Source organism: Salipiger sp. IMCC34102 (assembly GCF_004145405.1).
Lineage (GTDB): Bacteria > Pseudomonadota > Alphaproteobacteria > Rhodobacterales > Rhodobacteraceae > Loktanella.
Genome location: NZ_SELQ01000006.1, coordinates 112,802 through 224,790, shown reverse-complemented (window position 1 = coordinate 224,790; position 111,989 = coordinate 112,802). Strand labels below are relative to the sequence as shown.

General features: G+C 67.2%; 111 protein-coding genes, 1 tRNA gene and 1 riboswitch (2 of these 113 running past the window's edge). Of the genes, 52 read left to right on the top strand and 60 right to left on the bottom strand.

Annotation, left to right across the window (positions count from 1 at the left end):
• Positions 1 to 94 carry the 3' end of a LacI family DNA-binding transcriptional regulator gene (locus EU805_RS13765; protein WP_165351953.1) on the top strand. Its footprint begins 929 nt before the window's first position, so the window shows 94 of its 1,023 coding nt (coding positions 930–1,023); its start codon lies off the left edge, out of view; it ends in the stop codon at positions 92 to 94.
• Here the strand turns inward: EU805_RS13765 and EU805_RS13760 are convergent.
• Complete coding sequence (locus tag EU805_RS13760) at positions 89 to 2,197, bottom strand: bifunctional diguanylate cyclase/phosphodiesterase (protein ID WP_129764557.1); 2,109 nt, start codon at positions 2,195 to 2,197, stop codon at positions 89 to 91. The genes EU805_RS13765 and EU805_RS13760 overlap by 6 nt on opposite strands.
• Positions 2,198 to 2,411: 214 nt before the next feature.
• Between EU805_RS13760 and mgrA the strand changes: the two genes are divergently transcribed.
• The 3 genes from mgrA (at position 2,412) to EU805_RS13745 (ending at position 5,739) form a co-directional block, all read left to right on the top strand.
• A complete protein-coding gene (gene mgrA, locus EU805_RS13755; RefSeq protein ID WP_129764556.1) occupies positions 2,412 to 3,458 on the top strand; it encodes an L-glyceraldehyde 3-phosphate reductase in 1,047 nt (348 codons plus the stop codon).
• Between the two features lie 43 nt (positions 3,459 to 3,501).
• On the top strand, positions 3,502 to 4,557 hold the full coding sequence (locus EU805_RS13750; RefSeq protein WP_129764555.1) for a sugar phosphate isomerase/epimerase: 1,056 nt from the start codon (positions 3,502 to 3,504) through the stop codon (positions 4,555 to 4,557).
• A gap of 69 nt (positions 4,558 to 4,626) precedes the next feature.
• Positions 4,627 to 5,739 (top strand): Gfo/Idh/MocA family protein, encoded by a 1,113-nt coding sequence (locus tag EU805_RS13745; RefSeq protein ID WP_129764554.1) that lies wholly within the window; start codon positions 4,627 to 4,629, stop codon positions 5,737 to 5,739.
• A gap of 52 nt (positions 5,740 to 5,791) precedes the next feature.
• On the opposite strand, the gene EU805_RS13740 is transcribed toward EU805_RS13745, so the two are convergent.
• From EU805_RS13740 to EU805_RS13690, 11 genes are all read right to left on the bottom strand, one after another.
• Positions 5,792 to 6,106, bottom strand: a complete 315-nt coding sequence (locus EU805_RS13740; protein ID WP_165351952.1) for a hypothetical protein — start codon at positions 6,104 to 6,106, stop codon at positions 5,792 to 5,794.
• Between the two features lie 28 nt (positions 6,107 to 6,134).
• Positions 6,135 to 9,629 (bottom strand): chemotaxis protein CheB, encoded by a 3,495-nt coding sequence (locus EU805_RS13735; RefSeq protein WP_165351951.1) that lies wholly within the window; start codon positions 9,627 to 9,629, stop codon positions 6,135 to 6,137.
• 315 nt (positions 9,630 to 9,944) lie between these two features.
• On the bottom strand, positions 9,945 to 10,667 hold the full coding sequence (locus tag EU805_RS13730) for a peptidase (RefSeq protein ID WP_129764551.1): 723 nt from the start codon (positions 10,665 to 10,667) through the stop codon (positions 9,945 to 9,947).
• Between the two features lie 39 nt (positions 10,668 to 10,706).
• Positions 10,707 to 11,501, bottom strand: a complete 795-nt coding sequence (locus EU805_RS13725; RefSeq protein WP_129764550.1) for a transglutaminase family protein — start codon at positions 11,499 to 11,501, stop codon at positions 10,707 to 10,709.
• A 9-nt stretch (positions 11,502 to 11,510) separates the two neighbouring features.
• The gene (locus EU805_RS13720; RefSeq protein WP_129764549.1) at positions 11,511 to 12,452 is read right to left on the bottom strand and encodes an alpha-E domain-containing protein; all 942 of its coding nucleotides are present in this window, start codon (positions 12,450 to 12,452) and stop codon (positions 11,511 to 11,513) included.
• Between the two features lies 1 nt (position 12,453).
• Positions 12,454 to 13,881, bottom strand: coding sequence for a circularly permuted type 2 ATP-grasp protein (locus tag EU805_RS13715; RefSeq protein WP_129764548.1), 1,428 nt, complete (start codon positions 13,879 to 13,881; stop codon positions 12,454 to 12,456).
• A gap of 31 nt (positions 13,882 to 13,912) precedes the next feature.
• On the bottom strand, positions 13,913 to 14,698 hold the full coding sequence (locus EU805_RS13710; protein ID WP_207208110.1) for a transglutaminase family protein: 786 nt from the start codon (positions 14,696 to 14,698) through the stop codon (positions 13,913 to 13,915).
• Positions 14,699 to 14,764: 66 nt separating this feature from the next.
• The gene (locus tag EU805_RS17735) at positions 14,765 to 14,992 is read right to left on the bottom strand and encodes a hypothetical protein (RefSeq protein ID WP_242494166.1); all 228 of its coding nucleotides are present in this window, start codon (positions 14,990 to 14,992) and stop codon (positions 14,765 to 14,767) included.
• Positions 14,993 to 15,113: 121 nt separating this feature from the next.
• Positions 15,114 to 15,428 carry an antifreeze protein gene (locus tag EU805_RS13700; protein WP_129764547.1) on the bottom strand — a complete coding sequence of 105 codons (315 nt, stop codon included), beginning with the start codon at positions 15,426 to 15,428 and terminating at the stop codon, positions 15,114 to 15,116.
• A 65-nt stretch (positions 15,429 to 15,493) separates the two neighbouring features.
• The gene (locus EU805_RS13695) at positions 15,494 to 17,581 is read right to left on the bottom strand and encodes a TRAP transporter fused permease subunit (RefSeq protein ID WP_129764546.1); all 2,088 of its coding nucleotides are present in this window, start codon (positions 17,579 to 17,581) and stop codon (positions 15,494 to 15,496) included.
• Between the two features lie 61 nt (positions 17,582 to 17,642).
• Positions 17,643 to 18,653 (bottom strand): TAXI family TRAP transporter solute-binding subunit, encoded by a 1,011-nt coding sequence (locus EU805_RS13690; protein WP_129764545.1) that lies wholly within the window; start codon positions 18,651 to 18,653, stop codon positions 17,643 to 17,645.
• A gap of 175 nt (positions 18,654 to 18,828) precedes the next feature.
• Between EU805_RS13690 and EU805_RS13685 the strand changes: the two genes are divergently transcribed.
• The 6 genes from EU805_RS13685 to EU805_RS13660 all read left to right on the top strand — a co-directional run bounded on the left by EU805_RS13685 (position 18,829) and on the right by EU805_RS13660 (position 23,583).
• Entirely contained in the window at positions 18,829 to 19,425 is a 597-nt protein-coding gene (locus tag EU805_RS13685; protein WP_129764544.1) for a copper chaperone PCu(A)C, read from the top strand.
• 112 nt (positions 19,426 to 19,537) lie between these two features.
• Entirely contained in the window at positions 19,538 to 19,990 is a 453-nt protein-coding gene (locus EU805_RS13680; RefSeq protein ID WP_129764543.1) for a c-type cytochrome, read from the top strand.
• A 165-nt stretch (positions 19,991 to 20,155) separates the two neighbouring features.
• A complete protein-coding gene (locus EU805_RS13675) occupies positions 20,156 to 20,635 on the top strand; it encodes a TspO/MBR family protein (RefSeq protein ID WP_129764542.1) in 480 nt (159 codons plus the stop codon).
• A gap of 37 nt (positions 20,636 to 20,672) precedes the next feature.
• Positions 20,673 to 22,148, top strand: a complete 1,476-nt coding sequence (locus tag EU805_RS13670; RefSeq protein ID WP_129764541.1) for an AMP nucleosidase — start codon at positions 20,673 to 20,675, stop codon at positions 22,146 to 22,148.
• Between the two features lie 137 nt (positions 22,149 to 22,285).
• The gene (locus tag EU805_RS13665; RefSeq protein ID WP_129764540.1) at positions 22,286 to 22,576 is read left to right on the top strand and encodes an HU family DNA-binding protein; all 291 of its coding nucleotides are present in this window, start codon (positions 22,286 to 22,288) and stop codon (positions 22,574 to 22,576) included.
• Positions 22,577 to 22,686: 110 nt separating this feature from the next.
• The gene (locus EU805_RS13660) at positions 22,687 to 23,583 is read left to right on the top strand and encodes a DMT family transporter (protein ID WP_129764539.1); all 897 of its coding nucleotides are present in this window, start codon (positions 22,687 to 22,689) and stop codon (positions 23,581 to 23,583) included.
• A 9-nt stretch (positions 23,584 to 23,592) separates the two neighbouring features.
• Here EU805_RS13660 and aroC read toward each other — a convergent pair whose 3' ends face one another.
• Complete coding sequence (gene aroC, locus EU805_RS13655) at positions 23,593 to 24,696, bottom strand: chorismate synthase (protein ID WP_129764538.1); 1,104 nt, start codon at positions 24,694 to 24,696, stop codon at positions 23,593 to 23,595.
• A gap of 141 nt (positions 24,697 to 24,837) precedes the next feature.
• On the opposite strand from aroC, the gene EU805_RS13650 reads away from it, so the two are divergent.
• The 4 genes from EU805_RS13650 (at position 24,838) to EU805_RS13635 (ending at position 29,525) form a co-directional block, all read left to right on the top strand.
• Positions 24,838 to 26,169, top strand: coding sequence for a dicarboxylate/amino acid:cation symporter (locus tag EU805_RS13650; RefSeq protein ID WP_207208109.1), 1,332 nt, complete (start codon positions 24,838 to 24,840; stop codon positions 26,167 to 26,169).
• Between the two features lie 82 nt (positions 26,170 to 26,251).
• Positions 26,252 to 26,350: riboswitch (TPP riboswitch) on the top strand.
• Positions 26,351 to 26,384: 34 nt separating this feature from the next.
• Entirely contained in the window at positions 26,385 to 27,359 is a 975-nt protein-coding gene (gene thiB, locus EU805_RS13645) for a thiamine ABC transporter substrate binding subunit (RefSeq protein WP_129764537.1), read from the top strand.
• Positions 27,335 to 28,849, top strand: coding sequence for a thiamine/thiamine pyrophosphate ABC transporter permease ThiP (locus EU805_RS13640; protein ID WP_129764536.1), 1,515 nt, complete (start codon positions 27,335 to 27,337; stop codon positions 28,847 to 28,849). Before thiB ends, EU805_RS13640 begins: the two co-directional genes overlap by 25 nt.
• Positions 28,836 to 29,525 carry an ATP-binding cassette domain-containing protein gene (locus EU805_RS13635; protein WP_129764535.1) on the top strand — a complete coding sequence of 230 codons (690 nt, stop codon included), beginning with the start codon at positions 28,836 to 28,838 and terminating at the stop codon, positions 29,523 to 29,525. Before EU805_RS13640 ends, EU805_RS13635 begins: the two co-directional genes overlap by 14 nt.
• Before the next feature lie 108 nt (positions 29,526 to 29,633).
• On the opposite strand, the gene EU805_RS13630 is transcribed toward EU805_RS13635, so the two are convergent.
• From EU805_RS13630 to dapF, 7 genes are all read right to left on the bottom strand, one after another.
• Positions 29,634 to 30,500, bottom strand: coding sequence for a cytochrome c1 (locus EU805_RS13630; RefSeq protein ID WP_129764534.1), 867 nt, complete (start codon positions 30,498 to 30,500; stop codon positions 29,634 to 29,636).
• A gap of 20 nt (positions 30,501 to 30,520) precedes the next feature.
• Positions 30,521 to 31,864, bottom strand: a complete 1,344-nt coding sequence (locus EU805_RS13625; RefSeq protein WP_129764533.1) for a cytochrome b N-terminal domain-containing protein — start codon at positions 31,862 to 31,864, stop codon at positions 30,521 to 30,523.
• Positions 31,865 to 31,875: 11 nt separating this feature from the next.
• Positions 31,876 to 32,457 carry a ubiquinol-cytochrome c reductase iron-sulfur subunit gene (gene petA, locus EU805_RS13620; protein ID WP_129764532.1) on the bottom strand — a complete coding sequence of 194 codons (582 nt, stop codon included), beginning with the start codon at positions 32,455 to 32,457 and terminating at the stop codon, positions 31,876 to 31,878.
• Between the two features lie 160 nt (positions 32,458 to 32,617).
• Positions 32,618 to 33,226: a glutathione S-transferase family protein gene (locus EU805_RS13615; protein WP_129764531.1), complete on the bottom strand. Its 609-nt coding sequence runs from the start codon at positions 33,224 to 33,226 to the stop codon at positions 32,618 to 32,620.
• Between the two features lie 118 nt (positions 33,227 to 33,344).
• Entirely contained in the window at positions 33,345 to 33,956 is a 612-nt protein-coding gene (locus EU805_RS13610) for an FMN-binding negative transcriptional regulator (protein WP_129764530.1), read from the bottom strand.
• On the bottom strand, positions 33,956 to 35,212 hold the full coding sequence (gene mtaB, locus EU805_RS13605; protein ID WP_129764529.1) for a tRNA (N(6)-L-threonylcarbamoyladenosine(37)-C(2))-methylthiotransferase MtaB: 1,257 nt from the start codon (positions 35,210 to 35,212) through the stop codon (positions 33,956 to 33,958). The genes EU805_RS13610 and mtaB overlap by 1 nt, the downstream gene beginning before the upstream one ends.
• On the bottom strand, positions 35,205 to 36,002 hold the full coding sequence (gene dapF / locus EU805_RS13600; RefSeq protein WP_242494165.1) for a diaminopimelate epimerase: 798 nt from the start codon (positions 36,000 to 36,002) through the stop codon (positions 35,205 to 35,207). Before dapF ends, mtaB begins: the two co-directional genes overlap by 8 nt.
• Before the next feature lie 99 nt (positions 36,003 to 36,101).
• Between dapF and EU805_RS13595 the strand changes: the two genes are divergently transcribed.
• Positions 36,102 to 36,177, top strand: a tRNA-Lys gene (locus tag EU805_RS13595).
• A 303-nt stretch (positions 36,178 to 36,480) separates the two neighbouring features.
• On the opposite strand, the gene EU805_RS13590 is transcribed toward EU805_RS13595, so the two are convergent.
• Genes EU805_RS13590 through EU805_RS13565 form a run of 6 tightly spaced genes read right to left on the bottom strand, consistent with a single transcriptional unit; the run spans position 36,481 to position 42,357 of the window.
• Entirely contained in the window at positions 36,481 to 37,452 is a 972-nt protein-coding gene (locus EU805_RS13590; protein ID WP_129764528.1) for an ABC transporter substrate-binding protein, read from the bottom strand.
• Between the two features lie 58 nt (positions 37,453 to 37,510).
• Positions 37,511 to 38,473 carry an ABC transporter substrate-binding protein gene (locus tag EU805_RS13585; RefSeq protein ID WP_129764527.1) on the bottom strand — a complete coding sequence of 321 codons (963 nt, stop codon included), beginning with the start codon at positions 38,471 to 38,473 and terminating at the stop codon, positions 37,511 to 37,513.
• Positions 38,470 to 39,465, bottom strand: a complete 996-nt coding sequence (locus EU805_RS13580) for a sucrase ferredoxin (protein WP_165351950.1) — start codon at positions 39,463 to 39,465, stop codon at positions 38,470 to 38,472. The genes EU805_RS13585 and EU805_RS13580 overlap by 4 nt, the downstream gene beginning before the upstream one ends.
• On the bottom strand, positions 39,462 to 40,511 hold the full coding sequence (locus EU805_RS13575) for an iron ABC transporter permease (protein ID WP_129764525.1): 1,050 nt from the start codon (positions 40,509 to 40,511) through the stop codon (positions 39,462 to 39,464). Before EU805_RS13575 ends, EU805_RS13580 begins: the two co-directional genes overlap by 4 nt.
• Positions 40,508 to 41,518 carry an iron ABC transporter permease gene (locus EU805_RS13570; RefSeq protein WP_129764524.1) on the bottom strand — a complete coding sequence of 337 codons (1,011 nt, stop codon included), beginning with the start codon at positions 41,516 to 41,518 and terminating at the stop codon, positions 40,508 to 40,510. Before EU805_RS13570 ends, EU805_RS13575 begins: the two co-directional genes overlap by 4 nt.
• Positions 41,515 to 42,357 (bottom strand): ABC transporter ATP-binding protein, encoded by an 843-nt coding sequence (locus tag EU805_RS13565; protein ID WP_129764523.1) that lies wholly within the window; start codon positions 42,355 to 42,357, stop codon positions 41,515 to 41,517. The genes EU805_RS13570 and EU805_RS13565 overlap by 4 nt, the downstream gene beginning before the upstream one ends.
• A gap of 266 nt (positions 42,358 to 42,623) precedes the next feature.
• Between EU805_RS13565 and EU805_RS13560 the strand changes: the two genes are divergently transcribed.
• The 8 genes from EU805_RS13560 (at position 42,624) to EU805_RS13525 (ending at position 49,415) form a co-directional block, all read left to right on the top strand.
• Positions 42,624 to 43,100 (top strand): hypothetical protein, encoded by a 477-nt coding sequence (locus EU805_RS13560; RefSeq protein ID WP_129764522.1) that lies wholly within the window; start codon positions 42,624 to 42,626, stop codon positions 43,098 to 43,100.
• Positions 43,101 to 43,203: 103 nt separating this feature from the next.
• Positions 43,204 to 43,539 carry a hypothetical protein gene (locus EU805_RS13555; RefSeq protein WP_129764521.1) on the top strand — a complete coding sequence of 112 codons (336 nt, stop codon included), beginning with the start codon at positions 43,204 to 43,206 and terminating at the stop codon, positions 43,537 to 43,539.
• Positions 43,536 to 43,964, top strand: a complete 429-nt coding sequence (locus EU805_RS13550) for a hypothetical protein (protein ID WP_129764520.1) — start codon at positions 43,536 to 43,538, stop codon at positions 43,962 to 43,964. Before EU805_RS13555 ends, EU805_RS13550 begins: the two co-directional genes overlap by 4 nt.
• A 177-nt stretch (positions 43,965 to 44,141) precedes the next feature.
• Positions 44,142 to 45,086, top strand: a complete 945-nt coding sequence (ytfQ, locus tag EU805_RS13545; protein ID WP_129764519.1) for a galactofuranose ABC transporter, galactofuranose-binding protein YtfQ — start codon at positions 44,142 to 44,144, stop codon at positions 45,084 to 45,086.
• A gap of 70 nt (positions 45,087 to 45,156) precedes the next feature.
• Positions 45,157 to 46,662 carry a sugar ABC transporter ATP-binding protein gene (locus EU805_RS13540; RefSeq protein WP_129764518.1) on the top strand — a complete coding sequence of 502 codons (1,506 nt, stop codon included), beginning with the start codon at positions 45,157 to 45,159 and terminating at the stop codon, positions 46,660 to 46,662.
• Positions 46,659 to 47,681, top strand: a complete 1,023-nt coding sequence (locus EU805_RS13535) for an ABC transporter permease (protein ID WP_129764517.1) — start codon at positions 46,659 to 46,661, stop codon at positions 47,679 to 47,681. The genes EU805_RS13540 and EU805_RS13535 overlap by 4 nt, the downstream gene beginning before the upstream one ends.
• Positions 47,678 to 48,652: a galactofuranose ABC transporter, permease protein YjfF gene (gene yjfF / locus EU805_RS13530; RefSeq protein WP_129764516.1), complete on the top strand. Its 975-nt coding sequence runs from the start codon at positions 47,678 to 47,680 to the stop codon at positions 48,650 to 48,652. The genes EU805_RS13535 and yjfF overlap by 4 nt, the downstream gene beginning before the upstream one ends.
• Position 48,653: 1 nt before the next feature.
• A complete protein-coding gene (locus EU805_RS13525; RefSeq protein ID WP_242494164.1) occupies positions 48,654 to 49,415 on the top strand; it encodes a FadR/GntR family transcriptional regulator in 762 nt (253 codons plus the stop codon).
• Here EU805_RS13525 and urtE read toward each other — a convergent pair.
• From urtE to EU805_RS13475, 10 genes are all read right to left on the bottom strand, one after another.
• Positions 49,412 to 50,107, bottom strand: coding sequence for an urea ABC transporter ATP-binding subunit UrtE (urtE, locus tag EU805_RS13520; RefSeq protein ID WP_129764515.1), 696 nt, complete (start codon positions 50,105 to 50,107; stop codon positions 49,412 to 49,414). The genes EU805_RS13525 and urtE overlap by 4 nt on opposite strands.
• A 1-nt stretch (position 50,108) precedes the next feature.
• Entirely contained in the window at positions 50,109 to 50,840 is a 732-nt protein-coding gene (gene urtD / locus EU805_RS13515) for an urea ABC transporter ATP-binding protein UrtD (protein ID WP_129764514.1), read from the bottom strand.
• Positions 50,837 to 52,081: an urea ABC transporter permease subunit UrtC gene (gene urtC, locus EU805_RS13510; RefSeq protein WP_129764513.1), complete on the bottom strand. Its 1,245-nt coding sequence runs from the start codon at positions 52,079 to 52,081 to the stop codon at positions 50,837 to 50,839. The genes urtD and urtC overlap by 4 nt, the downstream gene beginning before the upstream one ends.
• A gap of 4 nt (positions 52,082 to 52,085) precedes the next feature.
• On the bottom strand, positions 52,086 to 54,014 hold the full coding sequence (gene urtB / locus EU805_RS13505) for an urea ABC transporter permease subunit UrtB (protein WP_129764512.1): 1,929 nt from the start codon (positions 54,012 to 54,014) through the stop codon (positions 52,086 to 52,088).
• A 58-nt stretch (positions 54,015 to 54,072) separates the two neighbouring features.
• Positions 54,073 to 55,353 carry an urea ABC transporter substrate-binding protein gene (urtA, locus tag EU805_RS13500; RefSeq protein ID WP_129764511.1) on the bottom strand — a complete coding sequence of 427 codons (1,281 nt, stop codon included), beginning with the start codon at positions 55,351 to 55,353 and terminating at the stop codon, positions 54,073 to 54,075.
• Between the two features lie 340 nt (positions 55,354 to 55,693).
• Positions 55,694 to 56,725 carry an AbrB family transcriptional regulator gene (locus tag EU805_RS13495; RefSeq protein WP_129764510.1) on the bottom strand — a complete coding sequence of 344 codons (1,032 nt, stop codon included), beginning with the start codon at positions 56,723 to 56,725 and terminating at the stop codon, positions 55,694 to 55,696.
• Between the two features lie 138 nt (positions 56,726 to 56,863).
• On the bottom strand, positions 56,864 to 58,069 hold the full coding sequence (locus EU805_RS13490) for a CaiB/BaiF CoA-transferase family protein (protein WP_129764509.1): 1,206 nt from the start codon (positions 58,067 to 58,069) through the stop codon (positions 56,864 to 56,866).
• Positions 58,059 to 59,576: a tripartite tricarboxylate transporter permease gene (locus tag EU805_RS13485; protein ID WP_129764508.1), complete on the bottom strand. Its 1,518-nt coding sequence runs from the start codon at positions 59,574 to 59,576 to the stop codon at positions 58,059 to 58,061. The genes EU805_RS13490 and EU805_RS13485 overlap by 11 nt, the downstream gene beginning before the upstream one ends.
• A gap of 11 nt (positions 59,577 to 59,587) precedes the next feature.
• Positions 59,588 to 60,073 (bottom strand): tripartite tricarboxylate transporter TctB family protein, encoded by a 486-nt coding sequence (locus EU805_RS13480; RefSeq protein ID WP_129764507.1) that lies wholly within the window; start codon positions 60,071 to 60,073, stop codon positions 59,588 to 59,590.
• Positions 60,074 to 60,160: 87 nt separating this feature from the next.
• Complete coding sequence (locus tag EU805_RS13475) at positions 60,161 to 61,153, bottom strand: tripartite tricarboxylate transporter substrate binding protein (protein ID WP_129764506.1); 993 nt, start codon at positions 61,151 to 61,153, stop codon at positions 60,161 to 60,163.
• A 105-nt stretch (positions 61,154 to 61,258) separates the two neighbouring features.
• Here EU805_RS13475 and EU805_RS13470 point away from each other — a divergent pair, with 105 nt between their 5' ends.
• The 3 genes from EU805_RS13470 to EU805_RS13460 are packed head-to-tail and all read left to right on the top strand — an operon-like array spanning position 61,259 to position 64,316.
• Complete coding sequence (locus EU805_RS13470; protein WP_129764505.1) at positions 61,259 to 61,924, top strand: response regulator transcription factor; 666 nt, start codon at positions 61,259 to 61,261, stop codon at positions 61,922 to 61,924.
• Positions 61,921 to 63,300: a sensor histidine kinase gene (locus EU805_RS13465; RefSeq protein ID WP_129764504.1), complete on the top strand. Its 1,380-nt coding sequence runs from the start codon at positions 61,921 to 61,923 to the stop codon at positions 63,298 to 63,300. The genes EU805_RS13470 and EU805_RS13465 overlap by 4 nt, the downstream gene beginning before the upstream one ends.
• Positions 63,270 to 64,316 carry an ABC transporter substrate-binding protein gene (locus EU805_RS13460; protein ID WP_129764503.1) on the top strand — a complete coding sequence of 349 codons (1,047 nt, stop codon included), beginning with the start codon at positions 63,270 to 63,272 and terminating at the stop codon, positions 64,314 to 64,316. The genes EU805_RS13465 and EU805_RS13460 overlap by 31 nt, the downstream gene beginning before the upstream one ends.
• Before the next feature lie 108 nt (positions 64,317 to 64,424).
• Here EU805_RS13460 and EU805_RS13455 read toward each other — a convergent pair whose 3' ends face one another.
• Genes EU805_RS13455 through EU805_RS13445 form a run of 4 tightly spaced genes read right to left on the bottom strand, consistent with a single transcriptional unit; the run spans position 64,425 to position 67,895 of the window.
• Positions 64,425 to 65,585, bottom strand: coding sequence for a lytic murein transglycosylase (locus EU805_RS13455; protein WP_129764502.1), 1,161 nt, complete (start codon positions 65,583 to 65,585; stop codon positions 64,425 to 64,427).
• Positions 65,586 to 65,635: 50 nt separating this feature from the next.
• Complete coding sequence (gene cbiB / locus EU805_RS13450) at positions 65,636 to 66,538, bottom strand: adenosylcobinamide-phosphate synthase CbiB (RefSeq protein ID WP_242494169.1); 903 nt, start codon at positions 66,536 to 66,538, stop codon at positions 65,636 to 65,638.
• Positions 66,535 to 67,470, bottom strand: a complete 936-nt coding sequence (locus EU805_RS17730) for a threonine-phosphate decarboxylase (RefSeq protein WP_242494163.1) — start codon at positions 67,468 to 67,470, stop codon at positions 66,535 to 66,537. Before EU805_RS17730 ends, cbiB begins: the two co-directional genes overlap by 4 nt.
• Positions 67,467 to 67,895, bottom strand: a complete 429-nt coding sequence (locus EU805_RS13445) for a DUF1636 domain-containing protein (RefSeq protein WP_129764500.1) — start codon at positions 67,893 to 67,895, stop codon at positions 67,467 to 67,469. The genes EU805_RS17730 and EU805_RS13445 overlap by 4 nt, the downstream gene beginning before the upstream one ends.
• A gap of 150 nt (positions 67,896 to 68,045) precedes the next feature.
• Here EU805_RS13445 and EU805_RS13440 point away from each other — a divergent pair, with 150 nt between their 5' ends.
• A complete protein-coding gene (locus tag EU805_RS13440) occupies positions 68,046 to 68,459 on the top strand; it encodes a response regulator (protein ID WP_129764499.1) in 414 nt (137 codons plus the stop codon).
• Here the strand turns inward: EU805_RS13440 and EU805_RS13435 are convergent.
• The gene (locus EU805_RS13435; RefSeq protein ID WP_129764498.1) at positions 68,434 to 69,420 is read right to left on the bottom strand and encodes a glutathione S-transferase family protein; all 987 of its coding nucleotides are present in this window, start codon (positions 69,418 to 69,420) and stop codon (positions 68,434 to 68,436) included. The genes EU805_RS13440 and EU805_RS13435 overlap by 26 nt on opposite strands.
• Positions 69,421 to 69,675: 255 nt before the next feature.
• On the opposite strand from EU805_RS13435, the gene EU805_RS13430 reads away from it, so the two are divergent.
• The 8 genes from EU805_RS13430 (at position 69,676) to EU805_RS13395 (ending at position 76,967) form a co-directional block, all read left to right on the top strand.
• On the top strand, positions 69,676 to 69,879 hold the full coding sequence (locus tag EU805_RS13430) for a DUF6732 family protein (RefSeq protein ID WP_129764497.1): 204 nt from the start codon (positions 69,676 to 69,678) through the stop codon (positions 69,877 to 69,879).
• Positions 69,876 to 71,096, top strand: coding sequence for a sirohydrochlorin chelatase (locus EU805_RS13425; RefSeq protein WP_129764496.1), 1,221 nt, complete (start codon positions 69,876 to 69,878; stop codon positions 71,094 to 71,096). Before EU805_RS13430 ends, EU805_RS13425 begins: the two co-directional genes overlap by 4 nt.
• A 69-nt stretch (positions 71,097 to 71,165) precedes the next feature.
• Positions 71,166 to 71,804 (top strand): precorrin-8X methylmutase, encoded by a 639-nt coding sequence (locus tag EU805_RS13420; RefSeq protein WP_129764495.1) that lies wholly within the window; start codon positions 71,166 to 71,168, stop codon positions 71,802 to 71,804.
• Between the two features lie 69 nt (positions 71,805 to 71,873).
• On the top strand, positions 71,874 to 73,079 hold the full coding sequence (gene cbiE, locus EU805_RS13415) for a precorrin-6y C5,15-methyltransferase (decarboxylating) subunit CbiE (protein WP_129764494.1): 1,206 nt from the start codon (positions 71,874 to 71,876) through the stop codon (positions 73,077 to 73,079).
• A gap of 94 nt (positions 73,080 to 73,173) precedes the next feature.
• Entirely contained in the window at positions 73,174 to 73,875 is a 702-nt protein-coding gene (gene cobI / locus EU805_RS13410) for a precorrin-2 C(20)-methyltransferase (RefSeq protein ID WP_129764575.1), read from the top strand.
• Complete coding sequence (gene cobJ / locus EU805_RS13405) at positions 73,866 to 75,683, top strand: precorrin-3B C(17)-methyltransferase (RefSeq protein WP_129764493.1); 1,818 nt, start codon at positions 73,866 to 73,868, stop codon at positions 75,681 to 75,683. The genes cobI and cobJ overlap by 10 nt, the downstream gene beginning before the upstream one ends.
• Before the next feature lie 64 nt (positions 75,684 to 75,747).
• Positions 75,748 to 76,512, top strand: coding sequence for a precorrin-4 C(11)-methyltransferase (gene cobM, locus EU805_RS13400; RefSeq protein WP_129764492.1), 765 nt, complete (start codon positions 75,748 to 75,750; stop codon positions 76,510 to 76,512).
• 104 nt (positions 76,513 to 76,616) lie between these two features.
• Positions 76,617 to 76,967: a hypothetical protein gene (locus EU805_RS13395; protein ID WP_129764491.1), complete on the top strand. Its 351-nt coding sequence runs from the start codon at positions 76,617 to 76,619 to the stop codon at positions 76,965 to 76,967.
• A 111-nt stretch (positions 76,968 to 77,078) separates the two neighbouring features.
• On the opposite strand, the gene EU805_RS13390 is transcribed toward EU805_RS13395, so the two are convergent.
• A complete protein-coding gene (locus EU805_RS13390; protein ID WP_129764490.1) occupies positions 77,079 to 78,248 on the bottom strand; it encodes a MalY/PatB family protein in 1,170 nt (389 codons plus the stop codon).
• Between the two features lie 112 nt (positions 78,249 to 78,360).
• On the opposite strand from EU805_RS13390, the gene def (EU805_RS13385) reads away from it, so the two are divergent.
• From def (EU805_RS13385) to def (EU805_RS13375), 3 genes are read left to right on the top strand one after another with little or no spacing between them, the layout of a single operon-like run.
• The gene (def, locus tag EU805_RS13385; protein ID WP_129764489.1) at positions 78,361 to 78,882 is read left to right on the top strand and encodes a peptide deformylase; all 522 of its coding nucleotides are present in this window, start codon (positions 78,361 to 78,363) and stop codon (positions 78,880 to 78,882) included.
• Entirely contained in the window at positions 78,879 to 79,334 is a 456-nt protein-coding gene (def, locus tag EU805_RS13380) for a peptide deformylase (protein WP_129764488.1), read from the top strand. Before def (EU805_RS13385) ends, def (EU805_RS13380) begins: the two co-directional genes overlap by 4 nt.
• Positions 79,331 to 79,825: a peptide deformylase gene (gene def, locus EU805_RS13375; protein ID WP_129764487.1), complete on the top strand. Its 495-nt coding sequence runs from the start codon at positions 79,331 to 79,333 to the stop codon at positions 79,823 to 79,825. The genes def (EU805_RS13380) and def (EU805_RS13375) overlap by 4 nt, the downstream gene beginning before the upstream one ends.
• Here the strand turns inward: def (EU805_RS13375) and EU805_RS13370 are convergent.
• From EU805_RS13370 to EU805_RS13350, 5 genes are all read right to left on the bottom strand, one after another.
• Positions 79,797 to 80,396: an N-acetyltransferase gene (locus EU805_RS13370; RefSeq protein WP_129764486.1), complete on the bottom strand. Its 600-nt coding sequence runs from the start codon at positions 80,394 to 80,396 to the stop codon at positions 79,797 to 79,799. The genes def (EU805_RS13375) and EU805_RS13370 overlap by 29 nt on opposite strands.
• On the bottom strand, positions 80,393 to 82,486 hold the full coding sequence (gene glp / locus EU805_RS13365; protein ID WP_129764485.1) for a gephyrin-like molybdotransferase Glp: 2,094 nt from the start codon (positions 82,484 to 82,486) through the stop codon (positions 80,393 to 80,395). Before glp ends, EU805_RS13370 begins: the two co-directional genes overlap by 4 nt.
• Positions 82,483 to 82,974, bottom strand: a complete 492-nt coding sequence (mobB, locus tag EU805_RS13360) for a molybdopterin-guanine dinucleotide biosynthesis protein B (RefSeq protein ID WP_129764484.1) — start codon at positions 82,972 to 82,974, stop codon at positions 82,483 to 82,485. The genes glp and mobB overlap by 4 nt, the downstream gene beginning before the upstream one ends.
• The gene (gene mobA / locus EU805_RS13355; RefSeq protein WP_129764483.1) at positions 82,971 to 83,552 is read right to left on the bottom strand and encodes a molybdenum cofactor guanylyltransferase MobA; all 582 of its coding nucleotides are present in this window, start codon (positions 83,550 to 83,552) and stop codon (positions 82,971 to 82,973) included. Before mobA ends, mobB begins: the two co-directional genes overlap by 4 nt.
• 61 nt (positions 83,553 to 83,613) lie before the next feature.
• Positions 83,614 to 84,495: a formate dehydrogenase accessory sulfurtransferase FdhD gene (locus tag EU805_RS13350; RefSeq protein ID WP_129764482.1), complete on the bottom strand. Its 882-nt coding sequence runs from the start codon at positions 84,493 to 84,495 to the stop codon at positions 83,614 to 83,616.
• Positions 84,496 to 84,542: 47 nt separating this feature from the next.
• Here EU805_RS13350 and EU805_RS13345 point away from each other — a divergent pair, with 47 nt between their 5' ends.
• Both EU805_RS13345 and EU805_RS13340 read left to right on the top strand, forming a co-directional pair.
• The gene (locus EU805_RS13345) at positions 84,543 to 85,241 is read left to right on the top strand and encodes an AzlC family ABC transporter permease (RefSeq protein ID WP_129764481.1); all 699 of its coding nucleotides are present in this window, start codon (positions 84,543 to 84,545) and stop codon (positions 85,239 to 85,241) included.
• On the top strand, positions 85,238 to 85,567 hold the full coding sequence (locus EU805_RS13340) for an AzlD domain-containing protein (RefSeq protein WP_129764480.1): 330 nt from the start codon (positions 85,238 to 85,240) through the stop codon (positions 85,565 to 85,567). Before EU805_RS13345 ends, EU805_RS13340 begins: the two co-directional genes overlap by 4 nt.
• A 76-nt stretch (positions 85,568 to 85,643) precedes the next feature.
• Here the strand turns inward: EU805_RS13340 and EU805_RS13335 are convergent, their stop codons facing one another.
• The 5 genes from EU805_RS13335 to EU805_RS13315 form a co-directional block, all read right to left on the bottom strand.
• Entirely contained in the window at positions 85,644 to 86,258 is a 615-nt protein-coding gene (locus EU805_RS13335; RefSeq protein WP_129764479.1) for a hypothetical protein, read from the bottom strand.
• Positions 86,258 to 86,392, bottom strand: coding sequence for an aa3-type cytochrome c oxidase subunit IV (locus EU805_RS13330; RefSeq protein WP_129764478.1), 135 nt, complete (start codon positions 86,390 to 86,392; stop codon positions 86,258 to 86,260). Before EU805_RS13330 ends, EU805_RS13335 begins: the two co-directional genes overlap by 1 nt.
• 55 nt (positions 86,393 to 86,447) lie before the next feature.
• Positions 86,448 to 87,830: an HD-GYP domain-containing protein gene (locus EU805_RS13325; RefSeq protein WP_129764477.1), complete on the bottom strand. Its 1,383-nt coding sequence runs from the start codon at positions 87,828 to 87,830 to the stop codon at positions 86,448 to 86,450.
• Positions 87,831 to 87,865: 35 nt separating this feature from the next.
• Complete coding sequence (locus EU805_RS13320) at positions 87,866 to 88,888, bottom strand: MBL fold metallo-hydrolase (protein ID WP_242494162.1); 1,023 nt, start codon at positions 88,886 to 88,888, stop codon at positions 87,866 to 87,868.
• A gap of 73 nt (positions 88,889 to 88,961) precedes the next feature.
• Positions 88,962 to 90,665 carry an acyl-CoA dehydrogenase gene (locus EU805_RS13315; protein ID WP_129764476.1) on the bottom strand — a complete coding sequence of 568 codons (1,704 nt, stop codon included), beginning with the start codon at positions 90,663 to 90,665 and terminating at the stop codon, positions 88,962 to 88,964.
• An 87-nt stretch (positions 90,666 to 90,752) separates the two neighbouring features.
• Between EU805_RS13315 and EU805_RS13310 the strand changes: the two genes are divergently transcribed.
• A complete protein-coding gene (locus tag EU805_RS13310; RefSeq protein ID WP_129764475.1) occupies positions 90,753 to 91,721 on the top strand; it encodes an L-threonylcarbamoyladenylate synthase in 969 nt (322 codons plus the stop codon).
• A gap of 94 nt (positions 91,722 to 91,815) precedes the next feature.
• Here EU805_RS13310 and EU805_RS13305 read toward each other — a convergent pair whose 3' ends face one another.
• The 3 genes from EU805_RS13305 to ubiA form a co-directional block, all read right to left on the bottom strand.
• Positions 91,816 to 92,127 carry a hypothetical protein gene (locus EU805_RS13305; protein WP_129764474.1) on the bottom strand — a complete coding sequence of 104 codons (312 nt, stop codon included), beginning with the start codon at positions 92,125 to 92,127 and terminating at the stop codon, positions 91,816 to 91,818.
• A gap of 14 nt (positions 92,128 to 92,141) precedes the next feature.
• Entirely contained in the window at positions 92,142 to 94,082 is a 1,941-nt protein-coding gene (locus tag EU805_RS13300) for an OmpA family protein (RefSeq protein WP_129764473.1), read from the bottom strand.
• Between the two features lie 77 nt (positions 94,083 to 94,159).
• Entirely contained in the window at positions 94,160 to 95,116 is a 957-nt protein-coding gene (gene ubiA / locus EU805_RS13295) for a 4-hydroxybenzoate octaprenyltransferase (protein ID WP_129764472.1), read from the bottom strand.
• A gap of 11 nt (positions 95,117 to 95,127) precedes the next feature.
• Between ubiA and EU805_RS13290 the strand changes: the two genes are divergently transcribed.
• The 4 genes from EU805_RS13290 (at position 95,128) to EU805_RS13275 (ending at position 98,242) form a co-directional block, all read left to right on the top strand.
• The gene (locus tag EU805_RS13290) at positions 95,128 to 95,829 is read left to right on the top strand and encodes a 16S rRNA (uracil(1498)-N(3))-methyltransferase (RefSeq protein WP_129764471.1); all 702 of its coding nucleotides are present in this window, start codon (positions 95,128 to 95,130) and stop codon (positions 95,827 to 95,829) included.
• 99 nt (positions 95,830 to 95,928) lie between these two features.
• On the top strand, positions 95,929 to 96,444 hold the full coding sequence (locus EU805_RS13285) for a hypothetical protein (protein WP_129764470.1): 516 nt from the start codon (positions 95,929 to 95,931) through the stop codon (positions 96,442 to 96,444).
• A gap of 57 nt (positions 96,445 to 96,501) precedes the next feature.
• Positions 96,502 to 97,872 carry a glutamate--cysteine ligase gene (locus EU805_RS13280; RefSeq protein WP_129764469.1) on the top strand — a complete coding sequence of 457 codons (1,371 nt, stop codon included), beginning with the start codon at positions 96,502 to 96,504 and terminating at the stop codon, positions 97,870 to 97,872.
• 7 nt (positions 97,873 to 97,879) lie between these two features.
• Entirely contained in the window at positions 97,880 to 98,242 is a 363-nt protein-coding gene (locus EU805_RS13275; protein WP_242494161.1) for a VOC family protein, read from the top strand.
• Between the two features lie 69 nt (positions 98,243 to 98,311).
• Here EU805_RS13275 and EU805_RS13270 read toward each other — a convergent pair whose 3' ends face one another.
• On the bottom strand, positions 98,312 to 98,653 hold the full coding sequence (locus EU805_RS13270) for a helix-turn-helix transcriptional regulator (protein WP_129764468.1): 342 nt from the start codon (positions 98,651 to 98,653) through the stop codon (positions 98,312 to 98,314).
• A gap of 83 nt (positions 98,654 to 98,736) precedes the next feature.
• Between EU805_RS13270 and dnaE the strand changes: the two genes are divergently transcribed.
• Entirely contained in the window at positions 98,737 to 102,267 is a 3,531-nt protein-coding gene (gene dnaE / locus EU805_RS13265) for a DNA polymerase III subunit alpha (protein WP_129764467.1), read from the top strand.
• 83 nt (positions 102,268 to 102,350) lie between these two features.
• On the top strand, positions 102,351 to 102,929 hold the full coding sequence (locus EU805_RS13260) for a hypothetical protein (RefSeq protein ID WP_129764466.1): 579 nt from the start codon (positions 102,351 to 102,353) through the stop codon (positions 102,927 to 102,929).
• 4 nt (positions 102,930 to 102,933) lie between these two features.
• On the opposite strand, the gene EU805_RS13255 is transcribed toward EU805_RS13260, so the two are convergent.
• On the bottom strand, positions 102,934 to 103,134 hold the full coding sequence (locus EU805_RS13255) for a SlyX family protein (RefSeq protein WP_129764465.1): 201 nt from the start codon (positions 103,132 to 103,134) through the stop codon (positions 102,934 to 102,936).
• A 97-nt stretch (positions 103,135 to 103,231) separates the two neighbouring features.
• Here EU805_RS13255 and EU805_RS13250 point away from each other — a divergent pair, with 97 nt between their 5' ends.
• From EU805_RS13250 to hisG, 3 genes are read left to right on the top strand one after another with little or no spacing between them, the layout of a single operon-like run.
• Entirely contained in the window at positions 103,232 to 104,815 is a 1,584-nt protein-coding gene (locus EU805_RS13250) for a HisS family protein (protein ID WP_129764464.1), read from the top strand.
• Positions 104,808 to 105,893, top strand: coding sequence for an ATP phosphoribosyltransferase regulatory subunit (locus tag EU805_RS13245; protein ID WP_129764463.1), 1,086 nt, complete (start codon positions 104,808 to 104,810; stop codon positions 105,891 to 105,893). The genes EU805_RS13250 and EU805_RS13245 overlap by 8 nt, the downstream gene beginning before the upstream one ends.
• A complete protein-coding gene (gene hisG / locus EU805_RS13240) occupies positions 105,887 to 106,576 on the top strand; it encodes an ATP phosphoribosyltransferase (protein ID WP_129764462.1) in 690 nt (229 codons plus the stop codon). The genes EU805_RS13245 and hisG overlap by 7 nt, the downstream gene beginning before the upstream one ends.
• Positions 106,577 to 106,722: 146 nt before the next feature.
• Here the strand turns inward: hisG and EU805_RS13235 are convergent, their stop codons facing one another.
• A complete protein-coding gene (locus EU805_RS13235) occupies positions 106,723 to 108,132 on the bottom strand; it encodes an MFS transporter (protein ID WP_207208108.1) in 1,410 nt (469 codons plus the stop codon).
• Positions 108,133 to 108,196: 64 nt separating this feature from the next.
• Between EU805_RS13235 and EU805_RS13230 the strand changes: the two genes are divergently transcribed.
• On the top strand, positions 108,197 to 108,775 hold the full coding sequence (locus EU805_RS13230; RefSeq protein ID WP_129764461.1) for a TetR/AcrR family transcriptional regulator: 579 nt from the start codon (positions 108,197 to 108,199) through the stop codon (positions 108,773 to 108,775).
• Between the two features lie 78 nt (positions 108,776 to 108,853).
• Here the strand turns inward: EU805_RS13230 and EU805_RS13225 are convergent, their stop codons facing one another.
• Entirely contained in the window at positions 108,854 to 110,407 is a 1,554-nt protein-coding gene (locus EU805_RS13225) for an AMP-binding protein (RefSeq protein WP_129764460.1), read from the bottom strand.
• A 60-nt stretch (positions 110,408 to 110,467) separates the two neighbouring features.
• Positions 110,468 to 110,899, bottom strand: a complete 432-nt coding sequence (locus EU805_RS13220; protein ID WP_129764459.1) for a DUF1489 family protein — start codon at positions 110,897 to 110,899, stop codon at positions 110,468 to 110,470.
• A 90-nt stretch (positions 110,900 to 110,989) separates the two neighbouring features.
• Here EU805_RS13220 and EU805_RS13215 point away from each other — a divergent pair, with 90 nt between their 5' ends.
• Positions 110,990 to 111,989 carry the beginning of an adenosylcobalamin-dependent ribonucleoside-diphosphate reductase gene (locus tag EU805_RS13215; RefSeq protein ID WP_129764458.1) on the top strand. Its footprint extends 1,262 nt past the window's final position, so the window shows 1,000 of its 2,262 coding nt (coding positions 1–1,000); it begins with the start codon at positions 110,990 to 110,992; its stop codon lies off the right edge, out of view.

Below are 111,989 nucleotides of genomic sequence, written 5' to 3'. Positions count from 1 at the left end.
CATCAAGGCGCGCGTAGACGGCAACGCCGGCACGCCAGAGCTGATCCAGATGACCCCGCGGCTTGAATTCGGGCAGACGCTGATCCGGTCATGACGCCGCGGCCCGTTCGGGGCCGGCCTTGGACAGGTAGCTTGCAAGTTCGCTGGCCGGGATCGCCTTGCTGTAAAGCCAGCCTTGGGCGTGGTTGCAGCCAAGGCTCAACAGGAACGATTGCTCCTTCTGCGTTTCGACCCCTTCCGCCAGCGTTTCGATCCCAAGCTTGTCGGCGAGCCCCACGATGGCGCCGGTCAGATCCTGCAACTCCTTGTCGCCGTCGATATGGCGCACGAAACTCCGGTCGATCTTGATGCGCGACACCTTGAATTGCCGCAGCGACGCGATGGCGGCGTGCCCCGTGCCGAAATCGTCGAGCTCCACCTCGAAGCCGGCGTCCACGAGGTCATTGATGTTCCGGATATACCGCTTGGTCCGGTCATCCAACAAGATTGATTCGAGAAGCTCCATCCGCAACCGGTCCGCCGGAGTGCCGTGGCGCGCGCGCGCGGCGTTCAACCGATCGAGCAGTCGAGGATCGCCCAACTGATCGACTGACAGGTTGATGCTGATCGGCAGGTCACCGTGTCCGAGGTCGGCAAGGCGGCGCCAGGCGGCACAGGCTTGGTCCATCGCAATGTCATCCAGTTCCGTCGTCAGCCCCGACCTCTGTGCGACGGACAGGAATGCGCCTGCGGCCAGGCAGCCACGGCTGGGATGGTTCCAACGCATCAGGGTCTCGAACCCGATGACGCGCTCCTCGCGGGCGTCGAACTGTGGCTGGAAGTGCGCTTCCAGCGCGCCGGTCTCGATCGCGGTCTTCAATTCCCGGGTCAGGTCGTTCGCGGTTTCGACTTCCTGGCGAAGTCGGGGGTGGAAATGGCAGACCGCCTCGCGGGTTTCCTTGGCGTCGTTCAGCGCGATCTCGGCATCCTGAAGGATCGTCCGGTGCGGCGCCCCTGACCGGTCGAGCACGGCGATCCCGCAGGAGATGACGCAGGATACATGCTGACCGTCCACGTCGAAATTGGTGCCGAAAGCGGCGCTGAGCTTCGTCATGATCGACTGCGGACCCTCGTCCTCGCAGATCTGGACGGCAAGCAGGAATTCGTTGCCACCTATCCTTGCGGCAAGCCCGCCCGCGGCTTCTTCGGCGCGCAGGATGTCGGCGCAGTGGCGCAGCAGCCTGTCGCCCGCCTCGTAGCCGTAGGCGCTGTTGATCATCTTGAAGCGATGCAGATCGATATGGAACACCGCCAGCGTCTGTCCCTGCGGCAGCGCCGCGGCGCGGTCGAGCAGTTCTTCGCGCAGACCGCGACGATTGCGCAGGCCGGTCAGCTCGTCCGTCAGTGCCATGCGGTGCAGGCGCTCCTGCTGCTGCTTGAGCTCACTCACGTCGATGCGCAGACCGACGCGTCCCCCGTCCGAGGTGATCCGCTCCACGATGCGCAGCCAGCGGCCGTCGCTCAGGGGTTGTTCGATGGAATTGCTGCTGCGGGTATGGGCCTCGAGCCGGTCGCGCAGCCATGCCTCCTCCCGACCGATCCCCTCGCGGTATTCGCCGGCCTCCAGACCTGCCCGCAGGATGTCGGAGAAGGTGACCCCGGGCCGCATCGCATGCGCGGAGAGGGGATAGAACTCGCGGTAGGTCTGGTTGCAGATCACGAGGCGGTCGTCCTTGTCGTACAGCACGAAGCCGTCCGAGAGCGCCTCGATCGCGGTGTTGAGCTGCTTTTGCGCCTCGTCCGCACGGATGCGGGCGGTGTGCTGCAGGGTCTCGTCGGAGAACTGCGCCAGGATCGTCGGGTATTCGCCGGGAACGATCTGAAGCGTCAGGAAGATGATGCGTTCGTCGCCGAGGTTCAGCTGCATCCGGACGACGTTGCGATGCACCTTGCGTTGCATCAACCGGTCGAAAAGCCGGATGACCCGGCATTGCGGAACCTGCGGCAGCAGATCTTCCAGCCGCTCCTGTTGCAACTCACGCATGTTGCGGCCCAGCATGTCCTGCGCACTGGGGTTCGCCGCAAGGATCCGTCGGGTGATCGCATCCGCCGCGATGATCCCAGAGGAATCCCGCTCGAACAAGGCGACCAGCGCGTTTCGATCGAGCAGATTGCGCACTGCGGTCATGTCCGCAGTCTGGTTCGGGTTCTCTTGCATCTACCCTCCGGCCCTCGTGACGGCGGGGTGGTAGCAAGCGGGCGTGAAGTAAGGTTTAAGCCAAGCGCGCCGCGACAGCGCGAAAGGCGTTCCGCCTTGCCCTTTCCAGTTCGATCCGGGTGTGAAAGGCTCTGGCTGACCCCGCGGAAACCACCGATGCCGGGATGTCGAGATCTGCGCGTCAAGGACGTGCCCCGAAGAGAGAGCCAAGACCATGACCTATCGCCCTGCCGATGATCGCTACGACCGGATGCCCTATCGCCGCTGCGGCCGCTCGGGCCTTATGTTGCCGGCGGTCAGCCTTGGCCTGTGGCACAATTTCGGCGGCGATACCCCGCACGAGACCAAGCGCGCCATGTGCCGCACGGCCTTCGATCACGGGATCACCCACTTCGATCTGGCCAACAATTACGGACCTCCCTACGGCAGCGCCGAAGAGGCGTTCGGCGAGATCCTGCGCACCGATTTTGCGGGCTTCCGCGACGAGCTTATCATCAGCTCCAAGGCAGGCTACGACATGTGGCCCGGGCCCTACGGCAACTGGGGCAGCCGCAAGTACCTGATGGCCTCCTGCGACCAGTCGCTGGACCGGATGGGCCTCGATTACGTCGATATCTTCTATTCGCATCGCTTCGATCCCGACACGCCGCTGGAGGAAACCATGGGCGCGCTGGCGGATATCGTGAAATCCGGCCGGGCGCTCTACGCGGGTATCAGCAGCTACAACACTGAAAAGACCCGCGAGGCGGCGGCGATCCTGAAGGATCTCGGCGTGCCGCTGCTGATCCACCAGCCCAGCTACAACATCTTCAATCGCTGGGTGGAAACCGACGGGCTGAAGGACACGCTGGCCGAACTGGGCGTGGGGTCCATCGCCTTCACGCCCTTGGCCCAGGGCATGCTGACCAAGAAGTACCTCGGCGGCATCCCCGAGGACAGCCGCGCGGCACAGGACAAGTCGCTCGACCGCGGGCTTCTGACCGAGGATGCCCTGAATTCGGTGCGCGCGCTCAACGAATTGGCCGAGGCCCGGGGGCAGACGCTGGCGCAGATGGCCATCGCCTGGGTCCTGCGGGGGCAGGGGATCACCACGGCGTTGATCGGCGCCAGCAAACCCTCCCAGATCGAGGATTGCGTGAAGGCCGTGGAAAACCTCGACTTCACCCAAACCGAACTGGCAGAGATCGACGCGCGGGCGGACGACAAGGCGATCAACCTGTGGGCGGGCTCGTCGCAGTCCGACAATGCACCCGAAGGTTGAGAGGGGAGGACGAACGGCCTAGGCTGATGCGAGGGAGGATATCATGAAGACCATCAAGGGACCGGCGCTGTTTCTGGCGCAATTCGCGGGCGACAAGGCGCCCTTCGACAGCTGGGACGGCATCACGCGCTGGGCCGCCGACTGCGGCTACAAGGGCGTTCAGGTGCCAAGCTGGGACGCGCGGCTGATCGACCTGCAACAGGCGGCTACATCCAAGGATTACTGCGACGACTGGGCTGGCCGCGCCCGAGAGAACGGGGTCGAGGTGACGGAACTGTCGACGCACCTGCAGGGCCAGCTCGTCGCCGTGCATCCTGCCTATGACCTGGCCTTCGACGGCTTCGCGGATCCAAGCGTGCACAATGATCCCAAGGCCCGGCAGGAATGGGCGGTGGACCAGGTGCGGCTGGCGCTCGATGCGTCGGCCAACCTGGGCCTGACGGCGCAAGCGACGTTTTCCGGCGCCTTGGCCTGGCCGTATGTCTACCCCTGGCCCCAACGCCCCGCGGGGCTTGTCGAACAGGCCTTCGACGAGCTTGCCCGCCGCTGGCGCCCGCTTCTTGACCACGCCGAGGAGCGGGGCATCGACCTGTGCTACGAGATCCACCCCGGCGAGGATCTGCACGACGGCGTCACCTTCGAGATGTTCCTCGACCGGGTGGGCCAGCACGCCCGGGCCAAGATGCTCTACGATCCGTCGCACTACGTGCTGCAATGCCTGGATTACCTCGACAACATCGACATCTACCGCGAACGGATCGGCATGTTCCACGTCAAGGATGCGGAGTTCAATCCGACGGGCCGGCAGGGCGTCTACGGCGGCTACCAGTCGTGGGTCGACCGGGCCGGGCGCTTCCGGTCGCTGGGTGACGGACAGGTCGATTTCGGGGCGGTCTTTTCCAAGATGGCGGCCAACGATTTCGACGGCTGGGCCGTGGTGGAATGGGAATGCGCGCTCAAGCATCCCGAGGACGGCGCGCGCGAAGGCGCGGCCTTCGTCAAGGACCACATCATCCGAGTCACGCCGCATGCCTTCGACGACTTCGCAGGCAGCGGGGCGGACGAGGCGATGAACGCGAAGATGCTGGGGCTCGGCTAAGGGGGTGCGTTCTCTGGGGCTCTGCCCCAGACCCCGGGATATTTGAAGCCAGAAGAAGATGGAGTTGCGATGAGACGTATCAGACTGGGCATGGTGGGGGGCGGCCAGGACGCGTTCATCGGGGGCGTGCACCGGATCGCGGCGCGGATCGACAACAGGTTCGAGCTGGTCGCGGGGGCGCTGTCCTCCAGCCCCGAACGGGCGCAGGCGTCGGGGCGTGCGCTGGGGCTGGATCCTGCACGGACCTATGACGACTTCAAGGCAATGGCCAAGCGCGAGGCGCGGCTGAAGGACGGGATCGAGGCGGTCTCCATCGTGACGCCCAATCACATGCACGCGCCGGTGGCGAAGGAGTTTCTCAAGCGCGGGATCCACGTGATCTGCGACAAGCCCCTGACCGCCACGCTGGCCGAGGCGAAATCGCTGGTGAAGGCGGCCGAGAAATCCGACGCCCTCTTCGTGCTGACGCACAACTACACGGGCTATCCGCTCATGCGGCACGCGCGGCAGATGATCGCGAATGGCGATCTGGGCACGATCCGCGTCGTGCAGGTCGAATACGCACAGGACTGGCTGGCAGAGACCCCCGACCCGGACAACAAGCAGGCGGCCTGGCGCACCGATCCCGCGCAGTCGGGGGCGGGAGGCTCGACCGGTGACATCGGCACCCATGCCTACAACCTCGCGCGCTTCGTGACGGGGTTGCCGTTGGAAGCGCTTGCCGCCGATCTTCACAGTTTCGTGCCGGGGCGCGAGCTCGACGACAACGCTCACGTCATGCTCCGCTTCGAGGGGGGCGCGCGGGGCATGCTCTGGTGCAGCCAGGTTGCGACAGGATCGGAAAACCGGCTGACCCTACGGGTCTACGGCGACAAGGGCGGAATCGAGTGGGGGCAGGAGAATCCCAACGAGATGCGGTTCACGCCCTACGGCGAACCTGCGCGGATCCTGACGCGGGCGGGGGCCTCCGGCGCGGACCAAGGCACGCGTATTCCCGGGGGGCACCCCGAAGGTTACCTGGAAGCCTTTGCCACGATCTATTCCGACGCCGCCGATGCGATCGAGGGTAAGGGCAAGTCACCCGCCCTCTATCCGACGGTGCAGGATGGGCTGGAAGGCGTGGCCTTCGTCGACGCCTGCGTGCGGTCATCGAAACGAAACGCGGCCTGGGTGACCCTCTAGAGCTTGGTCGAAAACGACGACCGGTGGCCCGGCGGGCCGCCGTGTCGAGACGTCAGTTGCGTGTCACCGGCAGGTCGAAAGCCTGCGCGACGTCGCTGATCCGGAACGGCTTCTCGATCAATAGGAAATCGTCGATCTCGCGGATCTCGTTGCGGTTGTAGCCGGATGCGAAGACCACGTGGACGCCGCGATCCGCCAGCGCCAGGCCTAGGTCGGTGCTCCGCTCTCCGTTGCCCAGGTTGAGGTCCAGCAAGGCATAGTCGAACTCGTGACGCTGGGCGGCTGCCGTCGCAGCCGAAAGGTTGTGCACCGTGTGCACCTGCAATCCCAGTTCCGACGTCAAACCGTCCTCGACATCGAGGGCCACGATTATTTCGTCTTCGACATACAGGACCCTAGGACGCGACGGTGTCGAAGATTGATTCATTTGGTATCTCTATCAGTGCCCCTGCCGGAACAGTGAAAACGCACGACAGCCCGATCTGTTCCCAGGAAAATTCCACCTGACCGCCAAGGCTGCCCTCGATGGTCGACTTGATCAGTTGGCTGCCAAAACCCGATTGTTCGCCGCGCGTGGCCGGAGGACCGCCTTCCTCGCGCCAGGTGAAGATGAAGTTGTCCGAATCGCCGTCGTCCTGGCGCACCCAGGACAAGGACACGGTGCCCTCGTCGATGGAGAACGCGCCGTACTTCGCGGCATTCGTGGCCAACTCGTGGATTGCCATGCTGAGCGAAAGGGCGGCACGGGCATTCACGACGATGTTCGGACCTTTCAGTTTCACCCGCTCATCGCCGTAGACATGCGTCAGTTCGGGCTTGAGCACCTCGTGAAGTTTGGCCGAGGCCCAGTTCGACTGGGTGAGCAACTTGTGCGTCTGCGCGAGCGCCTGGATCCGCTGGCCAAGCACGTCGAAGATCGGCCGGTCCACGGTCACGTCGCGTCCGGCGCGCGAGACAAGGGCCAGCACGTTGGCCAGCATGTTCTTCACGCGGTGCTGCAATTCCTGCATGACGCGCCGCAGCTCGAACTGAAGGATCACCTGTTCGGTGATGTCGCGCACGTTCAGGCCGACACCGATGAACTTTCCGTCGTGACGAATGGCGAACCAGTCGGTCTCCCAGACTCGTTCGGGATTGCCTTCCGCGGTGTTGCGCCCGCGCAATTGCTGGCCTTCGATGCGGTCTCCGGTCGCGATGACGCTTTGCGCAAGCTCGCGCATCTGGGCCGTGATCCCGCTGGACAGATCGCCGAGCTTGCGCCCGATTACCTGATCGACCGTCGTCCCCGCGAGGTCCGCAAGTTTCTTGTTCGCCCGCACGTACCTGAGGTCTTCGTCCAGCACCGCCATGGCCTGCGGGCTTGAATCGTAGAGTTCCTCGACTTCCTGCTGGTGGCGGGCCGCGATCGTGCGCGCCGATTCCGCGTCCCGGGCGAGGTTCCGCAATTCGGTCACGTCGAAGAAGGAGACCACCACGCCGCCGCTGGTATCGTCGTCCCGCCCATAGGGCACCAGGCGTGCGCTGAAGTAGCTGTCATCGGGCGTGTCGTAGTCGGTCTCCATCAATTCGTCTTGGTCGATGGTGGCGCGGCAGTCTTCGACCAGCTTGCGCATGTCGAGATCGGACCCGATGTCGTCGATCGGCCGCCCGAGGTCCGACACCTGGAACCGGAAGAGCTTCTGCGCCTCGGGCGTGAAGCTGCGCAACTTGAGGTTCGCATCCAGGAAGATCGTGCTGACCTTCGTGGCGCGGATGAAATTGGCCAGATCGCTGTTGGCCTCGCGGACTTCGGTGATCTTGAGGTTCAGCTCGTCGTTGGTGGTCGTCAGCTCCTCGTTCGCGGATTGGAGTTCCTCGTTCATCGACATCATCTCTTCGTTGGAGCTCTTGAGCTCCTCGTTCGATGTCTCGAGTTCCTCGACTGCTGCGCGGACCTTCTCGCGGGCGTCGTCCAGATCGGCTTCCAACTCCTGGATGTAGGCGGCCGTGTTGGCGTCGATACGACCTTCCGCGCCTGCGTTCGGCACCGCCTCGGAGAGGGGCGCCTCGTCGATCAGCACGATGTTCTGCCCATCGTAGAGCCGCCGCCGCGTCAGCTTGACGTGGCTGGTCTCTCCCCACAGCTTGGCGTCGAATTCCAGCGTGGTGTTTTCCGAGCCTTCGGTCTCGCGGTTCAGGATGCGCCGCAGGGGCTTCTCCAGTTCCTTGCGGATCAGCTTGTCCACGTCGAGCTGCGGACGCCCCGCCGCCACCACCAGGTACTTCGTGGCCGCGTCGGATGCGTAGACCAGTTCGCCGGTCTCGCTGACCACGAGGTAGGCGGGCGAGATCACGTCGAGCAACTCGTCGGTGAACGGGTGAGAGGCCATGTGGCGCGCGTCCGGCACGGAGGCCTGTACTACGACGGGGTCGCTGTCGGCGGCGGTGGCCGCGGCTGTCGGAAGTTCCAACCGGCGCGCCTCGCCCGGGCAGCGGCGGTAGATGCGGTTCTGCCGCGAGACGTCGTCGAACAGGCCGTCCGCGTTGACCGTCATCTCGGAGGTGCCCAGCACCAGGATCCCGCTTTCGCGCAGCGCGTAGTGGAACACCTTCATGGCGCGTTCCTGGAAGGCCTTGTCGAAGTAGATCATTACGTTGCGGCAGGAGATCATGTCCAGCTGACTGAACGGCGGATCCCGGGTCAGGCTCTGGACCGAGAACTGGACCATGGACCGCAGACGCTCGTTCACCGCGTAGCTGTCGCTTTGCCAGTCGAAGTACTTGTGCAGGAACTCCGCCGGCACGTCCTCGACGATGGTGTTGAGGTAGCGCCCGCGCCGCGCCACGCCCAGCGCCGCTTCCGAGATGTCCGTGGCGAAGATCATCACGTTGGGCTTGGCGTTGCTGCGCTCCATCGCTTCGCTGACGAGCATGGCGATGCTGTAGGCTTCCTGACCCGACGAACATCCGGGTACCCAGATCCGCAGTTCGTCGTTGCCGGTCTTGCCGTCCAGCAGTTCCGGCAGGATCCTGTCGCGCAACTCGTCGAAGACGGCCCGGTCACGAAAGAAGCGGGTGACGCTGATCAACATGTCGCGGAACAGGCGATCCGCCTCGTCGTGATCGCTGATGAGCACCTTGAGATACTCGGCAGGTTTCGTGACGCCCAAGACTGCCATGCGCACCGCGATGCGACGCAGCAGGGTGCCGGGCTTGTAGCCGCTGAAGTCGTGGCCGGTGCGATACTGCACGTGCCGCATCGCCCGGTCGATGAAGGTCCGGTCCGACAGTTCCTCGGAGGGAATGCCGCCCATGCAGTCGAAGTAATCGTTCAGCACGGAGAACATGTCGCCGGTCGGAAGGACGAAGTCGGCGCACCCGGATTCCACGACGCTGCGCGGCATTCCGTCGTATTTCGCTTCCGACAGGGCCTGGGCGAAGACCAGCCCGCCGTGTTCCTTGATCACTTGCGTGCCGTGGGTGCCGTCGCTGCCGGTGCCCGACAGGACGATGCCGACGGCGCGTTCGCGCGAATTGCGTGCGAGCGAGACGAAGAATTCGTCGATCGGGCGCCGGCGTCCGCGCGGAACCTCGAAGTCGCGGGACCGCAGCTGGTCGTTGGCCACCGTCAGCGACTGGCCGGGTGCGATCAGGTAGATCTGACCGGCTTCGATCGATAGCCCGTCTTCGGCCATGCGAATGGGAATGCGGGTGCGCTTTTCCAGCAGTTCCTTCAGCAGGCTGTCATGATCGGGATCGAGGTGCTGGACGATCACGATGGCAAGGTTCTGATCGTCGGGCAGCGCATCGAGGAACCCGCGAAGGGCCTCCAGCCCACCGGCGGACGCGCCGATGCCGACGATGACGGGGGCGCTGTCTTCCCGGCTGGCGAGAGGGAATGATTCGGTCATGCAGGCTCCGCCAGCGGTTGTCGTTCGAGTGCGTGAAATCATGCGACTTGGTTAGATGGATAGGACAGCTGATACGCTTGCTCAATATCCCACAGGTTGCCGTGCTTTTAGACCATGCCCGTTATTCGGTGACAATCGCCGTCGTAAGGGAGGGCCCGGCGGCGGCTTCCTCGTGCCATTGGCGAAACCGCCGGGATTGGCCTGTATGGCGGCGACTCCAGACAGGGGAACGTCCCGACGTCCGACTTGGCGCCGTGTCGCACCACCCTTCGCCGCCCGCTTATCCACTATGGCGGCCAAGCTCCCGGACCTGCCCTAGAGATCGTAGTCGGGCAGGGACAGGAAGGACTCGCGCAGCGCCTTCGACCAGCCTTCGGCGATCTTGCGATAGACCGGATCGTTGAGTTCGACCCGCTTGCGGACCTCGATGTCGAAGCTGTCCTTGCGGTAGCAGAGGATATCGAAAGGCAATCCCACCGAGAGGTTCGATTTCACCGTGGAATCGAAGCTGACGAGCAGCAGCTTGACGGTATCGGTGAAGGTCATTTCGGGGTCGTAACCGCGCACGAGGATCGGCTTGCCGTATTTCGTCTCGCCGATCTGGAAGAAGGGCGTCTCGTCGGTCACCTCGATGAAGTTGCCTTCGGGGTAGACCATGAAGATCGTGGGTTCGCCGCCGCGGATCTGGCCGCCGACGATGACGCTGGCGCGGAAGCGATCGACGCCGGTATCGTTGGAATAGGCGATCACCTCGCGCAGGGTCGCGCCCACCAGCCGCGCGACCTGGAACATCGTGGGCTCCGACAGGATCGAGGGGTTGCGGTCCACCGCGTGCTTGGAGCGTTCCTCCAGCAGCGAGATCAGCGACTGCGTGGTGGCAAGGTTGCCCGCGGTCATGATCGTGATGACCCGCTCGCCTTCGACTTCCCAGCTGAACTGCTTTCGGGTGGTCGAGAAATTGTCCACGCCCGCGTTGGTGCGGGTGTCGGACATGAACACGAGGCCTTGGTTCAGGCGCAGGCCGACGCAATAGGTCATGGGAATTGGGTTCCGTAAGGTAGCTCTTGGGTGTCAGGCTTACTGCTGGACCTGTACCGATACAACGAGCGATTCGACACCGGCACCGCGCCTGATCCCCCGCACCGGCGCACAGTCGCGTGCGTCCAGACCCACGGCCAGCCGGACGTAGCGGTCGTCGGGGCTGATCCGGTTGCTGACATCGAAGCCCACCCAGCCGAGGTCCGGCAGATGTACTTCCGCCCAGGCGTGGCTGGCGGTCTGGTCCTCGCTTTCGTTGAGCTTGAGATAGCCCGACACGTAGCGCGCCGGCAGGCCGTTCAGCCGGGCGGCCGACAGCATGATATGCGCATGGTCCTGGCAGACCCCGGCCGCACCTTCGAGCGCCTGGGCCGCGGTGGTGTCGGAATAGGTGATGCCGGCCTTGTAGGGGACCGCACTCAGGATCTCGGCGCTGAGTGCATGCAGGGCGGCGACGGAATGGTCGCCCTCGATGTCGCGGGCCAGCATCCTGATCCGCTCGTCCGGTTCGGTCATCGGCGTCTGGTGGCGAAAATGCCAGAGCGGGGCCACCCCGTAGACCGGGCCCAGGACGCCGGCGGTGTCGGCCGTCTCGACCTCTCCGCGCGCGGTCACCGACAGCACCGTCGTGCCGCGATCCACCAGCACGAGGTCCGTCCGGTTGCCGTGATGATCGTCGTAGGTCAGTTCCACCGTGCCGCCTTCGACGCTGACCTCCCAGGTCTTGACCCGCTGCATCCGGTTGTCGATCGGACGCAGGTGCAGCCGTTGCAGCGCGTAGGAGACAGGCTGGTCGTAGGTGTATTCGGTCGTGTGCTTGATCGTCAGATCCATGGCGCGGTCCTATCCGGTGAACTGGTAGTCCTGTTCGATCAGGCGACCCAGCGCGTTGTTGTCCCGGATGAACCCGGTAATGAACTGGTGCAGGCCCTCCTCGAAGATCGAGGAGATCTCGCGCCCGCGCAGGTTTTGGAGCATCTGGTCGGCGTGGTCATGGCTCTTGTGCCGCACGCCGTATTCGCGTTCCAGGTAGCCCAGGTTCTCGCAGGTCTGCTGGAGCGAGAACAGCAGGCTGCGCGGCAGGCGGGAATCGAGGATCAGGAACTTCGCGACCGAGCTTGCGGTCATGTCGTCCTCGTCCAGCCAGCGGAAGGCGCGGTGCGCGCTGACCGAGCGCAGGATCGTCTCCCACTGCACGTTGTCGAGGGACGAGCCCACGAAACTGGAGGACGGCAGCAGCGTGTAGTATTTCACGTCGATGATCCGCGCGGTGTTGTCGGCGCGTTCGATGAAGGTGCCGAGCCGGGCGAAGTCGTAGATGTCGTTGCGCAGCATCGTGCCGTGCAGCGCACCGCGCACCAGCGCCGACTGCTGACGGATCGTGTCGATCATCGCGGGCAGTTCGGTGTCGACGATCGGTTCCGCCAGAAGGTCCTTGAGGGACATCCAGTTGTCGTTGACGGCTGTCCAGACTTCGGTGGTCAACGCCGTGCGCACGGTGCGGGCGTTGTCGCGCGCCGATTTCACGACCGAGAGCACCGAGGAGGGGTTGTCGCTGTCGCGCAGCAGGAAGTCGATCACGTCGGCGGCTTCGAAACCGTCGTACTTGCGGCTGAAGTTCTGCGCGGCCCCCGCGGTGGTCGCGACGGATTTCCATTCGTTCGACTTGCCCTGGCTGCGGGTCAGCGCGATCCGGAACCCGGCCTCGATCAGGCGGGCGGTGTTTTCGGCGCGTTCGAGATTGCGGAACATCCAGTAGAGTCCGCCAGCGGTCTTTCCAAGCATATCAGTCCTCCAGCACCCAGGTGTCCTTGGTGCCGCCGCCCTGGCTGGAATTCACCACGAGGCTGCCTTCCTTCAGCGCGACCCGCGTCAGCCCCCCCGGCGTGATGTCCACGCCGCGCGGGCTGACCAGCGCGAAGGGGCGCAGATCGACGTGCCGCGGGGCCAGCCCCTGATCCACGAAGATCGGCACGGTGGACAGCGACAGGGTGGGCTGCGCGATGTAGTTGTTGGGGCGCGCGCGCAGCTTGTCGGCGAAATCCGCCAGTTCCTGCTTGCTGGCAGCTGGGCCCACGAGCATGCCGTAGCCGCCCGATCCGTGGACCTCCTTCACGACCAGTTCGGAAAGGTTGTCGAGCACGTAGGACAGGCTCTCGGGCTCGGAGCAGCGCCAGGTCTCGACGTTCTTGAGGATCGCGGCTTCGCCAGTGTAAAATTCCACGATGTCGGGCATGTAGCTGTAGATCGCCTTGTCGTCGGCCACCCCGGTGCCCGGCGCGTTGGCGATGGTGATGTTGCCCGCGCGGTAGACGTCCATGATCCCCGGCACGCCCAGCATGGAGGACGGGTTGAACGTCAGGGGGTCGAGGTACTCGTCGTCGACCCGGCGATAGAGCACGTCGATCCGACGGTAGCCTTCGGTCGTGCGCATGGCGATATGCCCGTCCATGACCTTCAGGTCATGACCCTCGACCAGTTCCGCACCCATCTGGTCGGCGAGGAAGCTGTGCTCGAAATAGGCCGAGTTGTAGATCCCCGGTGTCAGCACGGCCACGGTGGGCTTGCCCCGGCATCCCGAAGGTGCGCAGGCCGCAAGGCTGCGGCGCAGGGACTTGGGGTAGTCGCTGACCGGCTGCACCTTGATGCGGCTGAAGATCTCGGGGAACATCTGCAGCATCGTCTCGCGGTTCTCGAGCATGTAGCTGACGCCCGAGGGCGTGCGGGCATTGTCCTCGAGCACGAAGAAGTCATCCTCTCCGGTGCGGACGATATCGGTGCCGACGATATGGGTGTAGACGTCACCCGGGGGCGAGAAGCCCATCATCTGCGGCAGAAAGGCGTCGTTGTTGGCGATCAGCCCCTGCGGAATGCGGCCTGCGCGCAGGATTTCCTGCCGGTGATAGATGTCGTGCAGGAAGGCGTTGATCGCCCGCACCCGCTGGTCGATTCCCTTGGACAGCTTTTGCCACTGGCGTGCGGAGAGCACGCGCGGAACGAGGTCGAAGGGAATGAGCCGCTCCTGCGCGGCGCTTTCACCGTAGACGTTGAAGGTGATGCCGGTGCGGCGAAAGAACGCCTCGGCTTCCGCCGATTTCGATTCCAGCCGCGCGGGATCCTGACGGTCGAACCATTCGCGGTAGGCGGCATAAGGCGGGCGCACGCCGGAGGCCGGGTCGACCATCTCGTCGTAGAACTTTGAAGAATTATTCATTTCAGTGACCTTAGCGCGTCTTTTGAGGCACTCAATCCTTTTTAGCCGCCGGCGTGACCGAGACCGATTGTGCGACAAATTTGAGCGCGCCGAACCCGGTCAGGAACGAAACGTCAGCCGCATCGCGCCCGACGCCGCAGACGACCATCCGGTCGGGGGTGGACATGCCCGACGGATCGACGAGGTGCCAGCCGCCATCGAGGTAGACCTCGGCCACGGCGTGAAAGTCGGGTGGCGTCACCTCGGGCGAATAGACCGAGACGATCCGCGCGGGAATGGCGCTGCAGCGGCACAGGGCGATCAGCAGATGGGCGTAGTCGCGGCAGACCCCGCGACGGCTGTCGAACGTGTCCTGCGCCGTCGTCTCCGAATTGCTGGCGCCGTTGTCGTAGGTCAGGTTCGCGGTGATCCAGTCGGACATCGCCTTGACCTTGGCGCCCCCGTCGAGATGCGCGAAGTCGTCGAGGAAGTCCTCGAAGCCCGAGGCGCGGCAATAGCGCGAGGCCATCAGGTACTTGACGTCCTCGGCGTTGAGCTGAAAGTTCGGGGTGCGCGGCAGGGAGGCGATGTCGGCGCCGGTCCGTTCGACCGCGACACGCGCCTCGTAGGTCAGGTCCAGCCGATCCTCGACGTCCATCCAGATGCGGCTGCCGATGCCTTCTTCGCCCGCGATGTCACGCCAGGTGACGTGATCGGGCACATCGAAAAGCTCTTCGGTGACGACCTGGTGGGGGTCGGTCATGGCGCGGATCTGCAAGAGCACGGTCGTGCGCTGCGGGACATCGTAAGTCAGCTGAACGCGAATGTGGCAATCCACGGCGGGTCCTGTCCTGGGTCGGGGAAGTCGTTCAGGACTTACCTCGATCCCGGCAGGCGGCAAGCGTCAGATGTAAAGAATGTCGCGGAACACGTGGTGCACGATCCGGTCGCGGGACAGGCCCATGCGGGCAAGCTCGGCGTCCGACTTATCCTGCAACGCCTCGATCTGGGCGCTGCGGTCGTGGCTGTCCGCGTAGGTTTCCATCGCGGCGGCAAGTCCATGCAGCGCACGCATCAGCGCGTCGGTCGTGCGGGTCTTCAACGTCGGTGTCATGAAGGTCGTGGCGGTCATGAGAGTCCTTTCCCGGTGCATCGCACCGTAATCTGTCATCCTCCCTGACCTATCTATGACGCCCGCCGCGGTGCAGCACCACCGACGATGCCGCAACCCCGCGTCCCGCCATGCGAAGGGCTCAGCGCAGTTTGAAGCCGCGTCGCCCCAGGCGATGCGCGTTGGCGCGGGTCTTGGCCCGAAGCGGCTTCACGGCGGCCTGCATGATCTGATCGGGACGTTGACCGCTCATCGCGGCCAAGCCAGCGGCCTGCGCGGAGCGGGTCAGTGCCTCGGCCTTTTCGGAGACCATGCGCGCATTTTCGGACTTGGTGACGGACCACAGGCCGCCCATGCCCATCATGCGCATGGCGATGACCATCTGCGCCTCGGTCAGCATCAAGCCGACCTCCATATTCAGCTCGATCAGATCGAAGGGGGTGACGGCGCGCGGCATGAGGCAGGACCTTGGCGGGGGATCCGCCACTGGAAGGTATGCTGCACCGCAGAAAAGGGAAGGGGTCAGGCGCGGACCGGCGCTGCGCTTCGGCGGCTAACCGCCAGCAGCGCAAGGGTAGCGACGACGCCCACGACATTGATCACCAGGTGGCCGGGCCAGAGGCACGCCAGTCCCGCGGCCAGAGCGACGGCCCGCAAGGGCAGCCTCAGCCGCGCTTCCATGCAGCCCTGCAGGCCCGCCGCCAGCGCGTAGACACCAACGGTCGCAAAGCCGAAGACCGTCAGCACTTCCCCCCAGTCCCCGCTCAGCAAGGGCGTATAGGCAAAGAGCACCGGCACGATGTAAAGGCCCTTGGCCAGTTTCCAGCTCGCGACACCCGTCGCCATGGCAGGGGCCCGCGCGATGGCGGCGGCGGTGAAGGCCGCGAGGGCCACGGGGGGTGTCACGTTGCTGTCCTGGCTCAGCCAGAAGACGATCATGTGCGCCGAGAGCAGCGCCGCCGTCGCCGCCGCCGGGCTGACGACCAGATCGCGCAGGGGGGAGGCGACCTCCAGAGGCAACCCGTTGATCAGGGCCGTGGCCTCTCCACGGGCCATGGGGGCCATGATTGCTTCCATCGCCTGGGGCGCCCCCAGCATGAGGACGGCGCGGGCGGTCTCCGGCAGGTTGCCCGCCACCAGCGCGTCGATCACGAAGCGGTCCGCGATCATCCCCGCCAGCGCCGGGGCGGAGAGCGTGGCCAGAACGATGTAGGCGGCCGTGACCGGCAGGCCCATGCCCAGGATCAGGCTCGCCAGGCCGATCAGCACGATGGCGACCAGGATATTGCCGCCCGCCCAATCGGCGATCATCAGGCTGAAGGTGTTGCCGATCCCGGCCGTGGCGATCACGTTCACGATCAGCCCCACGGCGCAAAGCAGGACCGCCGTCAGGATCATGTTGCGCGTGCCCATTGCGAGCGCTTCGAAGACCGCCCGTGGCCCCATCGGATTGGCCGTGAGCCAGCTCGACGCGATCACGGCGAGAATGCCGAAGACGGCGGCGTAGGTTGGTGTGTATCCCGCCACCAGCATCCCGATCAGAAGCGCTATGGGGATCACGAAGCTCGCTCCGCCGCGACGGAAGGCGCTGCCGAGAGTCTGGCCGGTGTTCTCCATCGGGGGCAGGTCCGCGCGTTTGGCCTCGATCCGGACGAAGAAGGCGACGGAGAGGAAGTACAGCAGCGCGGGCAGGGCGGCGGCGGCGATGATCCGCTCGTAGGGGATCTGCGTGAAGGCGGCCATGACGAAGGCGCCCGCCCCCATGATGGGCGGCATCAACTGCCCTCCGGTGGAGGAGGCGGCTTCGACCCCGCCCGCGAACTTGGGACTGAAGCCGGCCTTCTTCATCAAGGGGATCGTGATGACGCCGGTGGAAGCCGTATTGGCTACCGCGGAGCCCGAGATCGTGCCCGTCAGCCCGCTGGCGATGACGGCCACGATGCCCGGGCCGCCGACCATCTTGCCCGCCACCGCGCGCGCGAGGTCGATGACGAAATCCCCGGCACCCGAGCGCAGCAGGAAGGCCCCGAAGATGATGAACAAGAAGACATAGGTCGAAGAGATCCGCGCAATCGACCCGAACATCGCGTCGTCGCCATAGATCGAGCGGAAGGCCACCGTCTCCACGCTCAGCCCCGGAAAGCGGAACACGCCGCCGACGAACTGGCCCCACCAGGCGACGTAGCTCAGCGCCAGCACGATCAGCGCCGGAATGATCCAGCCGGTCAGGCGACGCGTAAGCTCGATGGCGCCCGCCACGGCCACGGCGATCGCGGCCCAGTCCAGCGCACTCAGCTTCACGCCGCGGGCGTAGATCGCGGTTTCGGCCGAGGCGAGCCAGATCGCCGAGACGAGGATTGCCGTGCCGAGTACGGCGTCGGCGATCAGGCCTGCCCGGGAGTCCCTGGTGGCCGGACGCAGGGGGTAATAGAGGCACGCCAGGAGTCCGAAGAGGCCGAAATGCCAGGCGTTGCGCGTCAGCTCCGACACCACGGGGTCGAGGGCGACGTAGAGGTGCCCCAGGGCCACCATGGCGCAGATCACGCCGAGGATCGTCCCGCGCATGCCGGTAAACCGGCGCAGCGCGCCGTCGTCGCCTTCATCGGCCATCGCGATGTCCCCGCTCACTGGATGCATCGGGCGAGGCGGCCCGGCCCCGCCCGGAACCGGATCACTGACCGGGCATCAGCCGGCCGGGGATCTCGACACCCGCTTCCTGATAGTAGCGCACGGCACCGGGATGCAGCGGCAGCGGCAGGCCCGCGATGGCGGCGTCGAGGTTCATGGCGTTCGTCGCGGGGTGGATCGCCTGCAGGAAGGGCAGGTTTTCATAGATGGTCTTGGTGATCTGGTAGACGTCTTCCTCGGACACGTCGGCGCTGACGGCCAGGAAGTTCGGCTGGGCCACGGTCGTCACGTCCTCGGTCTGACCGCTGTAGGTGTTGGCGGGGATCGTGAACTCCGTCCAGAGCTCGCGCCCGCCGTCGGCCGCGGTCTGCTGTTCCGGCGTGAAGTCGAGCAGCGTGACGTCGTCGCCCGCCGAGGCGAAGAGCTGGCTGATCGCACCCACGGGCACGCCCGCCGGGATGCCGACGCCGCTGACCTGGCCGTTCTGCAAGGCCTCCGCACTCGGCCCGTAGCCGCCGTAGACCAGCTCGTAGTCGTCGACGCTGACACCCAGACCCTCCAGCAGCGCGGTGTTCGACCCCAATGTGCCGGAGTTCTGCGAGCCCAGCGCAACGGCGGAGCCCGCGAGGTTCACGAAATCCTCCATCGTGCCGGTTGCGGCCGCGTCGGAGGAGACGACAAAGTGCTCCACGTTCTGCCACAGCATAGACACCGAACGCATGTTCTCCTGCGGGCCGACCTCTTCCAGCGGACCGGTGCCCGAGGCCGCGTAATAGCCGTAAAGACCCTGCATGATTGCGAACTGCGCTTCGTCCTCGCGCAGCAGGCGGACGTTCTCACCCGATCCGGCGGAACTGATGGCCGACATGCCGATGCCCATGTCGGGCTGCAGCTTGACCTTGACCAGCGTGGAAAGCGCCACGCCGACGGGGTAGTAGGTGCCGCCCGTGGAGGCGGTCGCGAGGATGTAATCGGCGTTGTCCTGTGCGGCAAGCGGTGCGGCCCCAGCGATGGACAAGGCCACGGCGGTGGCGAACGTCGTCAGCGTCTTCATCGATCTCTCCCTGTTTCGCGTGACCCTTTTGCGGGCCATCGAAGGAAACTATGCGACAGGGGGGTGCATCGCACAAGCGTCGCGGCGCCGGGCCGCCGCCGCGTCGACATGTCCCTTGTGGTCCGCAATCGGCAGGCATACCTCCGGGCCGAACTTCTCAAGGGGACCTTGATCCATGACCTTCCTGATCCGCCTTCACGCCGGACTCGCCGCCACCCTGCTGCCGCTCGCGGCCATCGCGCATGACTACAGCGCAGGCGATCTCTCCATCGCACATCCCTTCGCCCGCAGCGTGCCGGCCACGGCGCAGACCAGCGCGGGCTACCTGACGATCGAGAACACCGGTGACACGCCCGATCGCCTGATCGCCGTTGAAGCCGACTTCCCGCGGGTCGAGATCCACAACGTCACGACCGGCGACGACGGCATGACGATGATGGAAAAGCAGGAGAACGGGATCGAGATCGCGCCCGGCCAGACGCTGGCCCTGTCCCCCGGCGGATATCACGTGATGTTCATGGGTCTGGACGACACCCCGCTCGAGGTCGGCGACGAGGTGCCAGCCACGCTGATCTTCGAGCGCGCCGGATCGGTCGAGGTGGTCTTCAACGTCGAGGACGTCGCGGCCAACGGGACTGCGGACCACGACAACATGGACCACGGCGAGATGGACCACGGGGACATGGATCACGACGATATGCACCGCGACAACATGGATCACGACGGCATGGGCTCCGACACGATGGAGCCCGACGCCGCGGCCTCGGAGTAATTCCGCGTCACGGCACATCGCGGCGCGGCGACAGGTCGTCGCAGCACTGGACCCCGAGCGGGAAACGGCTACTTCATCGTCACACGCATATTCGTCCACCCAGGAGGACATCATGAAGATCACCACGCTTGCCGTCGCCATGACGGCCCTTGCCGCTCCGGCCTTCGCGCAAAGCGCCGTCGAAGCCTCTGGCGACGCGGCGGAAGGGGAGCAGCGGTTCCAGCGCCAATGCATCGCCTGCCACGTCATCCAGGACCCCGAAACCGGCGAGGTTCTGGCCGGTCGCAGCTCTCGCGTCGGGCCAAATCTTTACGGGGTCGCGGGCCGCCAGTTGGGCACCGTCGAGGGGTTCAACTACAGCGATGCCCTCGTGGAACTGGGTGAAACCGGTCAGGTCTGGACCGAAGAGGCCTTCGTCGGCTACGTGCAGGATCCCACGGGCTGGCTGCGCGAGGAACTCGATGACCGCCGCGCGCGCGGCAAGATGGCCTATCAGGTGCGCGACGAGCAGGACGCCTACGATCTTTATGCCTATTTCGCGACCTTCGGGGCGGAGGCGCAGTAAGCATCACCGGGGTCGGCCCGGTTCGCTTGCATCGAACAGCAAGGGCCGTGTCCGAAAGGGCGCGGCCCTCTGTCTTGATAGCCCCTGCATATCTGCCCGGCAGTCAGGCTGGACGGTCGGTCGGACGCGCCTAGGTAGCGATGCGCACCAGCAAGGATATCCGTCGTGAGCCTGACCCTGTTCTTCATCTTCCTCGCAGCCAGTGCCGCGGCGGCGTCGACAGGTGTGCTTTTTCCCACCGGGGAATGGTACAAATCCTTGCGCAAGCCCGCCTGGACGCCACCGAACTGGGCTTTCCCGGTGGTCTGGATCACGATTTATCTGCTGATCGCCTTCGCCGGCGCGCGGGTGGCGATGGTCCCTGGGGCCGGGCTCGCCATGGCGTTCTGGGCGGCGCAGATCGCGCTCAATGCGGTCTGGACGCCGGTGTTCTTCGGTCTGCGGCATTGGCGTGCGAGCCAGGTCGTCGTGGTGTGCCTTTGGGTGGCGGTACTGGGCGCGTTGGTCACGCATATCATGATCGACCTCTGGGCCGGGCTGGCCTTCGTGCCTTACCTTCTGTGGGTGACCGTCGCGGTGGCACTCAACCGCAAGGTCGTCACGCTCAATCCCGGTCAAAAACCGCTGGAGATTCACAAGCTCTAGGGTTGCAAGCGGCGCGCGGTGCGTGTCCTGTCGCGGCATGACCGACACAGCCGCCATCCGCACGCCCGACGTGCCCGCACCCGAAGCCTTCACCGATGCGAAGGCAGCCGTCGCGCGATTGATCTCACTTTACGACACGGCCGCCGGGTTCCTGACCGAACACTTCCAGCACGCGCTGGAAACGGGCCGTACGGAGGGTCGCGTGCGGGCTTTCTATCCGCAGGTGCGCCTGACGACGACGAGTCACGCGCGGCTGGACAGCCGCCTGTCCTTCGGCCACGTGGCGGAGCCCGGGACCTATGCCACCACGATCACGCGGCCCGATCTCTTCGCGAACTACCTCGAACAGCAGTTGGGGCTGTTGATGGCCTGTCACGAGGTGCCGGTGACGGTCGGCGTGTCCGACACGCCGATGCCCGTGCATTTCGCCGTCGCGCGCGACGAGCGGATCGTCGTCCCACAGGACGGTGCCGCCGATTTCACGCTGCGCGATGCCTTCGATGTCCCGGACCTGTCGACGACCCACGACGCGATCGTCAACGGCGCGGGGTTCCACTTTCCCGACGGCGCGCGCCCCCTGGCCCCCTTCACCGCGCAGAGGATCGACTACTCCCTGGCCCGCCTGTCGCATTATACCGCGACCGACGCGGCGCATTTCCAGAACCACGTCCTGTTCACCAACTACCAGTTCTACGTCGAGGAATTCGAGGCCTACGCCCGCGCGGCCCTGGCCGATCCCGACAGCGGCTACACCTCCTTCGTCGCCCCCGGCAACGTCGAGATCACGCAGGCCGACACGCCGCTGCCTACGACCGTGAAGACGCCGCAGATGCCGACCTATCACCTCAAGCGCGCGGGCGGGGCGGGGGTCACGCTGGTCAATATCGGGGTCGGCCCCTCGAACGCCAAGACGGCCACGGACCATATCGCCGTGCTGCGTCCGCACGCCTGGCTGATGGTCGGGCACTGCGCAGGCCTGCGCAACAGCCAGCGGCTGGGCGATTTCGTGCTGGCCCACGCCTACCTGCGCGAGGATCATGTGCTCGACGACGACCTGCCGGTCTGGGTCCCGATTCCCGCGCTGGCCGAAATCCAGATCGCGCTCGAGGACGCGGTCGAGGAGGTCACGGCGCTCGAAGGGTTCGAGCTCAAGCGGATCATGCGCACGGGCACCGTCGCCACCATCGACAACCGCAACTGGGAGCTGCGCGACCAGTCCGGCCCCGTGCAACGGCTGAGCCAGTCCCGGGCCGTGGCGCTCGACATGGAAAGCGCCACCATCGCGGCCAACGGGTTCCGCTTCCGCGTTCCCTACGGCACGCTGCTTTGCGTCAGTGACAAGCCCCTGCACGGAGAGCTGAAGTTGCCGGGCATGGCGACGGATTTCTATCGCGGTCAGGTGGCGAACCACCTCAAGATCGGGATTCGCGCGATGGAGAAATTGCGCGAAATGCCGCTCGAACGCATCCACAGCCGCAAATTGCGCAGCTTCGAAGAGACCGCCTTCCTGTGAAATTGGACAAAACCCTTAAAAACAGGGGATCCGACGGGATTTGGGCTTGTCAGGCGCGACTATTCTTGGTGGTCTGCCACCACATGACGTAACACCCATGGCACCGGCCGTTCGCGGCGCAAACAAAAGGAAACAACATGGCAGTCAAACCGATGACCAAGGCTCAGCTTGTCACCAAGCTGTCCGAAAAGACCGACATGGACAAGAAGTCCGCGACCGCAGCTCTCGAAGCCGTGACCGACATCATCACCGAGGAAGTCTCCTCTGGCGGTGCCGTGACCCTTCCCGGCGTCGGCAAGATCTACTGCCGCGAGCGCCCCGAGCGCATGGTGCGCAACCCCGCCACCGGCGAGCAGATGAAGAAGGACGCCGACAAGGTGGTCAAGATGACCATCGCCAAGGCGCTCAAGGACAGCGTGAACGAGTAAGCACGCGTTCCATCGCATCGAAGGGGTCGCACCGCAGGGTGCGGCCCTTTTTCGTTTCCGGACAGCCGCGACATCTTGTGATTCCGGATCCGTCTGCGCAGGGTCCGGCCATGGACATCAAAGCGATCTTTCTGGGCGTGGCCTTTGCCGCGATGTGGTCATCGGCCTTCACCTCGGCGCGGGTCATCGTCGAATACGCGCCGCCGCTCACGGCGCTGACCGCCCGCTTCGCGTTGTCGGGCATCGTCGCCTGCGCAATCGCCTTCGCCATGGGCCAGCACGCGCGGCTGACCCGCCAGCAGTGGCGGGCGGTTCTGATCTTCGGGGTCTGCCAGAACGCGCTCTATCTGGGCATGAACTTCATGGCGATGCGCACGGTGGAGGCCTCGCTGGCCTCGATCATCGCCTCGACGATGCCGCTGATGGTCGGGCTCGCGGGCTGGCTGGTCTTCGGCCGTCGCCTGCCGAAGCTCGGTACGTTGGGATTGATCGTGGGTTTCGTGGGGGTCGCCATCATCATGTCGGCGCGACTTGGTGCCGGCAGCGATCCAGTGGGCATGTTGCTGTGCATCGCCGCCGCCGTGTCGATCACCGTTGCCACGCTGGCGATGGCCGGGGCCAGCTCCGGCGGCAATCTGATGATGATCGTGGGCCTTCAGATGTGGGTGGGGGCCCTGTGCTGCGTGGTCCCGGCGGTTCTGTTCGAGACCCACAGCTTCGATCTGTCCGCCCCCCGCCTCTGGGTCGCCTTTGGCTATACGGTCCTGGTTCCGGGCGTGCTGGCGACATTGGTCTGGTTCTGGCTGGTGGATCGGATCGGCGCGGTGAAGGCCGCGACGTTCCATTTCCTCAACCCGTTTCTCGGGGTGCTGATCGCGGCCCTGCTGCTGGGGGAGGGTATCCGCGGGACCGACATGCTGGGCGTCGCGATCATCGCGGCGGGCATCCTCGCGGTGCAGCTGAGCAAACAGACCGCGAGTCCCACACCCAAGCCGCCCGCCGCCTGAAGCGGGTCGTCAGCCGATCCGGCCGCGCGCGCCGCCGGTCTGGCCGCGATCCAGCAGGATATGATCCAGAAGCACGCAGGCCATCATCGCCTCGCTCACGGGGACGGCGCGGATGCCGACGCAGGGGTCGTGGCGGCCTTTCGTCACGACCTCGGTCGGGGTGCCGTCGATCCGGATCGAGGCACGCGGCGACAGGATCGAGGACGTCGGCTTGACCGCGAAGCGCACCACCACGTCCTGGCCCGTGCTGATTCCGCCGAGGATCCCGCCCGCGTGATTGCTGGAATAGGTCAGCCCGTCTTCGCCCATGAAGATCTCGTCGGCGTTGTCGCGCCCCGTGAGGGCCGCGGCGGCCATGCCTTCGCCGATCTCCACACCCTTCACGGCATTGATGCTCATCATCGCGGCGGCAAGATCGGTGTCGAGCTTGGCGTAGATCGGCGCCCCGATGCCGGCGGGGACGCCGCGGGCCACGACCTCGATGACGGCACCGACAGAGTTATGGTCGTCCTTGCGCAGCCAGGTCAGGTAGTCCTCCCACTCTGCCGCGGCGACCGGGTCGGGGCACCAGAAGTCGTTCCGCCCGATCTGATCCCAGTCGAAGCGGGCGCGGTCGATCGTCTTCTCGCCCATCTGCACCATGTAGCCGGTCACCTGCACCCCGTGCGCGACCGTGCCGAGGGCCTGCCGCGCCACGCCGCCCGCGGCCACCCGCGCCGCCGTCTCGCGGGCGGAGGACCGGCCCCCGCCGCGCGGATCGCGCAGACCGTATTTCTGGTGGTAGGTGATGTCGGCATGGCCGGGGCGAAAGGTGTTCAGGATGTCGCCGTAGTCCTTCGACCGCTGGTCGGTGTTGCGGATCATCAACTGGATCGGCGTGCCGGTCGTCCGCCCTTCGTAGACGCCCGAAAGGATCTCCACCGCGTCGGGTTCGTTGCGCTGCGTCGTGTTGCGGTTCTGACCGGGGCGGCGCTTGTCGAGCCATTGCTGGATGTCGGCTGGCTCCAGCGGCACACCGGGCGGGCAGCCGTCCACGGTGGCCCCGAGGGCGGGGCCGTGGCTTTCACCCCAGGTGGTGAAACGGAAGAGATGACCGAAGGTGTTGAACGACATGGGCGCGCTTTCTTGTTCCGTGCCCGAGGTATCGCAACGCTGCCCCGCTGTCCAACGCGACCCGTGGCACGCAAAGATCACTTGGTGAAACGGCCGAATCCATGCAACGATTTTGTAATGGTTTCGTAAAGGAGCTTTGGCATGGCCGATTCGACCGCAGAGACGACGGGAGGGGGCGGAATGTCCCTGACGTCGAAGATCATGATCGCGATGGGCCTTGGCATCGTGGTCGGCGTGATCCTCAACACGATCGACAACGATTTCCTGAACACTCAGATTGTCGCGGGTTTCTTCGGGATGATCGGGACGATGTTCGTCAACGCCCTGAAGATGCTGGTCGTCCCGCTGGTGTTCTTCTCGCTGCTGGGCGGCGTGACCGGGATCGGCGACATCCGCGTGCTGGGCCGGGTCGGTTCGAAGAGCTTCGGGCTGTACCTGTTCACCACGGCGCTCGCGATCACCGTGGCGCTGGTGCTCGCGACGCTGATCGGGCCCGGTCGGGGTTTCGACATGACGGGGATCGACGTCAGCGGGATCAACGCGGCAGAGGCGCCGACGGTCTGGGCCGTCTTCGCCGCCATCGTTCCGACCAACCCGATCCAGGCCTTCGCCAGTGGCGAGATGCTGCAGGTGATCTTCTACACGGTGGTCCTGGGCATCGCGGTGCTGATGCTGGGCGGCCGGTCGAAACCCTTCATCGAGGCCTGCGACTACATGAACGAGGTGATGATGAAGATCGTCGACCTCGTGATGCGCGCAGCACCCTACGGTGTCTTCGCGCTGATCGCCAAGACCTTCGCCGAACAGGGCATCGGCCTTTTCTTACCGGTCCTGGCCTATGTGGTGACGTTGGTGGCGGCGCTGATGATCCACCTCTTCATCACCTTGCCGACGCTGCTCAAGACGCTGTCGGGACTGAACCCGATCACCTTCATGAGGAAGATGCGCCCGGCGCAGATCTTCGCCTTTTCGACCGCGTCGTCGAATGCCACCATTCCCATCACCTACCAATGCGCGACCGAGCGGGTGGGCTGTGACAAGAGCGTCGCCTCGTTCTGCATTCCTTTCGGGGCGACGATCAACATGGACGGCACGGCGATCATGCAGGGCGTGGCAACCGTGTTCCTGGCCAATGTCTACGCCATCGACCTTGGCCTTGCGGGCTATGTCACGGTGATCGGCATGGCGGTCCTGGCCTCGATCGGGACGGCGGGCGTGCCTGGCGTGGGCCTTGTGATGCTCACGATGGTCCTGGGCCAGGTCGGCCTGCCGATCGAGGGGATCGCGATCATTCTGGGCGTCGACCGGCTGATGGACATGATCCGAACGGCGGTGAACATCACCGGCGATGCGATCGTGACCTCGATCGTGGCCAAGGGCGAAGGCAAGATCGACCTCGCAGTCTTCGAGAACCCCGATGCCGGGATCGAGACGTCGGCGGACGCCCAGTTGCCGCACGAGGCCATCGCCTGAGCGCGATCGATCCGACGCCGGACCGGAAAGGGGCCGCCCGTCGCTGCGGCCCCTTTTCATTCCGAAGGTCCCGTCCTAGGTGTGGGGCACCTCGGGGGGCCCAATCGGGCTGAGATGCGCAAGCGGACCCGTTGAACCTGAACCGGTTAAGACCGGCGGAGGGAAGGTCCGGCATGATGTCGTCCCCAAATCCGCCCGTCGCATTGGAGGATGACATGAAAACCACTCTCGCAAGCGTCGCGGCCCTGTTGATCGCCAGCCCCGCTCTGGCACAGACACCCACGCTCAACGTCTATACCTATGACAGCTTCACCTCCGAATGGGGGCCCGGTCCCGCGATCGAGGAGGCCTTCGAGGCCGAATGCGGCTGCGATCTCGTCTTCACCGGCGCAGGCGACGGAGCCGCGCTGCTGGCGCGCCTGCAACTCGAAGGGGCAAGCACCGACGCAGACGTGGTGCTGGGGCTCGATACGAACCTGACCGCCGCCGCGCGCGACACCGGCCTTTTCGCGCCCCACGGCGTCACGGCGGACCTGTCGCTGCCGGTCGACTACGAGGACGACACCTTCCTGCCGTTCGACTGGGGCTATCTCGCCTTCGTCGCGGACAAGGATACGCCGCCCGCGCTGTCGTTCATCGAGTTGGCCAACAGCGACCTGTCCATCGTGATCCAGGATCCGCGGTCATCCACCCCCGGTCTTGGCCTTCTGATGTGGGTCGAGGCGGTCTTCGGTGACGAGGCCGGTGACGTCTGGGCGGATCTGGCCGACAATATCGTGACCGTGACCCCGGGCTGGACCGAGGCCTACAACCTCTTCCTGGAAGGCGAGGCGGACGCGGTTCTGTCCTACACCACCTCGCCCGCCTACCACCTGATCGGCGAGGACGACGACACCAAGACCGCATGGGCCTTCGAGGAGGGCAACTACCTGCAGGTCGAGGTCGCGGCAAAGCTCGCCCAGACCGATGTGCCAGAGCTTGCGGACCAGTTCATGGCCTTCATCACGACGGACGCGTTCCAGTCGGTGATTCCCACGACCAACTGGATGTATCCCGCGACCGACATCGACCTGCCCGATGGCTTCGAAACGCTGACGGTGCCTGGGAGCGGTATCCTTCTGAGCGCGCAGGACGCCGCGGATCGGCGTGACGCGGCGCTGGACACGTGGCGCAGCGCGCTGTCGCGTTGATCCCGGCGGGGCTGGCGGCGGCGCTGATCCTGGCGCTGACGCTGGCCCCGCTGGCCGCCGTCGGGTCGCGGGCCGAAGCGGGCGCGGGTCTTGGCGCGGGCGATTGGGCCGCGATCCGCTTCACGGTCTGGCAGGCGGTGGTCTCCGCCGTGGTCTCGGTCGGGCTGGCGGTCCCCGTGGCCCGGGCGCTGGCGCGTCGTCGCTTTCGCGGGCGCGGCGCACTTGTGATGCTGCTGGGTGCACCCTTCCTGCTGCCGGTCATCGTTGCGGTCTTGGGGCTGCTCGCCGTCTTCGGGAGGGGCGGGCTTCTGAACGCGGGGATCGTCGCATTAGGCGGCGCCCCCGTAAGCATCTACGGTGCGGGAGGCGTCATTCTTGCGCATGTCTTCTTTAACCTGCCGCTGGCGGTGCGCATCCTGCTGCAAGGCTGGCTCGACATCCCAGCGGAACGGTTCCGGCTGGCCGCACAACTCGACGCCCCCATCTGGTCGCTTCTGGAACGCCCGATGCTGGCGCGCGTGGTGCCTGGGGCGGCCCTGGTGATCTTCCTCATCTGCCTGACCAGCTTTGCGGTGGCGCTCACGCTGGGCGGCGGCCCGCGTGCCACCACGGTCGAGCTTGCGATCTACCAGGCAATCCGTTTCGATTTCGACCTTGGCCGCGCGGCGCTTCTGGCGCTGGTGCAGGTGGCGCTTTGCGTGGTGGCGGCGGTCCTGGCGTTCCGCCTGACGGTGATCGAGCCGGTGGGCAGCGGGCTCGATCGCACGGTCGCCCGCTGGGACAAGAGCCCGTGGGACTGGCTCTGGCTGGCGGCGGTCAGCCTGTTCCTGATCGCGCCGCTTGCGATGGTGGTGTGGCGCGGGATCCCGGGTCTTGCGGATCTGCCGTCGAGCGTCTGGGCCGCGTCCGGTCGCTCGATCGCGGTGGCCCTGGGGGCGACGGTGCTGTCGCTGGCTCTTTCGTTCGCGCTGGCCTTGCGTGGCGGGATCTGGATGCAGGGGATCGGCGTGCTGCCGCTGGCCTCCAGCGCGCTCGTGATGGGGACGGGATTGTTCGTGATGGTCTATCCCTTCGTGAACCCCACGCGGCTGGCGCTGGCGGTCACCTTGGCGGTGAACGCGGTTCTGGCGCTGCCGTTCGGTCTGCGGGTACTTGCGCCTGCCGTGCGGGACGTGCGCGAAGGCTACGGGCGGCTTGCCGCCAGCCTGGGGCTGACCGGCTGGGCAGGCGTGCGGATCGTGATGTTGCCACGCCTGCGACGCCCGCTGGGCTTCGCCGCCGGGCTCACGTTCGCGCTGTCGATGGGGGATCTGGGCGTCATCGCGCTTTTCGCCACCGATGCGCAGGAAACCCTGCCGCTGGCGATGTACCGCCTGATGGGCGCCTACCGGATGGAGGCCGCCGCCGGGGCGGCGCTCCTCTTGCTGGCGCTATCACTCGGCGGCTTCTGGATCTGCGATCGGGGAGGGCGCATCGATGCTGACCTTTGACGATGTCACGCTGTCGCAAGGCGCCTTCACCCTGAGGGCCGACTGGCAGGTCGCGCCGGGTCTTACGGCGGTGATCGGTCCGTCCGGGGGCGGAAAATCGACGCTTCTTTCGGCGGTGGCGGGTTTCCTGACGCCCACGCGGGGCCGGATCCTCTGGAAGGGACAGGACCTCGCGGGCCAGGCGCCGGGTGGGCGGCCCGTTTCGATGCTGTTCCAGGACAACAACCTCTTCCCGCATCTGACCACCTCCCAGAATGCGGGCCTTGCGCTTGGCCCCCGCCTGAAGCTGAACGACGACGAGGCCGCCCGCGTCGAAGAGGCGCTTTCGCGGGTCGGATTGACGGGGCTCGGCGGGCGCAAGCCCGGCGCGCTTTCCGGTGGGCAACAGGGACGCGCGGCCCTTGCGCGGGTCCTGCTGTCGGACCGGCCCGTCGTGCTGCTGGACGAGGCTTTCGCCGCCCTCGGTCCCGCCTTGCGGGTCGAGATGCTGGCGCTCGTGCAAACGACGCTGGTGGCCGCCGGGCGCACCGTCTTGATGGTCACCCACGATCCGCGCGACGCCAAGGAGCATGCGCAGACCGTGGTTCTGGTCGCCGACGGCGTGGCCCACCCGCCCCGAGATACGGCGGAAATCTTTGCTGATCCCCCCGAGGCCTTGCGCGCCTATCTGGGCTGACATCCAGACCATCCGCCCCCAGGCACCGGCTGCACGCGCACCCGTCTGCCGGAATGCAAAAGGCCCGCCGGTGAGGGCGGGCCTTCGCGGGTCATTTGTTCAGGCAGCTCAGTCTTCGAGCTTCTTCTTGTGCGGCGCCCAGATCTTCTTGTTGGTCAGATAAAGCAGGCCCGAAAGCACCAGCAGGAAGATGACGCCGGTGAAGCCGGCTTCCTTGCGAGCGGTCATCTTGGGCTCTGCCGCCCACATCAGGAAGGCCGCGACGTCCATCGCCTCGTCTTCGAGCGAATTGGAATGCCCGTCGTCGTAATCGATGTCCTCGCCCAGCAGCGGCGGCGGCATGCTGATCCAGCTGCCGGGCACCGTGTGGTGACCATGATCGTCCTTGCAGGCGTCGGGGAAGCCGCCGTTGGCGAAGCTGACGTTGTAGTAGCCGTCCATCGGGGTTTCCATCTCGAGCGCGCATTCGGGCTCTTCGTGGTAGCCGGTCATCAGCGAGGCGATGTATTCCGCCCCACCCATGCCCTTGAATAGCTGTGCGAGCCCGGTTCCGTGCGGCCCGTGGAAGCCCGCGCGGGATTTCGCCATCAAGGACAGGTCCGGGGCGTTGGCAACGTTGCTGCCCGGGAAGTAATCCGCGGGGGCGGCCGGACGGTAGTCGCCCTGCCCGTCGGCGAGCGCTTCGTCGAAGACCTCGAAGTTCTGGGCATAGGCGCGCATCTGATCTTCGGGAAGGGCAGGGCCGTTCTCGTCGTGCAGCGTGCGGAACGAGACACGTTCCAGCCCGTGACAGGCGGCGCAGACTTCGGTGTAGACCTTCAGGCCGCGCTGCAGCTGGTTTGTGTCGTAGGCACCGAAGATGCCCTCGAAGGGGAAGTCGTAATCGACGATCTCGACCTCTTCCGAGGCGGCATGCGCCGCCCCGATGCCGAGGCTGAGGGCCGTGACGGCGGTCAGTGAAAGTGTGCGAAACATAAATCTAGTCCTATCGTCTTTCACTCGGCCGGGTTCACGAGGGTCTTCGTGCCGCCGGTCTTGGAGTCGTAGTGGGCTGCGAAGTCGTCCTCGATCGTGGCGGGGATCGGCAGCGGCTTCTCGAGCACGCCGAGCAGCGGCAGGATCACCAGGAAGTAGGCGAACCAGTAGGTCGCCGCGATCAGCGAGATCCAGTCGTAGGGGAAGTCCGTCGGCTGCGCACCGACCCACATCAGCACGATGAAGTCGACCACCAGCAGCGAGAACCACCACTTGAACGTCGGGCGGTAACGGCCCGACCGGATCGACGAGGTGTCGAGCCAGGGCGCCAGCGCCATGACCGCGATCGCGCCGAACATCGCCAGCACGCCGAAGAACTTGGCGTCCACGATGCCGAAGGTGACGAAGTTCACGATCTGCACGACCCAGACGTCCGCGGTGAAGGCCCGCAGGATCGCGTAGAACGGCAGGAAGTACCATTCCGGCACGATGTGGCTCGGCGTCGCCAGCGGGTTTGCCGGGATGTAGTTGTCCGGGTGGCCCAGGTAGTTCGGCATGAAGCCCACGATGGCCATGAACACGGCAAGGATGATCGCCAGTGCGAAGAGGTCCTTGATCACGAAGTAGGGCCAGAAGGGCAGGGTGTCCTTGGCGGCCTCTTCCTTCGAGGTGCGGCGCACCTCGACCCCGGTGGGGTTGTTGTTGCCGGTCGTGTGGAAGGCCCAGATGTGCACGATCGTCAGGCCCAGCAGGATGAAGGGCATCAGGTAGTGCAGCGAGAAGAAGCGGTTCAGCGCGGGCTGGCCGACGGCGGAGGCACCCAAAAGCCAGGTCTGCAGCGATTCGCCCACGAAGGGGATCGCGCCGAAGAGGCCGGTGATCACGGCCGTGCCGTGGAACGACATCTGACCCCAGGGCAGCACGTAGCCCATGAAGGCGGTGCCCATCATCAGCAGGTACATCAGCATGCCGATGATCCAGGTGACCTCGCGCGGGGCCTTGTAGTTGCCGTAATAGAGGCTGCGGAAGATATGCAGGTAGACGGCCACGAAGAACAGCGACGCTCCGTTGGCGTGGAAGTAGCGGATCATGTGCCCGCCGTTCACGTCACGCATGATGTGCTCGACGCTTGCGAAGGCCATGTCGACATGCGGGACGTAATGCATGACCAGCACGATGCCCGTGATGATCTGCAGGACCAGCGTGAAAGTCAGGACGATGCCCCAGATCCACATCCAGTTCAGGTTCTTGGGCGTGGGGATCATCAGCGTGTCGTAGGCGATGCCGAGGATCGGCAGACGCTTGTGCAGCCACTTCTCTCCGCCGGAGGAGGGTTCGTAATGGTCGTGCGGGATGCCAGCCATGTGGGGTCTCCTTAGCCGAGTTCGATGGTGGTGGGGTCGACGAAGGCGGCGACCGGCACGGGAAGGTTGCGCGGGGCGGGCCCACGGCGGATACGGCCCGCGGTATCGTAGTGGCTGCCGTGGCAGGGGCAGTACCAGCCGCCGAAGTCACCTTGTTCGCCCAGCGGGACGCAGCCGAGGTGCGTGCACACACCCATCTGCACCAGCCACGCGCCCTCGGGTGCGTCGGAGCCTTCGGGCGTCGGCAGGGCGCGGTTCTCGTCCAGGGCGGGCTCCGCCCCGGCGAGGTTGGCGTTCTCGGCGTTCTGGTCGGGCAGCGAGGAGACGTCGACGGCGCGTGCCTGCTCGATCTCGGCCGCGGTGCGATACCGGATGAAGACGGGCTTGCCTTGCCACAGCACCGTGAGCTGACTGCCTTCGGCGACGCCGGAGACATCGACCCGGATCGACGCCAAAGCCTGCACGTCTGCCGAAGGGTTCATCTGGTTCACCAGCGGCCAGACGGCTGCGCCGACGGCGACGGCGCCCGCCCCAGCGGTGGCGTAATACAGAAAGTCGCGGCGTGTGCCCTGGTGGTCTTCTGCGTGTGACAAGGGTGTTCTCCGTTCTGGGGTGGGTGCAGCGCACCCGCGGTCCTATCGTCGGCGGGAACCCGCCATCCGGTTGGGCGTTGTTTAGCCCGCACGGCCCCGCCCGTCCAGCGGACAATCCGGCGCAGGTCCGCCTTGTGTTGCAGGCCCGCAGGGGGCGTTCTCAGGCCTCGGGCGGCGCCGTCTGCTGCATGGCGGGGCGCATGGCGAAACTCTCGTGCCAGCGGGCGAGGGCCGTATGTCCGGCGCGCCAGCCCCGCCCGTCGTGGCGCAGGTCCAGGTAGGACAACGCGCAGGCGGCGGCGATCTGGCCCATGTCGAGCGGACCGGAGAGGTGGCTGATCCAGCGATCCTCCAGCGCCGCGACCGCCCGGTCGATCCTGGCCCATTGCCCTTCGATCCAGTCGGTCGACCGGTGCTCCGCCGGGCGGAATTTCGTCTCGTAGAACATCGAGACCGCCGATTCCATGATCGCGTCGGCGGTGGCCTCCAGCGTGAGCACCTCCCACAGGCGGGTCGCGGGGTAGAGGTCGGTCCCCGCGTGCTCGTCGAGGAACCGGCAGATCACCCGGCTGTCGTAGATCGCGGGGCCATGGGTGCGCAGCAGCACGGGGATCTTGGCCGCCGGGTTGGCGGCGGCCACGCCGGCATCGGTCCGTGCGGGGGTGGTGGCGACCGTGATCTCCTCCACGGCGTCAAGCAGGTTCGCCTCGCGCAGAAGGACGCGGCACTTGCGCACGAAGGGCGAGGTGGGGGACATCATCAGTTGCATGGGCAGAGCTCCTTCAAGTCGAGTTTGCGCGGGCTTTGCCTGCGTGAAAAGAGGTTTCGTGCCGAAACCACTTCGCCTCCGGCGGGAGTTTATCCTGCCAGATGAAGTGGACGGCCCTTCAGGGCTCCGGCGGGGTGCGCATAAGGCGCGCGAGGTCGTCAAGCGCCTGGCCGTGGCCGTCCGCGATACGATCGGCAGCAGCGCGGCGGGCGGCTTCGGGCTTGTTTTGTCCCAGTTTCCAGGTGCTGTCGACATCGGTGATCGCCAGGCGGACCGGGACGATCTGGCGCATCATGCGCTCCAGCACCAGGGGCGTCATCTTGGTGGTGGTCCAGGGGCGTTTGGGAAGACGCGCTTCGAAATGTTCCGTCTCGCGGTCGAGCAAGTCGCGCAAGGCGTCGGGGGACAGCGGGTGCAGCGTGCCGGTCAGGTGCACCGCGACATAGTTCCAGGTCGGCACCTGGTCGGGCAATCCATACCAGTCCGGCGAGACATAGGCGTCCGGTCCGGCGACCGCGAGCCGCGCCGGAACCATGCCCAGCCGCGCGATCGGGTTCGATCGCACGAGGTGCAGATCGGCGCTCTTTCCATTTTCGGCGAGCAGGAAGGGCACGTGTGCGAGATGCGGCACCGGATCGCCGTTCACGCAGAGCGTGCCGAAGGCCCGGTCGCGGGCAAACGCGAGGCTCCGTTGGGCATCGGTGCCACGGAAGGCGGGGTTGGGGTGCATCAGGCGACCAGTTGGCCGTCCTGCACGGCGCGGATCGTGGCCGGAACGATCTGCCCCACCGGCCGATCGGTGTCGAATCGGACTTCGGCGAACTGCGCGGTGCGGCCCATGCGGGGGTTTTCCATCAGAACGTCATGCGCGCGGCCCACCTGCGCGGCCAGATGGCGCGCGACGGCCTGGTCTCCGGCGGCGCGCAGGCGGGCGGCGCGCGCCTTGATCGCGGGGCCGGGGACGGCGGGCATTCGGGCGGCGGGCGTGCCGGGACGCGGAGAATAGGGGAAGACGTGCAGCCAGGTCAGGTCCGCCTCCTCGACCAGGGCGAGGGAGTTGTCGAAGGCCGCCTCGGTCTCCGTCGGGAAGCCCGCGATGATATCGGCGCCGAAGGTCATGTCGGGACGCAGTCGCCGCGCCTCCTCGACGAAACGCAGGGCATCGTCGCGCAGGTGGCGGCGCTTCATGCGCTTGAGGATCAGATCGTCGCCGTGTTGCAGCGACAGGTGCAGGTGCGGCATCAGGCGCGGCTCGGTCGCGATGGCCTGCATGAGCGCCGCGTCCACTTCGATGCTGTCGATCGAGGAAATTCGCAGCCGCGGCAGGTCCGGCACCAGCTTGAGGATGCGCAGCACGAGATCCCCCAGTCGCGGGGCGGCGGGCAGGTCGGCTCCCCAGGACGTCAGGTCGACACCGGTCAGCACGACCTCCTGGAAGCCGCGGTCGACGAGGCGCTTGATCTGGTCGACGACCACGCCGGCGGGGACCGACCGCGAGTTTCCGCGCCCGAAGGGGATGATGCAGAACGTGCACCGGTGATCGCAGCCGTTCTGAACCTGTACATAGGCCCGGCTGCGCGTGCCGAAGCCGTCGATCAGGTGGCCCGCGGTTTCGCGCACCGACATGATGTCGTCGACCTGCACGGCCTCGGTCTGGCCGATGAGGTCGGGGGCGAGGTCGGCCCAGGTCTCGGGCGCCATCTTCTCGGTATTGCCGATGACGCGGTCGACCTCCGGCATCGCGGAAAAGCTGCCGGGATCGGTCTGGGCCGCGCAGCCGGTGACGATCAGCGTGGCGTCCGGGTGCGCCCGGCGCAGCTTGCGGATGTCCTGCCGGGCCTTGGCGACGGCCTGGGAGGTCACGGCGCAGGTGTTGACCACGACGGCGTTCGTCACCCCGGCGGCTTCGGCCAGTTCGGTCATCGCCGCGGTTTCGTAGGCGTTCAGGCGGCAGCCGTGGTTGGAGAAGATCGGTGCGTCAGCCATGCCAGACTCCGTCGAAGACGTGGGCCACGGGGCCGGTCATCCAGACCCCGTCCGCGCGCCAGTCGATCTGCAGCGTGCCTCCGTCGAGGTCGACCCGTACGGATCGTCCCGTCAAGCCCCGCCGCGCGGCCGCCACCGCCACCGCGCAGGAGGACGAGCCGGAGGCCAGCGTGACGCCAGCGCCGCGCTCCCACACCCGCATGCGGATCCGGTCGGGGCCCACGATTTGCGCGAACTGCACGTTGGTGCGCTCGGGGAAGAGGGGGTGATGTTCGATCTCGGCGCCACGCACGGCGAGATCCACGGTGTCCGCGTCAACCACGAAGAAGGTGCAATGCGGATTGCCCATGCCGGTCGCAACGGGATCGCCGTCGATCGGCAGGTGAAGCGTGTCCATCGCCCGGGCCAGCGGCACCTCCTGCCAGTCCAGCAGGGGCTGGCCCATGTTCACCGTCGGTCCGCCCGGCGTCAGGGCCGCCTGCAGGCTACCCCGGTCGGTCGTGATCGTGAGCGTCTCGCGGCCCAGTCGCGACATTTCCCACGCGGCGATGCAGCGGGTGGCATTGCCGCAGGCGCCCGAGGTGCTGCCGTCGCTGTTCCAGAAGGTCAGGTGCAGATCGCCGGAGGCGCTATCGGTGATCTCGGCCAGCTGGTCGAACCCGACGCCCCGGCGCCGGTCCGCCATGGCCGCGGCGAGCGCCGCATCGACACGGGGCGCAGACCTGGCGTCGATCACGACGAAATCGTTGCCGAGGCCGTGCATCTTCATGAAGGGAACCGTGGGTGACATGAGCGCGCCTATACGCCCGTGGGCCGACTTTATCCATCCCCTGCGCAAATTCCGGGTTGACCCCGGCAGGCGCTCAATTTAGGTCGCGTTTCGTGGTGTGAGCCTGTAGCTCAGTTGGTAGAGCAACTGACTTTTAATCAGTAGGTCCAGGGTTCGAACCCCTGCGGGCTCACCAAAGAATTCAGTAGTTTGGCTGTAGATCCCCGGATCTTGGATGGGTCTGCAGCCAGCCTGCACAAAGCAAGATCCCCAAATTACCTGCCTTGTCCTGGATGAAATCCCGGTCTGCCATGTCGTGTTGCCTGCCCGGGCGCGTGGAGGATCGGGTATCGCAGCGCCGGTACCGCGCCGTCACGACGCAGCGCGTCAAGGACCGGGCCAGGCGGAAAGGGCGCTGTTTCGATCGGACGGGTGACCGCGCCGGCGCGGCGGGACGGCCCCGCCGCGCGCGGCGGCGGGCGGCGCGGGACGTGGTGCGTCAGTCCGGAACCTCGGTCGCCGGATCGCCGTCGATGGCGGCGGCAATCCGGGGTTCGAGCTCACCCAAGGCATAGGGGATGCTCAGCAGGGAGCCGTGACTGAAGGCCCCGGTCAGCAGCGCGTCCGTGAAGATCTCCCGACCCTCTCGATGCGCTGTGAGCGCGGGGCGCAGGGCAAGCTCCTCGATCCGGCTGCGTTGCCCGTCGGAGCCGTCGGTCACCCAGACCAGGACGTCGGCATCGATGATGTCGAGCTCCTCTTCCGAGAAGGTGACGGCGAACTGGTTGTCGCCCACGAGCGCGTCCACCGCGTCCGGCGTCGACAGGCCGAGGTTCGACAAGAGCAAGGGGCGGATGTCGGCGCCGGTATAGACGCCAGGGTTGTCGTTCCAGTAATAGGCGACCGAGGCGGTCTTGCCCTCCCAACCGGGGTTGCGGTCAGAGATGGCCGCCATCTCGGCCTCGATCTCGGCGACCTGCGCCTCGGCTTCGTCGAGACGGCCGACGGCCTCCCCGGCGATCAACGCAAGCTCGTCCCAGGGCAGGGAGTAGTCGCCGACACCCTCCGGAACGGCCACGACCGGGGCGATGAGTGACAGCCTTTCGTATTCCTGCTCGGTGATGCCGGACCACAGGGCGATGATGACATCGGGCTCCGCGGCGGCGATCTGCTCGAAGTTCAGGTCGCCCCGCAGGATCGCGGGCGTGGTCTTGAGCCGGTCGTCGGCCCAGGGCCAGACGGCATTTTCGTAATCGCCGTACCAGTAGCGGATGGCGACCGGCTGCACGCCCAGCGCCAGAAGGTTGTCGGCACCGTTGAAGTCAAGGCTGGCCACCCGCTCGGGCGCCTCTTCGATCACGGTGGTGCCGAACTTGTTTTCCAGGGTCAGCGGAAAGTCCTGTGCCGCGGCGGGCAGGGCTGCGAGAAGCCCGCCCAGGGCCGTTGCAAGGGTTCGGGTGGTCGGTTTCATAACGTATGTCTCATGGTGTGGGTGAAGGGGGCGGTCGGACGGGTGGACAGGTTCCTGATCAGCGCGCTATCGGGGTGAAATCCTGGCCGCCGATCACCGACAGCAGCATGTAGCTGACCGCGCCCAGCGCGTAGTAGGACCGGGTCGCCCCAAGCGAGCGGCTGACGAAGTACATTTGGTCCTCGCGGCAGGCGTGTAGCTGCTCGCACCAGCCGGGCAGGATGCTGTCGAAATGGGCGCGCACCTCGTCAGGGCCGTCCCCGGCCGTGGAGCGATAGGTCGTGAAGATGAAATCGCCGTCGAACTCGGGCAGGACCTCGGCGGTGAAGCTCTCGCGGCCGCCCTCGGGAATGGCCTCGATGAGCGCGGGACGCTGGAAGCCCGCGTCGATCAGCACCTTGCCGATATTGCCGTAAGGATTGAGCGCGAAGAGCTCACCGGGCATGGCATGGATGGTGGAGACGGTGATGCTCTCGGTGTCGATGACCTCGCGGATCAGGGCGATCTGTTCTTCGTAACGGCGTTTCATCAGGTCCAGCCGGTCGGTCGTGCCGGTCAGTTCGGCAAGCCAGTCGTAGATCTCCCAGGAATCGCGTTGCGTGTAGTCCAGCACCACGGTGGGCGCGATGGCGCGAAGCTGGTCCACGTCCGTCGGCTGCCACTGGGTCGTGAGGATCAGGTCGGGCGCCACCGCCGCGATGCGTTCGATGTCGGCGGGGTTGTTGCCGACCCAGGTGATGTCGGTGGTGTCGAAGTCCATCCCGGTGATCGACAGGCTGGAGCGGATGAAGGCCTCGTCCTCGGTCTCGCCCCGACCGTGGCTGCCCGCGACCTTCGCCCCCAGTTCCAGCAGCGGAACCGTCAGGACACTGTCGTGCAAGGCCACGATGCGCTGCGGTTCGGTGGGGATGTCCACCTGAGTTCCCGTATCGTCGGTGACGGTGCGGGTGTCCTGTGCCGCGGCGGGCACGGGCAAGGCCAGGACGGCGACGAGACTCAGGTGTTTCAGGAGGCGTTTCATGGTCGTTCCTCGTTCGGGTTCGGGTTCGGGGGGCAGGATGGCGCGGGGCCGTCGTCTGCGAGGGCGGCATCGACCTGCGCGCGCCAGACGGTCTTGGGCGCGATCGGCCTGGCCGCGTCGAGATCGGCGCAGGTGCCGGGGGTGGTCACCTCGTCCGGCTGCAACAGGACGCGGGCGATAGCCGTGCCGACCGTGACGGCATAGGTGCGCTCTTGGGTCTTGCGCACCCGTGCGGGCCCTCGGATGCCGGCCTTGGCGAAATGTTGCAGGGCCGCGACCTCCGCCACCTGTTCGGCTTGGTCGAGATGGCTGGCTCCGCGGTAGCAGGGCAGGTACGGGGTGTCGCGTGCCTCGGCGTCCAGCAGGTCCGGCGCGTCCGCGGGGCGCAATCGGCCGTACTTGCGCAAGGCGGGCAGGACGAGGACGCCGGCCGACAGGCGGCAGCCGCCCAGATGCGTGACTTCCCAGACATCGAAATCGCCGCGCGCCTCGGCCTCTGCCGCAAGCGCCTTGTAGACCGCGAAGCCCCACTTGGCGCAGCAGCGATCGTGCTTGCCGTGGGTGCAGCACAAGACGACCGGAGTGTCGGCGGGAGTGGGGCCGAAGTCATCGAGCGCGGCGGCACCTTCCGGCAGGCTGACGAGGAAATTCGCAAGCGCGCGAGGAGCCAGGTCGAAGGCCAACGCCTCGGGGTAGATGAAGACGCGAATCGTGTCGCGATACTCTCCCTTGCGGTCGATCAGGTTCACCCGCCATCCCGCGGCGGACAGCGCCTCGATGGCCGCGGTGATGTCCGGGTCCATGTCTTCCGCGATCTTGAGCGAATGCCGCCATCTCGCCTTGGGCCACTGGATGAGGATGGTCTTCTCGGGATGCACTCCCGTACCGGCGAGCGGCTCACCCGCGGCAAGGCTTTGCGCGGTGCAGAAGCGCAGATCCTTCGGATGGCCGGTCGCAGGATTGGGCGCGGTGATTCTTTCGGGCCTTGTCACATCTGACTCCTTCCGGGGGTGCGCAGGATGAGCCAGACGAAGATGGGCACCCCGATGATCGCCGTGACCAGTCCGGCGGGGATCTGGACCGGGGCAAACAGCGCGCGTCCCGCAAGGTCCGCGGCACCGACCAGTCCCGCGCCGACCACGGCGGACAGGGCCAGGTGCAGGCCGACGCCGGACCGGGCCAGCCGGTGCGCCATGTGGGGCGCCACGAGGCCTACGAAACCCAGCGGCCCGACCATCGCCACCGCCGCTGCGGCGAGCGCCACCGAAAGCGTGATGAGCGTCGCGCGCGTGCGCCCGACCCGAACGCCCAGCCCCGCCGCTATCTCGGGTCCCAGCCGCATCGCCGCCATCGGCCGGGCGGCGGCGAAAAGAGCGGGCGCAAGCGCCATAAGGGCGAGGACCAGGACGGCGACGTCACCCCATCCCGCCGCATGGACCGATCCTGCAAGCCAGCCCAGCGCGGACATCGCCCGGTCGAGCTGGCCGTAGGTCAGAAGAGCCGCCGTCGCGGCAGAGATGAAGGCCGCGATGCCGATCCCGGTCAGGATGAAGCGCATCGTCGCCCCGCCCGCGCGCCGCATCGCGATCCACTGGATCAGGACGGCGACGGCGAGCGCACCGCCGAAGGCCAACAACGGACGAACCCCCTGCGGCAGATCCGGCCAGGCCACGATCGCCGCGACCACGGCGAGCCCCGCGCCTTGGCTCACCCCGACGAGCGACGGATCGGCCAGCGGGTTGCGCGTGACGTTCTGTAACACGGCCCCCGACAGGGCGAGCAACGCGCCCGCGCAGAAAGCCGCCAGCGTGCGTGGAAAGCGGAACTGCCAGACGACCGTCTCGGCGATCTCCGACGGGGGCGCCCCCGCAAGCGTCGAAAGCACACCCGCCACGCCGAGGGGATAGCTGCCGGTCATCAGGCTCAGGACCAGCAACGCTGCAAGAAATGCGACCAGCGCGCCAAGGACGCCGAGGGCCTTGCCCGGCAGGACGACGGAAACGGCGCCGTCCAGCCGCAGGGTCGCGCTCGCGCTCATAGCCGCGCCCTGACCAGCCAGACGAAGATCGGCGCGCCGATCAGCGCGGTCACGAGGCCCGTGGAAATCTCGATCGGGGCCAGTGCGATCCGGGCGGCGATATCGACCACCAGCAGATAGGCCGCCCCGGCGATCGCAGACCAGGGCACGATCAGCCGGTAGTCCTGCCCGGCGAACAGCCGCACCGCATGCGGCACGACGAGCCCGACGAACCCCATCGGGCCCGCGATGGCCACCGCGGAGGCGGTGAGCGCGATGACCGCGAAGAGGACCAGCGCCTTCAACCGGCCCACGTTCATGCCGAGCCCGATCGCCGTCTCTTCGCCCATGGCGAGGGCCGTGACCTGTCTTGCCACGCCGAAAGCCACGACGAGCCCCGCGAAGAGCCAGGGCAGCGTCCAGCGCAGGATCTCGATCCGGCGCCCCGCGAGCGAGCCGGTCAGCCAGACGCGAAGTTCCTCGAAGGTCTGCTCGTCGAGCAGGTTGGCCACGGTCACGAGCGCGCCCAGGAACGCCGTGATCGCGGCCCCCGAAAGCACCAGCGTCAGCGGCGTGGCACCGCCGGGCGCGGCCGTTGCGATCCCCCAGACCGCGACGGCCGCGGCCAGCGCGCCCAGCGCCGCCACCAACGGAATGAGCGCGGGCGCGGCAAGATCGAAGACGCCCACGAAGATCACCACCGCGAAGGACGCGCCGATCAGCAGGCCGAGGATGCCCGGCTCGGCCAGGGGATTGCGTGTCACGCCCTGCATCAGCGCCCCCGCGACCGAAAGCGCCGCCCCGACGAGAAGCGCGTAGACCGCGCGCGGCAGGCGCAGATCCACGATCACCACGTGATCGAAGATCGCTGGATCGTAGGCGAGAAGGGCTTCCGCGACCGTGCCGAGCGGGATCGTCTTTGCCCCGACCGAGATGTGCCAGGCAAACGCCAGCCCCAGCAGCACGATCCCCGCCACCGGGGCGAACCACGCGGCCCGTGGGGGGCGCGGCAGGGCGGCAGTGGTCATTGTGCGGCGAGCGCTAGGCTTGGCGAGACCACCGGCACGCAGACCGGACGGCCGCTGACCGGGTCCGGCACGACGTTCGCCTCCAGGCCGAAGACCTGTTGCAGGGCCGTGCAGGTGAAGGCCGTCTCGACCGGTCCCTCGGCCACCAGGCGTCCGCCCTTCATCATCACCAGCAGATCGGCGAAGGCCGCGGCGACGTTGAGTTCATGCAGGACGATCACCAGCGTCCGGCCGCGCTCGTGGGCGATCCGGCGCAGAAGCTGCATCAGCTCCACCTGCACCTTGAGGTCGAGGAAGGTCGTGGGCTCGTCGAGCAGCACGATATCGGTTTCCTGTGCGAGCACCATGGCGATCCAGCAGCGCTGCCGCTGACCGCCCGACAGGTCCGAGACGGGCCGGTCGGCGAACTGCGTGACGTCCGCGTCCTCCATCGCCGCGTCGACGGCCCGGGCATCCGCGCGCGACCATTGCTTCAGGAGGGACTGATGCGGGTAACGCCCCTGCGCCACCAGCTCGCGCACGCGCAGCCCTTCTGGCGCCACGGGGCCCTGCGGCAGAAGCGCAAGCCGGCGGGCGACATCGCGGGTCGGCGCGCCATGCACGGGCCGTCCGTCCAGCAGGACCCGGCCTGCGGAGGCTGGCAACACGCGCGCCATGGTCTTCAGGAGTGTCGATTTCCCGCAGCCGTTCGGTCCGACGAGGATGGTCAGCGCCCCGTCGGGCACGCGAAGCGACACGTCGTGAACGATGGTCGCGTCGCCATAGCCCGAGGATAGACCCTCCACGACGAGACGCGGGGTCCGGATGGCATCGTGACGGGCGATGTTCGACTGCGGCATGGAGCTCTCGAAACTGGAGTTCCTTTTTCCTAGCAATTTAGTCAGGATACGCAAGGACAACCGTGGGTTTGTCGAAATTCGGCTTCGTCCGTCAGAGACGCCCGCATTCCTGGGCGCCGGCAGCGAACGCTCGATATCCCGTGGCCTGTCTTCCCGCAGCCGATCCCCCTGCGCAGTCCCAAGGCGCGCAATGATAACGGCTTCGGTTTGCCCGAGCATGCAGGCCGCATGTTCACTCTGGAACGCGCAGCCCATAGACTTGCGTCATGCCGGAACCCGATCCCGAGACCCAAGTCCGTCCGTCCGGGAAAACCGTCCTGGGCAAGGCGTTCCTGACGGCGCTGATCGCGCCCGTGCTGGGGCCGGCGATCCTGGCCTTTCTCGCGCTGGGGCGCCTCGTGATCACGGGCGAGCTGCTGCAGCTCTCCACCATCGACCCGCTGGCCGTCTTCATGTGGCTCGTCGCCCTGCCGGGTGGGGCCTACCTCATCGGGTTCCTGCCGGCGCTTGCGACGGGCGCTATCCTGGCGTGGTGGCTTCCGCGGATCCAAGGGATGATCTGGCGGGTGGCCCTGGCCCTGGTCGTCGGTGCCGTGACGCCGATCCCGATCGGCCTGATGTGGAACAAACCGCCGCCACTGCCGTCGCCGGTTCCCGCCTTCATGATGTTCGGTGCCTTCGCGGCGGTCGCGACCTTGCCGATCCTGCATCGCAAGGGCGATCCCAGCGCGGCCCGGCGCTGATGCGCCCAAGACGGCAGGCAACGACCCGCAGCTCGTCCAGGGGATCACTTCCATTTGAAACCCGGGCTCGCAAGACAGGCGGCGCGGGCGTAGGTTTCGGTCAATGCTCTATCTAATTGTCCAAATCGCAATCGTGAGCCTGCCCTTTGCCGCGCTGATTCTGCCGCTCCGAGGTTTGCCTGCTCGACGCTTCTGGACGGCTATCGCGGCACAGTTCGTCCTGATGGTCGGTTGGGCCGTCCTCGGCGGTGCGGTCATCGGCAAGATCTGGTGGGAACTGAGCGGCGGCTGCGCCGGTAACGGTGGTGGGTTCGAAGGGACCTGCGGCTACGCGGGCATTGCGCAGACGGCGACGGTCGGGTTCGTGACGGCCGTGGTGATGACCACGATCTGCGGGATCGCCCTGCGTCGCCTGATCGACCGAAGGGGGGTGTCGTGACGGCGCGCGACCTTCAGACGAAGAGCCAGGTGAAGACGATCCTGATCTTCGCCCTTCTGGGACCGCCGATCGCGGCGGTGCTGCTGGTGCTCACCGTGATCCCCTTGCCCCATGGGGGAGGCAAGATCGCCCTGACGTTCGCGCTCGCCATCGCACTCGGGTACCGCATCGCGTTCATACCGCTGCTGGTCAGCGGCATCGTCGCCGTGGTGCTGGCCAAAGAGATGGAGGGCGTCTGGCGGCGCTCGGCGGCGACGGTCGCCACGGCCATGATCCTGACCTGCCTTTTCACGCTTCAGCTTGGCCGACCGGAAGAGGATGCAAGCCTGCTCATGCTGCTTTGCTATTCGGGGTTCGCGGCGTTGGCCGGACTTGTCTGTCTTGCGATTTCCCGCCCCGGCAGACCGCGAGAAGACCTGCGCTGAGGCAGTCCTCAACGGGGCGCGCAAAGCCCGTGCAATCACCGTGCTCATGGGACCGGGGAAACGCCCGTCGCGTGTGTTCTGCCCAAGAAACGGGCAAGGTAACAACTTGTCGTTGCGTAAAATAATATAGTATGATTTTTTTACTCCCGACGTAATGTCATCCTAGGGAGGAAAATCATGAAAATACATATGCTGGGTGCGGCCCTCGTGGTCGCGGCAACGGGCGCGCAGGCGCAGACCGTCGGTTTCTCGCAGATCGGGTCCGAATCGGGCTGGAGGGCTGCCGAGACCACGGTGACGCAGCAACAGGCCGAAGAGCGGGGCATCGACCTGCGCTTCTCGGACGCGCAGCAGCGTCAGGAAAACCAGATCGCGGCGATCCGGTCGTTCGTGGCGCAGGGCGTCGACGCGATCCTTCTGGCCCCCGTGGTCGCGACAGGCTGGGATTCGGTGCTGGAGGAAGCCGCGGAGGCCGAGATACCCGTCGTCCTGCTGGACCGCATGGTCGACAGCGACGAGTCGCTCTACCTTACGGCCGTCGGCTCCGACCTCGTGCACGAGGGCGAAGTGGCGGGCCAATGGCTGGTCGACAACAAGCCCGAGGGCGAATGCCGCGTGGTCGAGCTTCAGGGCACGACCGGCTCCTCGCCCGCCATCGACCGCGCCAATGGTTTCCGGAACGCGATCGAAGGCAGCGACGACATCGAGATCGTGCGCAGCCAGACCGGCGACTTCACCCGCTCAGGCGGCAAGGAAGTGATGGAAAGCTTCCTTCAGGCCGAAGGCGGTGGCGACAACATCTGCGCGCTTTATGCCCACAACGACGACATGGCGATCGGCGCGATCCAGGCCATCAAGGAAGCAGGCATCGCCCCCGGCGAGGACATCCTGATCGTGTCCATCGACGCGGTGCCGGACATCTTCCAGGCAATGGCTGCGGGCGAGGCGAACGCCACGGTGGAGTTGACGCCGAACATGGCCGGACCGGCCTTCGACGCGCTGGAAGCCTACATGGCGGACGGAACCGAGCCCGAGAAGTTCATCCAGACCGAGTCCGCGCTCTACACGCAGGACGACGACCCGATGGCCGAGTACGAGGCCCGCAAGGACCTGGGCTACTGATCCCCGACAACCCGGAATGGCGCGGGGCATCCCTGGTGGTGCCCCGCCCCCGCGCAGACGAGGGTGACCCATGCTTCTGAAGATCTCGGAGCTGACCAAGACCTTTCCCGGCACGCTGGCCCTTGACGGGGTTCGTTTCGATTTGAAGGCCGGCGAAGTCCACGCGCTCCTGGGCGAAAACGGGGCCGGCAAATCGACGCTGATCAAGTGCCTGACGGGCGTGCACCAGCGCGATCACGGCCGGATCGAACTCGACGGGCAGGACATCTCTCCGGCCTCGACGCACGAGGCGCAGGACCTCGGAATCGGCACGGTCTACCAGGAGGTCAACCTGCTGCCGAACCTGACCGTCGCCGAGAACCTGACCTTCGGGCGGCAGGAAACCCGCTTCGGCATGATCCGCACCGGCCGGATGCGCGCCGACGCCGAGGAGATGCTGCGCGGCTACGGACTGGACCACGTCAACGTGGGCCGCGAGCTGGCCACCTATTCGGTTGCGATTCAGCAGATCATCGCCATCGCGCGGGCCGTGGCGCTGTCGGGCAAGATCCTGATCCTGGACGAGCCGACGGCGAGCCTTGACGCGCGCGAGACCGAGACCCTGTTCGACGTGATCCGCAACCTGCGCGACCAGGGGTTGGGGATCATCTTCGTGTCGCACTTCCTCGACCAGGTGTTCGAGCTGAGCGACCGGCTGACCGTGTTGCGCAACGGCCGCCACATCGTGACCGCCGACACCGCCGAGACGAGCCGGCTCGATCTTGTTCATCACATGCTGGGCCACGAGCTTCAGGAGGCCGAGGCGCGCGGCACGCGGCGCGCGGTGGGAGAGGAAGTGATCCGGGTGCGTGGCCTGGGGCGGCGCGGCAAGATAGACCCGTTCGATCTGACCGTGCACGCCGGCGAGGTGATCGGTCTGGCCGGTCTGCTCGGCTCGGGCCGGACGGAGACCGCTGACGTCCTGTTCGGGCGCACGCCCCCCGATCGGGGCACCGCCACCGACGCGGACGGCGAGATCGACCTTGGCAGCCCGCGCGCGGCCATCGCGGCGGGCTTCGGTTACGCACCGGAAGATCGCAAGACCGACGGCATCATCGCGGATTTGTCGATCCGCGAGAATATCGCGCTGGCGCTCCAAGCGCGGCGCGGCTGGGCCTCTCCCATTTCGCGAAGCGAGCAGCGGGCCTTGGCCGACGGGTACATCCGAACACTCGACATCCGTACGACGGACGCCGAGAAGGCGGTCGGCGATCTCTCGGGTGGCAACCAGCAGAAGGTGGTGCTGGCCCGCTGGCTGGCGATGAACCCGCGGTTCCTGATTCTCGACGAACCCACGCGCGGCATCGACGTGGGCGCCCACGCCGAAATCCTCAAGCTGATCGGCGAGCTGACCGAGAAGGGCATGTCGATCCTGCTGATCTCTTCCGAGTTCGACGAGCTTATCGCCGCCTCCGACCGCGTCATCGTGGTGCGCGACCGCGCCCATATCTCCGAGCTTACGGGCGAGCAGATCGAAACAGACCGCATCATCGCCGCGATCGCCACCGACGACGCGGCGCAGGGAGCAGCACCATGAGCCAGGGCCTGCGGCGTCTCGCCCCCCAATTGTTGACGCTCGCGGCCCTGGTGGCGCTGGTGTCGGTGTTCTTTCCGGGTTTCCTGTCGGTCGAGATGGCCGATGGCCGCCTTTACGGCAGCGCCATCGACGTGCTCAAGCGCGGCGCGCCCGTGGCCTTGCTGGCCGTGGGTATGACGCTGGTGATCGCCACCAAGGGGATCGACCTGAGCGTCGGCGCCGTGATGGCGATCTGCGGCGCGGCCTCGGCCTGGGCGATCTCCAGTGACTACGGCCTTGCGGGCGCCCTGGCGATCGGCCTGGGGGCGGGGCTGGCGTGCGGGTTGTGGAACGGGGTGCTGGTGGCGGTGCTGGGTATCCAGCCGATCGTCGCCACGCTGATCCTCATGGTGGCCGGGCGCGGGATCGCGCAGATGATCACGGAAGGCCGCATCCTGACGTTCAGCGACGAAGGTCTGGCCTTCTTCGGGGCGGGCGACGTGCTGGGGGTGCCGACCCCCATCGTCATCTGGATCGTCGTGGGCATCGCCTTCGGCCTGCTGGTGCGCCGCACCGCCCTCGGCCTGCTGATCGAGGCGATCGGGATCAACCGTCCTGCCAGTGCGCTGGCGGGGATCAACGCGACGGTCCTGCTGATCGCGGTCTATATCGCCTCGGGGCTTTGCGCGGCCATCGCGGGGATCATCGTGGCGGCCGACATCCGGGGCGCGGATGCCAACAACGCGGGCCTCTGGCTTGAACTCGATGCGATCCTCGCCGTGGTCATCGGGGGGACGTCGCTGCTGGGCGGGCGCTTTTCCATCGCGGCCTCGCTCGTCGGGGCGCTCATCATCCAGACCATCGACACTGGCATCCTGCTTGCGGGCTTCCCGTCCGAGTTCAATCTGGTCATCAAGGCGGGGTTGATCGTCGTCATCCTCGTCCTGCAATCGCCGCGCATCGCGCCGCAGCGCGTCCTGCTTGGCCGCAGGCCGAAGCAGGCCCCGCCGCTTGCAACCGGATCGGAGGGCGCGAAATGAACGCCCGCGTGCTTCCGCTTTGCGCCACGATCGCAATCTTCCTGCTGGCCTATCTCTTTTGCTACATCCAGTTCCCGGCGATGCTGTCGACCCGCGTGATCGGGAACCTTCTGACCGACAACGCCTACCTCGGCATCGTGGCCGTCGGCATGACGGTCGTGATCCTGTCCGGCGGGATCGATTTGTCGGTGGGGTCCGTCATCGCCTTCTCCGGCGTCTTCGTCGCGGTCCTCTTGCGAGAGACGGACCTGCACCCACTGGTCGTCTTCGTGCTGCTGCTGGCCATCACCAGCGCCTTCGGGGCGGCGATGGGCGGGCTGATCCACGCGCTCGCGATGCCGTCCTTCATCGTCACGCTGGCGGGAATGTTCCTGGCCCGCGGGGCGGCCTACATGCTGACGATCGACAGCGTGCCCATCGACCACGTCTTCTACGACGAGGTGCTGCAGGACGCCTATTGGCGGATGCCCGGTGGCGGACGGCTGACCCTCATCGGCATCGTGATGCTGCTGTCGGTTCTGGCCGGCATGGTCCTGGCGCACCGCACCCGCTTCGGCACGGCCGTCTTCGCGCTGGGCGGAGGAGAGCACACGGCCCGACTGATGGGCGTCTCGGTGGGACGGACGACGGTTCAGATCTATGCCTTCTCGGGGTTCATGGCCGGGCTCGCCGGCATCGTCTTCTCGATCTACACCGGCTCGGGCTACCCGCTGGCGACCGTCGGAACAGAGCTCACCGCGATCGCCACGGTCGTCATCGGAGGCACCTTGCTGACCGGCGGGGCGGGGTTCGTCTTCGGCACGTTGATCGGCGTGCTGACGATGGGGTTGATCCAGACCTACATCGTGTTCGACGGCACCTTGTCGAGCTGGTGGACCAAGATCGCCATCGGTCTGCTTTTGCTCTTGTTCATAATGTTGCAGAAGGGGATCCTGCTTCTGGGACGCAGACGCCGCACCGCATTGGGATGACATGGATTCGTATCTGGACATGATCGCGCCGGGGCCTCGCAGGGGCGGGGGGAACCACGGGCGCGTCGTGGAGGATATCGGCCATTCCATCGTCGCGGGCGACCCCGGACCGGGCAGCCTGCTGCCGCGCGACGAAGAGCTGATTGAGCACTACAACGTGTCCCGCACCGTGCTGCGCGAAGCGATGAAGACGCTCGCCGCCAAGGGCATGGTGGTGGCGAAGGCCCGGGTCGGCACCAGCGTGCGCCCGCGGCGGGAGTGGAACATGTTCGACGCCCAGGTGCTGCGCTGGCACATGGACGGACAGCCCAGCGACGGCTTCTACCGGCAGCTCTACGAGATGCGCCTTGCGTTCGAGCCCTTCGCCGCCCGACTGGCCGCCCAGAAGGCGGATGCCGAGGACATCGCGCGTCTTGAAGCCCGCGTCGCCGCGATGCGTGCGGCCACGGATCAGACGGCATTCTCGCTGGCGGACATGGAGTTTCACAAGGCCGTCTTCGACACCGCCGGGAACGCCTTTTTCCATTCGGTCGTCTCATTGGTGGGGGCGGCCTTGCAGTCGCTTCTGCGCCGGTCCTCGCCCGACCCCCGACCGCAGGATCTCAAGTTGATCTGCGACAGCCATCAGTTGATCGTGGATGCGATCGTCGCGGGCGATGCCCAGGCCGCGCAGGAGGCCATGACCCGCGTGATCGACGTGGGCTACAACCGTGTCTTCGGGCCGGGCGGAGAATCTTCGGACACGCGCGAAGGTTCGAGCTAGAGCGAGATCTCGGCCAGCAGCCGGTCCCGGTCCAGCCCCGCGGCGTCGTCCCGGAACGTCACCTGTCCGCCCCGCAACGCGCAGATCCGGTCGGCGGCCTCGACGGCGAAATCGAAGAACTGCTCGACCAGGATCACCGCCATCTCTCCTTCGTCGCGCAAGGTCGCGATCACCCGACCGATGTCCTTGATGATCGACGGCTGGATGCCCTCGGTCGGCTCGTCCAGAAGCAGCACGCGCGGCTTGGTGACCAGCGCCCGGGCGATGGCCAGTTGCTGCTGCTGACCGCCGGAGAGGTCTCCGCCGCGCCGATCGCGCATCTGGGCCAGCACGGGGAAGAGGTCGTAGATCCGATCCGGCACGCGCCGCGCGCCACGGGGCAGGCAGGCAAAACCGCTCTCGATGTTCTCGGTCACGCTGAGGCGGGGAAAGATCTCGCGCCCCTGCGGCACGTAGGCGATGCCCGCGCGTGCGGCCCGGGCCGCCGTGGGGTGCCCAAGGTCCTGCCCGTCGAGCCGGATCGTCCCGCCCGTGAACGGATGCCGCCCGGCGATGGCCTTCATCAGGGAGGTCTTGCCGACGCCGTTCATGCCCATGACCACCGTCACCTCACCGACACGGGCATCGAGGTCGATGCCGTGCAGCACCTGTGACTGGCCATAGCGCAGGGTGAGATCCTTGATTTCCAGCATGTCAGCGCCCCAGGTAGACGTCGATGACGTCCTGATTCTTCGTCACGTGATCGAGGCTGCCCTCGGCCAGGACCCGGCCTTCGTGCAGCACCGTCACCCGGCAGTCGAGGCGGCGGACGAACTCCATGTCGTGCTCGACGACGACCACCGCGTGTTTCAAGGCCAGCCGCTTGAGCAGGTCGGTGGTGTGCTCGCGCTCTTCGGGGGTCATGCCGGCTGCGGGCTCGTCGACGAGAAGAAGGCGCGGCTCCTGTGCCAGCAGCATTCCGATCTCAAGCCATTGCTTCTGGCCGTGGCTCAACTCCCCGGCAGAGCGGGCGACATGGGCGGCGAGGCCGACTTCCTCGGCGATCTCCATCAGCCGGGCCTGGTTGCCGCCGTCGCCGAACAGGACGGCGAAAGGCCCGCGCCGGTCCTTCAGTGCCATCGAGAGGTTTTCGCGCACGGTCTGGTCCTCGAAGACGGTGGGCTTCTGGAACTTCCGGCCGATGCCCGCCCGCGCGATGGTGGATTCAGACTGGCCGATCAGGTTCGTGTTGTCCTCTCCCCACAGGACCTTGCCGCTGTCGGGTTTGGTCTTGCCGGTGACGATGTCCATGAAGGTGGTCTTGCCCGCACCGTTGGGACCGATCACGGCGCGCAGCTCGGGCTCCGCGATCACGAAGGACAATCCGTTGATCGCCCGGAACCCGTCGAAGGTGACGGAAATCCCGTCGACTTCCAGCAAGCTCATTCCGCGCCCTCCGATGTGCGTTTGGCACCGGTGTCGGGGCCGTAGGCGCCTTGCCGGTCGGGATCGGTCCGCCGGGCGATCAGGTCCACGAGCCCGCCCAGCCCCTTCGGCGCGAAGAGCGTCACGCAGACGAAACCCGCGCCCAGCAACACCAGCCACCATTCGGTCCAGCGGATCTCGTAGAAGCCCAGGTCTATGTCGGGCACCCCGCCGGAGGTGAACCAGTTCGACAGGAGCGAGACGGCGATGGCCCCGATGGCAGCCCCGTAGAGCCTGCCGCGCCCGCCGATCGCGACCCAGACGGCAAGGTAGATCGAGGCGATGGGCGCGACCTCTCCGGGGTTGATGATGCCGGCCTGCGGATAATAGAGCGCGCCCGCGATGCCGGTGACGATGGCCGTCAGGGTGAAGGCGAAAAGCTTGAAGCTTTCCACGTGGTAGCCCAGGAACCGCACCCGCGCCTCGTCGTCGCGCACGGCGCGCAGGACAGATCCCATGCGGCCCGAGACGACCCAGGCGAACAGAAGGTATCCCAGTCCCAGCGCCAGGGCCGAGGCCCAGAAGAAGGTGAGCGAGATCCAGGCTTGCGAGGTGTTCTCGAAGCCGGGGATGTTCTGCAGACCCGACAGGCCGTTGTTGCCGCGCAAGCCGGAGTCGTTCTGGAAAAGGTAGAGAGACAGCGCCAGCGTCATCGCTTGCGTCAGGATCGACAGGTAGACGCCGGTGACCCGGCTGCGGAAGGCAAGCCAGCCGAAGACCAACGCCAGAAGCCCCGGCACCGCCACGACGAGGATCAACTGCAACGGCAGCGCATGCGCGAAACTCCAGATGAGCGGGATGTCGGAGGTGCCCACGACGCCGAATATCTGCCCGCCGATGGCGTCTCGCAGCTCCGCCGGGGTGGGAGGCAGGGACTGGGTGGCAAGGTTGGCTTGCACGATGGCTTCCGTCCGGGCCCACATCAGCCACATGCCGATCATGTAGCCACCCAGTCCGAAGAAGGCCATGTGACCGAGGCTCAGGATGCCGGTGTAGCCCCAGACCACGTCCATTGCGACGGCGGCAAGCGCCAGGCACAGCGTCTTGCCCAGAAGTTTCACGAAGGAGGTCGAGATAAGATCGGCCCCCGAAAGCACCGTGACCAGCACGACGAAGACCGTGAGCGTGCCCAGGAAGATCATCGTCGAGGTCCGCTTGATCGGCGGGCGTTGCGCACGGTAGGAAAGCGTTGCGTCGGTCATGTGATCAGCCCTCTGCCGCGCGGCCGCGCAGCGCGACGATGCCGCGGGGCCGGAACTGGATAAACAGGATGATGAAGAGGATCATGTAGGTCTGCGCGGCCAGCGTGTTCGACGGGTTGAACCCCTCGATGGTCTTCTGCAGCACGCCGATCAGGCCTGCGCCCGCGAGCGTCCCCCAGACGTTGCCGACACCGCCCACGACCACGGTCATGAAGCTTTGCACGATGTAGTTGGCCCCCATCTCGGAGGTGACCTGCGCGTAAAGCCCGATCGCCACCCCCGCGATCCCCGCAATGCCGGAGCCCAGCCCAAAGGTCAGCATGTTGATCCGGTCGGGGTCGATCCCCATGGACGCCGCCATGCCAGGGTTCTGGGTGACGGCGCGAACCTCCAGCCCCAGGCGGGTGCGGTTGAGGATGAAGAGGAGCAGCTCGAGGAAGGCCAGCGCGAGCACGAAGATCGCGATCCGGATGTAGCTGATCGAGACCAGTTCGTTGGCGACCCATTGACCGCTCAGCCAACCGGGCGAGGTCAGAGGACGGGCCTGCGTGCCGAAGATGTTCTTGGCCAGTTGCTGCAGCGCGATGGAGATGCCGAAGGTGGCCAGCAGCGTCTCGAGCGGGCGGTGGTAAAGGTGGCGGATCACCAGACGCTCCATCGCGATGCCGGCCGCCGCGGCCACGACGAAGGCCAGGGGAAGCGCGATGACCAGGCTGAGCGTGTAGTCCGGCACGAATTGCTGCACCACGTAGCCGGTATAGGCGCCCATCATGATGAACTCGCCATGCGCCATGTTGATCACGCCCATCACGCCGAAGGTGATCGCAAGGCCGATGGCTGCCAAAAAGTAGATCGACGCCAGCGAGATCGCGTCGAGCGCCAGATCGGCCGTCTGGTTCAACGCGACCTGCCGCTCGACCGCGGAGAGGCTTGCCAGGGCGGCTTCGGTGACGGCGGGATCGGCCTCGGTATAGATCGCGTCGAACCGATGGATCGCGAGGGCGGCATCGACTTGAGCTTGCGTGACGAAGGGGGAGGCGCGCCCGTCGGTCGCAAGCCTGTCATAGGCCGCGCGGCGGGCAGCGTCGGTGTTCAGGGTCGCCAGCGGGATCCCCGCGACGCTGTCGCCCTCGGCGTTCGCCAGGATCGCGTCGCGGATCGCGGCGGGGGTGACGATCGGCGGGGCGAGGCCTTCGTCGACCAGTCTGGCGTAGGCCTCGTCCGGGGATAGGGTGACCGGGCCCGCCACGTTACCGCCGGGGGCCTCGGTGCCCACCCCTTCCTCGGTTTCGAGGATCTGGGCGAGGGCCGCGCGGGCGTCGGGGGTGATGCTGCCCGACAGCGCCTCGATCGCATCGACCCGGGCTTGCGTCGTCGCGCCGAAGCGGGCGACGAGGATGTTCAGAAGACGCTCCTTCTCGGCGCGGATGCGGGCGTTCTCTTCGGTGTCCAGCGATCCGCGCAACGGTTCGATCTGGTCGGCGTCCGGCCGCCGCGCGATGGAGGCGAGCGCGTCGCGTCGGGCCTGCGGATCGGGATCGGACAGGCGGAACTGCACCAGGGCCGCGCCGATCACGCGGCGGACGCCGCCGTTGGGGCGGGCCTCGGACAGGGCTGCGTCGGGCGCGGTCGCCACCGGCTCTTTGCTTGCTATGTCGATCAGCGTGACCGTGTCGTCCTTTTCCGCGCCCGCGATGTAGAACAGACCGTCCTCGGCGTTGCGCACGATGTCGCGGCCTTGCCAGGCTTCGAGGAACATCGGCACCGACGGCAAGCCGGACGCCAACAGATCCTCGATCACCGGGGCCACGGTGCGCCGCCCGGGGCTTTCGACTTCATCGGCGTGGGTCTGCAGGATGGTCTGCAGATCCGCCTGCGCGAGGGCGGGCGCGGAAAGGGTCGTCAGCAGGAAGGCGAGCAGGAAGCGGATCATCGAAAACGGTCCTGAGGAAAGGGAAGGGGGGGCGCGGATGCCGCGCCCCCGGTCGGGATCAGTAGTTCGAGGTCAGCTGCACGCAGCTTTCGGTCTCGGTGTTGTACATGCCGCATTCCAGCTCGCTCCAGTCGCTCTCCAGGACGGCGCTGTCGGGCAGGTAATCCGTCCAGGCGTCGCCCGGCACGGGATCGGTTTCCGAGATGATGTCGAACTGTCCGTCTTCGCGGATCTCACCGATCAGCACGGGCTTGGCGAGGTGGTGGTTCGTGCCCATTACCGCGGTACCGCCGGTCAGGTTCGGATATTCCTGTCCCCACATCGCCTCGCGCACGGCGTCGACGTCGGTGGTCCCAGCCTCTTCGACCGCGTTCACCCACATGTTGAAGCCGATGTAATGCGCCTCCATCGGGTCGTTGGTCACGCGGGCCTCGTCGCCGATGAACTCCTGCCAGGCGGCGATGAACTCCTCGTTCTCGGGGCTTTCGGCCGACTGGAAGTAGTTCCAGGCCGCCAGGTGCCCCACCAGTTCGGAGGTGTCGAATCCCGACAGCTCTTCTTCACCGACCGAGAAGGCCACGACGGGAATGTCGTCGGCACTGACTTCCTGCGCCGCCAGTTCCTTGTAGAAGCCCACGTTGGCGTCACCGTTGATGGTGGAGATCACGCCCACCTGGGACCCGTCGGAGCCCAGCTCGATCACGTCCGAGACGATGGTCGACCAGTCGGAATGACCGAAGGGGGTGTAGTTGACGAAGATGTCCTCCTCGGCGATCCCCTGGTCCATCAGGTAGGATTCGAGGATGTTGTTCGTGGTGCGCGGATAGACGTAGTCGGTGCCCAGAAGTGCGAATTTCTCGACCCCGAGTTCCTCGAGGAAGTAGTCCACCGCCGGAATCGCCTGCTGGTTCGGGGCGGCGCCGGTATAGAAGACGTTCTTGGACGATTCCTCGCCTTCGTACTGGACGGGGTAGAACATCAGGCCGTTCAGCTCTTCCAACACCGGCAGGACCGACTTGCGGCTGACGGAGGTCCAGGAGCCGAAGATCACGTCGACCTCGTCCTCGGTCAGAAGCTGGCGCCCCAGCTCGGCAAAGCGCGGCCAGTCGGAGGCGGGATCGACGACGACGGCCTCAAGGTCGCAGCCCAGCAGGCCGCCGTCGGCGTTTTGCTGCTCGACCAGCATCAGCATGGCGTCCTTCAGCGTCGTCTCCGAGATAGCCATGGTCCCCGACAGAGAGTGCAGCACACCGACCTTGATCGGGCAGTCGGCGTCCTGGGCCACGGCGGGCAAGGCGCCGGCGCAGAGGATGGCGGTCAAAGTGGCGGTTCGGATCATGGTGGTCAGTCCCTGAATTGGGCGTGCGCGGGCCGGGCGCGCCTCATGGTGCGCCGTCGTGCCCCGCACGCGACTTCGGTTAGAGATCTTCCGGCGCAGCAGCCGTAAGTTGCGCGCCCGGAGGTGCCGACCTGCGATCGGCAAGGCTGATCCTTCTGTCAGGCCGCCTGCGAGTCACGAATCCGTCCTTTGGGACGTGCCGGGTTGCACCGGTTTGCCCAAAACTTGGGCACAATCCCCGAAGGTCGAAGGGCAAACGGGCAGGGCGCCGATCATTCCGCCCGAAGGCTGCGCCGTATTTAGCCGATCGTCACGCAGGATCGTGTGTCCGCGGTCCCGGTCAGTGGCCCCGCGCCTTGCCGGCCCGCGCCACGAGCACCGGGATCGCGGCGGAAAGGACGAGCAGGCGGAAGACGTGGTGCATGGCGACCACGGCGGCCCCGAGGCCCGTCTCGATGGCGATGGCGGCCATGATCTCGACCCCGCCGGGGGCGAAGGCCAGCAACAGCTCGGCCACCGGCAGCCCCAGCGTGACGGAAACGAGCACCGCCCCCAATGCGGCGCACAGGCAGGAGATCAACGTGACCACCACCCCCGCCAAAAGCGCTCCGGTCAACTGCCGGATGTCGAGCCCCGTGAACCGACTGCCGATCAGCCCGCCCATGCCGACGAAAGCGGCGGTGGTCAGCCAGTCGGGCAGCGCACCGGGGGTCAGGCCGGTGCCATGGCCAGCGGCCGAAACGGTGATCGCCCCCAGCAGAAGTGCCGCGGGGACGCAGAGGCGTTTGAACAGCAGACCCAAGCCCAGGGACAGCGCGGCGATGATCGCGAAGGGGACCGGACCGATGGGCGGGCTGTCGGGTACACTGGCCGTCCCCTCCACGCCCCAGGCCGCGATGATCACCGGCACGAGCAGGGTCAGCAGCACGACCCGCGCGGACTGGACCAGCGCGATGCGCGGAATGTCGGCCTTCAGATCATCCGACAGGCCGAGCACGAAACTCAGGTGCCCCGGCGTGGCGGCCAGAAGCGCGGTCATCGGCGCGAACCCGAAGGCGCGACGCAGCAGCAGGCGGTTCAGCGCGATCGAGATCAGCAGCGTCGCGACCAGCACCGCAAGCGAAATGGGCAAGGTCACGACCAGACCGATAACCTCTGGCGTGACCGTCGTTCCGATGGACAGGCCCAGCACCACGAAGATGCCGTCGCGCAGCCGGTCGGGAATGCCCGCCCGCATGCCCAGAAGCGTGGCGACCGACACGAAGGCCGCAGGTCCGGTCAAGGGGGCTGCCGGAAAGCCGAGCGCCCAGAAGGCGGCCGCCCCCGCCACGGCCAGGAGCAACGTGGAGATGGTGCTTCTAACGTCCGTCATACGCCCGGCGATAGCGCGGCGGGGCCGTCTGCGTGAACCTTAGCGTGTCGATGACCATTCCGGTCGGAGTGCCACGCCGGCAAGGGCGTCCCGGCTCCATGTCGACGATCGAGGCGCACCACCTGTCGCATAGCGCGCTCATGTCACGCCGTCTCGTTTCATCGCGGCGATCTCTCCCTCCGCATAGCCGAGGTCTTGCAGGATCGCCTCGGTCTGCGCTCCGAGCGCGGGGGGAGGGGCCTCGACCGCCGGCCGCTGCCCGTCGACCATCGCCCCGATGCGGACCAGGTCGATGGGACGCGCCACCCCCGGCACGCCGTCGAAGCGCGCGAGGAAATCGCGACCGGCCACCTGCGGGTGCGACAGGATGTCGGGCACGCTCATCACCGCCCCGGCGGGCACGCCCTGGGCGTTGAGCGCATTGGCCCATTCTTCGGCGGGGCGGGTGGTCAGTACTGTCTCCAACTCGGCCTTCAGGGTCAGACGGTTTGCCTTGCGGTCCTCCCGCGTGGCGTAGTCGGGCCGCTCCAAAAGATCGGCGCGGCCAAGGTGGTGCGCAAGGGTCTCCCATTGTTCGTCGCGGTTGGCCGCGATGTTCAAAAGCCCGTCCGCGCACTGAAACGCGCCCGAGGGGGCCGAGGTCGGGTTCTCGTTGCCTTGCGGCGCAGGCGCGACACCGCCCACTAGGTGGTTCGAGACGACCCACCCCATCGTCGCCAGCACCGAATCCAGCATCGAGACGTCGATGACGCAGCCGCGCGGATCGGCCTGAAGGGCCGCGCAGATTGCCATGGCGGCGGTCAGACCGCCCACCGTGTCCGCCAGCGGGTAGCCCACGCGCAGCGGCGCGCTGTCCGCGTCGCCGGTGATCGACATCACGCCGGAGGCGCCCTGCACGATCTGGTCGTAGGCCGGACGATCGGCCCAGGGGCCGTCCTGACCGAAGCCCGAGATCGCGCAATAGACCAGCCGCGGGTTCTCCGCCCGCAGAACCTCCGGCCCAAGGTCCAGTCGGGCCATCACGCCGGGGCGGAAATTCTCGACCAGCACGTCGGCCGTGCTTACCAGGCGTTTCAGCGCCGCTTTGCCGCGCGGATCCTTGAGGTTCAGGGTGATGGACTGCTTGCCGGCGTTCTGCGCAAGGAAGCTGATCCCCATGCCCTGTGCCGACAGTTCGGGGTCCGCGCCCAGGTTGCGCGCCAGGTCGCCGCGACCCGGGGCTTCGACCTTGATGACCTCGGCGCCGAGGTGCGCCAGCTGATGGCAGGCGAAGGGGCCGGCGAGCACGTTGGTCAGGTCCAGGACCCGGATGCCCGCCAGCGGTTTCGTGGGATCAGTCGCCATCGGCCACGCCCCGCGCCTTCAGTCGCGCGCGGTAGGCCCGGAAGCTGGGCAGCAGGACCAGGACCGCGGCCAGGATCAGCAGGCCAAGCGTCATCGGCCGTTCCCAGATGAAGTCCAGCCCGCGATACAGCTGCATCGAGCGCGCGAAGTTGTCCTCCAGCATGGTGCCGAGGATGAAGCCGATCAGCAGCGGTGCCAGCGGGTAATCGGCGAACTTGAAGATCGTCGCCAGCACCCCCAGCCCCACCAGCATCAGAAGCTCGGTCGAATTGTTCTGGCCGATATAGGCGCCCATCAGCGTGAAGAAGAGGATGAACGGGATCAGGAACGTGCGCGGGATGGTCAGGATCTTGGCGATGTAGGGGATCAGCGGCAGGTTCAGCACCAGAAGCACCAGATTGCCGATATACATCGAGATGATGACCGCCCAGAAGATATCTGGCTCGTCGATCATCAGGCGCGGACCCGGCGTCACGTTCAGCGCGATGAGCGCGCCCAGCAGGATCGCGGTGGTGCCCGATCCCGGAATGCCCAGCGTCAGAAGCGGGACGAAGGAGCCGGTGCAGGCCGCGTTATTGGCGGTCTCGGGCGCGGCGAGGCCCTTGACGGAGCCCTTGCCGAACTCCTTTTGCTCCTCTTCCGAGGCGATGTTGCGCTCCACGGCGTAGCCCAGGAAGGACGCGATGGTCGCCCCGGCCCCGGGAAGCACGCCGATGAAGAAGCCTTGCACGGACTGTCGCCCGATCACCGGCATCATGGCGCGGCCTTCGGCGCGTGAAAAGCGCAGGTTCTCGATCTTGCCGGAACTGCTCCCGGTCTCGGACCGCTTGGGGTCGAGCACGAGGTAGATCGCCTCCGGCAGGGCGAACATCGCCATGGCCAGCGTGATGAAGCTGATGCCCGATTGAAGGTCCATCAACCCCATGGTGAAGCGCGGCATGTTGAAGAGCGCCCCTTCGCCCACGGTCGCGAGGATCAGACCCAGCACGGTCATCAAGAGCGCCTTGAAGACCTGCCCGCTGCCCGCGAAGGCCGCGATGGCCGACAGGCCCACGACCATCAGCGCGAAATACTCGGCAGAATGGAACAGCAGCGCCACCGACGACAGGGCCGGCGCGAAGATGGCCAGCAAGATCGCACCGATGGTGCCGCCCGCGAAACTGGCGACGGCGGCGATGGTCAGCGCCTTGCCCGCCTGTCCCTTGCGGGCCATCGGGTAGCCGTCGAAGCTGGTGGCGACGGTGCCCGCCACCCCCGGCGCGTTCAGCAGGATCGACGAGGTGGAACCGCCGAAGATCGCGCCGTAGTAGACGCCCGCCAGCAGGATCAACGCCGCGGTGGGATCGCCCAGCGTGATCGCCACCGGGATCATGATGGCGATGATCGACATCGGCCCCAGGCCCGGCAACATGCCGATGAAGGTGCCGATCAGGCACCCGGCGACCACCATGAGGATGTTCTGGACGGACAGGGCGGCCGACAGGCCGAGGAGGATGCCTTCGAGCATGGATCAGCCTTTCACAGGAAGGTGGGCAGGGGGCGCAGGAAGATGCCGAGCACTTCCTCCACGAGATACCAGATGGACCCCGTGGCCAGCAGCGCGACCGGCAGCAGGATGTGCCAGCGGCGTTCGCCCAGAAGCGCGCTGCCGCCCGCAAGGAACACGGTCGTGGACAAAAGGAACCCCGCGGGACGCAGGGCGAGCGCGTAGATCACCATCATGGCGAGCAGCGCCAAGGCCTGTCCGAGCTTGTATTCGTGCAGGCGCCGCCAGTTGATGTCGGTGGGGGACGGCTCGGAGGTCTCTACCGCTTCGAGCCCGAAGAGGACGACCAGTCCTACGATCACGCCGAAGACGCTGAGGATCTTGGGGAAGGTCGACGGCCAGACCGGGTTGCGCTGCATGAAGGGTGGCAGCAGCTGGTCCATCGTGAAGAATGCAGCGTAGCCGTATGCGCAGCAGAATGCCACGAAGACGAGCGCGATCCATCGGTCGAGCGCCATGACGTCCTCCTCCTTGGGAATGTTGCGTTTGAAGAGAAAGGCGGGCGGTCGGAACGCGCCGGCCGCCCACCCATCGCGAAAGGGCCCTTAGAGGAAGCCCAGCTCGCGCATCAGGTCGCCGATTTCCTGCTCCTGCGCTTCGAGGAAGCTGCGGAAATCTTCGCCCTCGTTGTAGATGTTCACCCAACCGTTGCGCGCGCGGACTTCTTCCCAGGCGTCGGTTTCGTACATCTTGGAAAAGGCTTCCTGCATGGCCGAGACCTGCTCTTCCGGCAGGCCCGGGGCTGCGAAGAAGCCGCGCCAGTTCACGAATTCGGTGTCGATGCCCTGTTCGGCGAAGGTAGGGGCGCTGTCGTAGGCCGGCACGCGCTCGGCGGCGGTGATGCCCAGGATGCGGACCTCGTCCTGCTCTGCCAGGGCGATCGCCTCGGACAGGCCGGTGGAAAGCGCGTCGATCTCGCCCGACAGAAGGCCCGCCATGGCTTCTCCGCCCGCGTCGTAGGGGATGTAGTTCAGCATGGTCGGATCTTCGCCGGCCGCCCGCATCACCAATGCCGCGACAAGATGGTCCATGCCACCCGGCACCGACCCGCCGCCCACGGCGAAGTCGTCGCCCTGTTCCTGGAACGTCGCCAGAAGGCCGTCCATGTCGGCGATCTCGCTGTCGGTGGGCACGACGAGGGCCGCGTAGTCGCCGATCGTGCCGGCCACCAGGGTGAGGTCGCGGAACGACTGCGGGAACACGCCCGTCAGCGACCGGATCACGATGGGGGTGGAGTTCACCATCACCGTATTGTCGAGGCTTTCGGCGTTCTCGATCATGTAGTTGATGGCCGTGCCGCCACCGCCGCCGGACATGTTCTCGTAGCTGGCAGAGCCCACGAGGCCGGAGTTGGTCAGCGCCTCGCCGGTGCCGCGCGCGGTACCGTCCCAGCCGCCGCCCGCGCCGCCGGGCACGACGAAGTGCAGGTCTTCCATGACCTGTTCGGCCATGTGCTGCTCGGCCCGGGCCGTGCTGCCGAAGGCGATGGTGGCCGTCGCGGCCAGAAGCGCTGCGCGCCGTGTGAATGTGGTCTTCATCTCTATTCCTCCCGTTTGACAGGCGGTGATGAACCGCCCATTCCTGTGTTCACCACGCGAAACTGACATGGACCTGACACGCGGCAGGCAGATCGAAGGACGCCGATGCGCTACCTCCTGGTCGAGGACAACACGGAACTGGCGGACGCGATCATGAAACGCCTGGCCCTCGACGGGCACGCGGTGGATCACGCGGGCTCGGTGGCGCAGGCGCGGGACTGTCTTGCGGCGGCCTCCTACGATCTGATCCTGCTCGACGTGATGCTGCCCGACGGTGACGGGCGCGACCTTCTGCGGCTCAGCCGCGCCGATGGCGGCACGCCGGTCATCATGCTGACCGCGCGGGCGCAGATCTCGGACCGGGTCAGCATGCTCGACCAGGGGGCGGACGACTACATCACCAAGCCGTTCGACTTCTCGGAACTGGAAGCCCGCTGCCGGGCCGTGCTGCGGCGGCGCGGTGGATCGCCGCGCAACGAGATCGCCATCGGATCGGCGCTCTTCGATCCCAGCTCCGGCAGTCTGCGCCGCGGCAACGAGACGACCGAGCTGCGCAATCGCGAAACGCGCCTGCTGGAGACGTTGGCCCGTCATCCGGGGCAGGTGATGTCCAAGGACCGGCTGCTGGACAGCCTGTTCTCCTTCGATGCCGAGATCACCGAAAACGCGATCGAGGTCTACATCGGGCGCCTGCGCAAACGGCTTCAGGGCACCGACGCGCGGATCGAGACGGTCCGGGGCCTGGGCTACCGGCTCGACCTGCCGGAATGACGCCGCAGGGCTCCATCCTGCGCAGCCTGACCCTGCTGCTGGCCGGGGTGGCGGCGGTGCTGTCGATCCTGTCGTGGCTGATCGTGTCGGATTTCGCCCGCCGTGCCGTGGGTCGGGCGCAGGACAACGTGCTGGCCGCCTCGGTCACCAGCATCGCCGAGACGCTGCGCGCCGAGATGGGCGAGGTGCAACTCGAACTGCCCTACTCGGCCTTTTCCATGCTGGGCGCGATCAGCGAGGATCGCGTCTTCTACCGGATCGTCGCGGGCGGCAGGCTACTGACCGGCTACGACGATCTGCCGGGTATCGCGGAGGGTGATCTCGAAATTGGGCGGGTGGCTTTCGCCACGGACGATTACGCGGGGGAAACGGTACGCCTTGCAAGTGCGACGCGCATCGTGGCGGTCGGCGGCGATCCGGTGCCCGTCACGGTCACCGTGGCCCAGACGCGGGCCGGGATCACGCAGGTCGCGTCGGACCTGTCGCGCCGCGCGGCGCTGATTTCGGTGGTGTTCTTCTGCATCGCGGTCCTGCTGTCGGCGATCGCCGCGCGCGCATCGCTGCGGCCCCTGTCCGACATCGCGGGCGCCGTCGCCCGGCGCGGGCCGTCGGACCTTCGCCCGCTTCACCGCCGCGCCCCGTCGGAGCTGTCGCCGCTGATCAAGGCGCTGGACCGGCTGATCCTGCGCCTGGCCGAGTCGGTCCGCCGGTCGGAGGACTTCATCGCCGAGGCGGCCCACCGTATCCGCACGCCGCTCACCACCGTGCGCATGCAATCAGAGCTTGCCCTGCGCGAGGCAGACACCGACGCGGACCGCGAGCGGCTGCGGCGGATCATTCGCGCGGTGGACGAAAGCTCGCGTTCGGCGGGGCAGCTTCTGGACCACGCGACGGTGGCCTTCCGCGCCGAGGATCTGGTGCGCGATCCGGTCGACCTGTCGCAACTGGCGCGGCGCTGCGTCGAGTCGATCCGTCCCACCGCCCAGATGCGCGATATCGGGATATCGCTGCGCACCGATCCGGCGCCCGTGCGCGGCGACGCCGTCCTGCTCGACACGGCCGTGCGCAACGTGCTCGACAACGCTGTGAAATATTCGCCACAAGCCACGGACGTGCTCATCGTCGTGGGCCAGTCGGAAGGTGAATCCTTCGTCCGGGTGCGCGACGAGGGACCGGGCCTCGGCACGGGGGACTTCGACGACCTGACGGAGCGCTTTCGGCGCGGGCCGACGGCCGTGGATCACGTGGGGTCCGGCCTGGGGCTGACCATCACGCGCGACGTGCTTCGCGCCCACGGTGGACGGCTGGTGCTGGAAAACTGCAACGACGAAGAAGGAAACGGCGCATGCGTGTCGCTCATCTTGCCCTCTGGCTGATCCTGTCGCTCTGGTCCGTCGCGAGCGCGCAATCCCGGCTGGAGGAGCGTCACGTCCTGGAGGGCACTTCCGGGCGGGTTCTGCGTATTCTCTCGACCGCCGATCTCGATGTCTTTGCCCCTTATCTCGCGGCTTTCGCGGCCGAGAATCCCGCGATCGGCCTCGATTACAGCGTCGTCTCGTCGGCCGATCTCGAGCGGATGATCCGCGAAGGGGCGGGTTACGACCTGGCCCTGTCGTCGGCCATGGACCTGCAGTTCCAACTGGCCAACGACGGCTTCGCCTTGCGCTACCAGTCGGAGGCGACGCAGGCGCTTCCCGATTGGGCCCGCTGGCGCGGTCTGATCTTCGCGTTCACCGCGGAGCCCGCCGTCGTGGTGATCGCACGAAACGCCGTGGCCGATCTGACGATACCCACGACCCGGCGCGACCTGATCTCGCTCCTGCGGGACCACCCGGACCGGTTCGAGGGGCGGGTCGGCACGTACGACGTGCGCGAAAGCGGGCTGGGCTATCTGTTCGCAACCCAGGATGCCCGCGCGACGGAAGCCTACTGGCGCCTGTCGGAGGTCATGGGACGGCTCGATCCGAAGCTCTACTGCTGTTCGGGCGCGATGGTGGACGATCTGTCGAGCGGCGACCTCGTGCTGGCCTACAACGTGCTCGGCAGCTACGCCCGTGAACGGCTTGCGCGCGAAGGGTCGGACGATCTGGTCGTGGTCGAGATGCAGGATTTCGCCAACGTGATGCTGCGGACCGCGATCGTGCCGCGGCAGGCCGGCGCGCCGGATCTCGCGGGCCGGTTCATCGATCACCTGGTCGAGATCGGTCTGCGTCCCGATCCCGCCCATTGGCCGCTGCCACCGTTGAGCGGCATCGGCAACGCCGCGGCGCCCAGCTTCGGTCCGATCCGGCTGGGGCCGGGGCTGATGGTGAACCTCGACTGGCTGAACCGGCGGAACTTCTTTCGCGCCTGGGAAAACTCGATCCGCCAGACGGTGGATGCAGCACCCTGAGCGACGTGCCGCCTTCCGAACGCGCGAACGATGAGGCGGGCATGGGCCAGTCGGCCCCGTCCAATGGTGGGCGAAGGCAGGCCGGACCTCTTGGCCCGGTTCTGCGTCTTACAGCGCGTTCAGAAGATCCTGCGTCGGCCAGGCGTCGGCGGGCAGGCCCCGGCGAATCTGTTCCTGCTGGACGGCTTCGCGGGTCATCTCGCCCAGGATACCGTCCGCGCCGCCCACGTCGTACCCCATCGCCTGCAGGCGTTCTTGCAGACGAACCATCTCCTCGCCCGACAGGCCGGGGGCGGGGTTGCCTGCGTCGTAGACCGGTGCGCCCTCGATCCGGGTCGCGAAATAGGCGGCCGTGAGAACATAGGTCAGGGACTGGTTCCACTCGAAGTAGACGCGGAAGTTGGGGTAGGCGAAGAAAGCCGGACCGTTGCGGCCCATCGGTAGCACGACCGAGGCTTGCAGGTTCGGGTCCGGGGCGGAACCGCTGCGGATCGACACGCCCTGCGCCTGCCACTCGGCCACGCTGCGGGTCTTGTCCAGCCCCGTCGTTGCCCAGTCGAGCGTATCCGGAACGGTGATTTCCTGCATCGCGGGTTCCCCCGCCTGCCAGCCAAGGTCGGCCAGCAGGTTGGCCCCCGACATCAGCGCGTCCTCGGCACTGGTCTTCAGCGTCACGTGGCCGTCCCCGTCGCCGTCGATGCCATTGGCGATGATGTCCTTCGGCAGCATCTGGACCTGGCCGATCTCCCCCGCCCAGGCGCCAGTGGTGTCGAGCGGGAAGTCGCCGCGCTGGTAAAGCTCGATCGCGGCGATCAGCTCGGGACGGAAGAGCTCGGGCCGGCGGCAGTCGTGGGCGAGGGTGAAGAGCGCGTCGCGGGTATTGTAGTCGCCCTGGACCTGGCCGAAGTCGGTCTCGAAGGCCCAGAAGGCCAGCAGCACGCCGCGCGGGACGCCGTAGGTCTGCTCGATCCGGTCGAAGGTGGCGTCGTAGCGGTCCGCGTAGGTCTGCGCATTCTGCAGCCGGTTGGCCGAGATCAGGCGGCGCGAGAAGGTGACGAAGTCCATCTGGAAGACGCCCTGGCTACGGTCGGCGTTCAGCACGGACTGGTCGATCGAGGCGGTGGCGAGGAAATCGCGCGCGGCCACAGGGTCGAGACCCGCCGACACGGCCTCGTCCACCACGCCCTGCCGGAAGGTGTTCACGTCGCCGCCACAGACCTGGGCGGCGAGCGGCGTGGCGAGTAGCGAAAGGGCGAGGGCAAGGCGCATGGCGGTCTCCAACGTTGGGTCGGGGACGCCATAGCAGGGCGGCGGCCTGCTTAAAACAGGGCGATCAGCAGGGCGGCGAAAACCGCCAGCCCCCAGGTCCGCCACAGGGTTTGGCAGGCCGCCTCGATGTCGGCGGGACCGATCCGGTGGCGGCCGCTCGCGTTGACGAAGGGATAATCGCGCAACTGGCCGTCGTAGCGGCGCGGGCCCGAGAGGGCGACGCCCAGATGCTGGGCCATGGCGGCCTCCGGCCATCCCGCGTTGGGGGACCGGTGCAAGGGCGCCTCGGCCCGGATCGCCTTGACGCTGCGGCGGCTTGGGGCAAGTGCCCAGATCATCAGGGCGGTCAGCCGGGCGGGGATCCAGTTCAGCAGATCGTCGAAGCGGGCGGCGGCCCAGCCGAACCTGGCGTGGCGCGGCGTGCGGTAGCCGATCATCGAGTCGGCCGTGTTGGTGATCTTGTAGAGCAGCAGGCCCGGCAGACCCGCCAGGGCGAACCAGAAGGCCGGGGCGATGACGCCGTCCGACAGGTTCTCGGCCGCGCTTTCGATCGCGGCGCGGGCGACGGCGGGTTCCGACATCCCGGCGGTTTCGCGCCCCACGATCATCGCGACGGCAGTGCGTCCCGCGGGCAGGCTATGGCGCAAGGCACGGGCGACCGCGCGCACGTGATCGACGAGGCTGCGCTGCGCCAGCAGGATCGCAAGGACAAGGACGTCCACGACCTCCCCCGGCAGGGCAGAGAGGGCCGACCCGAGCGCGATGGCCCCGGCCCCGAGCCCGGTCATGCAAAGCACGCCATCGCGTATGCGCCCGGTCCCCTCCCGGTTGAACCTGGTGTCGGCCCAGCCCACGGCGCGGCCCATCAGCACGGCGGGATGGGGCAGGCGGGACCAGAGCCAGCGCGGCTCCCCCGCAGCGGCGTCCAGCAGCAAGGCCAGCAGGAGCGTCAGAAGGCACCTTCGAGTTGCGTCCAGCCGTCCGGCCCGGGCAGACCCAGCCGAAGCCAGTCGTCCGCGTAGGGAAAGGTCCGCCCGAGGATGCGGTGGGCGGCGAGATGCTCCTGCGCGGCGGCGGCATCGCTGACGCGGTAGAGGCGGAACAGCGTCGTGCCCCCGATGACTTCCGCCTCGTTCGCGGTCAGCAGGGCGTCGAGGCGGGCGGCATCCTGCGCCAGGCGCGCGCGCGTGTCGTCGGCCCATTGCGGATCTGCCAGGGCCTCGGCCCCGATGGAGAGCGCCGGACCTGCGACGGGCCAGGGGCCGAGCGCTTCGCGCAGGTCCCCGATCAGGTCGGGATCCCCGATCGCGAACCCAAGCCGCAGACCGGCCAGCCCCCAGAACTTGCCGAAGCTTTTCAGCACCACCGTGCCCGGGCGGGCCGCGAGGCGAATCAGCGAGGCCTCCGGCATCGTGTCGCAGAAGCTTTCGTCCAGGATCACGAAGGGCGCGTCCAGTCGGTCGGCCTCCCACGTCAGCCCGTCGGGGTTGTTGGGATGCACGGCCACGAGCGCATCGGTGGCATTCTCGGTCAGGTCCCAGCCGGCCAGCCGGAACGCGGCACCGTGTTCATTGTAGGTCGGTCCCGGAATCTCGACCCGGCCCGCCGGGCGCAGGCGCGGCAATTGCGCGATGGCCGCCGAGGCGCCGGGCACGGCGAGGACGGCGGCGTCCTGCGGGACGCGCCAGAAGGCCCGCGCCAGGTGTTCCAACCGGGTCACGGCGGCGGCGTCGGGCAGGTCGGTCCAGGTATCCGGGGACAGGTCCGGCAAGGGATAAGGCACCGGATTGATGCCGGTCGACAAATCCAGCCAGTCGGCGCGCGTTCCGCCCCAGCGGGCCACCGCCGCGTCGACGCCGCCACCGTGGTCGCGCGGGCCGATCACGCGGACCCCGCCGCGGCGTCGGCTTGCGCGGCGCCCTTGCCGTCACCGTCACAGGCCTCGCCCTCCCGCGGCAGGGGCGGGTGGCGCGTCACGAAATGGCCCTTGATCGCGGCCGGCCACTGGCGGTAGGGGACCTGCCCGGTGTCGCTGTCGGCGTGCAGGGCGGCGTAGGCCACGATGCCTTCCGCCGCGTCCGGGTCCGGGTCGAACCGGCCCAGCGTGTAATTCAGTTTCCCGCTGGCCTGCACCGCCACGTTGCACCCGTGTTGGCAGCCCATCAGGCAGGACACGCGCCGGGTCAACACCGATGTGCCCTGTGCCGCGGCCTCGACGAGAGCGGCAAGCGCTTCCCCGTCGGTGGGGCGGCCATCCGCCAGCCAGCCATCACGTTTGCAGGTGTCGCAGATGGTGATCCAAGTGGTCATGGCGGGCCTCGAGGTGATGAAGGTCCTTTGAAACCGCAAATTGTCATGGCCGCAAGGCCCGTGCGCGCTATATCGCCTCGCTGTGCCGATGCCTTAGTGCGGAATCCACTTTCAATTTCATTTTCGCTTAAAATAAATTAAGGTTTTCTCATGACCTCTGATCCGCCGACTCATGACATCCTGATCGTCCAGGAAGAGAGCGAGCTTGGTGCCCTGTGGGCGCGCCACTTGGTGCGCATGGGCGCCAAGGTAGACGTGATCTCGACAGGGGAGCAGGCCATCCATTCGTTGGAGACGCAGCATTACGATGCCGTGGTGCTGGACCTGATGCACAGCGACAGCCTGACGTTTCCGGTGGCCGACATGGTGGCCTATCGCCAGCCCGAGGCGGCGGTGATCTTCGTGACGCGGTCCAGCTTCTTCTCGGACGGTTCGATCTTCGGCCACGCGAAGAACGCACGGGCGATCCTGCGCGCCTCGACCAGACCCGAAGATCTGGCCGAGATCGTATGGCACTACGGCACCGGGAAGACCCCGCCTAACCCCGACCGTGAGGCTGGCTGAAGTCGGGCCAGGGGTTGATCGGCACGGTCCGGTTCGGATTGATCATGTCGTGGCTGTAGTAATAGTGGTTCACGATGTGATCCATGTTCACCGTGTCGGACACCGGCCCCTCGGGCGTCTGCCATTGATAGAGCTCCCGGGTGTAGCCCCACAGGTTCGGGTAATCCACGATCCGCGCGCGATTGCACTTGAAGTGCGTGTTGTAGACGTTGTCGAAGCGCATCAGCGTCGTCCAGAGCCGCCAGTCGGCCTCCGTGATGCGGTCGCCCATCAGGTAGCGGTTCTTCGACAGGATGTCCTCAATCCAGTCGAGGCTGTCGAAGAGCGGTTGCACGGCCTCGTCGTAGGCCTCCTGGCTTGATGCGAAGCCCGCCTTGTAGACGCCGTTGTTGACGGTGTTGTAGATCCGGTCGTTCACCGGTTCGATATCGGCGCGCAGATCCCGGGGCCAGTAGTCGTCGGTGTTGCCGGTAATCCCGTCGAACGCGGAGTTGAACATCCGGATGATCTCGGAGCTTTCGTTGCTCACGATCCGGCCCTGTTTCTTGTCCCACAAAAGGGGTACGGTCACCCGACCGGTCATGTCGGGCGTGTCCTTGAGGTAGATCTCGCGCAGGTAGGCCGCGTCGAAGAGCGTGTCGCCGGTGGCGCCCTCCCAGCTGTCGTCCAGTTCCCAGCCGTTCTCCATCATGTGGGGATGCACGACACTGACGTCGATATGCGCCTCCAGCTCCTTGAGCTTGCGGAAGACGAGCGCCCGGTGCGCCCAGGGGCAGGCGAGGGAGACATACATGTGATAGCGCCCCGACTCGGCCTCGAAGCCGGCCTCGCCGCTTGGTCCGGCGCTTCCGTCGGCGGTGATCCAGTTGCGAAAAGAGGCCTCGTCCCGCTCGAACTTGCCGCCGTTCTCGTCGGTGTCATACCACTTGTCTTGCCATTCTCCGTCGACCAGCAGGCCCATGATCTCTCTCCTTTTCGCTGTGTTGGAGAGGAACGTATGCCGGGCGGCCCGGGGTCCAATCTGCGTCGCCGCACAGGGCCGGTGCGCCGCTTTTGTGGTTTGCATCCCGCGGGGCGACGCGTATGAGGGGCCGGACGAAGCCCGCAAGGGCCGGAGAGGTTGGTTGCGGTACGGGTCGACCCTGGAGGGGACCCCACCGCGACATCGTCCGCCATGCAGGCGCTCTGATCCCTTGCCCGACAGAAGGACTGTGCCATGCGCCTCATGACTGCCCTGATGATCCTGATTGCGGGCCCGGTGGCGGCCCATCCCGGCCACATCGTGGATGCCGCGGGGCACAACCACTGGGTCGGCGGCATCCTGCTGGGGGCCGCGGGGATCGCCGCGGCCGTGGGCTTGCTGAAAGGGCGCAAGGCCAAGAAGAAGGCCGAGCCGGACGCCGAGGCCGAACCCGCATGAAGACCGGTGTCATGATCTGCGGCCACGGCTCGCGCAGCCAGTCGGCCGTGGACGAGTTCGCCACGCTCGCCCAGAAGCTGCCCGCCTACCTGCCGGACGACTGGATGTGCGACTACGGCTACCTGGAGTTCGCCAATCCGGTGATCCGCGACGGCCTCGACCGTCTGCGCGAGGCAGGCTGCGAGCGGATCCTGGCGGTGCCGGGAATGCTCTTCGCCGCGATGCACGCCAAGAACGATATTCCGACGGTGCTGAACACCTATGCCACCCAGCACGGGATGGACATCCATTACGGGCGCGAGCTGGGCGTCGATCCCAAGATGATCACCGCCGCGGCGGGCCGGATCCGGGAGGCCGTCGACCGGGCCAACGCGAAACACGGCGACCTGCCCCTGACCGAGACGTGCCTCGTGGTGATCGGGCGCGGCGCCTCGGACCCCGATGCCAACGGCAACGTGGCCAAGATCGCCCGGATGCTGTCGGAAGGCATGGGCTTCGGCTGGTCGGAGGTCGGCTATTCCGGCGTCACCTTCCCGCTGGTGGAACCGTGCCTCGAACACGTGGTGCGGCTGCCTTACAAGCGCGTCATCGTGTTCCCCTATTTCCTGTTCTCTGGCATCCTGGTCGACCGGATCTACGGTTTCACCGATCGGGTGGCGGCCAAGAACCCCGACGTCACCTTCGTGAAGGCGGGATACCTGGGCGATCATCCGAAGGTGCTGGAAACCTTCGCAGAGCGGATCCGCGAACAGGACAGCGCCACGCCGCCCCCCAACTGCGGCATCTGCGGATACCGCGAACAGGTGCTCGCACTGGCGAATGGTGAGCACATCCATATCACCCCCGAACAGCGCGCCCATCCCGCCTTCGACGCGACGCCGCCCGCCACCTGCGTGCTGTGCAAGTACCGCGTGCAGGTCCTGGGCTTCGAGGCCGAGGTCGGTGCGATCCAGGAAAGCCACCACCACCACGTCGAAGGACAGGGGGCCTCGGCGCCCGGCTCGAACGTGGCGGACTGCACGCTCTGCGACACTTTCTGCACCGGGCTGTGCCGGCTGGAGGCCCAGAAAGGCCACCACCATCATCACCATCATCACGGCGATGATCACCACCATCACGACCACCACCATCACGACCACGATCATCACCACGCTGAGTATCCGCACGCCAATCACCCGCTGGGGCCGGAAAGCGCGCGGCGCACGACCAAGGCGTGATGCTTCATCTGGCCAGATAAACTCCCCCCGGAGGGTCCGCCCTCTCCTTCCCTGACAGGTGGACGCGCCTTGAGACCCTACGAAAAGGACCCCGCCGCGATCTACGCGCAAAGCTTCGCCACCGTGCGGGCCGAGGCGCGGCTGGATCGGTTCCCGGCGGCGATGCGCCCGGTGATGACCCGGCTGATCCACGCCTGCGGCATGGTCGAGATCGCGGATCGGCTCGCCTTCTCGTCCCATGCGGCAGAGGCGGGCCAATCGGCCTTGGCCGCCGGCGCGCCGGTCCTGTGCGATTGCGAAATGGTCGGCGCAGGCATCATCCGCCGTCAGCTTCCGGCGCGGAACGAGGTGGTCGTGACCCTTAACGATGCCCGCGTGCCCGACCTTGCGAAGGATTTGGGCACGACCCGTTCGGCGGCCGCGGTGGAGTTGTGGCGCGACCGGCTGGCCGGGGCCGTGGTGGCGATCGGAAACGCGCCGACGGCGCTGTTCCACCTGCTGGAGGCGCTGGAGGCAGGCGCGCCGAAGCCTGCCGTGATCCTCGGCTTTCCGGTGGGCTTCGTGGGAGCCGCGGAGTCGAAGGCGGAGCTGGCCGCAGATCCGCGTGGCTGTGACTTTATCGCCCTGCGCGGCCGGCGCGGCGGATCCGCCATGGCGGCGGCGGCCGTGAATGCCCTGGCCGCCGGCTTGCCGGAGGATCCTGCGTGAGCGCAAACGACGCACCGGACACTTTCCCCATCGGAAAGGCATTTGCCGCGAACGGCCCCGGGGGCCGCGATGCCTGACACGCCCTGGTTGCATATCGTCGGCATCGGCGAAGACGGTCTCGACGGTCTGACCCCGGCCACCCGCGCCGTGGTCGAAGCCGCAGAGGTCATCCTGGGCGGGGATCGCCATCATGCCCTGGCCAGCACGGTGGGGGCCGAACGGCTGGCCTGGCCCTCGCCTTTCGATGCGATGATAGACACGATCCGCGGATTGCGGGGCCGCCGCGCGGTCGTGCTAGTCACGGGCGATCCGCTCTGGTTTTCGGTGGGCGCACGGATCGGGCGCGCCATCGACCCGTCCGAGATCGTCTACCACCCGCAGCTCTCGGCGTTCCAGTTGGCCGCCGCACGAATGGGGTGGAGCCTCGCGGATGTCGAAACGCTAACCGTCCACGGCCGCCCCGTGGCGCAGATGGTCGCCTTCATCCAACCCGACGCGCGGCTTCTGGTCCTGACCACGGGGGCACAGACCCCGGCGCAGATCGCGCGTTTCCTGACGGATCGCGGTTTCGGGCAATCCCGGATGACCGTCCTGGCCGCGATGGGCGGCCCGCAGGAGGCGCGTTTCGACGGCACGGCGGAGGGGTGGGACCACGAGGTGCCGGCGTTCAACACGCTTGCGGTCGAGTGCATCGCGGCCCCCGACGCGGCCCTCCTGCCGCGGGTGCCGGGGCTGGAGGACGCGCTGTTCCAATCCGACGGGACGATGACCAAGCGCGAGGTGCGCGCGGCGACGCTGGCCAAGCTCATGCCGATGCGCGGCGCCCTGCTGTGGGACATCGGCTGTGGATCGGGGTCCGTTGCCATCGAATGGATGCGCGCCGCCCGCTACGCCCGCGCCATCGGGATCGAGCCGCGTGACGACCGCCGCGCGATGGCGGGGGCCAACGCCCTGGCGCTGGGCGCGCCCAAGCTGGAACTGGTCGAAGGCCAGGCGCCGGAGGCGCTGGACGGGCTGACTCCGCCGGATGCCATCTTCATCGGGGGCGGTCTGTCCGAAGCGGTCTTTGCCGCGGCATGGGACGCCCTGCGCCCGCTTGGCCGGTTGGTCGCAAACGCGGTGACGCTGGAATCCGAAGCCGTCCTGATGGCGCTGCACGCGCGGCACGGGGGCGATCTGGTGCGCCTGTCCGTCTGTCGGGCCGAACCGGTCGGCGGTTTGACCGGCTGGCGGCCCGCGATGCCGGTGACCCAATGGAGCCTGGTGAAACGATGAGGCCGGAAGGACCGACCGCCGCGCCCTTTGCCGGCTGCGGGACGCCTCGCCGGCGGGGCAAGTATTTGTCAATCCAAAGAAGCCGGGGATGGCTTTGAGCGGCGCGCTCTATGGTGTGGGGCTGGGGCCGGGCGCGCCTGATCTGCTGACGCTGCGGGCGGCGCGCCTGATCGAGGGCGCCTCGGTCGTGGCCTACCCCAGCCTGGCGGGGGGCGCGAGTTTTGCCCGTGCGATCGCGGCCGAGTTCATCCGCGAAGATGCGCGTGAAATCGTCATGGACGTTCCGATGACGGTGGAACGCGGTCCCGCCCAAGCCGCCTACGACGAAGGGGCCGCACGGATCGCCGCGGCCCTCGAAGCGGGCGAGGACGTGGTCTGCCTGTGCGAAGGAGATCCGTTCTTCTACGGCTCCTTCATGTATCTCTTCGCCCGGCTTTCGACGCGGTTCCGCTGCGAGGTCGTGCCCGGCGTGACATCGATCGCCGCTTGTGCGGCGCGGGCGGGGCGACCGCTGGTCGCGCGCAACGAGCGTCTGACGGTGCTTCCCGGCCCCCTACCGGAGGCGGAGCTGCGCGACCGGATCGCCGGCGCCGAGAGCGTCGCGATCATGAAGGTCGGGCGACACCTGGACAAGATCCGCACCGTGATCTCGGAACTTGGCCTTCTCGCGCGGGCGGTCTACGTCGAGCGCGCCTCGCTGCCCGACGAGGTGGTTTGCCCGCTGGCCGAGGCACCAAAGACCGCGCCTTATTTTTCGATGATCTTGCTGACCAAGGGGGCCGATCCGTGGCTGTGACTCCGGTTGTGATGGCGCTGTCGCGCTCTGGTGAGGCGGTCGCGCACCGCGTGGCGCATGCCCTGGGCGCGCAGGTGCACGGGCGCGACGGGCGAGTGGACCGCGCGGATGCCTGGTTTCCAAATGCGCTGGATCACGCGCGGGACCTCTTTACGGCTGGCACGCCGGTGGTCGGCGTCTGTGCGTCCGGCATCCTCATCCGGGCGGTGGCGCCCCTGCTTGCGGACAAGGTGGCCGAACCGCCGGTCCTGTCGGTGAGCGACGACGGGGCGGTTGTGGTTCCGCTTCTGGGCGGGCACCGGGGCGCGAACCGCCTGGCCGCGACGATTGCCGAGGCGCTTGGCGCGGTCTCGGCCGTGACGACGGCGGGGGACGTGGCGCTTGGCGTGGCGCTCGATGCGCCGCCCGAGGGCTGGCGGCTCGTCAACCCGCTGGATGCGAAGGCGGCGATGGCGGCTTTGCTGGCAGGCGGCGGCGCACGGGTGACGGGACCGGATGCCGGGGCGGCGGAGTGGTTGCACGGGCTGCCGGAGGGCGACGGGGTCACGATCACCTGCGGGCCCGGCATCCATGCGGATCTGTCGGGAACGCATCTGCAGTTCGCGCCGCAGCGTTACGCCCTGGGACTGGGCTGCGCGCGCGGCTGCGCCCCCGACGAGCTGGCGGACCTGGTGCGCGACGTCCTGCGCGAGGCCGGGATCGTGCCGGAGGCGGTAGCAGCGCTGGGCTCGCTGGACCTGAAGGCGGACGAAGGGGCGATGAACACGCTCGCGCGCACGATGGACGTGCCGTTCCGGGTCTTCGACGCCGACACGCTGGAGGCGCTCACCCCACGATTGGAAACGCCCTCGGACGTGGTCTTCGCAGAAGTGGGCTGCCACGGGGTGAGCGAGGGGGCGGCCTTGGCGCTGGCGGGCGATTCAGCGCATTTGACCGTGGCCAAGCGCAAGACGGCGGAGGCGACGGCGGCGCTGGCGCAGGCGCCGCTGCCGATCACGACCCCGACGGGGCGCGCACGGGGCCGGTTGTCCATCGTGGGCATCGGGCCGGGGCAGGCGGCGTGGCGCACGCCCGAGGTGTCCCGGCTGGTGGCGGAGGCCGAGGAGTTGGTCGGTTACGGGCTTTACATCGATCTGCTGGGGCCGCTCGCCACGGGCAAGGCGCGGTCGGATTTTCCCCTGGGCGGGGAGGAAGCGCGCTGTCGCTACGCGCTGGAACAGGCGGCGCGGGGCCTGAACGTGGCGCTGGTCTGCTCGGGCGACGCGGGCATCTACGCGATGGGCGCGCTGGTATTCGAATTGCTTGACCGCGGGCCCGAAGAGATGGGCGTCTCGGACGCGGCCCGCCGGGTCGAGGTGGTATGCTCGCCCGGCGTGAGCGCCTTGCAGGGCGCTGCGGCCCGGGCCGGCGCACCATTGGGGCATGACTTCTGCGCGATCTCGCTGTCGGATCTGCTGACGCCGCGGGAGGATATCTTGCGCAGGTTGCGGGCCGCGGCGGAAGGCGACTTCGTGATCGCATTCTACAACCCGGTGTCGAAGACACGCCGGACCTTACTGGCCGAAGCGCGCGACATCCTTCTGCAACACCGGCCCGCGGATACGCCGGTGATGCTGGCAACCTCGCTGGGGCGGCCCGAAGAGAACCTGCGCTACCGGCGGCTGGACGCGCTGGAGGTCGACGAGGTGGACATGCTGACGGTGGTGCTGGTGGGGTCGAGCAATTCCCGGCTGGCGCAGCTGGGCGAAGGGCCACGGATGTACACGCCGCGCGGCTACGCGCGCAAGATCGACGGAGACCTGGCATGACGGGAGGCTGCTGTTCGCCGTTTTCGGCGGGTCCGTTCTTCCCGTCAGCCCGCAGGAGAGAGCAATGACAGTCTATTTCATCGGCGCCGGTCCCGGCGACCCGGAGCTTCTGACGCTGAAGGCCGCGCGCCTGATCGGGGCCTGCCCGGTCTGCCTCTACGCGGGCTCTCTGGTGCCGGAGGAGGTGGTCGCCCACGCCACCGCCAGCGCGCGGGTTCGCGACACCGCGTCCATGACGTTGGACGAAACCCATGCGGAGATCCTGGCCGCCCATGCACGTGGGGAAGACGTCGCCCGGGTCCATTCGGGCGATCCATCGCTCTACGGCGCGATCGCCGAACAGATCCGGCGATTGAAGGCGGACGGGATCGATTACGCCATCGTGCCGGGAGTGCCCGCCTACGCGGCAGCGGCGGCGGCGATGGGGACGGAACTGACGGTCCCGGAGGTCGGCCAATCGATCGTGCTGACCCGCATGAGCATGAAATCCACGGCCATGCCCAACGGCGAGACGCTGGAGAATTTCGCGCGGACCGGGACCACGCTGGCGATCCACCTCGGCATTCGGGCACTGCGCGAGATCGAGCGGGTCCTGACACCGCATTACGGCGCGGACTGCCCCGTGGCGGTTGTCTACCGGGCCTCCTGGCCGGACCAGGTGATTCTCCGCGGAACGCTGTCGGACATTCATGCCCAGGTGCGGGCGGCCAAGATCACACGGACGGCGCTGATCCTCGTCGGACCTGTGTTGGGTTCGCAACACGGGTTCCCGGACTCGGCGCTTTACGATGCGGCGAAACCGCATGTCCTGCGGCCCAAGGCCCGCTAGACGCTTCGGTCCGCCGCACGTGCAATGCGGCAGCGCGGCGGAATTCTTTACTTGAAGTTTACCATGGCGGCTTAAACCTTTGTCGTGAACGAAGGGAGTGCGCCATGGAAGACCATCTGCCGACCGCCGTCGCCCGCGGATTGAAAATTGCCCGCCGGCAATCGATGCAGCGCGGAGACCGCTTAAGCGTGCACGATGGCGATCAGGTCTATCGCATCCACGACTTCAGCGAAATGGGCATGACGCTCGACGCCGGGGTCTGCGATATCCTGCGCGGCCGGGTCGATATCTACGACGGTGCGCGGCACCTTTACCAAGCGCTCATCCAAGGCTCGGAAGTGACCGGAGAGACCTGCACCTTCACCTTCAAGTGGTTGCAGCCCGCGCGTGACCGGGCGGCCTCGGACTTCGTGGCCCAGACACCCCCGGTCAGCGGGCTCATCGCGGGAACCTGAGCGGGAACCTCCGGGCTGTCCGATTAAGCGTGCCGTGGGGCTCTTCCTGGGCGCGTTGAATTGCAAGTCCGCCTTCCACGATGACGCGCGCGCGGAGTGCCGTGTATAGTCTTATTGCAGATCCTCGAACGCGGTCTGCAATCTTGAAACCGCGTCGACGATCTGGGCGCGCGGGGCCGCAATGTTGAAACGAAGGAAGCTCTCGCCACCGGTGCCGAAGGTGGGGCCGTGGTTGGCAGCAATCTGGGCGTCCCTCTCGACGCGGCGGGTGAATTCTTCGCGTGACATGCCGGTGCCAGTGAAGTCGACCCAGGCGAGGTAGGTGGCCTCCAGCGGCATCGAGTGCACGCCGGGGATCTTGTTGACACCTTCGTCGAAGATACGGCGGTTCTCGTCCAGGTAGAGCCGGGCGGCATCGACCCAGGCGGCCCCGTCCGGGGTATAGGCCGCGGTTGTCATGAACAGTCCGAAACTGTTGGGTGACAGGCCAAGCGCGGCGATCCGCGCCGCGAAGGCCGTGCGCAGATCGGGGTCCGCGATGATGACGTTGCCGGTATGCGCGCCCGCGATGTTGAAGGTCTTCGTGGTCGAGGTCATCATCACCAGGCGGTCCTGGATATCCTCGATCAGGGCCATGGGGGTGTGAACTTGGCCGGGAAAGGTTAGGTCGTGGTGGATCTCGTCCGAGACGAGCACGAGGTCGTGCCGCCGTGCGAAATCGGCGACTTGCTCAAGCTCTTGGCGGGTCCAGACCCGGCCGCCGGGATTGTGCGGTGAGCACAGGACCAGCATTTTCTCCGATCCGGTCATGGCCCGGTCCCAGGCGTCGAAATCCATCTCGTAGCGACCGTCCTGGTTGACGAGTTCGAGTTCGACGACCTGCCTGTCTGCTGCGGTGATGACCCGGGCGAAGGCATGATAGACGGGGGTCATCAGCACGACGCCGTCGCCGGGGCTTGTAAAGGCATCGACGCACATGGCGGTGCCGTTGACGAGCCCGTGGGTCGTGAAGATGTGGGCCGGATCGACACTCCAGCCGTGACGCTCCTGCATCCACCAACAGATCGCGGCGCGGTAGTCGCTGTCGTCCCCGAAGTAGCCGAAGACGCCGTGATCGACCATGTCCCGCACGGCATTCCGGATCGGCTCGGCGGCCTGGAATTCCATGTCCGCGACCCACATGGCGATGCCGTCGTCGCGGGGCACGCCGTAGATCTGCTCCATCGCGTCCCACTTGACGCAATGGGTGTCGCGGCGGTTCACGGGCGTGTCGAAATCCATGGACGGTATCCTTTCCCTAGCTTGGGAATGAGGGTGGCGCATTGACGCGCGGACGCAAGGGGCAAAGCGCCGTTGTTGCAAATCCCGCAGGCCCGGCCTAGATCGTCGCAGCATGACGATACGCCCGATCCTGATCCATCCCGACCCGCGCCTCAAGAAGGTGGCCGACCCCGTCGATACCGTCGATGCAGAAGTTCGCGCATTGGCCGAGGACATGCTCGAGACGATGTACGACGCGCCCGGGATCGGCCTGGCCGCCCCTCAACTGGGGATCACGCGGCGAATCATCACGATGGATTGCGTGAAGGAAGAGGGGGCGGAGCCGCGCCCGATGGTCCTGATCAACCCGAGGATCACATGGGCCAGCGAAGAGCGTTCCACCTACGAGGAAGGGTGCCTTTCGATCCCCGACCAATACGCCGAGGTCGAGCGCCCCGCGGAGGTCGAGGTCACCTGGATGGACGTCGACGGTCAGACGCAGCAGGAGCGGTTCGACGGGCTTTGGTCGACCTGCGTCCAGCACGAGATCGATCACCTCGACGGCAAGCTCTTCATCGATTACCTCGGCCCGATGAAGCGGCAGATGATCACGCGCAAGATGGTCAAGCTCAAGCGCGAGCGGGCCCGAACGTGAGGCAGATCCTGACGGTGCCGCACCCTGACCTGCGCGCCGTCTGCGCCGATGTCGAGGGCTTCGGCGCCGATCTTTCCGCCCTCGCCGACGAGATGTTCGAGGCGATGTATGCCGCCAACGGGCGCGGGCTTGCCGCTCCGCAGGTGGGCGTGCTGCAACGCCTGTTCGTGATGGATGCGGGCTGGAAGGACGGCGCGTCCGAGCGGGTGGTGATGGTGAATCCGGTGGTGGCAAGCGCCTCGCCCGAGCGGGTGACGCGGGACGAGGTTTGCCTGTCGATCCCCGATCGCGTGACGCCGGTGTCGCGCCCGGCCATCGTGCACCTGCGCTACCAGGACCTGAGAGGTCTGCCGCAGGAGGTCACGCTGGAGGGGCCCGCCGCGACCATCGCCCAGCACGAGCGTGACCACCTCGACGGGATCCTGTGCACCGACCACGCCGGTGCGGCGTGACGCGGCCCATCGTGCAATGGCCGCACAAGGTGCTGCGGACGCCCGCCGCCCATGTGGAAGACATCACCGACGAAATTCGCGCCCTGTGGGACGAGATGATTGCCGTGATGGAGGCGATGCCGGGCGTCGGCCTTGCCGCGGTGCAACTGGGCGTGCCGCTGCGGCTGGCCGTCGTCGACGCGTCGAGGGACCGGGGGCGTGCAGTGCGCATGGCCAACCCCGAAGTGCTCCACGCCAGCGTGGAGCCGCGCGAACACGAGGAAGCCTCCCCCTGCCTGCCCGGAGTGAGTGCCGTCGTGAAGCGGCCCCGGGCGGTCACGGTGCGGTTCCTGGGCGAAAGCGGTGCGGTCGAGGAACGCGATTTCGTCGGTCTTTGGGCCACGAGCGTGCAGCACCAGATCGACCACATGGCGGGGCAGATGTACTTCGATCGCCTGGGTCGGGTGAAGCGCGAGATGCTGCTCAAGCGGGCGGCGAAGCGCCGCCGCTAGGAATATGGGCCACCGGCCTGCGCATCGGGATCCGGTGGCGCGTGCCGAAGAGCGGCCAGAGCGGGCCCATGGACTGCGGTGGCCCCGCCGCGAAGCCCATTCGTTCGTACAGCGCGCGGGCGCGGGTGTTCTGGGGCGCGACATCGATGCGCAGGCGATCGTGGCCCTGCGTCGCGGCCAACCGAGGCAGCGCGCGCACCAAGGCCGTGCCGATACCCGCGCCGCGATGCCCGGGCACGACGGCCAGCGTATCGATGACGAGGGCGGTTTCGCTGTCGCTCGGGATGCTGGCGAGTGCGGCACGCCGCCAGAACCGCCCCATCCCGTAGGCCCCGAGGTCGAACTGTCCGAGCCGGACCCAGGCCCCCCGGGCCTCCCGGTATCCCAAGACACCCAGCAGGCGGTCGGCTTGCGTGGCGGCGAGGGCGAAGGCCGGGTCGATGGCGGGCGCGATGGCCGCGACCGCTTTCTCCTCGGGGCCCAGCACGCGGGTCAGCTGCGCCTCGTTGGCCTGCCAGAATAGCCGCGCGGCCGCGTCCCGGTGAACGGGATCCAGTGGGCCGATCTTCACGCGAGAAAGCTGGCGAAGGGCAGGTATCGGACAAGCGTGCCGGGGACCACGTCGCAGGCGTGATCGGGCAGTTCGACCAGCCCGGTGGCCCAGGAGAGGCCCGAGACGCGGCCCGATCCTTCCGACGCGAAGACCTCTGCGGCGCCGTCGGTGAGGCGGGCGCGCAGGTATTCGCGGCGGCCCGGCTTCTTGGACTTGGTAAAAGCGGCGGGCACGGTGAAGGCTTGCGGCGCGCTCCAGTCGGCCCCGGCAAGGCGGGCCAGGGCGGGCCGGGCGAAGATGAGCGCGCAGACCTGGGCCGCGACCGGGTTGCCGGGCAGGCCGAAGACCGGTGTTTCGTCCCAAAGTCCCAGCGCCAGCGGTCGGCCCGGTTTCACCGCGATCCGCCAGAGCGCAAAGCTGCCGGTGTCCGACAGCAGGGCGGAGACATGGTCCTCGTCCCCCGCGGAAGCCCCGCCCGAGGTCAGGATCGCGTCGCACTTGGTGGCGGCGTCGCTCAGGATCGCGCGCAGGGTTTCGCGGTCGTCGGGCGCGCGGCCAAGGTCCACGGGAATGTGGCCCCAGCGTGCCACGTCGTCGAGCAGCATGGGTCGGTTGGCATCGAAGATCTCGCCGTCGGTCGCAGGCGTGCCGGGGTCGCGCAATTCGTCCCCGGTGGACAGCACGCCGACGCGCAAGGGGCTGTGCACCGTGACTGTGGCCGTGCCGCAGGCGGCGAGGGTGGCGAGGTCGGCCGGTGTCAGGCGGCGACCGCCGGGCAGGACGGGAGAGCCGGCCACCATGTCCTCGCCCGCGCGGCGGGCATTTGCCCCGCGCTTGAGCGGGCCGTTGAGCGCGATGTGGGTGTCCGTGGCGGCGACGTCCTCTTGCAGGACGACAGTGTCGGTGCCGGCGGGGATGTTGGCGCCCGTGAGGATCCGTAGCGCGTGGCCTGGTGGCACGGTTCCGTCGAACGGCACGCCCGCCGCAGCGCGACCGGGGGCCAGTGGCAGGCTGTGCGCGCCTTCGGGCAGCGGCCCCGCCAGTGCGTAACCGTCGACGGCCGAATTGGGATGCGGAGGGTGACTGCGGGTGGCCGTGACGGGGCGTGCCAAGATGCGGCCTGTAGCTTGGCTCAGGGGCAAAGTCTCGGTCCCGACCACCGGTGACAGTTCCGCGCGCAAGTGGGCCAGGGCTTCGTCCACCGGGGTCCAATGCGCGCCTTGCGGCATGGCGAAGCAATCGTTGCGCAAGGGCGGGGCCTGTGGAATTTGCGCGGACGGTTCCAGAAGCCCCACGTGATCCGCCCCCAGAACGCGGCCTTCGGCGTCTGCCGGATGATCGAGAAGGATATCCCAGTCGCCCTTTGACAGGGCCGAGAAGCGCATCGCGTAAAGTGCGACCTGTGCTGCATCCTTGACGGCGTGATCGGGCAGGTTCGACGCGGGGAGGAGCGAGAAATAGGTCTCCACCAAGGTGATGGGGCGCGTGGGCTGCTCGAACGGCCAGACCGCGAGGGCGTCGCCGAACGTGCGTCGCAGGCGCGCAAGCGTGGGGAAACCCATGATGACCTGACCACCGACGGCCCCCGCGCCCGCCAGTTGGAATGGCGAGAAGCCACCGCAGGCAAGGTCGGTCGCGCGCTGCTCGGGGATGCCGTGGCCGCCATAGCCTGCCTTCGTGCGCGGCAGGTGTTCGACGTCGTGGCCGGGTCGCCCGTTGGCCCAGAAGGGGCCGGTTCCGGGGAAGCGGGCGTTGATCTCCCCCGCCAGTGCGAAGCGGTTGTTGGCGGTAGGGGTGTCGGTGACGCGCGCCTCGAACCAATCCCACAGGTCGAGCGGATCGGGATTGCCAGTAAGCGTCTCGGCGAAGGGGACGGGGTAGGCGAAGCACAGATCGAAGCCTACGAGCGTGCGGCGGCCCGCATCGAGCTCGGCGCGCAGGATCTGCGTGACCGCAGCCTCGGCCACTTGGCGGTTGCGGTGATAGACGGGGGCCTCGGCATGGCCCGCTCGGGCGAGACAGGTCCAGATGGCGTCCTTCTTGGGGGTGGCCCCCCGGTCGTGACCGCCGGACCAGTCGACCATCAGGACGCTGTCGAACCGGCTCATCGCGCGGCCTCCACCAGGATGAAGTTTGCGATGGCGGCGGTATCGTCGAGGTCCAGCGTCGGTCGGTCGATGTCGAGCGGCGTATCGGTGGCCACGGCACGGATCGTGGGGTCGTTGCGTGCCAGCAAGGGCTGCCCGGCTTCGGCGCGGTGGGTCTCGATCTTGGGGTGGGTGTCGCGCTTGTAGCCTTCGACGAGAACCAGGTCGACGGGATCAAGCCGCGCCAGAAGCGCGCTCAGGGGTGGCTCTTGCGCGCCCCGCAGCTCGGTCATCAGCGCCCAGCGATTGGCAGAGGCCAGCAGGACCTGTTGCGCGCCCGCCTGCCGGTGGCGGTGGCTGTCCTTGCCCGCGTGATCGACGTCGACGGAATGATGCGCGTGCTTCACGGTCGACACGCTGAGACCCCGGGTGGTGAACTCGGTCACGAGACGTTCCATCAGGCCGGTCTTGCCGGTGTTCTTCCAGCCGGTGACGCCGAAGAGGATCATGCCATAGCCCGCGCCCGGGCCAGGTCCTCGGGGGTGTTGACGTTGAAGAAGGCGGCGTCGTCGGGGAAGGTCGCGAAGACGCCACCATGGGCTTGCGTGAACTGGACGACCTTTCGCGTGCCTGCCGCGAGCGCCGTGCGCAAAGGCTCCCGGAGCGACACGGGCCAAAGACCGAAGGTGGGTTGGCGACCGGAGGGCGAGGCGGCGAGGGCAAGGTTGCTCTCCTCGGCGGCCAGTTGCAACTGCGGGACAAGATCGCAGGGCAGGAAGGGCGTGTCCGCGGCGGCGGTGACGATGTAGTCGTGGCCCGTCCTGGCCGCATGATCGAGCCCCGCCAGCACCCCGGCGAGCGGTCCGGGGTGATCGGTCACGCTGTCCGGCAGGACGGTCAGGCCCAGGTAATCAAATCGCGCGGGATCGCCGTTGGCATTGAGCACGAGACCGTCACATTGTGGAGCAAGACGCGCGATGACGTGATCGAGGATCGAGGAACTCCCGAGCCGCAGAAGCCCCTTGTCACCACCGCCCATGCGGGTGGCCCGGCCCCCGGCCAGCAGTACGCCGAGCGGGGCCTTCATGCCGTCCGCCGTGCGGCGCTGTTTGCGCTTTCGCCATAAAGGCCCCCCGCCCGCCGTCCCATCATGCGGCCCCCTTGCGACCGCTGTGACGCAGCTCGTCCGGCTGGGCCGCGGGGTCGGCGTCGCGGACCAGCCGATGCTCGCCCGACAGGCAGACGAACCGCTGGCCCTTCATCCGGCCGATCAGCGTCAGGCCGACCTGACGCGCGATCTCGACCCCCCAGGCGGTGAAACCAGAGCGCGAGACCAGCGTGGGAATGCCCATCAGCGCGGTCTTGATGACCATTTCGGAAGTGAGCCGGCCGGTCGTGTAGAGGATCTTGTCGTCTGCCGCTTCGTTCTCGCTGAACATCCAGCCGGCCACCTTGTCCACCGCGTTGTGGCGGCCGACATCCTCCATGTAGATCAGCGGCTGGTTGCCGCGGCACAGGACGGTGCCGTGGATCGCCCCCGCCGCGAGGTACAGGCTTGGCGTGCGGTTGATGACGTGGCTCAGGTGATAGAGGTCAGAGGTCCGCACGGGCGTGTCCGGCAGCTCGAGGCCTTCCAGCCCTTCCATCATGTCGCCGAAGACCGTGCCGACGGCGCAGCCCGAGGTGCGCGTCTTCTTCGCCAGTTTCTCCTCGTGGTTGGTCTGACGCTCGGTGCGGACGACGACCGTCTCGACTTCCTCGTCGTAGTCGACCCGCGTGACCCGGTCAGACCGCTTCAGCATCCCCTGGTTCAGCAAGAACCCCAGGCCAAGGTAGCGCGGGTGATCGCCGATGGTCATGGCGGTGACGATCTCGCGGGCGTTGAGGTAGATCGTCAGCGGTCGTTCCTCGACGACGTTCAGATCCACCGGTGCCCCGGTCTGATCGGTACCGGTGACGGCCCGGGTCAGCGCCGGGTCCTCGGGCGCGGGCGCGATGCGGTAGGAGACGTCGGCTGTGGCCAATTGAATGTCCCTCGGGGCAAGGATAGGCGTGGTCCGAAGGGTAGGGTGAATCCATGGCGGCTGCCACGCAAAAATCGGTGTTTCTGCGCGGGTTGCGGGACGGATCCCCCTTCCTGCTGGTGGCGGTGCCCTTCGCGGCCCTCTTCGGCGTCTCCGCGATGGAAGCGGGACTGAGCCTTGGCCAGGCGATGGGGTTCAGCGTGCTGGTGATCGCCGGAGCGTCCCAGTTCGCGGCCTTGCAGATGATCGTCGACAACGCGGGAATCGCCCTGACCTTGCTGGCGGCCCTCGCGGTGAACCTTCGGATGGCGATGTACTCCGCCTCTCTGGTTCCCTACCTCGGTGCCGCGCCCATGTGGAAACGGGCAGTGGCGGCCTACCTGATGTTCGACCAAAGCTACGTGGCAAGCCTTGCCCGCTACGAGGCCGATCCCGGCATGAGCCTTGCCAGCCGCGCGAGTTACTTCTTCGGTGTGGCGACCGCGATCGCCCCGGCCTGGGTGATCTCGACCTGGGCGGGGGCTGTGCTGGGTGCGCGAATTCCGCCCGAGGCGGCGCTCGATTTCGCCTTGCCGATCACCTTCATCGCGATGCTCGGACCGATGCTGCGGACGCTGGCCCATGTGGCCGCGGCGGCAGTCTCGGTCGTCGTGGCGCTTGCCCTGGCGGGGCTGCCCTCGGGGGCGGGCCTGCTGATCGCGGCGGGATGCGCCATGGTTGCCGGTGTCCTGGTCGAGGAGCGCCTGACATGACCGATACGCAGATCTGGATCGTCATCCTCGCGCTCGGAGCCGGCACCTTCCTGATCCGGTTCTCGTTTCTTGGATTGATCGGAAATCGGCCGATGCCGGCCCTGGTTCTGCGCCTGCTGCGCTATACGCCTGTGGCGGTGCTGCCGGGCCTTGTCGCGCCACTGGTGCTCTGGCCGGATGCGACCGGCGGATCACCGGACCCCGCCCGCCTCGTCGCGGCGTTCACGGCACTGGGGGTCGGTCTGTGGACCCGCAGCGTGATCCCGGCGGTGCTCGCGGGATTCGCGGCCCTCTACGCCGTCCTGTGGTTGTTGAGCGGGGTCTAGGATCCGCTTCTTCTGGCCCTAAATATCCCGGGGGGAGGCGCCTGCGCCGTGGGGGGCAGAGCCCCCCGGTTGCGCGTCAGCGCAACTGCATGTCGATTTCCGCCAAGGCGAGGGCCTTGTTGTCGGGATCGTCCTCGTACCATTCCCGCTCCGTCACGCCGGGCAGGCGGCCGAAACCGCGGGCAAGCGTGTTGGGAAACAGCGTCTGTGGGACACTCTCGAAGCCGGGCAACTGGCGCAGCAGGCGCGAGGTCGCGGACGCGCAGAAGGACCGCGCGACGGGACCGTTGGACAGGGCCAACTGGGCCGCGCGTTCGGCCACGGCATCCGTGACCCGCACCGTCTGCGCCAGGACGTAATAGGTCTCACGCGCGTGATACGAGACGTAATAGTCTTCGACCTCGGGAGTGACACCGAAGATCACGTCGTTGCGCTCGGCGATGGTGGAATGCCGGAACGAACCCGCGGGATCGAACAGGATCCTCTGGCTGGGGGCATCGATCAGCAGCGAGGAATGCTCGCCACTGCCCGACGAGATGCGGCGCATGGTGAACAGCGTCAGCACCCGCGGGCCCGGACCGGCGTATTGGCGGTCCGCAATCATCTGCGGCGGAGACGACGTCTCGGGCGCGCCGCCACAGCCCGCCAGGGCCGCAGCGCCGCCTAGCAGGGCCATGCGACGGGTGAGCATCAGGCGTTGACGAGCGCCAGGACGATCAGGACGACGATGATGGCGATCGTGCCGCGGCTGACGAACCACATGAAGCCGTCGAAGGTCTTTTCCTGGTTCGAGATGTCCATCTTGCCGTGCTCGTGGTCTGCCATGGGGTCGTCCTCTGGATCCGGTTTGGCCGTCAGATAGCGCATCGATCCGACGCTGTCACGCGTTCCGCGCGCCCCGGACGGATTGCAGCCGACCCAGGCCCGATTTCAGGGCCGCGACGCAATCCGCGTCGAACGCGGTCCCGGTTTCGCGGTCGAGGATGTCGAACACCTCGTCCATCGGCAGCGCATCGCGATAGGGCCGGTGCGCCGACAGTGCATCGAAGACATCGGCCACGGTGACGATCCGCACGTCGAGCGGAAGCGCCTCTGCCGTCAGCCCGTCGGGATAACCGCCGCCGTCGAGCCTTTCGTGATGACTGCGGGCGATGGGCGCCATGTCGGCGAACGCCGTTATGCGCTTGAGGATTTCGGACCCGGCCGCCGGGTGCGCCCGGATCGCCTGCCATTCCGCGGCGTCGAGGGCCCCCGGTTTGTCCAGGATCTGGTTGCTGACACCGAGCTTTCCCAGATCGTGCAACAAGGCCGCCCGGCGCAACCAGCGACGATGCTGGGCGCTGTGACCCAGTTGCGTCGCGATCATGTCGGTGTAGAGGGTCACACGGTCCGAATGATCTGCCGTAAACCGGCTCTTGGCGTCGACCACGTTCGCGAAAGCGGCTGCGACCTCGTCCAGGAAATCCGCGTTCACGGGACGCTGATGCAGGGCCGCTCCACGGGACAGGACGAGGAACTCGATGTCCGGATCCTCCAGGTCGGCCCAGAAGTCCGGATCCTTCGCGAGGCGCTTGAAGATCTCGACCAGCTCCGGGTCGAACCGGCCGCCGCTGCGTCCGGCGACCTCGTCCATGGCGGCCTTGCGGCCTCGGGCGTGATGGATGACGTCGACGAGTTGGGACAGAAGTGCGATCCGGGAGGCCAGCGGAATGGCCTCTCCGCTGAGACCGTTGGGCCAGCCCTTACCGTTCCAGTGCTCGTCGAGGTTGGAGATCCCGTCCTGCACCGACGGCGAGAAATGCAGCCGTTTGGCGATCGCGGCGCCGCGCTGGCAGCGGGTTTCGATGATGTCGTTCACGATCTGCCCGCCGTTGCGCAGGACATTCGCGAGCGCGCGGATCCGCCGCGGAAGGTCGGCCTTCGGGCCGGTGCCACTCAGGACGAAACGCAGCGCGGCAACGGGGGAATCGGGCAGGGTCTTGAAGGTGTTCTTGAAGGCGATGTCGTCGGCCAGATAGGTCTGGCTGACTTGGGACGCGTTGGAGGAACACCCCAGATCCTTCAGCAGGAGCGTGTAGAACAGATCGTCCATCTCCGCTTCGGGCAGGTTCAGCGCGTCACCGATGCGCGTGCCGATGTAGCAACAGCGCAGGCAATGCCCCACGGGTTGCCCTTCCGTCAGTTCGAGCGCGTGGCTGAGGGGCCCGAGGATCTGGGCCAGGGGCAGCCCCGGCGGTATGCGCGGAAACCTGTGATCTTTCATGCCGGGACGTATCGCGCCCGGGGATTAAAAAATCGTCACGTCGCCCGAAAGCGATAGGCTCCGTCATCGGACAGGGTCCGGCTGGCTTGGCCTGTCCGGTGCAGATGGTTGAGATGGGCCAATGCCTCCGACAGCGCAAGTCCGTAGGTGCCCGCGTCGATCTGCCGCTTGAAAAGCGGCGCGAAGCACTCTGCGGCGGTGCGGGGCTCCGACAGGTGCGCGTGCAGCCGCGCCAGCGCGGAATGATGATTCTCGATCATCTGGCGCAGGCGCAGGGGCAAGCCGGTATAGGGCAGCTTGTGCCCGCCGAGGATCAGCTGGTCGGGGGTCGCATGCGGTCGAAACCTTTCGCAGGTGTCGATCCAGTCGCCCACCGGGTCCGCCTGCGGTTCGGTCGGATAGACACCCAGATGCGGTGAGATCGACAAAAGTAGCTGGTCCCCCCCGAGAACGACCTCGCCGTCCCGGGACCACAGGGTCGCGTGTTCGGGGGCGTGACCTTCGCCCATGCGGATATCCCAGACGCGCCCCGCGGCGGTGATCGCATCACCCTCGGCGAGGCGCGTGTAGCCCAGCCGCAGCGGATGCACGCAATCGGCGAAGTTGAAGGGACGCTCGGCACGACGTTTTGCCAAGATCTCGGGGTCCATGCCGGCGCGGGTCCAGAAGGTGACCTGTTCCGGTGTGGCATTGGCCTGCTCGTCGAGGATGAGCATGCGCGCCTGGAGGTAGGCCGTGCGGGTGGTCAGAAGCTCCGCGCCGCGTTCCACGAACCAGCCCGCTAGGCCCATGTGGTCGGGGTGGTGGTGGGTGATCAGCACCCGGGTGACCGGCTTCCCGGCGAGGGGACCATCCAGCAGGTCCTGCCAGAGCGCCCGGGTCCTGCGGCTGTCGAAGCCAGTGTCCACGATCGTCCAGCCGTCACCGTCGTCCAACGCATAGACGTTCACGTGATCCAGCGCCATCGGCAAGGGCAGGCGCATCCACAGGATGCCGGCGGCCACTTGCGTGGCCCTGCCGGGGCCGGGCGGCTCGAGGTAGGGGGTGGTGATCTTCACGGGGCGGCGAAGGACGCTGTCTGCGGGGCGGGCCCGCAAAGCCGCCCCGCCCACCGGCCCCCGTTCGCGGTCCTCACGCGACGGCCAGGTCGTCCGCGGTCAGCGACATGAGCTCGGCGCTGTCGGTGCGCACCTGCGCGATCAGGCCGCCGACGTCCGGCAGCAGGCGCGTGATGTAGAACGTGGCGAGCCGCTGGCGCGCCGCGTCGCCCTCGAGGGCCGCCTTCAGATGCGCGTGGCCGCCCAGCACCCGCGCGAAGGCCATCAGGAACGGCACGGCCCCGGCGAAGCGATCGGGAGTCTCCAGCGTGGCGATGTGGTCGACGCATTCCGACAGGTCGGCAGCGGCCTGCCAGACCGCCTCCGCCAGTTCGGGGTGGTCCGCCTTCGCGCTGTCGGCGCCGGCCTGGATCTCTTCCAGAAGGGCCTGGGCGGCCTCGCCACCGTCCATCATCTTGCGGCCCACGAGGTCCATGGCCTGGATGCCGTTGGTGCCTTCGTAGATCGCCGTCACGCGCACGTCCCGCACGTATTGCGCGGCGCCCGTCTCCTCGATCACGCCCATGCCGCCATGAACCTGCACCCCCATCGAGGCGACCTTGATTCCCGTCTCGGACCCGAAGGCCTTGGCGATGGGCGTCAGAAGGGCCGCGCGCGCGCGCCAGGCGGCATCGCCCGTGGCGGTGGTCATGTCGAGCGCGCAGGCGCACATCATGGTGATGCTGCGCGCGGCGAAAAGCTCGGACTTCATCTCGGCCAGCATCCGGCGGACGTCGGCGTGCTCGATGATTGAGCCCGAGCCGCCCGCCTTGCCCTGCTTGCGTTCCAGCGCGTAGGCCAGCGCGTGCTGGTAGGCCCCTTCGCCCGCGCCAACGCCTTGCGTGCCCACGCCCACGCGGGCGTTGTTCATCATGGTGAACATCGCGGCCATGCCGCCGTTCTCGGGCCCGACCATCCAGCCGGTGGCGCCCGCGTATTCCATCACCGCGGTGGGGGAGCCGTGCAGGCCCATCTTGTGCTCGAGGCTGACGACCCGCAGGTCGTTGCGCTTGCCCGCGTTGCCGTCTTCGTCGGGCAGGAACTTCGGCACCAGGAAGAGGCTGATGCCCTTGGTGCCAGGCACCCCGTCCGGCAGACGGGCCAGCACCAGGTGGCAGACGTTGTCGGTGAAATCGTTGTCGGCCCAGCTGATGTAGATCTTCTGGCCCGTGATCGCATAGGTGCCGTCGCCGTTCGGTTCGGCCTTCGACGTCAGCGCGCCCACGTCCGAGCCCGCCTGCGGTTCGGTCAGGTTCATCGTGCCGCACCACTCGCCCGAGATCAGCTTGGGCAGGTAAAGCTCCTTGATCGCGTCCGAGGCGTGATGCTCCAGCGCCTCGATCTGGCCCTGGGCCATCAGCGGGTTGAGCTGCAGCGACAGGCAAGCTCCCGCCATCATGTCGTTGACCGCCGTCGTCAATGCCAGCGGCAGGCCCATGCCGCCGTATTCGACCGGGCCGCTCATGCCGATCCAGCCGCCCTCGGCGATCGCGCGGTAACCGTCGCCGAAGCCCTTGGACGTGCGCACGACACCGTTCTCCAGGCGGGCGGGATCGGTGTCGCCATTGCGCTGCAAGGGTGCGAGGACCTCGTCGCACATCTTGGCGGCTTCGGTCAGGATGGCGGTGCTCATGTCCGGTGTGGCATCGGCGAAACGCTCGGTCGCGGCGACGGCCGGCAGGCCCGCGATGTGATCGAGGATGAACGACAGGTCGGTGGCAGGTGCGGTATAGGGCATGAAACTGAACCTTGCTGGAAACGGCGGCGCTTGGCATCGGACGCGCGGGCCGCTATGCCGCGCGCTGGTTTGCAAGGTAACCCTAGCATGTGTGCACGCAACGACAACGCCACGTCAGAGAGGCTGAGCGCCGACGCCGCGGGGATCGCGCGGGCGCGCGACGTTCTGGCCGGGGGCGGTCTGTGCGCCTTCCCGACCGAGACGGTCTACGGGCTCGGCGCGGACGCCAGGTCCTCGGAGGCGGTCGCGCGCATCTACGAGGCGAAGGGCCGCCCGTCGTTCAACCCGTTGATCGCCCACGTCGCGAAGCTGGACGGGGCCCGCGCGCTCGTGGACCTCGGCCCGGACGGTGAGATACTGGCGCAGGCCTTCTGGCCCGGCGCGCTGACGCTGGTGGCACCGGTACGGGGAGAAGTCTCTTCGCTGGTGACCGCGGGGCTGCGGACGCTGGGGGTGCGGGTGCCGGACCATCCCGTGGCGCAGGCGCTGCTGAAAGCCTTTGGCGGCCCGGTCGCGGCCCCTTCGGCCAACCCCTCGGGCCGCGTGTCACCCACGACGGCCGACCACGTGCTGGCGGGTCTCGACGGGCGAATCGAGGCGGTCCTCGACGGCGGGCCCTGCGACGTGGGCGTGGAATCCACCATCGTCGACGTGACCGGCCCGCCGACCCTTCTGCGCGCGGGCGGTCTGCCGGTGGAGGCTTTGGAGGCGGCACTCGGCGCTCCGTTAGCCCTGGGCCGCGCCTCGGGCGGGGGCGAAGGCGCGCCGCGGTCCCCGGGGCAATTGGCGAGCCATTACGCGCCCGTGGGCCGCGTTCGTCTGAATGCGGAACGGGCCGAACCGGGAGAGGTCTTTCTGGGGTTCGGTGATATTGCGGGCGATCTGACCTTGTCCGACCGCGGCGATCTGCGCGAAGCGGCCGCGCGGCTGTTCGACTGCCTACACCGGCTCGATGCGGCGGGGGCGGAGGCCATCGCGGTCGCCCCGGTGCCCGACCACGGTCTGGGACGGGCGATCAACGACCGGCTCAAGCGGGCCGCGGCCCCGCGGGACTGACGCAAGACGGGTGAGCGGACCTGAAAACCCTGACGTCCGGGCCGTTTACCACTGCCGTAAATTCCCCAGCCGGCGGCAGCACGTGCATCACCGATCAGCCGGCGCGGCGGCGCAGGTCCTCGGCCTCGCGGCGGGCGTCGCGGAGCCCGTCCATCGCGGCCCGCAGTTCGGCCTCGGTCTGGGCCAGCTGGTTGGTGATCTCCGCCTCGCGCTGCTGGAGGTAGGTGATCGCCTGGTCGCGGGTCTCCTCGGCCTCGTGCAGGGCCTGGGCCATGCGATCGAGTTCCCCGATTTCCGCCTTGGTGACGCGTGTCGCGCGGGTCACCAGCCAGTTCGCGAACCACCCCAATGCGAAGGCGGCGAAGAGGATGACGGCGGTGGCGGCGATGAATTCGGTGCGGTTCAAGGGGCGGTCCTGCGTTACTCTTCTGACGTTTCGGCTTCGATCTCGGCGTCCGGATCATCGGCTGCGGAGGTCTCGGTGTCGGCCTCGCCTTCGGCGGCGGCTTCCGCTTCCATCTGTTCCAGGCCGGTCTGCTCTTCCTCCGTCTCGCGCTCCAGCAGGGAGAACTCGATCCGGCGGTTCGCCTCGCGCCCGTCGGCGGTGTCGTTGTCGGCGATGGGATCGGCTTCCCCGAAGCCTTCGGCGGTGAAGGCCGAGATCGGCACGCGGCGCACCCGCAGTGCATCCAGAACGGCGTTGGCCCGGTCCTGGCTGAGTTGCTGGTTCATCGTTTCGCGGCCCTGGCTGTCGGTGTACCCCGCGATCTGAAGCGGGATGTCGGGACATTTCTGCAGGATTTCCGCGATGTCGTCCATGATCGCCTGACTGTCGGACGTCAGCGAGGCCGAGCCGGGATCGAAGAGGATCTTGCGGCCCTGTGTCACCACCCCGATCTGATCGACGCATTCCTGCGGCGTGGGCAAGCCCGTCGTCGGGTCCAGCGCCTCGACGTACTCGATGTCGAGATCCGCCTCTTCGGTCGGGCCGAGCTTGTCGATCAGCAGCGTCGTGATGATCGTCGGCGCGTCGACCTGGCCGGTCTTGCCGCGCACCGAGATGCTGTCGGGGCGCACGATGACGGAACCCTGGCTGAGCTGGGCCAAGGCCTCGATCCCGGCCAGAACGCGCACGGACCACCCCTGCGGTAGCCCTTCGGTGATCCGGGTGCCCATGGTCACGTTGGAGGCGCCGAACTTCGCGGCGGCGTAATTCTCCGCCGTGACGTTGTCGAGGTCGTCCTCGATCCCGCCGCGCAACTGCACGGCCCCTTCGGGCGAGCGGGTGACGGTGAAGGTGGGCGGGCCGGCGGGGGTCTGCTCGACGGGGCGGGGCAGGTTGGTGGCCAGCGCGAAGACCTCTGGCAAGGCGTTCTCGAGTTCGCCCGCGACGCGCTCGAAGGTTTCCGCGTCGGTGGTTTCGAGCCCTTGGAGCGTCACGTCGGCGTCAGCGATCGTCACGGTGCCGCCGTCCAGTTCGCCCAGCGCCTCGATCGCGGTGCTCACGGCATCCGCCCATTGCGAGGAGGGCGCACCGAGCGCCTGGACGCAGGGCGAGCGGCCTTCGAACCCCGCGGCGGTCGCGGCCGAGATGATCTGGCGCTCCGGCTCGGGCCCGTCGGCCGCGCAGGCATCGAACTCCGCCGATCCGTCAGCGGCGCGGGTGAACCGGACCGTGTAGGGAGAGATGACCGGCCGGGGCGCCGTGATCGAGATGGCGCGGGCCACGCCGGACGGCGCGTTGCGGGCCAGTTCGGCTTCCAGCTCGGACTTTCGTTCGGGGCTGTCCGCGGTGGCGGTGATCTCGATCTGCTCGGCGCTGACCGAGATCTTGGCGCGCGGCAGCAGGCGCAGGGCGCGGATGGCGTAATCGGTGACCCCGCGCCAGCCGGGCGGGGCAGGGTAATCGGCGGTTTCGAGAAAGTCCGCGACCTCTGCATCGCCCGCGATGGCGGCAAGGCGGTTGGCCAGCGACTCGCGGTCAGAGCTGGTGGGGATGAGCCCGATGATCGAGATGCCGCTGTCGTTGCGCAGGATCTCTATCGCGAAGTCGGGCGCCTCGATGGCATCCGATTCCGCGACCGTCATGTTGTCGATCACGCGGCTCGCGTCGACCACGCGACCGGCCGTTGACATGGCACGGAACCGGCTCGCCTCGGACGGGGCCTGGCCTTCGAGGACCAGTTGCAGCCCGTCACCCAGGACGGAGGCCCAGGCGAGCCCTTCGTCCACCAGCTCCTCGCGCACCGAGGTGACCGAGACGTCCTCGACCACGCGCACCGTGGCGCGGGCGGCGAAGGTGCAGACGAGGGCTACGAAGACGAAGACCGCGAAGCGGGTCAGCAGGTGCGAAAGCCGCATGGGTGACTTGATCCTTCGATTGATCGATCGGTCTCATGTCTGTAGGCGGGCGGGCGGATCATGGCAATCAGGTGGGCTCAGACCAACAGGGCGGCGGCGAAAAACGGCAAGGGCAGAAGGCCCGCGTCCCGGTTCGAGCGAAAGAGCATCAGAAGGCGCGCATCGTCCTGGGCATCGAAGCGCGCAAGCTGCCAGGTCAGGTGCCAGCCCAACGCCCAGAACCCGCCGATGGCCAGCACGAGCGACATCAGGTTGCGATCCGCGACGGCCCCCAGGGTAGCCAGCCCGCCCAGCACGAGCACCGCCGTCAGGAAGCCCTGCAACCAGCGCGAGGTGCGGTCCCCGAACAGCCGCGCAGTGGATTTCACGCCGATCAACGCATCGTCCTCGGCATCCTGGTGGGCGTAGATCGTGTCATAGAACAGCGTCCAGGCGATCCCTGCAAGGTAGAGGACGACCGCGGGCCAGTTCAACACGCCCGCGTGCGCTGTCCACAAGAGAAGCGCGCCCCAGTTGAACGCGAGGCCGAGGAACACCTGCGGCCACCAGGTGAACCGCTTTGCGAAGGGATAGATCGCGACGGGCAGCAGGGAGATCGCGCCCACCAGGATCGCCAGCGGCGGAAAGGTCAGCAGGACCGCGAAGCTTATCGCGCATTGCGCGATCATCCAGGCGAGCGCCTGTTTCACGCTGACCTGACCCGAGGGGATCGGCCGCGAGCGGGTGCGTGCGACCGATCCGTCGATGTGCCGGTCGGTGATGTCGTTCCAGGTGCAGCCCGCGCCACGCATCAGGGCCGCCCCGATCGCCGATCCCGCGAAGAGCCAGAGGTCGTAACGGGTGAAGCTGTCGGTCCAGAGGGCTGCAAGAAGGATCGCCCACCAGCACGGCAGCAGCAGCAGCCAGGTCCCGATAGGGCGGTCGAACCGCGAAAGCCGGAGGTAGGGCCGCCACGCCGCCGGCGCGCGGGTGTCGACCCAGTTGCCGGTGGAATCGGCGACCGCGGGCTCTGGCGTGCGAAGGGTGGGGGGCATATGTGTGCCTCATGGGATCCAAGGTTCGGCTCTATGTAGATCACCCGCTGTCCGAAGGGCAATCGGTGCCGCTCGACCGCGGCCAGGCGAATTACCTCTTCGCGGTGATGCGTCTCGGCCAGGGGGACGTGCTGTCCTTGATCAACGGGCGCGACGGGGAATGGGACGCGGAGGTGGCCCAGGGGTCCAAGCGCGGCGGCACGCTGGTCTGTCAGGCACAGACCGCGCCGATGCGCCTGCCGCCCGACCTTTGGCTGATGTTCGCGCCGATCAAGAAGGCGCGCACCGATTTCATCGTCGAGAAGGCGGTCGAGATGGGGGCCGCCCGGATCATTCCCGTCCAGACAGACTACACAAACGAACGCGCGCGGCGCGACAAGCTGCAGGCCCATGCCATCGAGGCCGCCGAGCAATCGGGCGGAACCTACGTGCCGGACGTCGCCGAGGTGACGCCCCTGGCGCAGGCACTGGAGGACTTGGGCGAACGACACCTGATGTTCTGCGACGAGGCGCTGGAGCACGGCGCCTTGCCCGATCTGCCGGGCGCTTGGGCGATTCTGATCGGGCCGGAGGGCGGGTTCTCTCAGGCCGAGCGCGACCGGCTGCGGGCCTTTGCCCATGCGGTGAGCCTTGGCCCGCGGATCCTGCGCGCCGATACGGCGGCTGTGGCGGCGATGACGCTGTGGCAGATGCGCCTGGGGGATTGGGCGTGACGCTGTCTGGCGGACCGGGCAGGGGGGCTCTGCCCCCGGTGCTGCGCACCTCCCCCGAAGTATTTTCGATCCAAAGAAGCCGTGGGCGGGTGGTGAGGGATGGCTAGGTTCATGCGGCCGGAGGTGCGTGCGGCGCTCTGGCGCTGGCGCGAGGTGATCTTTGCTGCGGGACTGGCCGCGGTGGGGCTTTGGGCCGCGCAATCGCTGGGTGTGGTGCGATGGATCGGCTGGACGATGGTGGCTCTGGGTGCCGCGCTTGCCGTCGCGGGGGTGCAGCGGGCGCGGTTCCGTCAGGATGGGCAGGGGCCGGGCATCGTGGCGCTGGACGAACGGCGCCTGGTCTACATGGGCCCCCTGACCGGGGGCGCGATGGATGTCTCGGACCTGACGCAGCTCGAGTTGGAGCCGCAGGCCCTGCCCGCGCCGCACTGGATCCTGACCGGGGTCGGCGGGCAAGTGCTGGAGATTCCGGTGAACGCGGAAGGCGCGGACGAGCTCTTCGACGTCTTCGCCGCCTTGCCGGGGATCCGGACGCACGCCATGCTGGACGTGCTGCAGCGCACACCCGATGCGCGCGTCACCGTCTGGCAGAAGGTGCGACCTTTGCTGCATTGACGATCGGGTTTCACCGCTCCAATTAAGGGGCAGACCCAAACCGAGAAGGCCCACCCCATGTCCATTCCCCAATCCGGTGGCGGGCCCATCGAGCACGAAAACCAGCTGGCCGAGCTTCTGGAGCGGGGCTGCAAGCCCAAGGACCAGTGGCGCATCGGCACCGAGCACGAGAAGTTCGGCTACGATGCAAAGACCCACCTGCCTCTGCCCTACGAGGGGCCTTCCGGCATCAAGGCGATGCTGGAAGGGCTGGAGGGACGTTTCGGTTGGGACCGCGTCGAGGAAGACGGCAAGATCATCGGTCTCGTGAAGGACGGGGCGAATGTCTCGCTCGAACCGGGTGGCCAGCTGGAGCTCTCCGGCGCGCCGCTGGAGACGATCCACCAGACCTGCGACGAGGTGAACGAGCATCTGGCCCAGGTGAAGGAGATCGCCGACGAGATCGGCGCAGGCTTCATCGGGCTCGGTGCCGCGCCCGAATGGACGCACGACCAGATGCCGCTGATGCCCAAGGGGCGCTACAAGCTGATGGACGCCTACATGGATACCGTCGGCACCCACGGCAAACAGATGATGCGGCGGACCTGCACGGTTCAGGTGAACCTGGACTTCGGGTCCGAGGCGGACATGGTGCAGAAGCTGCGCACCGCCGTGGCGCTGCAGCCGGTCGCGACCGCGCTCTTCGCCAATTCGCCCTTCTTCGAGGGCAAGCCCAACGGTCACAAGAGCTGGCGCAGCCGCGTCTGGCGCAGCCTCGACGACAGCCGCACGGGGACCGTTCCCTTCATCTTCGACGAGGGCTTCGGCTTTGAGGCCTGGGTGCAATGGGTCCTGGATGTGCCGATGTACTTCGTCTACCGCGACGGGAAATACATCGACGCGCTGGGCCAGTCCTTCCGGGACTTCCTGAAAGGCGAGTTGCCCGCGCTGCCGGGCGAGAAGCCGCTGCTGTCGGACTGGGCGGATCACCTCACGACGGTCTTTCCCGAGGCGCGGATCAAGCAATTCATGGAGATGCGCGGCGCGGACGGCGGACCGTGGCGCAGGCTTTGCGCCCTGCCGGCCTTCTGGGTGGGGATGATGTACGAGCAAAGCGCGCTCGATGCCGCCTGGGACCTCTGCAAGAATTGGAGCCACGAGCAGCGCGAGGCCCTGCGCGTCGCGGCCAGCGTGGACGGATTGCAGGCGAAGGTCGAGGGCATCGACATGCATGAGCTGGCGCGTGCCTGCGTCGATATTGCCGAGGCTGGCTTGAAGACCCGGGCGCGTCCCGGCAGCGGCGGGCTGATCCCGGACGAGACGCACTTCCTCAATGCGCTGAAGGAAAGCGTCGAGACCGGGCAGGTGCCGGCCGACGAATTGCTGGCGCGCTATCACGGCGCATGGGGCGAAACGCTGGATCCGATCTACAGCGAATTTCACTATTGATGGCACGGTGACCGGCTTCGAGATTCGCGCGCTGCATCACGTGCAGCTGGCGATGCCCGATGGGGCGGAGGCCGAGGCGCGCGCCTTTTACACCGGGCGGCTCGGCTTGCGCGAAGTCGCGAAACCTGCTGCGCTGGCCGGGCGTGGAGGCTGCTGGTTCGAAGGCGGAACGGTGGCGTTGCACCTGGGCGTGGAGACGGATTTCCGGCCCGCGCGGAAGGCGCATCCGGCGCTCGAGGTCGACGACCTGAAGGCGGCGCGGGACGCACTCGATGGCGGGCCGATCGAGGAACTGCCGGGGCTGCGGCGGTTCTACCTCGCGGATCCCTTCGGGAACCGGATCGAGTTCGTCGAGGTCGTGGCGGAGTAGCCTTCCCGGGTTTTGGTGCTCGAAACCAGTCCGGGACGGAACACGTGATTGGTGGTGCGGGGTCCCGGATCAGGTTCGGGGCGGGCGCGTGGGCGTGTCGAGGTGCAGGTCCAGCTGGCCTTCGCGGCCCATGTTCCGCTCCCACACCGCGCGTTGCCATTCGAGCCAGCCCTGCGCCTCGAGCAGCGGGTCGGTGTTGAGGTGGCAGGTGCGCACGCGGCCCTTCTTGACCGACCGCACCAGCCCCGCCTGTTCGAGCTTGCGAAGGTGTTTCATGAAGCTGGGCAGGGCGATGTCGAAGGGCTCTGCCAATTGGCTCACGGTGCGCGGACCGGCGGAAAGCTGCTCCAGCACCGCGCGGCGGGTGGGGTCCGAAAGGGCCGAGAAGAAGGCGTTGAGCGGCAGCGACATGGTCTTTGCGTGGCACCTCCCGCGGGGGGCGTCAACGGCGTTTGCCGCTTCCGTCAGGGGCCCGCGCGGCATAAGCTGGGGCCATGACAGAGACCCCCCGATTCATCCACCTGCGCCTGCACACCGAGTATTCGCTGCTGGAAGGTGCCGTGCCCGTCAAGAAGCTCGCGGGTCTTGCGGAAGCGGCGAACATGCCCGCCGTCGCCGTGACCGACAGCGACAACATGTTCGCGGCGCTCGAGTTTTCCGAAGCGGCGTCCAAGGCGGGCATCCAGCCGATCATCGGCTGCCAGGTGAGCCTGTCCTACACCACGCCGGAACCGGGCAAGCGACCCGATGCGCCCGCGCCCATCGTGCTGCTCGCGCAGAACGAGACCGGCTACATGAACCTGATGAAGCTGAACTCGGCACTTTACCTGAGAGGCGACGGGCAGGTGGCGCATGTGACGGTGGACGATCTGGCCAGCCACCACGCGGGCCTCATCTGCCTGACGGGCGGGCCGGATGGCCCGGTGGGGCGGCTTCTGCGGCAAGGCCAGCGCCCGCGGGCGGAGGCGCTGGTCGAGACGTTGCAGGCGCTTTTCGGCGACCGGCTCTACATGGAACTGCAACGCCACCCCGAAGGCGGTGGTCTGCCGCAGGCCGAGGCGATGTCCGAGCAGGGGCACGTCGAGATCGCCTACGCCCGGGACATTCCGCTGGTCGCGACCAACGATGTCTACTTTCCCAAGACGGATATCTACGAGGCGCATGACGCGCTCTTGTGCATCGCGGAAGGGTCCTACGTCGATCAGCAGGAGGACCGCCGCCGGCTGACCCCGCAGCACTACTTCAAGAGCCAGCGCGAGATGGCGACGCTCTTCGCCGATCTGCCGGAGGCGCTGGAGAACACCGTCGAGATCGCCAGGCGCTGCGCCTTCAAGGCCTACAAGCGCGCGCCGATCCTGCCACGCTTCGCCGAGGACGAGGTGGCCGAGCTGCGGCGCCAGGCGCAGGACGGCCTGCGCGCGCGCCTTGCGATCATTCCGCACGCGGCCCCGGTCGAGGACTACGAGAAGCGGCTGGACTTCGAGCTTGGCATCATCGAGGGGATGGGCTTTCCCGGTTACTTCCTGATCGTGGCCGACTTCATCAAGTGGGCCAAGGCCCGCAACATTCCGGTGGGACCGGGGCGCGGGTCCGGGGCAGGCAGCCTCGTGGCCTATGCCTTGTTGATTACCGATCTGGACCCGCTGCGCTACTCGCTGCTGTTCGAGAGGTTCCTGAACCCCGAGCGGGTCTCGATGCCCGACTTCGACATCGACTTCTGCATGGACCGCCGGGAAGAGGTGATCCGCTACGTGCAGGACAAGTACGGACGCGACAAGGTGGGGCAGATCATCACCTTCGGCGCGTTGCTGTCGAAGGCCGCCGTGCGCGACGTCGGCCGGGTGTTGCAGATGCCCTACATGCAGGTCGACCGCCTGTCGAAGATGATTCCCGTGGAAGGGGTGAAGCCCGTCTCGATCGAGAAGGCCCTCGCCGACGAGCCGAGGCTTCGCGAGGAGGCCAAGAACGAGGAGGTCGTCGACCGCCTGCTCACCTATGCCCAGCAGGTCGAAGGGCTGTTGCGCAACGCCTCGACCCACGCCGCCGGTGTCGTGATCGGGGACCGGCCGTTGGACGAGCTTGTACCGCTCTACCAGGATCCGCGTTCGGACATGCCGGCGACGCAGTTCAACATGAAATGGGTCGAACAGGCGGGTCTGGTGAAGTTCGACTTCCTTGGCCTGAAGACACTGACGGTGATCCAGAACGCCGTGGACCTGATCCTGAAGTCGGGCCGTCCGCTTCATGTGGATGCCGACGGCAACGAGTTGTACCAGCCTCCCGAGGGGGTCGAGAATGACATCGGGGGCATCCCGCTCGACGACCCGAAATCCTACGCGCTCTATGCTTCGGCCAAGACGGTCGCCGTGTTCCAGGTGGAAAGCTCGGGCATGATGGATGCGCTCAAGCGGATGAAGCCCACCTGCATCGAGGATATCGTGGCGCTCGTGGCGCTCTACCGGCCCGGCCCGATGGAGAACATCCCGACCTATTGCGAGGTCAAGAACGGCCAGCGCGAGCTGGAATCGGTCCATCCCTCGATCGACTACATCCTCGAAGAGACGCAAGGCATCATCGTCTACCAGGAACAGGTGATGCAGATCGCGCAGGTCATGGCGGGCTACAGCCTTGGCGGTGCCGACCTTCTGCGCCGCGCCATGGGCAAGAAGATCGCCGAGGAGATGGCCAAGGAACGCCCCAAGTTCGAGGTGGGCGCCGTCGCCAACGGCGTCGACAAGAAGAAGGCCCGCGAGGTCTTCGACCTTCTGGAAAAGTTCGCCAACTACGGCTTCAACAAGTCCCACGCGGCGGCCTATGCGGTCGTCAGCTACCAGACCGCCTGGCTGAAGGCGAACCACCCCGTAGAGTTCATGGCCGGGGTGATGAACTGCGATATCCACCTGACCGACAAGCTGGGCATCTATTTCCAGGAGGTGAAGAAGGGCCTGGGCATCGGCTACGTCCCGCCTTGCGTGAACCGCTCCATGGCGAGTTTCGACGTGAAGGACCGCAAGCTCGTCTACGGGTTGGGCGCGCTGAAGAACGTCGGTCTCGATGCCATGCAACTGATCGTCACCGCCCGCGACGGTTCGGCCGCCGATCCCGCCCGGGGCCCTTCGCAGCCCTTCGTGACGCTCTTCGATTTCGCGCGCCGGGTGGATCTCAAGCGGGTCGGCAAGCGCCCGCTCGAGATGCTGGCGCGGGCCGGTGCCTTCGACGTACTCGATCCGAACCGGCGCCGGGTGCTGTCGTCGCTCGACGCGCTGGTGGGCTATTCCGCGGCGATTCACGACCAGAAGGCCAGCAACCAGACGAGCCTCTTCGGCGAGGCGGGCGAGGATCTGCCCGAACCGCGGCTGGCCGGCGGGGACGACTGGTTGCCCGCCGAACGGCTGGCCGAAGAGTTCAAGGCCGTGGGCTTCTACCTCTCGGGTCACCCGCTTGACGACTACATGGGCGCGCTCAGGCGCAAGCAGGTGCTGACCCTCGACGAGGTGACGGAGAAGGCCGAGCGGGGGGCCTGCATCGTCAAGATGGCGGGCACCGTCTCGGGCCGGCAGGAGCGCAAGTCCGCCCGCGGCAACCGCTTCGCCTTCGTGCAATTGTCCGATCCGACGGGGCAATACGAGGTGACCATGTTCAGCGACACGCTGGAACTGGCCCGCGAACACCTCGAAACCGGGGCCCAGGTCGTGGTCCAGTGCGAGGCAACGATGGAAAGCGACCAGCTCAAGCTTCTGGGCCGGTCCGTGAGCCCGATCGACACGGCGGTGGTGGATGCGGTCAGCAGCGGCTTGCGGGTGTTCCTCGACGGGCCGGAGGCGATCCCCTCGGTGGCCTCGATCCTGGACCGGGCGGCGCAGGACAAGGTCAAGGGCGCGCGCGGGCCGATCTATTTCTGCCTGATGGACGAGGGGCTGCCGGGCGAGGTCGAGGTCGATCTGGGCCAGGATTTCCCCGTCAATCCGCAGATCCGCGGGGCGTTGCGATCCCTCGGCGGGGTGATCGAGGTCGAGGACGCTTGACGCCTGGGCGGAAAAGCGCGCCCGGGGTGCCGTATTCGTTCAAGGTCTCTGGACCTCGTGCGTCCGGGCGCGGAGTATGCCGCATGATGCGAACATCCTTCATCGCGGCGCTGGGCGCCCTGTCCCTTGCGGCCTGTGACGCGCTGCCCGTGGGCGGGGGCTCCCCCTTGGTGACATCCGATGCCGACGCGCGGCGGGTGGGCCCTGCTGCCGGGCTGCCCTTCGGACAGATCGCCACCACCTGCGAGCTGCCGCGCGGTCAGATGGGCCAGCCCGTCGCGACCTCGGCCGGCTACACGATCTACGACAGCCTGCCCGGCAGCACGGCCCAGCGTGTCCATTACATCGACGGCTTCGCGGACGGCTGCGCGCGGCAGTTCACCGCGGCCCTGGTGTTGACCGGCGACATCGGCACGCACGAAGTGCTGCGGTATTCGCAATCCGCGGACGAACGGGCCTACACGCAGGCCGATACCGCCTACGAGGCGATCAAGCTGGCCTTCTGCAGCGCGCCCGCGGGCACGCCCTGCGGCGACCGGATCGAGGCGCTGGGCCAGCGCACGACCTTCGTGACGGCCTATCCGCAATTTTCGGGCAGCGCGGAGTGGACGGAAATCCTGCTGCACGAGGGCACCGTCGCCGCGGCCGGGGTCGAACGCTGATCGCCTACCAGTGCGGCGGCCGTTCGTCGCCCAGAGGGATGGAGCCGGGCTGGTCCGCCTCGCGCGTGGCTTCGCGCTGCATCAGCATTTCGATCCGGCGGGCGGCCAGCGTCAAGTCGCTGTCCTGTCGGGCGACGACGTCCGACAGATCCTCGACCAGGCGGGTCAGGTGCGCGATGCGTTCTTCGAGGGCTGTGGTATCCATGACCCGCATCTAGCGCGGGGGCCGCGCGCTGCCAAGCCATTGCCCCGCTGGCCCGCGCGCGCTATGCCGCGCGCGACCGAGATCGACAGGTGATGCGATGGCCAAGCCCAAGAAGACTCCGCGCCCCAAGGCCCAGACGCCCAAGGGCTTCCGCGACTACTTCGGCGCCCAGGTCACCCATCGCAGCGCCATGCTGGCCAAGATCGCCGAGGTCTATAGGCTTTACGGGTTCGACCCGCTCGAAACTTCCGCCGTGGAGACGGTCGAGGCGCTTGGCAAGTTTCTTCCGGACGTGGACCGCCCCAACGAAGGTGTCTTCGCATGGGAGGAGGACGGCGATTGGTTGGCGCTGCGCTATGACCTGACGGCGCCCCTGGCGCGGGTCGCGGCGCAGTATCGCAACGATCTGCCCTCGCCCTACCGCCGCTACGCCATGGGCCCCGTCTGGCGCAACGAAAAGCCCGGTCCGGGGCGCTTTCGCCAATTCTATCAATGCGATGCGGATACGGTGGGCGCGCCTTCCGTCGCCGCCGACGCCGAGATCTGTGCGATGCTGTCCGATTGCCTGGAAGCCGTGGGTATCGAGCGCGGCGACTACGTGATCCGGGTGAACAACCGCAAGGTCCTGAACGGTGTGCTGGAGGTCGCGGGTCTGTCCGGCGACGACAAGGAGGCCGAGCGCGGCATCGTGCTGCGCGCCATCGACAAGCTGGACCGGCTGGGGATCGAGGGCGTTCAGGCGCTGCTGGGAAAAGGCCGCGAGGACGAGAGCGGGGATTTCACAAAGGGGGCGGGGCTGGATGAGGCGCAGATGCGTCCGGTGATGGACTTTCTGGCGGTCGGTTCGCGGGTGTCGGGTGATAACGCGCCCGGCGACACCGCCGGGCAGCCCCCGACCTCCCCCCGGGAGGGGGCTACCACCCCCTCCGAGGTCGGGGCCCACCCTCCGGACAACGCGGCGACGTTGCAGACGCTCACGGATATCGTCGGGGAGAATGAGACCGGGCTGAAGGGCGTCGAAGAGCTGCGCGAGATTGCTGATCTGCTCGCCGCCCAAGGCTACGGCCCCGACCGCATCGTCATCGACCCCTCCGTGGTGCGTGGCCTTGGCTATTACACCGGGCCGGTCTACGAGGCGGAGCTGACCTTCGAGGTCACGGACGAGAAGGGCCGCCCGCGCAACTTCGGCTCCGTCGCGGGGGGCGGGCGCTACGATGACCTCGTCAAGCGCTTCACGGGGCAGGAGGTGCCGGCAACCGGCGTCTCCATCGGGGTCGATCGGCTGCTGGGGGCGCTGGAGGCGAAGGGCCGGCTGGAGACTGCCGCCGATGGTCCGGTGATCGTCACGGTGATGGATCGGGCGCGCATGCCCGACTACCAGGCGATGGTGTCCGAACTGCGCCAGGCGGGCATCCGGGCGGAGGTCTACCTCGGCAACCCGAAGAATTTCGGCAACCAGCTGAAATACGCGGACAAGCGCGGCAGCCCGGTGGCGGTCATCGCGGGCGAGGACGAATTCGGACGCGACGTGGTGCAGGTCAAGGACCTGATCCTTGGCGCGAAGATCGCCCAGAACGCCACGCTGGAGGAATGGAAGGACCGCCCCAGCCAGGCGGAAATCGCGCGCACCGATCTGGTCGCTCACATCCGCGACCTGCTGGCCGGGCAGGCCGATGACTGATCCGCGCGCGGTCACGGCCTACGCGGAACAGGTCTTGCGCAGGTTCGAGGACGCGGGCGCCGATCGGTTCGACACCGACACCCTGTTGCCCGCGGACATCCTGCTCGACCTCTACGGAGAGGAGATCCGCGCCCGGTCCTACCTGACCGGGGACGCGGCACGGGGCGAGCTGGTGCTGCGGCCCGACTTCACCGTGCCGTTGGTGCAGGCGCACATGGCGCGCGCCGGGGGCGAGGCCCGCTACACCTACGCGGGCCCGGTCTACCGCAAGCAGGACAGCGACCCCGACCGCGCGGCGGAATTCGTGCAAGTCGGGTTCGAGATCATGGGCGCGCGTGAACCGGCCGAGGCGGAAGCCGAGGTCTTCGCGCTTTTGCGCGCGGCGCTGGACGGTCTCGACCTGCGGGCGGCCACCGGGGACATCGGCGTGCTGCGCGCAGCCGTCACGGGTCTGCGCACCAGCCGGGCGCGCCAGGATGCGCTCTTGCGGCACCTGTGGCGTCCGCGCCGGTTCCGCGCGCTGCTGGACCGTTTCGGCGGCCGCACGCCGGTGCCGCCCACGCGCGCGGCCTTGCTGGCGCAGACCGACCCCCTGGCGCAGGCGCCCGTCCTTTCCGGCAAGCGCACGCTGGCCGAGATCGAGGCGCGGATCGCCGCCCTGCGCGCGGATGCGGCGACCCCGCCGATCTCGGGCGAGGAGATCATGCTGCTCGACACGATCCTGTCGCTCCGGGCCTCTGCGCCAGAGGCACTGGGCCGGTTGCGCGACATCGCGGTAGATCTGCCCGCGATCGGCGAGGCCGTCACACGGATGGCCGCGCGGCTCGACGCGCTTGACGCGCGGGGGATCGACGTGGACGCGCTCGACTTCGAGGGCAGCTACGGACGCACCTCGCTGGAGTATTACGACGGTTTCGTCTTCGGCTTCTACGCGGGCTCCGGCGATCCGCAGCCGGTGGCGACCGGCGGGCGCTACGACGCGCTGACGGCGCGTCTGGGTGATCGTGCCGTGCCCGCGGTGGGCGGCGTGATCCGCCCCGACCTGGTGGTGGCGCTGAAGGAGGCTGCGACGTGCTGAAACTGGGCGTTCCGTCCAAGGGGCGGCTGATGGACAAGACCTTCGACTGGTTCGGCAAGCGCGGGGTGACCTTGCGCAAGGCCGGGGCGGACCGGGAATACAGCGGCACCGTCGAGGGGATCGACGGGGTCGAACTCGTGCTTCTCTCGGCCGGGGAAATCCCGCGCGAACTGGCGGCGGGTCGCATCCAGCTTGGCGTGACTGGGTCCGACCTGGTGCGCGAGAAGCTGTCGCGCTGGGACAGCCGGGTGCGTCAGGTGACGGGCATGGGCTTCGGTGGTGCGGACCTCATCATCGCGGTGCCGCAGGGTTGGGTCGACGTGGACACGCTCGACGATCTGGACGCCGCCGCCGCGGCCTTCCGCGACACCCACGGACACCGCATGCGGATCGCCACCAAGTACCACCGGCTGGTGCGCGAGTTCCTGGCGCGCGAGGGAGTCGCCGATTACGCGCTCGTCGACAGCCAAGGCGCCACAGAGGGCACCGTGCGCAACGAGACCGCAGAGGCGATCGCCGACATCACCTCGACCGGCGAGACGCTGCGCGCCAACGGGCTGAAGATCCTGTCCGACGCGCTCATCCATGCGAGCCAGGCCACGCTGTTCCGCACCCCGCGCCGCGGCTGGACGAACGACCAGCGCGATACGTTCAAGCGGCTCGAGGAGCGGCTGGGGCTGTAATGTCCCTTGGGCCCCGCGAAGGGACCCGTGCAGCTTGCCACGCAGCATGGATCCCCGATCGTCGACCGCCACCGCCCGACCGGTCGCAACTCGCGGTCGGGCAGGGCGATCATTCAGGCGGCTCTCCTGCGGGAACACATCGCGGATCACACCACCGCGACCTCTCCTTCCGCTTGCGGTGACGGAATGAAGAAGGCCAGGATCGCGCAGGCGGCGGAGGCGACGACCCCCATCAGGAAGACGGATTCGAACGAACCGCCTTGCCCGTGCGAGGCGGCGATCACCGATCCCACGACGGCGGCGGCCAGGGTGGTTCCGAAGGCCCGCATCAGAGCGTTCAGCCCGTTCGCGGCGCCGGTTTCGTTTCGCGGCACGGCATTCATGATGAGGGCGGGCATGGCGGCATAGCCAAGCCCGATCCCGGTGCCGACGACCGTGTTGATGATCGCGATCTGGATGGCTCCCAGCGGGATCACCAGGCAGCCGATATAGGCGATCAGCAGGACCATGGCGGCGAGGATCAGCAGAATGCGCGGTCCGGCGGTCCGCTCGATCCGGCCGGCCACCGGAGACATCACCAGCATGGCGAACCCTGCCGGTACGAGCATCAGGCTGGCGGTGAACAGATCGACGCCGAGCCCGCCGGAGGCGACAGGCAACTGCAGGATCTGGGGGAAGGCGACGCTGGCCGAGAAGAGCGCGAACCCCATGGCGACCGAGGCGAGGTTGGTAGTCAACACGGCAGACCGCGCGCTGACGCGGATGTCGACCAGAGGATTCGGGATGCGCAACTCGTAGATCGCGAAAGCCGCGAGGGCCATGAGCCCGATCGCGAGGCTCAGAAGCGTGGGCGCGGATCCCCACCCCCAGCTGCTCCCGCGGGAGATGGCAAGCAGCACGCCCGAGAGACCCACGGTCAGACCGGCGACGCCGACCAGATCGACATGCCCGCCGCTTCGGATCCCCGTGCGGCGCACGATGAAATAAATCAGCGCGATCGACAGGGCGGCCAGAAGGCTCGCAAGGATAAACAGCATGTGCCAATCGAGATGCTGGGTGACGAGGGCACTGACGGGCATGCCGATCGCGCCTCCGACGCCCATCGTGGCACTCACCAGCGCGATCGACGTGCCCAGCCTGCGGGAATCGACAAGATCTCGCAAAAGCGAGATGCCGAGCGGGATCACCCCCATGCCCAGCCCTTGGAGCGCCCGGCCGGCGATCATGGGAAGAAGGCCCGAGGCCAGCGCGCAGACCACGGACCCCGCAAGCAGGATCCCCATCAGGCTCAGGGCCACGGCATGCTTGCCGAACATGTCGCCCAAGCGCCCGGCGATGGGGGTCGAGATGGCGGCGGTCAGAAGCGTGATCGTAATGACCCAAGCCGTGTTCGCGGCATCGGCGTCCAGCAATCTGGGCAGAATACCCTGGATCGGGATGACGATCGTCTGCATGAAGGACGCCGTCAGCCCGGCGAAGGCGAGCACGGCGACCATGAAGGTCTGATGCGTTTGAGTGTATGGTGACTGGAAGTCACGGGTGGGCTGGACACGCATCGGATGCTTTCCGATTGATATTGAGTATCTTTTGTGAGACTGAGTATCAAAAAGGGAGGGGGACATGCAAGATCTCAAGACGCGTACGCGTGATATCAAACGCACCGAACTGGCGGTTGCGGCGTTCGATCTGATGGTGCGGCACGGCTATGATGCCCTGACGGTCGAGGAATTGGCGAAAGGGGTCGGCGTTTCGCGGGCGACATTCTTCCGTTACCTCGGCTCGAAGGACGAAGTCGCCGTCGCGGCGATGGTCGAACCCACGTCCGCCTTCGCGGCGGCCTTCGCGGACGCCACGTCGTCGCAGTCCTTGTGGGATCGAATACGTGCGGCCTTCGAGCCGTCAGTCACGAGCGCCGAAGCGGATGCCGAACGCGTGCGGGCCCGGATCCTCATGGTGCGGGACCATCCCGAACTGGGCGATCGCCTGCGCCGTGCGCGCATGGAACAGATCGAGCGGCTGGTCGACGAAATGGTCGAGCAAGGAGAGGGCAGGTTCGCCGCGGAGATGGTGGCCGCCGCCGCGGTGGCGTTGCTGGACAGGTGCATTTCCCGCTGGGCGGAGACCACCGGACAGACACTGGCGGCCCTGCTCGACGAGGCATTCGCCGAGCTGTCGTCCCGGCTGGGACCCCGGCGCTAGCCTGCGTCGGGTCATGGCGCCAAAGCGCCCCTTGTCAGACCGCCCCGGCGAGAGGGGCTTGCGGCGCGCGACCGGTCTCTATTCGGTAACGCGATCCCGCAGAAGGCGTCGCAGGATCTTGCCAGAGGCGCTCTTGGGAATTTCGTCCACTCGCTCGATCCGGTGGACCTGCTTGTAGGAGGACAACGTCGCGGCAAGATGCGCCTTGATCTGATCGTCCGTCGGGGCGTTCTCGCCTTCGATCACGAAGGCCATCGGCAGCTCGCCGGCATCCGGGTCGGGCAAGCCGATGACGGCCACGTCGGTAATGCCGTCCATGGCCACGATCGTCGCCTCCAGCTCCGCCGGCGCGACCTGGAACCCCTTGTACTTGATGAGCTCCTTCAGGCGATCGACCACGAACATATGCCCGTCCGCGTCGATGCGGCTGATGTCGCCGGTGCGCAGCCAGCCGCCCTCGACGATGGTCGCGGCGGTGGCCGCATCGTTGTTGAGGTAGCCCTGCATGACGTTGGGGCCCTTGATCCACAACTCGCCTTCCGTGCCCGGTTCGACGTCGCGCCCGGTTTCGGAATCGACGATGCGGCACTGGACGTTGGGGGCGGCGATACCGGACGACCCCGGCTTGGCGTCGTCTTCGGGGCAGAGGTGGCTGACCGGCGACATCTCCGTCATGCCGTAGCCTTGCAGGCTGATGCAATTCAGACGAGCGCTTACGGCGTTCGACAGGTCCGCCCCCAGTGGGGCCGCGCCGCAGAAGGTCTGTGTGACCGATGACAGGTCGAAGTCGTCTACAAGCGGGTGCTTGGCCAGCGCCAGTGCCACGGGCGGGACGACCCAAAGACGGCGCGCCCCGTGGTCCTGGCTGACCCTCAGGAACAGATCCAGGTCGAAGCGTGGCAGGGTGACCAGTGCGCCGCCACCGGCGAGGTGAACGTTCATCAGCACGGTCATCCCGTAGATGTGAAAGAACGGCAGGAACGCCGCCGCGATCTCCCCGGGTTCGAAACCGGCACCCCGGATGATCTGGTCCACGTTCACCACGAGGTTACGGTGGCTCAACCGCACGCCCTTCGGCAGACCCGTGGTGCCCGAGGAATAGGGCAGCACGACCGTATGGCGGTCGAGGTCGACGGGGACTTGCGCGGTCATGGGATCGCCCATCAGCGCAGTCAGCGATGTGGCCCCGACGGCGTCGCCGATGGCGTAGAGATCGCGGCAATCGGTCCCTTCCATCGCCTCCCGCGCGGTCTCGGCGAAGGCCGCGACGGTGACCAGCAGATCGGCTTCGCTGTCGGTCAACTGATGGCGCACTTCAAGGGCCGTATAGGTCGGGTTGATCGTCGTCACGGTGCCCCCCGCGAAGGCCGCGGCATGGAAGACGACGCAGTATTCGGGGATGTTCGGCGCCATCAGGCCAAGGACCTTGCCTGGCCCGAAACCCGCCGCCTTCAGACCCCCGGCGAGAGTCCGGACCTGGGTCATGAACTTCGCCGCGGTCAGGGTCCGGCCCGTGGGACCGTCGGTCAGGACGACCTCGTCGGGGCGGGCCTCCAGCCCCTCGAAGACCGCTTCGGTGATGGAGACGTCGCGCAGGGGGACGTCGTCGAACTTGTTGGGATAGATGTGCATGGGCTCCTCCGTCAGGGAAGCCTGCCACGCGGGTTCGTTGCTGTCACGCGTGACGCGGGGCTACCTCACGCCGATGTCGGCCAGCGCCTTGGACAGGGCGGGGGGGAGCGGTTCCTCGGCCTGGCGGTTTGCTGCGACGTCGGGCGGTGCATCGTCGGGGGCAAGGTATCGCCACCCCTGGAAGGCCTTGCGCGGTGTGGCCGCCACGCGGACGACGTCCTTGTCGAGCACGAGGCCGCAGCGCCGGATGCCGTCGTTTCCGATGATCTCCCGCAGATCCGTGACGCGCTGACGGGCGAGGATCACGCCCTTGATGACCCAGTAGATCGACCCGCCGTTCAGCAGCTCGTCCGCGCGCTTGGGCCACATGCGGGTGATGTGGTAATACTGGCCATCAGATACCTGCTTCGAGCGCCGGGTCTGCCAGTCGAGCAGGCCATCCACCGTTTCCGTCCCGACCGAAAGCTTCACCAGATTTACGGTGTTCGTCACTTGTTCACCCCTAGATGCTGTTGCTAAGATAGGCCTCCGCCGCGATTCTTCCAGATCGATCTGACCCCGACCTTTGTCCGAGGATTGCCCATGACCCCCTTCAGCGCCCCCATCGCAGAGCAGATCTGGGACATGAAGTACCGCTTCAAGGAGGCGGACGGCACACCCATCGATACGACCGTCGAAGACAGCTGGAGGCGCATCGCGAACGCCCTGGCCGCGGTCGAGGAGGATCCCGCGACCTGGAGCGACCGGTTCTACGCGGCCCTCGAAGGATTCAAGTTCCTACCCGCGGGGCGGATCACCGCGGGGGCCGGCACGGCGCGCAAGGTGACGCTGTTCAACTGCTTCGTCATGGGCACGGTGCCCGACGACATGGGCGGCATCTTCGACATGCTCAAGGAGGCCGCGCTGACGATGCAGCAGGGTGGCGGGATCGGTTACGATTTCTCGACCATCCGGCCCAAGGGTGCTGCGGTGAAGGGGGTTGCGGCGGATGCCTCGGGCCCGTTGTCGTTCATGGACGTCTGGGACGCGATGTGCCGTACCATCATGTCCGCGGGGTCCCGTCGCGGCGCGATGATGGCGACCATGCGCTGCGACCACCCCGACGTCGAGGATTTCATCACCGCCAAGCACGATGCGGCCCGGCTGCGGATGTTCAACATGTCGGTGCTGGTGACCGATCCCTTCATGGCGGCCGTGAAGTTCGGATCCGACTGGGACCTCGTGTTCGACGGCACCGTCTATCGCACGGTCAAGGCGCGGGATCTGTGGGACGCCATCATGAAGTCGACCTACGAGGTGGCCGAACCCGGCGTGATCTTCATCGACCGGATCAACGCCGCCAACAACCTCAGCTACTGCGAAACGATCGCCGCGACCAATCCTTGCGGCGAACAACCGTTGCCCCCCTATGGCGCCTGCCTGCTGGGGTCGGTGAACCTCGCGCGGCTGGTCACCGATCCCTTCGGCGCGGATGCGGGTCTCGACGAGGCGGCGCTGTCGGATCTCGTCTCCACCGCCGTGCGGATGATGGACAATACCGTCGACGCCAGCCAGTTCCCGCTGGAGGCGCAGGCCGCCGAAG

Bases quoted from the DNA above. Each gene is read 5' to 3' on its own strand.
- EU805_RS13760 (WP_129764557.1), bottom strand. From the start codon at position 2,197: ATGCAAGAGAACCCGAACCAGACTGCGGACATGACCGCAGTGCGCAAT.
- mgrA (WP_129764556.1), top strand. From the start codon at position 2,412: ATGACCTATCGCCCTGCCGATGATCGCTACGACCGGATGCCCTATCGC.
- EU805_RS13750 (WP_129764555.1), top strand. From the start codon at position 3,502: ATGAAGACCATCAAGGGACCGGCGCTGTTTCTGGCGCAATTCGCGGGC.
- EU805_RS13745 (WP_129764554.1), top strand. From the start codon at position 4,627: ATGAGACGTATCAGACTGGGCATGGTGGGGGGCGGCCAGGACGCGTTC.
- EU805_RS13735 (WP_165351951.1), bottom strand. From the start codon at position 9,629: ATGACCGAATCATTCCCTCTCGCCAGCCGGGAAGACAGCGCCCCCGTC.
- EU805_RS13730 (WP_129764551.1), bottom strand. From the start codon at position 10,667: ATGACCTATTGCGTCGGCCTGCGCCTGAACCAAGGCCTCGTGTTCATG.
- EU805_RS13725 (WP_129764550.1), bottom strand. From the start codon at position 11,501: ATGGATCTGACGATCAAGCACACGACCGAATACACCTACGACCAGCCT.
- EU805_RS13720 (WP_129764549.1), bottom strand. From the start codon at position 12,452: ATGCTTGGAAAGACCGCTGGCGGACTCTACTGGATGTTCCGCAATCTC.
- EU805_RS13715 (WP_129764548.1), bottom strand. From the start codon at position 13,881: ATGAATAATTCTTCAAAGTTCTACGACGAGATGGTCGACCCGGCCTCC.
- EU805_RS17735 (WP_242494166.1), bottom strand. From the start codon at position 14,992: ATGACCGCCACGACCTTCATGACACCGACGTTGAAGACCCGCACGACC.
- EU805_RS13700 (WP_129764547.1), bottom strand. From the start codon at position 15,428: ATGCCGCGCGCCGTCACCCCCTTCGATCTGATCGAGCTGAATATGGAG.
- EU805_RS13695 (WP_129764546.1), bottom strand. From the start codon at position 17,581: ATGGCCGATGAAGGCGACGACGGCGCGCTGCGCCGGTTTACCGGCATG.
- EU805_RS13690 (WP_129764545.1), bottom strand. From the start codon at position 18,653: ATGAAGACGCTGACGACGTTCGCCACCGCCGTGGCCTTGTCCATCGCT.
- EU805_RS13685 (WP_129764544.1), top strand. From the start codon at position 18,829: ATGACCTTCCTGATCCGCCTTCACGCCGGACTCGCCGCCACCCTGCTG.
- EU805_RS13680 (WP_129764543.1), top strand. From the start codon at position 19,538: ATGAAGATCACCACGCTTGCCGTCGCCATGACGGCCCTTGCCGCTCCG.
- EU805_RS13670 (WP_129764541.1), top strand. From the start codon at position 20,673: ATGACCGACACAGCCGCCATCCGCACGCCCGACGTGCCCGCACCCGAA.
- EU805_RS13665 (WP_129764540.1), top strand. From the start codon at position 22,286: ATGGCAGTCAAACCGATGACCAAGGCTCAGCTTGTCACCAAGCTGTCC.
- EU805_RS13660 (WP_129764539.1), top strand. From the start codon at position 22,687: ATGGACATCAAAGCGATCTTTCTGGGCGTGGCCTTTGCCGCGATGTGG.
- aroC (WP_129764538.1), bottom strand. From the start codon at position 24,696: ATGTCGTTCAACACCTTCGGTCATCTCTTCCGTTTCACCACCTGGGGT.
- EU805_RS13650 (WP_207208109.1), top strand. From the start codon at position 24,838: ATGGCCGATTCGACCGCAGAGACGACGGGAGGGGGCGGAATGTCCCTG.
- thiB (WP_129764537.1), top strand. From the start codon at position 26,385: ATGAAAACCACTCTCGCAAGCGTCGCGGCCCTGTTGATCGCCAGCCCC.
- EU805_RS13635 (WP_129764535.1), top strand. From the start codon at position 28,836: ATGCTGACCTTTGACGATGTCACGCTGTCGCAAGGCGCCTTCACCCTG.
- EU805_RS13630 (WP_129764534.1), bottom strand. From the start codon at position 30,500: ATGTTTCGCACACTTTCACTGACCGCCGTCACGGCCCTCAGCCTCGGC.
- EU805_RS13625 (WP_129764533.1), bottom strand. From the start codon at position 31,864: ATGGCTGGCATCCCGCACGACCATTACGAACCCTCCTCCGGCGGAGAG.
- EU805_RS13615 (WP_129764531.1), bottom strand. From the start codon at position 33,226: ATGCAACTGATGATGTCCCCCACCTCGCCCTTCGTGCGCAAGTGCCGC.
- EU805_RS13610 (WP_129764530.1), bottom strand. From the start codon at position 33,956: ATGCACCCCAACCCCGCCTTCCGTGGCACCGATGCCCAACGGAGCCTC.
- mtaB (WP_129764529.1), bottom strand. From the start codon at position 35,212: ATGGCTGACGCACCGATCTTCTCCAACCACGGCTGCCGCCTGAACGCC.
- dapF (WP_242494165.1), bottom strand. From the start codon at position 36,002: ATGTCACCCACGGTTCCCTTCATGAAGATGCACGGCCTCGGCAACGAT.
- EU805_RS13590 (WP_129764528.1), bottom strand. From the start codon at position 37,452: ATGAAACCGACCACCCGAACCCTTGCAACGGCCCTGGGCGGGCTTCTC.
- EU805_RS13585 (WP_129764527.1), bottom strand. From the start codon at position 38,473: ATGAAACGCCTCCTGAAACACCTGAGTCTCGTCGCCGTCCTGGCCTTG.
- EU805_RS13575 (WP_129764525.1), bottom strand. From the start codon at position 40,511: ATGAGCGCGAGCGCGACCCTGCGGCTGGACGGCGCCGTTTCCGTCGTC.
- EU805_RS13570 (WP_129764524.1), bottom strand. From the start codon at position 41,518: ATGACCACTGCCGCCCTGCCGCGCCCCCCACGGGCCGCGTGGTTCGCC.
- EU805_RS13565 (WP_129764523.1), bottom strand. From the start codon at position 42,357: ATGCCGCAGTCGAACATCGCCCGTCACGATGCCATCCGGACCCCGCGT.
- EU805_RS13560 (WP_129764522.1), top strand. From the start codon at position 42,624: ATGCCGGAACCCGATCCCGAGACCCAAGTCCGTCCGTCCGGGAAAACC.
- EU805_RS13555 (WP_129764521.1), top strand. From the start codon at position 43,204: ATGCTCTATCTAATTGTCCAAATCGCAATCGTGAGCCTGCCCTTTGCC.
- ytfQ (WP_129764519.1), top strand. From the start codon at position 44,142: ATGAAAATACATATGCTGGGTGCGGCCCTCGTGGTCGCGGCAACGGGC.
- EU805_RS13540 (WP_129764518.1), top strand. From the start codon at position 45,157: ATGCTTCTGAAGATCTCGGAGCTGACCAAGACCTTTCCCGGCACGCTG.
- EU805_RS13535 (WP_129764517.1), top strand. From the start codon at position 46,659: ATGAGCCAGGGCCTGCGGCGTCTCGCCCCCCAATTGTTGACGCTCGCG.
- yjfF (WP_129764516.1), top strand. From the start codon at position 47,678: ATGAACGCCCGCGTGCTTCCGCTTTGCGCCACGATCGCAATCTTCCTG.
- EU805_RS13525 (WP_242494164.1), top strand. From the start codon at position 48,654: ATGGATTCGTATCTGGACATGATCGCGCCGGGGCCTCGCAGGGGCGGG.
- urtE (WP_129764515.1), bottom strand. From the start codon at position 50,107: ATGCTGGAAATCAAGGATCTCACCCTGCGCTATGGCCAGTCACAGGTG.
- urtD (WP_129764514.1), bottom strand. From the start codon at position 50,840: ATGAGCTTGCTGGAAGTCGACGGGATTTCCGTCACCTTCGACGGGTTC.
- urtC (WP_129764513.1), bottom strand. From the start codon at position 52,081: ATGACCGACGCAACGCTTTCCTACCGTGCGCAACGCCCGCCGATCAAG.
- urtB (WP_129764512.1), bottom strand. From the start codon at position 54,014: ATGATCCGCTTCCTGCTCGCCTTCCTGCTGACGACCCTTTCCGCGCCC.
- urtA (WP_129764511.1), bottom strand. From the start codon at position 55,353: ATGATCCGAACCGCCACTTTGACCGCCATCCTCTGCGCCGGCGCCTTG.
- EU805_RS13495 (WP_129764510.1), bottom strand. From the start codon at position 56,725: ATGACGGACGTTAGAAGCACCATCTCCACGTTGCTCCTGGCCGTGGCG.
- EU805_RS13490 (WP_129764509.1), bottom strand. From the start codon at position 58,069: ATGGCGACTGATCCCACGAAACCGCTGGCGGGCATCCGGGTCCTGGAC.
- EU805_RS13485 (WP_129764508.1), bottom strand. From the start codon at position 59,576: ATGCTCGAAGGCATCCTCCTCGGCCTGTCGGCCGCCCTGTCCGTCCAG.
- EU805_RS13480 (WP_129764507.1), bottom strand. From the start codon at position 60,073: ATGGCGCTCGACCGATGGATCGCGCTCGTCTTCGTGGCATTCTGCTGC.
- EU805_RS13475 (WP_129764506.1), bottom strand. From the start codon at position 61,153: ATGAAGACCACATTCACACGGCGCGCAGCGCTTCTGGCCGCGACGGCC.
- EU805_RS13470 (WP_129764505.1), top strand. From the start codon at position 61,259: ATGCGCTACCTCCTGGTCGAGGACAACACGGAACTGGCGGACGCGATC.
- EU805_RS13465 (WP_129764504.1), top strand. From the start codon at position 61,921: ATGACGCCGCAGGGCTCCATCCTGCGCAGCCTGACCCTGCTGCTGGCC.
- EU805_RS13460 (WP_129764503.1), top strand. From the start codon at position 63,270: ATGCGTGTCGCTCATCTTGCCCTCTGGCTGATCCTGTCGCTCTGGTCC.
- EU805_RS13455 (WP_129764502.1), bottom strand. From the start codon at position 65,585: ATGCGCCTTGCCCTCGCCCTTTCGCTACTCGCCACGCCGCTCGCCGCC.
- EU805_RS13445 (WP_129764500.1), bottom strand. From the start codon at position 67,895: ATGACCACTTGGATCACCATCTGCGACACCTGCAAACGTGATGGCTGG.
- EU805_RS13440 (WP_129764499.1), top strand. From the start codon at position 68,046: ATGACCTCTGATCCGCCGACTCATGACATCCTGATCGTCCAGGAAGAG.
- EU805_RS13435 (WP_129764498.1), bottom strand. From the start codon at position 69,420: ATGGGCCTGCTGGTCGACGGAGAATGGCAAGACAAGTGGTATGACACC.
- EU805_RS13430 (WP_129764497.1), top strand. From the start codon at position 69,676: ATGCGCCTCATGACTGCCCTGATGATCCTGATTGCGGGCCCGGTGGCG.
- EU805_RS13425 (WP_129764496.1), top strand. From the start codon at position 69,876: ATGAAGACCGGTGTCATGATCTGCGGCCACGGCTCGCGCAGCCAGTCG.
- cbiE (WP_129764494.1), top strand. From the start codon at position 71,874: ATGCCTGACACGCCCTGGTTGCATATCGTCGGCATCGGCGAAGACGGT.
- cobM (WP_129764492.1), top strand. From the start codon at position 75,748: ATGACAGTCTATTTCATCGGCGCCGGTCCCGGCGACCCGGAGCTTCTG.
- EU805_RS13395 (WP_129764491.1), top strand. From the start codon at position 76,617: ATGGAAGACCATCTGCCGACCGCCGTCGCCCGCGGATTGAAAATTGCC.
- EU805_RS13390 (WP_129764490.1), bottom strand. From the start codon at position 78,248: ATGGATTTCGACACGCCCGTGAACCGCCGCGACACCCATTGCGTCAAG.
- def (WP_129764489.1), top strand. From the start codon at position 78,361: ATGACGATACGCCCGATCCTGATCCATCCCGACCCGCGCCTCAAGAAG.
- glp (WP_129764485.1), bottom strand. From the start codon at position 82,486: ATGAGCCGGTTCGACAGCGTCCTGATGGTCGACTGGTCCGGCGGTCAC.
- mobB (WP_129764484.1), bottom strand. From the start codon at position 82,974: ATGATCCTCTTCGGCGTCACCGGCTGGAAGAACACCGGCAAGACCGGC.
- mobA (WP_129764483.1), bottom strand. From the start codon at position 83,552: ATGAAGGCCCCGCTCGGCGTACTGCTGGCCGGGGGCCGGGCCACCCGC.
- EU805_RS13345 (WP_129764481.1), top strand. From the start codon at position 84,543: ATGGCGGCTGCCACGCAAAAATCGGTGTTTCTGCGCGGGTTGCGGGAC.
- EU805_RS13340 (WP_129764480.1), top strand. From the start codon at position 85,238: ATGACCGATACGCAGATCTGGATCGTCATCCTCGCGCTCGGAGCCGGC.
- EU805_RS13335 (WP_129764479.1), bottom strand. From the start codon at position 86,258: ATGCTCACCCGTCGCATGGCCCTGCTAGGCGGCGCTGCGGCCCTGGCG.
- EU805_RS13330 (WP_129764478.1), bottom strand. From the start codon at position 86,392: ATGGCAGACCACGAGCACGGCAAGATGGACATCTCGAACCAGGAAAAG.
- EU805_RS13325 (WP_129764477.1), bottom strand. From the start codon at position 87,830: ATGAAAGATCACAGGTTTCCGCGCATACCGCCGGGGCTGCCCCTGGCC.
- EU805_RS13315 (WP_129764476.1), bottom strand. From the start codon at position 90,665: ATGCCCTATACCGCACCTGCCACCGACCTGTCGTTCATCCTCGATCAC.
- EU805_RS13310 (WP_129764475.1), top strand. From the start codon at position 90,753: ATGTGTGCACGCAACGACAACGCCACGTCAGAGAGGCTGAGCGCCGAC.
- EU805_RS13300 (WP_129764473.1), bottom strand. From the start codon at position 94,082: ATGCGGCTTTCGCACCTGCTGACCCGCTTCGCGGTCTTCGTCTTCGTA.
- ubiA (WP_129764472.1), bottom strand. From the start codon at position 95,116: ATGCCCCCCACCCTTCGCACGCCAGAGCCCGCGGTCGCCGATTCCACC.
- EU805_RS13290 (WP_129764471.1), top strand. From the start codon at position 95,128: ATGGGATCCAAGGTTCGGCTCTATGTAGATCACCCGCTGTCCGAAGGG.
- EU805_RS13285 (WP_129764470.1), top strand. From the start codon at position 95,929: ATGGCTAGGTTCATGCGGCCGGAGGTGCGTGCGGCGCTCTGGCGCTGG.
- EU805_RS13280 (WP_129764469.1), top strand. From the start codon at position 96,502: ATGTCCATTCCCCAATCCGGTGGCGGGCCCATCGAGCACGAAAACCAG.
- EU805_RS13270 (WP_129764468.1), bottom strand. From the start codon at position 98,653: ATGTCGCTGCCGCTCAACGCCTTCTTCTCGGCCCTTTCGGACCCCACC.
- dnaE (WP_129764467.1), top strand. From the start codon at position 98,737: ATGACAGAGACCCCCCGATTCATCCACCTGCGCCTGCACACCGAGTAT.
- EU805_RS13260 (WP_129764466.1), top strand. From the start codon at position 102,351: ATGATGCGAACATCCTTCATCGCGGCGCTGGGCGCCCTGTCCCTTGCG.
- EU805_RS13255 (WP_129764465.1), bottom strand. From the start codon at position 103,134: ATGGATACCACAGCCCTCGAAGAACGCATCGCGCACCTGACCCGCCTG.
- EU805_RS13250 (WP_129764464.1), top strand. From the start codon at position 103,232: ATGGCCAAGCCCAAGAAGACTCCGCGCCCCAAGGCCCAGACGCCCAAG.
- EU805_RS13245 (WP_129764463.1), top strand. From the start codon at position 104,808: ATGACTGATCCGCGCGCGGTCACGGCCTACGCGGAACAGGTCTTGCGC.
- EU805_RS13235 (WP_207208108.1), bottom strand. From the start codon at position 108,132: ATGCGTGTCCAGCCCACCCGTGACTTCCAGTCACCATACACTCAAACG.
- EU805_RS13230 (WP_129764461.1), top strand. From the start codon at position 108,197: ATGCAAGATCTCAAGACGCGTACGCGTGATATCAAACGCACCGAACTG.
- EU805_RS13225 (WP_129764460.1), bottom strand. From the start codon at position 110,407: ATGCACATCTATCCCAACAAGTTCGACGACGTCCCCCTGCGCGACGTC.